Source organism: Marinobacter sp. C2H3 (assembly GCF_037080155.1).
Lineage (GTDB): Bacteria > Pseudomonadota > Gammaproteobacteria > Pseudomonadales > Oleiphilaceae > Marinobacter.
This window is the reverse complement of the sequence record NZ_JBBBNZ010000003.1, coordinates 343702-459044: the sequence shown is the minus strand read 5'-3', so window position 1 is coordinate 459044 and position 115343 is coordinate 343702. Positions and strand designations below refer to the sequence as shown.

Here is a 115343-nt window from a genome sequence, read left to right as displayed (position 1 = left end):
TTGATGGCGACGTTGTCCGGGGTATGGGAAGCCTGGCCCTTGGTCGGGCGCTTCCGGGCGGTCGTTGCGTTCGTTGATGTCTGCATGGCGTTACTCCTCTGCGACGCGCGCTTTGGCTGATGTCATGGCACCAGTGTGCGGCGGTCAAGGGGCATCGTGAAGGCGAGAAGGGGCCGTCCATCGTTCCGAATGGGACAAAGCGGCGGCCCCGGGCCCCGCCGATTGACCCCGGTGACAGAACGGCGCCGGCACAGGGCCCTCTGCCCGCGGTGCCGGCATCTGATAGAGTCGGTAGCGTCTGATCGACCTCATTCCTCAGGAACGCGCCATGGCCACGTCCACCCCCGAACACGAACGGCAGATGCTGGGTTTTTTCCTGGTGCCCGGCGTCTACCTGCGGGTGATGGCGGAGACCGTCCGCAAACTTGGCCACAACGACCGCCCGCTCTACGAGGGGCTGTCGTTCACCGCCGAGGACCTCAAGGCCAACGACAGCCGGGTGTTCGTGACCGACGCGACGATCATGGCCCAGCGCGCCGTCGCCCTGGCCGGCCCCGACGGCCTGAGCTTTGCCCTGGCCCGGGAACTGCGCCTGACCATCCATGGCACCTTGGGTTTTGCCGCCCTCACCAGCCCGACGTTCGCCGGCGCCCTGGATTCGGTGCGCCGCTACCTGCAGCTGCGCGCGCCCTTCCTGACCATGAAGCAGTCGGTCACCAAGGATCAGGTGCTGGTGCAACTGTGTGCGGAATTCGAGGTGCCGGCGTTGCACGGGTTTCTGGCGGAAACCGTGTGCGCCACCCTCATGCTACTGACCGAGCAGCTGCTGGACCGGGATGACGCCGCCCGTCAGGGGTTCCTGCTGGACAACGGTCGGCTGTCCGGCGTCCGGGTGGCGCTGTCCGGCCCGGAGCCGGCCTACTACCGGCGGTACGCGGACCAACTGCCGGTGGACATTGAGTACGGCCAGCCGGAGGAACTGATGCGTTTTCCCCGGGGCCTGTTGGACGTGCGCATGCGCCTGGCGGATGCGGAGGCCTCGGCCCAGGCCCGGGAGCAATGCGAGTTTGAGCTGCAGAAGGCGTTGCGGGAGCAGGGCGACATTGCCCTGGCGGTGCGCAACATGCTGCGCCTGACCCCGGGGCCGTTGCCCTCCCTGGATGCCATGGCGGAGCGGTTCTGCGTGTCGTCCCGTACCCTGAAGCGGCGGCTGGCGGACCGGGACACGAGTTACCGGGAGATTGTGGAGGCGGTGCTCAAGGATCGGGCCATTCAGTTGCTCCGCTACACCAATCAGTCGGTCAGCGAGATTGCCTACGAGCTGGGCTACGCGGACCTGTCCAACTTCAGCCGGGCGTTCCGGAAGTGGACGGGCAAGTCCGCCAGTGAGTTTCGCGAAGGGGGGCCGGATCCGGCGCCCGAGGTGGGGCCCTGAGGGTTGGTGCTGGCCTCGGTTGGTTCGGGGGTTGGGAGTGGCCTTCGTGTTTTCTGGCTTTGTAAGTGGGGCGCGAGGCGGGGTGGTCCTTTCTTCTGGGGAAAAGAACTCGCTTCGCTCAGACACCTTTTCCCCGGCAGAAAGGACCACCCCACCCCACGCCCGCGTTCCACCGGGTAAACGCTTGGAAAAGATTTTTTGACACGTTTTATCCCTGATCCGGTCGGTTGGGAGGTTGGAGGTTGTTGATTTAGCAATCGGGTGGTTTGCGCCGGGTTGTGTCTCCCGCGTTTCGTCCGTTCAGAACGTCCTTGTACCTTCTTTCCCTAAAAAGACCGTCATCTAAAGCGGTTTCCCGCCAAGCGTTTTCCACCTAAAGTCAGGTAGATGGGGGGTTGGGGATTATGGGACCGCCAGGAAAACGGTGTCTGAGCGCAGCGAGTTCGTTTTCCCAAGGGCCCGTAATCCCCAACCCCCCGTCCAGCCCGTAGGCCCGAAACCACGAAGGTCAACGCCAAAAGCCAAAAGAAGGACCACACCATGAACCACCAGGACACCCACAGCAAAGTCATCGGCTACCTGCTCTGGATCTTCGGATTCCTCGGGTCCCACCGGTTCTACTACGGCAAACCCGTGACCGGCACCATCTGGTTCCTCACCCTGGGGCTGTTCCTGATTGGCTGGATCATCGACTTCTTCCTGATTCCGGCCATGGACCGGGAAGCGGACCTGCGCTTTCAGTCCGGGCCGATCAGCTACAACCTCGCCTGGATACTGCTCACCTTCCTCGGCGTGTTCGGCATTCACCGCATGTACATGGGCAAGTGGATCACCGGCCTGCTGTACCTGCTGACCGGCGGCCTGTTCCTGATTGGCGTGCTGTACGATTTCTGGACCCTGAACGACCAGATCTCCCAGCGCAACGCGGAGCGCCCCCTCGGTTGAGGGCGCAACCCGGGCTGAAATGCAGACGGCGTTGAGGTCCGGGGGGCGCTGACGCTCAGACGGTGAGCGCCCGGACCTTGTCTTCCAGAGACGCGGCGGTGGCCTGCTCGGGGGCGACCGGGGTGTCCGCCAGCAGGTGGATGCGGGACCAGAAGCGGCGGGGCCAGTGGCTCAAGGCGGGGCCGCCGCAGTGGCTGAACACGCTGCCCCAGAGGCCTTTGAGAGCCAGGGGCACCACCGGCACCGGGCGGCGCTGGAGAATGGTTTCCACGCCGGTGCGGAAGGTGTCGATCTCGCCGTCGGTGGTCAGTTTGCCTTCCGGGAAGATGCACACCACGTGGCCGGCGGCGAGTTCCTCGTCGATGCGCTCAAACGCCGCGTTGTAGATGTCCGGCACCTTGGCCCTGGGGCCAATGGGAATGGTGCGGGCCAGGCGGAAGAAGGCGCCCAGCACCGGGGTGGCAAAAATCCGGTAGTCCATGACAAACCGCACCGGGCGGCGCACGGCGCCGGCAATCACCAGGGCGTCCATGTACGAAACGTGGTTGCACACCAGCAGCACCGGGCCCTCTTCCGGGATGCGGTCGAGATTGTGGTGGCGCACCCGGTAAATCGTGTGGGACAGCACCCAGATGACAAAGCGCAGGGCAAACTCCGGCACCTGCTGGTACACAAAACCCGCCACCACCAGGTTCATGATCGACAGCACCAGGAAGAATTCCGGGATGCTCAGGCCGAACAGGCCCAGCATGAGGATGCCCAGCAGCGCGCTGGCCACCATGAACAGGGCGTTGAACACGTTCAGGGTGGCGATCATCCGGGCCCGGGTGTCGGCGGGGGTTTCCCGCTGCACAAACGCATACAGCGGCACGATGAACAGGCCGCCGAAGGCACCGATGGCCATCAGGTCCAGGGCCACCCGGCGGTAGCCGGCGTCGGTGAAGATCGTCAGCCAGTCGCTGGGCACCGGGTGGGCGGGCATGCTCAGGTAGAGGTCGAGGCCAAACAGGCTCAGGCCCAGGGAGCCAATGGGCACGATGCCCAGCTCAATGCGGTGCCCGGAGAGCCGTTCGCAGGCGATGGAGCCCAGGGCGATGCCGACGGTGAACACCGCCAGCAGCACCGTGACCACGGTTTCGTCCCCGAGCAGCTCGTCCCGGGCGAAGGCGGGGAACTGGGTGAGGTAGGCGGCACCCAGGAACCAGAACCAGGAAATGGCGAGAATGCCCAGCAGCACGTTATGGTTGGCCCGGGCGATGGCCATCAGTTTCCAGGTTTCCTGCAGCGGCCGGAACCGCACCTGCAGATCCGGCGCCGCCGCCGGCGCATCCGGCACCTGGCGTGCGGCCAGATAACCCAGTACCGCCACCAGCACCACGGCCACCCCAATCAGCGGCCCGGGTGCGGTTACTTTCATCATCACCCCGGCGCAGATGGTGCCCACGAGAATCGCCACGAAGGTGCCCATTTCCACCAGCGCGTTGCCGCCCACCAGCTCGGATTCCTTCAGCGCCTGGGGCAGGATGGCGTACTTCACGGGCCCGAAGAAGGCCGATTGGGTGCCCATCAGGAACAGCACCAGCAGCAGCATCTCGTACCAGCCAAACCAGAGGCCGACGGCAGCGAGCCCCATCAGCACCACTTCCGCGAGCTTGATCCAGCGGATCACCTTGGCTTTCTCGTAGCGGTCGGCGATTTGCCCGGCGACGGCGGAGAACAGGAAGAACGGCAGGATAAACAGGAGGGCGGCGAGGTTCACCACCACGTCCGTCGGCATGCCCAGCAGTTGGCCGGCACCGTAGGTCACCAGCAACAGCAACGCGTTCTTGAACAGGTTGTCGTTAAACGCCCCGGCAAACTGGGTGATGAAAAACGGCAGGAACCGTCGCTCAGACAACAGGCGAAACTGGCTGTGATCTTCCATTACCCGGGGCTTCCTGACATAGGGATGGTCGCAGACTAACCGCGCCCCGGGAGCCGGTCAAGCGCCCTGGACGCGGCCTGTGGCCCGGTTCCGGGTCCTCCTGGCGCTGGTCCCGGTGGGTGGTTCAGGCGGCCACCGAGTCCGCCTGCGCCACCGGCACTTCCAGGCGTATCCGGTCGCCGTCGAGCAGTACGGGGTACACCCGCACGCTGACAGTGTCGTCTTCCAGGCAGCGGCCGGTACGCAGGCTGAAGTGCTGCTTGTACAGCGGCGAGGCCACCACGGGTTCGCCCTGGATGTCCCCGGTTATGCCCCGGGCCAGCACGTTCGCCCCGCTGAACGGGTCGCTATGGCTGATGGCAAACAGCGCCGGCAGCCGGTGTGGCAGGTAGAACACGGCCACGGGGCCGTCCTCGGTCCACACGGCGATGCCGGAGTCGGGGACCAGGTCGGCGACGGTGCAGACGGGTTGCCAGTTCGTTTTTGCTTTCATTTGGTTGCTCCTTGTTGGGTTCGGTGCTCGGTTTGATTTTTTGGACCTGGTTGGGTGGTGGAGGCGTCCGGGTTGGGGGGTCCTTTTCTTTTGGGAAACGAACTCGCTTCGCTCAGACACCGTTTCCTCGACAGAAAAGGACCCCCCAACCCGAACGCTATGAACCAAGCAGATAGCGCTTTTAAAACAAGGACTGGCGGCTTCTCTTGGATGCGCTGGCCCTGCCGCCAGTCCCCAAACTCACCTCTCTCCACATTCTGTTTTTTTAACCCGCGATACCTTCAACCAGCGATACCTTCGCAGTCCGCAAGACCGGTGGCCTGGGGGGCTTTCCTGCAGGGGAAAAGGTGTCTGAGCGCAGCGAGTTCTTTTCCTCGGAAGGAAAGCCCCCCAGGCTGCCGGTCACGCCCGCAGAACCCGCAGGCTACAAGACCACGCCCGCAACCCCCGCAGGCTACGATTCCGAGACAACCTCCAGAACAGGCCGCCGCTGCCCGCGCTCAGACGTCCACTGCTGAACCGGGTCCTTGCGTTCCGGCGCGTTGACGAACTCGCGGAAACGCTTGCGCTTCTCGGGGTCCTCGACGGCGGTCTTCCACTCGCACTGATAGGTGCCCACCAGATCCGCCATGTGCTGCTCCAGCTCCGCGCCAATGCCCAGGCTGTCCTCCAGCACCACCTGCTTCAGGTACTCCAGGCCGCCCTCCAGGTTCTCCATCCACACACTGGTCCGCTGCAAGCGGTCCGCCGTGCGCACGTAGAACATCAGCACCCGGTCAATGGCCTGCACCAGCTGCTCGTCGGACAGATCCGTGGCAAACAGGTCCGCGTGCCGGGGGCGCATGCCGCCGTTGCCACAGACGTAGAGGTTCCAGCCCTTGTCCGTGGCAATCACCCCGATGTCCTTGCTCTGGGCCTCCGCGCATTCGCGGGTGCAGCCGGACACCGCCATCTTGATCTTGTGGGGCGAGCGCAGGCCCTTGTAGCGGTTCTCCAGGAAGATCGCCATGCCCACGCTGTCCTGCACGCCGTACCGGCACCAGGTGCTGCCGACGCAGGATTTCACCGTTCGCAGGGACTTGCCGTAGGCGTGGCCGGTCTCGAAACCGGCGGCGATCAGCCGCTCCCAGATCTCCGGCAGCTCGCCCAGGGTGGCGCCGAACAGGTCCACCCGCTGGCCGCCGGTGATCTTGGTGTACAGGTTGTAGTCCCGGGCCACCTCCCCCAGCACGATCAGCTTGTCCGGGGTGATCTCGCCGCCGGGGATGCGCGGCACGATGGAGTAGGTGCCGTTTTTCTGCATGTTGGCCATGAAGGTGTCGTTGGTGTCCTGCAGGGGCACGTGGTCCGTGGCCAGAATGTGGTCGTTCCAGCAGGTCGCCAGAATCGAGGCGACGGTCGGTTTGCAGATGTCGCAGCCCTGGCCGCGGCCGTACTGTTTGAGCAGGCCCCGGAAGGTGCGGATGCCGTTCACCTTGACCAGATGGAACAGCTCCTGGCGGGTGTGGGGAAAGTGCTCGCACAGGTCGGTGCTGACCGCCACGCCGCGTTTTTCCAGCTCGCTGTCCACCACCTTCTTGAGCAGCGCCGCGCAGCCGCCGCAGCCGGTGCTGGCGCGGGTTTCGGCCTTGACGCCCGCCAGGTCCGTGCAGCCGGCGTCCAGGGCGCCGCAGATGTCGCCCTTGGTGACGTTGTGGCAGGAACAGATGGACGCGGTGTCCGGCAGGGCGTCGGCGCCCAGGGCCGGGGCGTCGCCGGAGTCCGGCAGGATCAGCGCTTCCGGGTTGGCCGGCAGGGTGATGCCGTTGAGGGCGTATTGCAGCAGCGTGTCGTAGGGGCCGTTGTCGCCCACCAGGATGGCGCCCAAAAGGTGCTTGCCATCCTGGCTGATCACCAGGCGGCGGTAGTGGCCGGCCTGTTCGTCGTGGAAGCGGATGTTGCGGGCACCGGGGGTCTGGGCGTGGGCATCGCCGATGGAGCCGACGTCTACCCCCAGCAGCTTGAGCTTGGTGCTCATGTCGGCGCCGGTGAAGGCGGCGCCGCTGTCGCCGTTGAGGGCGGCGGAGAGGGTGCGGGCCATGGTGTAGCCGGGCGCCACCAGGCCGAAGATGCGCTGGTTCCAGAGGGCGCACTCGCCGATGGCGTGGATACGCGGGTCCGACGTGGTGCAGCGGTTATCGATGACGATGCCGCCGCGCTCGCCCACATCCAGGCCGCAGGCCCGAGCCAGGGTGTCCTGGGGGCGGATGCCGGCGGAGAACACGATCAGGTCCGTCTCCAGGTCGGTGTCATCGGAGAAGGTCATCCGCAGCCGGGCCGATCGGCCTTTCACGATGGCGGTGGTGGCCTTTTCGGTGTGTACCTGCACGCCCAGGTCTTCGATTTTCTGGCGCAGCAGTGCGCCGCCCTGATCGTCCAGCTGCACCGGCATCAGGCGCGGGGCAAACTCCACCACGTGGGCCTCAAGGCCCAGGCTTTTCAGCGCGTTGGCGGCTTCAAGGCCGAGCAGGCCGCCGCCGACCACCACGCCGGTGCGGGCGCCATTGGCGCTGTCGCGGATGGCGTCCAGGTCTTCCAGCGTGCGGTAGACAAAGCAGCCGTCCTGGTCGTTGCCGGCAATCGGCGGCACGAACGGGTAGGAGCCGGTGGCGAGCACCAACTGATCGTAGGGGTAGACGCCGTCGGGGGTGGTGACCACCTGGGCGTCCCGGTCTATGGCGGTCACCGGCTCGCTCAGGTGCAGGGTGATGCCGTGCTCCCGGTACCAGTCCTCGGTGCCCATGGCCAGATCGCTGTGGGTGGACCCGGTGAAGTATTCGGACAGGTGGACGCGGTCGTAGGCGTGCTGCTTTTCCTCGCCGAACACCCGGACGTCGAACGCGGCGGCGGCCGGGGACTGCGCGAACTGTTCCAGGAAGTGGTGGCCGACCATGCCATTGCCGATCACGATCAGGGTCTGTTTGCTCATGGGGTTCTCCTCGTCAGAACGCCGCCGGATCAGGCGGCGGCCTCGCAATAGGGTTTGCCAAAAGGCAGTTTGGCGCGCATGTCGGCAACGCTGTCGCCTTGGCGGATGCGCTCCTGGTACCAGTCGCCGTCCCGGGTATCGCCGACCAGAACCGCGCCGACCAGGCGCTGGTCGCGGATCAGCAGGTGGCCGTAATGGCCGGCCTCGCGGTCCTGCCAGACCACGGATTCGGTGCCGGCGTCCGGGCTGTGCTGCCCGCAGGAAAACACGGCCACGCCGCTGATCTTCAGGCGGGTGGCCAGCGCGTCGTCGTTGGTCTCCGGGGCGCTGACGCCCTGTCCGGTGAGGTGGCGGGCCAGCCGCTGGGCCTGCTGGTAGCCGGGCGCGACCAGACCGAAGGTGCGGTCGCCGCGCTGGCAGCATTCGCCAAGGGCGTAGATGTCCCGGTCGCTGGTTTGCAGTCGGGCGTTGACCCGGATGCCCTGGCCACACTCGAGGCCGGCGGCCTCCGCCAGGGACCGGTTCGGGGCAATGCCGGTGGCCACCACCACCAGATCGGTGCCCAACACGGTGTCGTCGTGCAGCTGTACCGCGCGCACCGACCGCTGGCCCAGCAGGCGTACCGGCGCCGTGCCGGTGGTGATGGTCAGGCCCCGGCTGCGCAGGTGGTCGGCCAGGACGGCACCACCATTGGCGTCGAGCTGGCGGTTCAGCAGGTGCGGCGCCCGGTGCAGGACGGTGACGTCCAGGCCCCGCCGGCGCAGGCCGTCCGCCGCCTCCAGGCCCAGGAAGCCGCCGCCCACCACCACCGCGCGGCGGTCGTGGTGGGCCCGGGCAATGAGGGTCCGGGCGTCCGCCAGGTCCCGCAGGGTGGCGACGCCGTCCAGGGCCATACCCGGCAGGTCCGGGCGAACGGCCCGGGCGCCGGTGGCCAGCACCAGGGTGTCGAAGGACTGCACCCGGCCGGTCACCGTGACCACGCAGCGGCGGTCACGGTCGATCCGCACCACCGGCTCCCCCGGGTGGACGTCGATGCGGTGCCGGCGGAACCAGTGGTCCGGCTGCAGGCGCAGGTTCGCCTCGTCGGTGTCCCCGGCCAGCAGCGCGGACAGCTGGATACGGTTGTAGGCGGGCGCCGGCTCGGCACCGAACACCACCACGCGGTCGAAGGCGCCCCGTCCGGCGGCCACCAGTTCCTCCAGGAACCGTTGGGCCACCATGCCGTGGCCGCACACCACCAGCGTTCGCGAATCCTTCCGTGCCATGCTCCGTTCCTCCTTAACCTGCCGCCCCGGATACGGGCGTCGGGCCAAATAAAAAAGCCGGAGCCTCGCAGTCCTGATAGGACGTTGAGGGTCCGGCGCCAATGCCAACAACAATGATCTGATGGTCCGGCCGAGTCCTTGGCCGGGACGTTCATCCCTGGTCAGACCAAAGCGATCTCCGTGCCAGGTTTGCAACTCTTTGAAATACCGTTATTTGGTGTCATTCAGTGGTCTCGCCGCGTGCCCGTTCCGCCCTGGAGTGCACCGCAACGGGGCGTTTTGCACGGCAATGAGGCCCGTGCACCCGCGGTGGTGCCTGGCCCGGGAATTGCTCGGTCTCCGGCAGGAAGCGCGTTCCCCGCGCCGTTAGCATTGCCCAGGAGGGTCCCATGAACGCCCGAGCCAAACGCCCCGCCCCGCCAGCCCCGGATGCCGCCGATTTTCTCATTGCCTCCCGGCAGTGCGAGCTGGCGCACCTGCAGCATTTCCTGGAGCTGGGCCGTCTGATCCAGACCATTGGCGATCTGGTGCATGGGCTCCAGCAGGAGCGGGGCGCCTCCAACGTCTACCTGGGGTCGGCCGGGGGCCGCTTCGCCACCGAGCGACAGGGCCTGCTGCGGGAAACCGACGGCTACCGGCAGGCCTTTGATGGCGCGCTGCTTGAGGCCCGGCCCTCGCTCATCGGCCATCCGGTCAGCAGCCCCTTGCTCAACCACGTCGCGTGCGCCCTGCACGGTCTGTCTGGCCTGCCCCGGTTGCGGTCTCGGGTGGCGGCCTGCGAGATTACGGCGCCGGAGGCGACGGACGCTTACGCCCGGCTGATTCACAACCTGATCGCGGTGGTGTTTGAGGCCGCCGACATGGCGGTGGACCCGTCCATTGCCGGGCTACTGGTGGCCATGGTGCACCTGATGAACGGCAAGGAGCTGTGCGGCCAGGAGCGGGCGGCAGGCTCCGCCGGCTTCTCCAGCGGCCGCTTTTCCGATGCCCTGTCGGAGCGCATGGTGCACCTGGCTGAGGCACAGGAGCGGTGTTTCGAGGTGTTCGAGCAGTTCGCCAGCGACGACGCGGTGGCGCTCTGGCGGGACCTGCGCGGCCACGAAAGAGAGGCTCAGATTGAGCACTTGCGCCGGCTTGGTTGTTCCGTGGGGCCGTACAAACCCCTGGACCAGGCCCTCGCTGACCGCTGGTTTGCGCTGATGAGCGAGCGGATGGACGCCCTCAAATCGGTGGAAAACGCCCTGGAAGCCCGGTTCCACGCCCGCTGCGCCGAACGCTACGCGGAAGCCCGCCATGCCCTGGCCCATCAGGAGACCCTGGTGGCGTCCCTGACCGAGGGCGGCACGCCGGCGTCGCCGCGGCTGGCGCTGTGCGACCCGCACGCGGAACCCGGGCAGGTGGACGCCTGGGCGTCCGAGGAGCTGGCGGGGCCATTTGGCCGCTCGTTGCTGGATCTGGTGCAGGATCAGGCCCGCCGGCTGCAGCAGATGACCGACGAATTGCGCACCGCCAAGGACGCCCTGGACGACCGCAAAACCCAGGAAAAAGCGGTGTTGCTGCTGATGAAGCACCGCAACCTCACCAACGATGACGCCCATCGCCTCCTGCGCAAGCTGGCCATGGACCAGGGCAAGAAACTGCCCGAGGTGGCCCGGGCGGTGCTGGCCATGGCCGACGTCCTGGGCTGAGCGTGGCGGCGGGCCTGCCCGCGCTCAGGCCCGGGCGGCCCGTCTTTCTTCCGGCGCCGGGCTCGCGGCCGCGGGCGCCCGGGGGGTGAGGGTTTCCAGCTTGCGCTGTTTCTCGTACAGGAACCGCAGCACCGCCTGGCGGTAGCGGGCATAGTCCGGGTCCTCGGCCAGGGCCACCCGATCCCTCGGTCGGGGCAGGTTGATGTGCAGATCCTCGCCCACGGTGGCCGCCGGGCCGTTGGTCATCATCACGATGCGATCGGACAGCAGCACCGCTTCGTCCACATCGTGGGTGATCATGATCACGGTGTTGCCCAGGGACTGGTGAATGGCCATCAGCGAATCCTGCAGGTGCGCCCGGGTGAGCGCGTCCAGGGCGCCGAAGGGCTCGTCCATCAGCAGCACCTTGGGCTTCATGGCCAGGGCACGGGCGATGCCCACCCGCTGGGCCATACCGCCGGAAATTTCCCCCGGTCGCTTGTCGGCGGCGTGGGCCATGTTCACCAGTTCGAGGTTGTGCTGGATCCATTCCCGCCGGGCCTTCCGGTCCAGGGTATGGCGGAACACCTGGCGCACCGCCAGCTCCACGTTCTCGTAAACGGTCAGCCATGGCATCAGGGCGTGATTCTGGAACACCACCGCCCGCTCGGGCCCCGGCTCGGTGACCTCGCGGCCGTCCAGCACGCAGCCGCCCCGGCTGGCCCGCAGCAGGCCGGCGACAATGTTGAGCACGGTGGATTTGCCGCAGCCGGAATGACCGATCAGCGAAACAAACTCGCCCCGGGCGATTTTCAGGTTGACGGTATCCAGGGCATGAAAGGTGCCCCGGGGGGTGGGAAAGGTCATGTCGACCCCGGTCAGTTCAAGGTGGGCGTTAGGCATTCCAGGACACTCCTTTCTGGAGGGTGAGCATGAGGCGATCCAGCAGGAAGCCGATCGCGCCGATGGTGAGCACCGCCACCATGATCCGGCTGAGGGAATCGCTGCTGCCGTTCTGGAACTCATCCCAGACGAATTTTCCCAGGCCCGGGTTCTGGGCCAGCATTTCGGCGGCGATCAGCACCATCCAGGCAATCCCGAGGGAGACCCGCAGGCCGGAGAAAATCATCGGGATGGCCGCCGGCAGCACCACCTTGCGCACGTGGGTCAAGAACGGCAGGCGCAGCACCCGGGACACGTTCACCAGGTCGTCGTCCACCTGGCCGACGCCGGTGGCGGTGTTGATCAGCGTGGGCCAGAGGCTGCACAGGGTGACGGTGACCACGGAGGTAACGAACGACTTGGCGAACATGGGGTCGTCGCTGACGTAGGTGGCGGAGACCACCAGGGTCACCAGCGGCAGCCAGGCCAGCGGCGACACTGGCTTGAACAGCTGGATCAGCGGGTTGCAGGCGGCGGCCACCCGCTGGTTCAGGCCAATCACAATGCCCAGGGGCACGGCGATCAGCGTGGCCAGGGCGAAGCCGGTGAGCACGGTGATCAGGCTGGTGACAATCTGGTCAATGAAGGTGGGCGCCCCCGGATAGGGGCGTATCCGGGTCTCGGCGTCCGGGTTCTTGGCCAGGATGCGGGCGTTGCGCTGCTCCTGCATGGCCACGAACTGGTCGGCCCGGGCCTGTTCCGCCTGATGCTCCTGCCAGAGCTGGCCGGCCTGCTCCCAGACGCTGGCCGGGCCGGGAAAGGCGCCGAGGGAGGTCTGGACCTGCGGCGCCAGCACCTGCCACAGAGCCAGGAACAGCGCGATACCCAGAGCCGGCAGCGTCAGGGACGCCAGCCAGGCCCGGGGCGCCGGCCGCCGCTGCCAGAGGCGGCGCAGCCAGGGTTGGGCGGTGGTGTTGGTTGCGGTTGTCATAGCGTTACTCCTGACCCCGGTTACGGGGTCTCCTTGCCTTTCAGTCCGATCGCGAACCGGTCGATGTAGGCGTTGGGCTGGGCCGGATCAAAGGCCACGCCGTCGATCAGTTTGCCCTGGTGCGGGCGGGCAAAATTGTCCTGGCTGAAGTCCGGGAAGGCGTCCGCCGGCAGGGTGCCGTCCTCGATCAGCGAGCGGGCGGCCTGCTCATACAGGTCGGCCCGGTAGACCTTGCGGGCGGTGTCCAGGTACCACTGGTCCGGCTTGTACTCGGGAATCTGCCCCCAGCGGCGCATCTGTGTGAGGTACCAGATGGCGTCCGATGGGTAGGGGTAGGTGGCGAAATACCGGAAGAACACGTTGAAATCCGGCACCGGGCGCACGTCGCCTTTTTCGTACTCGAAGGTGCCGGTCATGGAGTTGGCGATGACTTTCTCATCCGCGCCGACGTAGTTGGGCCGGGCCAGCATCTTGACCGCCGCTGCCCGGTTGGCGTTGTTGTGCTCGTCCAGCCAGTAAGCGGCGCGGATCAATGCCCGCAGCAGGTGCAGATGGGTGTTCGGGTAGGTCTTTGCCCAGTCTTCGGTGACCCCGAACACCTTTTCCGGGTTGTTGGGCCAGATCTCGTAATCGGTGATCACCGGCACGCCGATGCCCTTGAACACCGCCTGCTGGTTCCAGGGTTCCCCCACGCAATAGCCCTGGATGGTGCCGGCTTCCAGGGTGGCGGGCATCTGCGGCGGAGGCGTCACCGACAGTTGCACGTCGGCCTTCAGAGTGCCGCTGGTGTCGCCCCGCTGGGGCGCGTAGTAGCCCGGGTTGAGGCCGCCGGCGGCCAGCCAGTAGCGCAGTTCGTAGTTGTGGGTGGACACGGGAAACACCATGCCCATTTTGAACAGCTTGCCGGCGTTGCGCTCCGCCTCGACCACCGGCTTGAGGGCGGCGGCGCTGATGGGGTGAACGGGGCGGCCGTTTTCCATGGTGAGCTGGGGCTTCATGCCCTGCCAGACGTCGTCCGAGACGGTGATGCCGTTGCCGTTCAGGTCCATGCTGAACGCGGTGATGATGTTGGCCTGGGTGCCGTAGCCAATGGTGGCCCCCAGGGGCTGGCCGGCCAGCATGTGGGCGCCGTCCAGTTCACCGGTAATCACCCGGTCCAACAGCACCTTCCAGTTGGCCTGGGCCTCCAGTTCCACGAACAGGCCTTCGTCCATGAAGTAGCCGTTCTCCCAGGCCACCGCCAGCGGGGCCATGTCCGTGAGCTTTATAAAGCCGAGCTTGAGGTCGGGTTTCTCCGGCGGGCCGATCTCGGCCTGTGCCGCCGGAGCGATCAGGGTGGCCAGCGCCAGGGCGGTGACGGTGGTGAGGGTGAATCGCCGGCTCGCGACGGCAATCCGGTGACATGCAGAGCGTGCGTTCATAACCTGCCTCGTCCGTTGGCCAGGCAAAAAAAAGCCTGCGCTCCGTCTCCGGAACGCAGGCGCCGATGCCTGAGGTAATGATGTGAGAGAAAATCCGGCGCGGTTCGCACAGCGATGCGCCTGATCTGATCGCAGCACCTCCCGTGCCAGCTTGGAAAAGTCGTTGTGTTTCGGGCATCTGGCGATTGATCCTTGCCGATGGTGGCGCTGGCTGGCGAGCCTTCACTGGGACGGGATGGTGCGAAAAGAGGCGCCGTGCACCAGCGTGGCCCGTTCCCCGGGCGGACTGACCGTGGTCCGCCCGCGAATGTCGGGAGCGGCGGCCGCTGGGGAACTGGCCCCGGAATTGCAGCCTTTTGTTGCAGCTATTCATTCATCACGACAGGTCGGCAATGCAGCCCGCCGGAGCCCGAGCGCCTTCAATGCTCGTGGTTCCGGCGGGCTGTTTGCGTTCAGGCCGGGAGGGACGCCATGAACTCAGGGATCGCATCATCGGGGGAGACTCATCGCCGGGGCGCTCGCGCCGGGCAGCCGGTTCGATCCACCTGCCCATACTGTGGCGTGGGCTGCGGTATTCAGGTGCGAACCGCGGCGGCTGGCCCCGAGATTGCCGGCGATCCGTCGCATCCGGCGAATCAGGGCCGGCTGTGTGTCAAGGGGGCTGCGCTGGGCCAGACGCTGGTGCCGGAGGGCCGCCTGCTGACCCCCAGGGTGGACGGCGAGGACGTGCCCTGGCCGACGGCCATTGCGGCCGTGGCCGACCGGCTGCGGCAAGCGCGGGCTCAGCATGGGCCGGGCTCGGTGGCCTTCTACCTGTCCGGTCAGTTGCTCACCGAGGACTACTACGTGGCCAACAAGCTGGCCAAGGGGTTCCTGGGCACGCCCCATGTGGATACCAACTCCCGTCTGTGTATGTCGTCGGCAGTGGCCGCCCATAAGCGGGCTTTCGGCGAGGACGTGGTGCCCGGCTGCTATGAGGACGTGGAGCTGGCGGACCTGGTGGTGCTGGCGGGCAGCAACGCCGCCTGGGCGCACCCGGTGCTGTTCCAGCGCATGCAGGGGTCCGCCCGCACCGGGCGAAAAGTCGTGCTGATTGATCCCCGCCGCACGGCCACCGCCGACCTGGCGGACCTGCACCTGCCGCTGCGACCGGGCACGGATACCTGCCTGTTCAACGGCCTGCTGGTGTGGCTGGCGGATCACGGCGCGCTGGACACGGACTACCTGGCGAACCATTGCAGCGGGTTGGACGACGCCCTGGCGTGCGCGCGGGCGGACGCACCCTCGCTGGCGGCGGTGGCCCGCACCTGCGACCTGCCGGAGGACGACCTGCGCCGGTTCTACACCTGGTTTGCGCGGACGCCGCGGACGGTCACGGCGTTTTCCCAGGGCATCAACCAGTCCGTGGCCGGCACCGACAAAGGCAACGCCATTATCAACGTGCATCTGGCCACCGGTCGCGTCGGCCGTCCCGGCGCCGGCCCGCTGTCCCTGACCGGGCAACCGAACGCCATGGGTGGTCGGGAAGTGGGCGGGCTGGCCAACACCCTGGCCGCGCACCTGGACTACGACACCCCCGGCGCGCGGGACGCCGTCGCCCGGTTCTGGGGCAGCCCGGGACTGGCGGACGGGCCGGGTCTGAAAGCCGTGGACCTGTTCGAGGCGGTGCAGCGGGGCGACATCCAGGTGCTCTGGATCGCCGGCACCAACCCGGCGGTGAGCCTGCCGGACAGCGATCGGGTACGCGACGCCCTGCGCCGTTGCCCGACGGTGATCGTGTCCGACTGCGTGGCGAACACCGATACCAGCGCGCTGGCGGACATTCAGCTGCCGGCCGCCGCCTGGGGCGAGAAGGACGGCACCGTCACCAATTCGGAGCGGTGCCTGTCGCGCCAGCGCGGCTTTCTGCCACTGCCCGGCGAGGCCCGGCCGGATTGGTGGATGTTTCAGGCGGTGGCGCAGGCACTCGGGCATGGGGCGGCGTTCCGCTTCGCCGACAGTGCGGCCGTGTTCCGGGAGCACGCGGCCCTGACCGGTGTGGCCGCGCAACTTGGGCGGGCCCTGGATCTCTCGGCCCTGGCCGATCTCTCCGGGGCGGACTACCAGCGCCTGTCCCCGATTCGCTGGCCCGTTCGGCGTAACCCCAGCGGCGTGGCCGGCACCGACAGGCTGTTCGGGGACGGCCATTTTGCCACCCCGGATGGCCGGGCCCGTCTGGTGCCCGTCCGGGTTCGCGACGCCCTGCCCGAGCCTGCGGTGGCCGCTGCCGGAGAGACGGTACTGACGGTCAACACCGGCCGCTATCGGGACCAGTGGCACACCATGACCCGCACCGGCCTGGCGCCGTCGCTGCTGGCCCATCGGGGCCAGCCGATGATTGACATGCACCCGGAGGATGCCCGCCGGACGGGCCTGACGGACGGCGCCCTGGCGGTGCTGCGCCGGCCCGACGCCCGGCCCGGTGGCCGGAACCCGTCCGAGGCCGCGCAGGTGGTCGCGCCCGTGCGGATCACCACAGCCCAGCGGCCCGGCGAGGTGTTTGTGCCCATCCACTGGAGCCGCCGGTTTTCCGGGTCCGCGCTGGCCAGCGAGCTGATGACCCGATTGACCGATCCGGTGTCCGGACAGCCCGACAGCAAGCGTGGTCTGGCCCGGGTGGCACCGCTGGCCACCGACTGGCAGGCGCGGCTGCTTCGGCACCGGGAGGCCGGACCCTGGCAGGCCGGGCAATGGCCAGCGAATAACGGGGTGCTGGCGTACCACTGCCGTCAGCCACTGGCCCACAGCGATTCCTGGTGGCTGGCGGGCCGTGGCACGCCGGACTGGGCGGAACTGGCGGGGGAATTGCTGGGCGGTACGCCGCAGCTGGTGCTGAGTGACACCGCGGCTGGCCGTTTCCGGGCGGTCCGGATGGCGGGCCCGTCGGTGGTGGCGGTTCTGCTGGTGGAGCCGCCGGCCGGCTTACTGCCGGAGACCGCCTGGCTGGATGGCTGCCTGGGCGGCGAAGCCCTGGCCGACGAGCAGCGGCGCTGGCTACTGGCGGGCGCAGCGCCGGACGGCCCGGACCCGGGCCCGGTGGTCTGCAGCTGTCACCAGGTGGGTCGGAATGAGATTCTGGCGGCGATGGACGAGGGCTGCGACACCGTCCAGTCGCTCGGCGCCCGGCTCCGATGCGGCACCCAGTGCGGCTCGTGCCTGCCGGAGCTGCGGGCGCTGCTGGCCGGGGAGGCCGAGACGGCCGGCTGAGTCCCGGTTACTCGTGCACGTCCATAAATCGGCGGGCCCATTCCACGTTGTCATCCAGGGTGGAATAGCGGGTGGACAGATCGGAGGCGTTGAGGGTGCTTTCCGGCTTGCCGCGCTGTTCCCGCAGGCAGTCGTAGGTGGCCTTGATGGCGGCGAAATAGGCGGCGTGGCCGTTCACCACAATGCGCACGCCGTTGGCCGCCAGCCGCTGCCGGTCCGCCAGTTCCGGGTTGTCGTAGGACACCAGCATCAGCGGCACGTGCAGGTGCTGGCTGATGGTCTCCAGGTGCTCGAAATCCCGGATGCCGACCATGCAGATGCCGTCCGCGCCGACGGCCTCATAGGCTTTCACCCGCTCGATGGTGTCGGCGACACTCAGCTCGCCGGCGTGGGTGCGGGCGAAGATCGCCATGGCCGGATCAATGCGGGCTTCCAGGGCTGCCTCGATCTTGCCGACGGCTTCCTCCGTGGACACCAGATCGGTGGACTTGTGGCCGTACTTGGCCGGTAGCAGGGTGTCCTCGATGGTCAGGGCCGCGACACCCGCCCGCTCCAGTTCGGTCACCGTGCGCATCACGTTCAGGGCGTTGCCGTAGCCGTGATCGGCGTCGGCGATGATGGGCAGCCGGGCCACCCGGCCGATGCGGGTGGCCTGCTCGGTGAACTCACTCAGGGTGATCAGGGCAAAATCCGGCGCGGCCAACACCTGCAACGACACCACCGAGCCGCCCAGGATGCCCACCTCGAAACCCAGGTCCGCGGCAATGCGGGCGGACATCGGGTCAAAGGTGGACGCGGTGTAGTAGCACCGGTCACTGGCGAGCAGGGCGCGAAAGTCTTTGCGAAGGTCGTGTTGGGACGGTGTTGCCATTCGGGGTCTCCTGCCGGGTGGGTCTGGCGTGGCTGCACTTAGCGCACGCACACAATCCCTACAGCATAGCGCCTGAACCGGTAACCCGCAGCCCGACCAAGGGGGCAGGCGGCCTCAGGACAAGTCCGGATGGTCAGGCGGCGTTCGGGCGGTTTCCGTTCAGGCCGTTTCTGTTCAGGCCGTTTCCAGGGTGCGCAGCAGGATCATCGGTACCCGGTAGCGGGCGCCGGGGGTCGGATGGGTGGTGCGCACCGTGCAGGTCTTGCGGTTGACGCGCTCCACCTGGCCCCGGTGGCGCCTTGGGCCCTCGCCGAACACCACCGGATCCCCCACCGACCACCGGGCCCGGAGCGCCGTGGGGCTGGGCGCGTCGAACTCGGTATCCGGCAGGTGCACGCCGGCGGTGTCCGCGCCGGCCCGAAGGTGGTGACGCACCGCCTCCGCCGCGCCGCTGGCGTGCAGGTTGTCCAGGTGCTGGTAGAAAGCCCGGTTGTGCACCGAGCGGTAGCGTCGTTCACCGGCGCTGTACTGGAGAAGATGGGCAAATTCGTGGCAGCAGGTGTGGGCCAGCAGGTTCAGGGTGCTCATTACCCCGTCAAAGTAACCCCGTCCCCGAATCTCCCGGGCCGACAGCCATCCCACCGCCTGCGCCGGCTGCTGCTTGGCCGCCACCATCCGTTGGCCGTAGGTAATCCGATGCACCCGGGCGGACGGATCAAACCGGTGGTAGGTGGCGGCTCCGGAACCAACGCGGACCTGCAGGCCGTTGCTCCGCACCGTGTCCGGCGCCCGCGCCCAGAGCAGATCGCGGGTGGCGTCGCACATGAGGTGGGCCAGATGGCGGGCATCGGTGTTGGCCGGAGGCATCGACGGCATCCTGTGAGCAGAGGCAATCGCCATGGTTTTTTGGGAGGGTGGCACTCGCGTTCTTCGCCCACAGCGGGTGAGAGCTTACGGTGACAGGAAAAGGGTAACGTCGGTGACGAGGAATTGCTATGGCGGGAGGGGTGGGTCTTGCCGGAAAAGCACCGGGAGGCGACGCCTCCCGGCCACGGCTTATGCCTCGACCGGCGAACGCCAGTCGTCAGCGCCGGAGGTGCCAGCTACGGCGTGCTCCCAGGTGACCTTGCGGTAGGACAGGGACACGGTGACCAGCTGGGTGAAGTCCGCGTTACCGGAGTCCTGGCAGTGGGGCATATTGCAGTTGATGTCGATGATGGTGGCGTCTTCCAGCAGCGTGGAGAAGAAATGCTCCTGCTTGCCTTCAACGGAGGTGCGGTACCACTTGAGTTCGACCTTGGGCAGCATTTCGCCGGACGCCAGCGCGTTGTACATCAGCGGCGTGGCTTTGTTCAGCGCGGAGGTAAACTTGAAGGGCTTGTGGACGCGCTGGCCGGAGGGCTGGCCGGACTGCGGGTCGGTGGGCACGGTGACGACGTGGCTGAATTCCTGCACCAGGATTTCGTCTTCGTGGCCTTCCACGTAGATGTTGCCGACGGAATCGGAGGTGAAGGCGCCGGCGGTGATGTTGCCCTGGGTCTGGCCTTCGATGCTGATATAACAGGGAGTTGGCATTGTCTGCTCCTTGACGTTGATGGTAGAGAATCCTGACACCGGCGGTTGCCGATGGCGCAGACCTCTAATCAAGTGCCGTGCCAGCCTGACATTTCCCCGTTAAAACAGTCATCTATCGAATTCCGTGCGATCGCCGAACCTGTCCCGGGCAACAACCCGCCTGGGGATCGGGCGAGGAATGGCTGGCCGGGCAAAACGTTGCCCGGCGGGTTACCGGCCGAGGGCAAGGCTGGCGAGCAGCGCCAGCAGCAGCGCGGCGGACACCCCCTGCCAGAACACCACCGGGTGGCGGGCCATCAGCGGTGGCCGGTGGCGCCGGTGCCAGTCCGGGTCCGGCTGGTGCAGGCCCTGGACGAATTCCGACAACGCCGGATAGCGCTTGTGGGGCTCGGGGTGCACGGCCCGGGCGAGGGCGTCGTCCAGCCAGGGCGGCAGGTCCGGTCGCCGGTCCCGGGCGGGCCGGTAGTGCAGCCGGCGCAGATCGCTGCGCTGGCGGATGCCGGGCACGTCGGTATCGTAGGGCAGCGCCCCGGTCAGCATCTGGTAGGTCATCACCCCCAGGGAGAACTGGTCTGAGCGCCAGTCACCCGGCTCCCCCAGCAGGATTTCTGGCGCGCAGTACAGGGCGGCGCCCCGGGGTACGGCATCCTCGTTCTGGGCGTCAAAGGCGGGCAGACCGGCCACCCGGGTGGCGCCGAAATCGATCAGCTGCGCGGTGCCGGCGGCGTCCAGGCGGACGTTGTCGGGGCGCATATCCAGATGTGCCATTTCCAGCCGGTGAAACGCTCGCAAGCCCTTGACCACCTGTGCCACCAAGGCTCTCACCTCGGCCAGGGCCGGCTTCGGGCGGTCCAGCATCCACTGGCGCAGGGACTCGCCGGCGACGTAATGGGTGGCCAGGTACAGGCAACTGCGGGCCCGCTCCGGCGCAAACGGGCGCACCACGTGGGGGCTGTGGAGGCGCTGGCCGATCCAGGCCTCGGCGGCGAACCGGGCCAGGTAGGCGGGGTCGTCCCGCTGCTCCCGGGACGGCAGTTTCAGCGCAACCCGGCTGTCGGTGGCCTCGTCCACCGCCAAGAGCACCTGGCTGCGGCTGCTGGCGTGCAGGGTGTCCAGAATCCGGTAGCCGTCGAGGCGCTGGCCGGGCGCGAGTTCCGGCGGCAACGGCAGTGCCTCCAGCGCCTGCTCCAGTTCGTTGGCCGCCTGGGTATCCGGCAGGTCGCTTACCTCAAGCACTTGCACCGTCAGGTTGTCGTCGCTGCAGGCGGCCAGGGCCTGGTCCACCAGTGCCCGGGCGGTCGCGTCCAGATCATCGCCGCTGGTCAGCGTGTGGCGCAGGGCCGCATCGTCCAGGAACTCGTAGACGCCGTCGGTGGCCAGCAGGAAGCGGTCCCCCACCGTCACCGGCACGCTGTGATAATCCAGTTCAATCCGGTGCTCCAGGCCCATGGCCCGGGTCAGGCAGCTTTCGGTGCGGGACAGCCACAGCCGGTGGTCGTCGGTGAGGCATTCCAGCCGGTCCCCCCGCAGGCGATACACCCGGGTATCGCCGGCGTGGAACACGTGGGCGGTGGTGGAGTGCAGGATCAGTACCGCCAGGGTGCAGACGTAGCCCCGGTCGAGGTCGTAGCGGTACTGGCTTTGCCGGGTCTGGGCGTGCAGCCACGCGTTGGTGGCGGACAGCACCCGGTGGGCGGCGTGTTTCACCGACCAGGTATCCGGCGTGCTGTAGTAATCGTTGAGAAAGCCGGTGACTGCGGCTTCCGCGGCCACCTGGCTGACGTTGCTGGAACTGATGCCGTCGGCAAGTGCCACGGCAACGCCCCGGGTGGCCAGGGCGCGATCATCGGGGGTCCAGAGGCCGTGGAAATCCTGGTTGGTGGCTTTCCGGCCCCGGTCGGAGCACTGGCCGGCGCGAACCCGCAGCCGGCCGGTGCCAGGCCCGCCGTCAGCCGCCATGGCTGCCGGACAGGGCCGCGTCGCCGACCACGGCCGGGCGCGGACGCTTGGGCGCGGTGCGCACATGGGTGGTGTACAGGGTCAGGCCGGTGAAGGCCAGGCCACCCACCAGGTTGCCCAGGGCGGTGGGGATTTCGTTCCAGATGAAGTAGTCGGCGATGGAGAAGTTGCCGCCCATGATCATCGCGGAGGGGAACAGGAACATGTTCACCACGGAGTGCTCAAAGCCCATGAAGAAGAACAGCATGATCGGCATCCACATGGCCAGGATCTTGCCCGTCACGTTGGTGGAGATCATCGCGCCGACCACGCCCATGGACACCATCCAGTTGCACAGCATGCCGCGGATGAAAATGGTGAACCAGCCGGCCGCGCCGTATTCCGCGTAGCCCAGGGTACGGGCCTCGCCGATGCCGGCAATCTTGGTGCCGATGGGACCCGGATCGGTGCTGAAGCCGTAGGTGAAGATGAACGCCATCATGAACGCCACGGTCAGGGCACCGCCGAAGTTGCCCAGGAATACCCAGCCCCAGTTACGCAGGATGGACGCCGGCGTGACGCCGGGGCGTTTGTCGAGCAGGGCCAGGGGCGTGAGCATGAACACGCCGGTGAGCAGGTCAAAGCCCATCAGGTAGAGCATGCAGAAGCCAATGGGGAAGAGCACGGCGCCAATCAGGAAGACGCCGGTCTGAACCGCCACGGTTACCGCGAACACCGCGGCGAGGGCGAGAATGGCGCCGGCCATGTAGGCGCGGATGAGGGTGTCCCGGGTGGACATGTAAATCTTGGATTCGCCGGCGTCGACCATTTTGGTGACGAACTCGGAAGGCGCAATGTATGACATGGTGATTTCCTCGATTCCTGCCTTGGCACCGGTGCCACACTGGCAAGCCTGTGCCCCAAAAAAAACGGCGCTGACGGCTTCGGGGCCCAGACCCTCGAATGCCGCACAGACGCCGTTGTCCAAATGCAAATGTCACGCTGTACAGGGCCGCCATTGGCCCTGTTACTGGGACATTTGCAGGCGCCGTGCCAAGTACAGACCTGGTGGCAGAAACTCTCTGTAAAACGGTGAGTTACTCAAGTTTTCGCCGGGGCAGGCGGTCGCCACGGGCGATGCGAGACTGCACCGTGTCAGTGCGCGGCCACGGCACCAGTGCCCGTGGGAGGGGCACGGGCAGCCGGCTTACCGCAGCCGGAAGCGCACCGGCAGGGCGAAACGGAAGCGGTCGCCGGCCATGCTGTCCGGCACCGGCGGCAGGGGGGCGGCCTTGGCCAGCATGGCCAGCGCGGCCTGGTCGAGCCGGTCGTGGCCGGAACTGTCCGAGAGCCGGTGGTCGATCAGGGTGCCGTCCCGGGTAAAGCTGAACTGGACCACCGCCGTGCCTTCCTGCCCCAGCCGGCGAGCGCGGCGGGGATACTGATAGAAGCGGCTCAGATGGCGGGTCAGGCGGCTGAGGTAATCGTCGGTGCGCTCGGACGCACCGGCGTTGAGGGTGACGGCCGCATCGCCCCCGTCACCGCTTTGGATGGAGGGCGCCGGTTTCTCCTGGGCCTCGGGCGCCTCTGCCCTGGGCGTCGGCGCGGTGGCCGGGGCAGGCGCCGGCCGAGTGTGTTTCCGGGGTTCCGGTTGCTCGGGGGAGGGTTTAGCCGGTTGGGGTTCGGGCTGTTCCGGTGCGGGGCTCGTCGTCGCAGGCTCGGGTGCGGCCGCTTCGGAGCGCGATTGCTCCGGGGTGGCGGACGTTGCAGTGACAGGCCCGGCCAGGCGAAGGCGCAGGGCCGGGGACTCGCTTAAGACGCTGACGGCCCCTGGCTGTGGCAGCGTGTCCGGGGTCAGGCTGGCCGCCAGCAGGGCCGTCAGGGTAATGGCCGTCGGCAGTAGCCAGAGGGTGGGCCAGCGGCCGATGGGCCGGTGCCGAGAGACTGGCGGGCTTGCTTGAGCCGGTCGGTGGCGTCGGGCCAGGGGCGTCATTCCGCCGGCTCCGTCAGCAACATCACGTCCTGGTAACCCAGGTGTTCCAGCTCTGCCAGCAGGGGTTCGAGCTGCGTCATGGCCAGTTGGCCGGCGGCGGCAATTCGCAGCGGCTCGTCCGCCGCCGGGGCCGGCAGCGATCCGGGAAGTGCATCCGCTGTCAGCGTCTCGCCGTTTACCCGGAAGTGCCCGCTTTCGGTAATGACCAGATCGGCACGCACCGGTGCCCGGTCGCCCCCGTTCGGTCCTGCCGGCAACCCGGGCAATGGCTCATCGGACAGATGCCCGGCCATCAGGAAGAACATCAGCAGCAGGAACACCAGATTGATCAGCGGCAGCAGGGCCTCCTCCAGGCGATCCTGAAGGGATGTGCCGCGTTCGGGGGCTGGCAGCAGTGGCGTCATGGCGTGGCCGGCGCCCTCCTCTGCCAGTGGGCGCGGATGTGGGCGCTGTCCAGTTGGCTCAGGGCCCCGGTGAGGTGGGTCAGTCTGGCCTCGGGTGCCGTAGCCAGATTGACCTCGGTTATGCCAGCGTTTCGCAGGCGGGCGGCGATGGCGTTGGGGTCGCCGGTTGTGCCCTGCCAGCGCAGCTGGCCGTCCGCTTCAACGGTGACGGTGGGCACGGGGTCGCCGGGCGCGCGGGCGGTGGCGGTCTGGTTGTCCAGCGCGAGGGTGGACACCGGCAGCAAACGGGTGGTCAGCATAAAGAAGACCAGCAGGATGAAGACAACATCAATCAGCGGCGTCAGCCGGATCGGCAATGGCCGCCGGGGTGGCTGGTCAACCAGTTGCATGGGCCACCCGGGCGCGCTGATCGGAAGGCGTTCGCCCGGCCCGGGCCCCGTTATCCTCGTGCGCCATGGACGCCGGATTGCCGGTATGGGGTGTCTCATGCGCGGCAGCGGAGGGCTGCGGCGCGCGCCGCATTGGCTCGGCGCCGGCGCTGAGCACGGTGATCAGCGTGTCGTTCAGAGTCTGGCGCAACCGGCGCAGCCGAAAGTCCACCCAGGCGGCGAGCGCGGCGGCCGGAATAGCCACCACCAGGCCGGCGGCCGTGGTCGATAACGCCGTGTAGATGCCGCCGCTGAGCTGGCTGGCGTCGGCCCGGCCGGTGCTGGCGGCCATGGTGCTGAAGGCGTCCATCATGCCAAGCACGGTGCCCAGAAGCCCCAGCAGCGGCGATAGGGCAGCGGTGAGTTCGATGATGCGCAGGGGCGCCTCGAACGGTTTGAGGGCCTGTTCCGCCTGGCTGCCCAGCGTTTCCCGGAGGGTGGCCGAGTCGATGCCGGCCTGGCAAGCCGCCATCGCCTGGCGGACCAGGCTGACCATCGGATTCCTGCGCTGGAGACGATGCGGGGCGAGCGGCAGCGCGTCGATGTCGAGCGTGCCGCGGCTGTGGGTCCAGTCGGCCAGGGCGCGGCGGAGCGGGCGGGTCTGCCGGGGTGCGTAAAGGACGCCGCCGAGCATCAGGTAGATAAACGCTGCCATGCACACCAAGGCCAGCGCGACTAGAGCCAGCATGACCGGGCCGCCCATGTTGAGCAGCGCACTGAGGGGATGGTCTGGGGTCAGGGAAAACATCGCGGTCACCGTTATCAAATGCGGACTGTAATAGTAACGATTATCAATAACATCAACAAGGGCCGCCGTCGTCAACCCGGTGGATTTTGCTAGACTCAGCGGCATGGAGGGAGTAGCGCAGTGATCATCAAAACCTGGCTGGCCAGCCTGGTAAATCGAGCCGTGGCGCTGGTTGTGGCGGCCGTGCTGCTGACCGCCCTGGCGCTCACGGTCGCCAACATGTGGCTCAGCCAGGGTGAGCTGGGGCAGCAGTCCCAGGATCAGTTGGCGACCTTGAGCCGGTTGGTGGCCAATGAGCTGGACGACCGGCTGCGCCGCCGCCTGGACGTCCTTAGCCATGTGGCCAGCAGCCTCAGCATGCCCGCCGGCGCGCTGCGGCAGAACGCCCGAACCCTGCTCCGGCAGCAGGTTGCCCTGAGCCACCTGTTCGATGGCTTGTATCTCGTGGGGGACGACGGAGAGCTGCTGGCCGCGTCACCGGAGTACAGCGGTCTCGTTGGAACCAACGTCTCCTATCGGCCCTATTTCCGAGAGGTTTCACGCCAGCCGACGCCGGTGGTCAGCGCCCCGTTCCTGTCGGCGCAGCGCCAGCGGCCCACCATCATGGTGGCGGCACCCCTGTTTGACGCCCGCCAGCGGTTTATCGGGATGATCGGCGGCACCATTGTACTGTCCGGGGATAACCTGATCCGGGACATCGCCGGGGTGCACCTCGGCCAGAGCGGCTACCTCGAGGTGGTCACGCGGGCCGGTATCCGGGTGATGAACGGCACGGGTGACGCGCCCCTGGGCCGTGTGGATACCGGTAACGCCTTGATAAGAGAGGCCATGGCCGGCTTTGAGGGCACTCGCAATGGCCGCAGCGAAAACGGCGAACCGAGCCTGCTGTCGGTGCAGCAGATGGCCCAGGTGCCCTGGTTTGTTATGGGCGTATGGCCGACCCGGGAGGCGCTGGCCCCCCTCTCCCGCATCGGAGACGCGTTTGTCTGGCTGCTGCTGGCGGTGGTGGCGGTGATGATTCCCCTGTCCCTGTGGGCGTTCGGCCGGCTGTTGTCACCCCTGCGGCGGCTCGGGCGGCAAATCCGGGACCTGCACGAAGGGCGCCGGCAAACCGCGGTGGACATCGCCGGTGGTACCGAAATCCGGCTGGTGGCGGACCTGTTCAACCGCCTGATCGCGGAGCGTGCAGAGGTGTTCGAGCGCCTGCGCCAGGAACAGGAAATGGCCGAGGGCATTCTCGGCGCCCTGCAGGAAGGGGTCCTGCTGGTGGATGTGGACGGTGGCATCCGCTACGCCAACGATGCCGCCTGCCGTTTCCTGGGCAGCGAGGTGGATTGCCGCAGCGGGGACTTTTTCACCAAGATCGAAGTGAAGACCGACGCCGGTACCTGGAGCCGCGACGCGTTCCTGGCCTCGGACGAACTCGACAGCGTGTACTGCACCGTCCGCAACTGGGCCGGTGAGACCTACGACATTGATCTGACCATGCTGCACCTGCGACGGGGCACCCCCGACGAGCGCATGGTGTTTGTGCTTCGGGACGACAGCGACCGGCGCCGCGCCGAAGAACGGCTGTCCTGGGAGGCTACCCACGACGCCCTGACCCAGCTGGCCAACCGCCGCGCGTTCACCGCGGCCCTGGTGAAAGCGCTGGGCGAAGCCGGCGGGCAGCCGGTGCCGACGGTGCTGATGATGATTGATCTCGACCACTTCAAGCCGGTGAACGACCTGGGCGGGCACCTGCTCGGTGATGACTTGCTGCGGCGCCTGGCGGACCGGTTCCGGGAGGCGGTTCGCAGTTCGGACGTGGTGGCCCGCCTGGGCGGCGACGAATTCGGCATTCTGCTGCCCGCCTGCGGCCTCGCCCGTGCCGAACAGCTGGCGGAACGGTTGCGGGCGGATGTCGAAGCACTGGTGCTGGAACAGGACGGCCGCCGTTTCAGCGTGACCGCCTCCATTGGCGTCACCGATGTGCGGGCGACCGATGCGGAACCCCGGGCGGTGGTCGCCCGGGCCGACGAAGCGGCCTACGCCGCCAAGGCTGGCGGCCGCAACCGGGTGGTGGTGTCATCCCCCGCGATGCCGATGGCGTAATCCGGTGCGGCCCGGCCCCGATTGGATCAGGACGTGGCGGCCGCGGATCAGAACGGCGACGACCACCAGCCGGCGGTGACCCCCGCCAGCCACAACAGGCGCAGCGCCAGCAGCGTGAGCACCAGGTTGAACAGCCGGGTAAAGCGGCGGTTATCCAGGGCATTCAGCAGCCGCAGGCCCAGCCAGGTGCCGGTGAAACCGCACACTACCATCGCCAGGATGAACCCCAGCCAATCTGAGAATACGAACCCGGCGGCCCCGAACACCACCGCCTTGGGCAGGTGCTGCAGGGTCATCGCGGTGGCGAAGGTGGCCACGGTTTTGAATCGGTCGGCGTGAATCTGTTTGATGAAGGCCGCCACCAGCGGCCCGGTGGCGCCGACAAACAGGCTGACGAAGCTGGTGAGGCCGGCGGCGATAAACACGCCCAGCGGGCCAAACGCGCCCTTGGGCAGCGCGGGCCCCCAGCACAGGAACAGCACGAACAGGGCAATCGCCAGCTGCCACAGGTGTTCGGGCAGGTGCACCAGCACCAGGGCACCCAGGCCGGCGCCCGCCAGAACCCCGGGGGCGAACGCCGCGATCACCCGCCAGTCAATGTGGCGGAAGGTCATGGCCATGCGCCCGCCGTTGGACCCCAGTTGCACCATGCCGTGCACGGGAATGATCGCCGCCGGCGGCAGCCAGCTGGCCATCAGCACCAGTAGCAGGAGACCGCCACCGGCACCCAGGGCAGCAGTGACCATGGACGTGACGGCGGAGCAGGCGAGCAGGAACAGGGCGACGCCCGGGGACAGGGCATCCGGAAGAAGATCAACAGGCAGTGTCATGGGTCGAACGGTCAGTCCGCTGGCGGGGGCCCTGGGCACAATCCCGCGGTGAAGTCATCCGCTGTGGTGGCGTCAGCGGCGTCCCGCTGCCACCGGCGGCACAACGCTTCGCTGGCCAGCTCCACATCGGCCACGTAATACAGCGACGCCAGCCCGAGCCGGTCCCGGCCGAGGTTATGGAACACCATCCCGAAGGCGATGTCGCCGGCGCTGAACCGGTCCGCGTGCTCGGCGAAATAGGCTGCCGGTCGGGACAGTTCCGGGTCCTCCAGCAGGGCCGTGACGCGGCCGGCGCCACCATGATACGCCTGGATCAGCAGCAGGTGGAACAGCGTTTGCCGTTTGTCGTCAGGCAGGTTGCCGAACCGGGCCTCGAACGCTGGTCGCAGGTTGCGCGCGTTCTGGGCGGTCAGGCGCAGCGCACAATCGATTTGGGCCAGGCGGTGCCAGACGTTGTCCGGGCGGATCTCACAGTCGGACAGCGCCGTGGGTGAGAGCTGAAAAATGCCCCGGGCATTGGCGGCAGAGTGGGCCTGGCTGCGGGCGCCGCTCTCGATCAGGATCTGCCCGGCCAGGTGGTGTATCAGCCCGGCGGGCAGCGACAGGCGGCCGGCCTCGACGCGGTTCTGGTACACATACCAAAGCGCCTCCGCCAGGCTTCGTGGGTGATCCTCCGAGGCGAAATCCAGCGTGTCCCAGCGGCCCCAGAGCCGGTCGTCCGGGTCCGTACCGACCAGACGATCGATCGCTTCGTCCAGGTCGGCGAAGGGCTGGTCGCAGGACAGGGCAAACGGGTAGCCGGCCTGGCCGTCCTCGCCCGGCAGCCAAGTGTCCACGGCGCCCCGCTTGGCCAGGGCCTCGCGGGTGTCGTTCAGCCGGGCCTGGGTCTCTGCCCGGTCGTCGCCGTCGGACAGCCAGGCCAGGAATCGGCCGCGCATGTCGTACAGGATGTGGCGGTCGGGCTCGGCGCAGTAACTGCGGCCTTCGAGCACCCAGCGGCGCAGGGTCAGCACGTTCTGATAGACCCCCTGGCTGACCCAGTAGGGCGACGCCCGCACCACCTGCGTCCACGGGCTGGGCTCGCCGGCGGCGGGATCCGGCGTGGTTTCCTCGGGTTCCGAGGCCGGGGCGCTACTGGCCCAGGCGGCCAGGGCCAGCAGGGTGAAAATGCGCAGGCGCTGGCGTAAGCTTTCGGTTTTGCGAGTCATCAAGGCGCCACCTGAACGGGTTGGGCTGTCGCACGGACGGGTTGGGCTCAAGCATTGGGCTCAATCAGACACCACACAATAACAAATGGACCGCGTTATGCAGCAAACCGACTACCTTCGATACGACGCCACCGCCCTTGCCGATCTGATCGCCCGGGGTGACGTCAGCGCGCGTGAGGTGTGCGAAGCCGCCGTTGAGCGAGCCAGCCAGGTGAACGGCACCCTCAACGCCATCTGCCACCCCCAGTTTTCCGATGCGCTGGATGACAGCGTCGTCAGCGCCGGCCCGTTTGCCGGCGTGCCCCTGCTGCTCAAGGACCTGGCTCAGGAACAGGCCGGCCAGCCCTGCAGCTACGGCAGCCGCGCCTTCCGCGCTTACGTGGCACCGAAGGATTCCGAATTCGTCCGGCGGGCCACCGGCGCCGGCCTGCGCATCCTCGGGCGCACCACCACCCCTGAGCTTGGCCTGAAGGCCGTCACCGAACCCGCGCTCTGGGGCGCCTGCCGCAACCCGTGGGACACCACCCGGACCCCGGGCGGCTCCAGCGGCGGCTCCGGCGCGGCCGTGGCCGCCGGCATCGTACCCATGGCCGGGGCCAACGACGGCGGCGGCTCCATCCGTATTCCCGCCGCCTACAACGGTCTGTTCGGCCTGAAGCCTTCCCGAGGCCGCCTGTCCAACGGCCCCTACGCCGGTGAGGCCTGGACCGGCGCCTCCAGCGATCACGTGGTGTCCCGCACCGTCCGGGACAGCGCCGCCATGCTGGATGCGTTGGCGGGGCCGGCGACCGGTGATCCGTTTGTGATTGCGCCGCCGGAGGCCGCCTACGCGGAATTGATCCAGCGGGCACCGGGCCCCCTGCGCATTGGTGTGTTTACGTCCTCCCCCTACGGCACTGAGGTGGCGCCCGAGTGTGTGGCGGCGGTGGAGGACACCGCCCGTACCCTGGAACACCTGGGCCACCACGTGGAGTATGCCCGCCCGGAGTTTGATGGCATGGCCCTGGCCCGTTGCTACCTGGGCCTGTACTTCGGTGAAGTGTCCGCCATGATGGCTCGGGCCCGGGAAACCCTGGGCGCCACCGACGGCGATTTCGAGCTGGATACCCGGCTGCTGGGTATGCTCGGCGAGACCCTGCCGTTGTCCGAGTACGTGCGCCGACGCCAGCAATGGAACGACTTTGCCCGGGCCCTGGGCACGTATTTTCAAAGCTATGACCTGTACCTGTGCCCCACCACCGGCCAGTTGCCTGCCCGGATTGGCGAGCTGGAAACCCCCGCCCATCTGAAGGTTGTGGCCCGGCTGATGCTTTCCCTGCGGGCCGGCCGCCTGGTGCACCGAACCGGCCAGGTGGACCAACTGGTGATGGAGAGCCTCGCCCGCACACCCTTTACCCAGCTCGCTAACCTGACCGGCACGCCGGCCATGTCCGTGCCGCTGCAGTGGACCGCTGCCGGCCTGCCGGTGGGCGTCCAGTTCGGCGCACCCCACGGGGGCGAGGGCGTGTTGCTGCAACTGGCGGCGCAGCTGGAGGAGGCCCAGCCCTGGTTCAGCCAGTACGAGCGCCTGGAACACGCCTTCTGAGCCCGCCTAGCGGTGTCTTTGTGCGGGGGTTGTGATCCGCCGGCGCCGCCACCACGTTTATCTTTCCGTGGGGAACAGGCTATGCTGTGAGACAGGGAGCCCTGAGTTCCCTCACCTGATGGCATCGAGGAGGCGTGTGTTATGAACCAACCGATGGCAATCGACGATCTGGTGTCCGTCGCTCAGGCTGAGGCCATGGGGGAGCTTGATGCCCCCATGATGGCCATTGTCCTGTCCAGCGATCAGAGCTATGACCTGCCCATCAATTCTCTGGAAACCGATGCCGACAAAGCGCGCTGGGGACTGATCCTGCGCGCCGCCCGGGAGCATGTCGAAGCCGATGCGGTGGCCGTGCTCTATCCGGCCTGGACCACCATCCGGCACAAGACCCCGGAAAACCGCGACGAGGCCCAGCCGCCCGCAGAGGACGACGACACCGGCGGGCCGATCGACACCCTGTTCGTGCAGTTGCACACCCGGGATCATGTCTACTGGCGGGGCTTTGAACAGATCCGGGACCCCCGTCACCAGCGCATCATCGGCTTCCGCCGGATCAAGGCGCTGTCCACGGATTACCGCCGGGACGAAGCGCCCTCAGTGGCCGCCTGGCTGAACACCCTGTTCGACCCGCTGCCGGCAGAGGGCGACGAGGTGGCCGTGGACCAGGATCTGTCTGACCTGCTTGAGGAGCCGGAAGTGAGCGCGGCACTGTATCCGCGGCAGTTGCGAGCATTGCATTGACAATGCGGTGATAGCGCAACCGAAACAGGCGCCCCGAAACCGCGATTCAGGGGCGCCAACCCTCCAAGCTGCTTTCTGGCTCACCCTCTGGCCATGCCCCATCGTGATGCGTACAAATCCTCACGGATTCGTGGTGCTTCCTCACTGAATTTGACGCTGTTTTACAGTTGTTGTGCGGCGTTGTTGCTATAGTCTGTCCAGAGTCAATGGTTGGATGACTAACAACACGATAACCTCCGCTCAATGACCTGACCGTTGTACTGGCAGCATTGAACCGTTTGTTGCGCAAGGCCAAGCAGGGAACGTTATGCCAGCGAATGCTGTCCCGGGTCACACGTCTGACTTCCGCGAAGTACACTTTATTTCGGGCCTTCCCCGGTCGGGGTCGACGTTACTCGCCGGCATCCTGCGTCAGAACCCCCGGTTTCATGCGTCCATGAGCAGCCCCGTGGCCGGGCTGCTGAACGGCGTACTGGAACAGACGGGCGCCGGCAGCGAGTTTTACCCCTTTTTCGACGAAGCCCTCCGCAAGCGCCTGTGCCACGCCCTGTTTGCCGCCTATTACGAAGACAAGGCCGCGAACCACGAAGTGCTGTTCGACACCAACCGCCAGTGGACCGCCCGCCTGCACCAGCTCACCGAGCTGTTTGGCGACTTCAAGGTGATCTGCTGTGTGCGTAACCCCGCGTGGATCATGGACAGCTTTGAAGTGATCTACCGGAAAAACCCGTTCGATTACAGCCGCATGTTCAACGCCGCCAGCCGCCAGACGGTGTACACCCGCTGCGAGGCCCTGATGAGTGCCGGCGGGGCGGTGGGCGCGGCGTGGACCGCCCTGAAAGAAGCCTATTACGGCGAATTTTCCGACCGGCTGCTGCTGGTTGACTACGACCTGCTCACCCAGCACCCGGGTCGCACCCTGGAACTCATATACCAGTTCCTCGGGGAGCCAGGGTTTGACCACGATTTTGATCAGGTTGACTACGCCGAAAGCGAGTTTGACGCGACCCTCGGCGTGAAAGGCCTGCACAGCGTCAAAAAGAAAGTGACTTACCAGCCCCGGCGCAGCATTCTGCCGCCGGATCTGTTTGTGAAATACCAGGGCATGGATTTCTGGCAGGACCCCCAAGGCACCGCCGCCCACAGCATTGCCCCCAAAAAGCACCCCCCGACCTCCTCTGCGCCTCGCGACGGACACTGACCACCATGAAAAAACATCTGCTTACCGGGCTTCCCTCCTTGTTGTTGCCCCTGGGGCTTTGTGGTGTGCCGGTTCAGGCCTCGACCGGGTATGCCCGCAGTTACCTGAGCGCGGAGAGGCACCTGGGGAAAAGTCTGGGTAGCAATCTGGGCTTGGCGCCGAGCGCTCTGCGCTCTGCCGGGGTCTTGCCGGTGCCGGAGCGCAGCGGGGCCATGGAGCCCGCCCGCGACGACGTCCTGGGTATTCTCAGTGCACAGCCCGTTCGGGAACTGTTGGTGATCGATGGCGCGGTCCCCGATAAAACCGCGCTATACCGCGCGGTAAAACCGGGCATCGCCGTGGTGGAACTGCGCCGTGACGCGCCGGGCCTGGCGCAGCTGGCGGAGGTGTTAAGAGCTTATCGAAACCTGTCGGCGCTGCACATTGTCTCCCACGCGGACAACGGTCGCCTGTTTTTGGGCAACTCCTCCGTGGACGCCGCCGCCCTGAGGCGCGACGTGTCGATGTTCAATGCCCTCCACAGGGCGCTGGCGCCGTCGGCCGACGTGCTGTTCTACGGCTGTGACCTGGCGCAGGGTGATAAAGGCGCTGAATTCCTGGATCTGTTTCAGCAGAAGGCCCGGGTGAACCTGGCTGCGTCCGATGATTTTACCGGCGGCGCCCGTCAGCAGGGTGACTGGGACCTGGAGATTACCCGCGGTGACGTGCACGCGACGCTGCCGTTCTCGGCGAGGGCGATTGCCGATTATTCGGCGGTGCTTGCACCGTTTACCGGCACCATCGAGTTTGACAACGCGGTCAACGTTGGCCAGTACGGATCGACCTACAACGGGTACTCGAAGGGTGACGGCTCTATAAACGCCACCTTTCAGGCCGGAAGTTACGTCATTGTGTTTGACGGCCAGAAATACAGCACGGCCGCCAGAAATTACGGGCCTCCTGCCACTTATGGTTATACCAGCGAAGGCGAAAGCGCGGCGACGCTCTACTTCCAGGGGCACCCAGCATTCACTGCAAACAGCATCAATCTGGTGAACGCCAGTGGTTCTACAGAGACTTTCACAATTACCGGCGGCGCTGGGGGCGTCATTCCCGGTATTACGATAGTAAATGGTGATAACCAGACGATCGATCTGAGCAGTCTTTCGGCCAGCACAACGAGCGTTACGGTGACGGTCGATGATGGCAACGGATACTTTTATGTTGACCGGTTTACAGTCACCGGCGTCGGAGCCCCGGTCACCCCCACGGTAACGGACGGCAACATCGCCATCAGCGGCGCCTCCGGCACCGGCGGCGCTTACAGAATTGGCGACACGGTGACCGCCACCTGGGACAACAGCGCGGGCGGCGACAACAACACCGGCGTGACCGGTGTCACCATGGATTTCTCCAGTTTTGGTGGCGGATCGGCCGTCGCGGCCACGGAGAGCAGCGGCGTCTGGACGGCAACCTACACCCTGGTTTCCGGCACGGTGGACGCGACCAACCGCAATGTCAGCGTCACGGCCACCAATTCGGCGGGCTCAACCACCACGGCGGATACCACCAACGCCACGGTCGATAACGTGGCGCCAACAGTGACCGATGGCAAGATTTCCATATCGGGCGGGAGCGGCACGGGCGGTGCTTTCAAGATTGGCGACACGGTAACCGCCACCTGGAACAACACGGCCGCTGGCGATAACAATGCCGACGCCTCCTCTGTCACCGTAGATTTCAGCGCGTTTGGCGGCGGTTCGGCGGTTGTGGCGTCCAACAGTTCTGGCACCTGGACGGCAACCTACACGCTGACCGCCGGCGCCATCGACGCGACCAATCGGAACGTATCGGTGAGCGTGACCGACAACGCGGGCAACAGCACCACCGCCGCCGATACCTCCAACGCCACCGTCGATACCCTCGCCCCGGTGGTGACGGATGCGAACATCAGCATCAGCGGCGGCACCGGCTCCAGCGGCACCTATCTGATCGGCGACACCGTAACGGCCACCTGGAACAACACGGCCGGCGGCGACAATAACAGCGATACCATTTCTTCGGCCACAGTAGATTTCTCCCAGTTCGGCGGCGGTTCGGCGGTGGCGGCAACCAACAGCGCGGGCACCTGGACCGCCACCTACACGCTGGTGGCCGGCAGCATTGAGGCTTCCGGCCGCAACGTGTCGGTGTCGGCCACGGACAACGCCGGAAACCGCATTACCCGGGCGGATACGTCCAACGCCTACGTGGATAATGCTGCGCCCACCGTGGGCTCCGTATCGGTGCCGGCCAATGCCACTTACATCGCGGGCCAGAACCTCGATTTTACGGTCAACATTGCCTCAGCCAACGACGTGGTGGTGGACACCGCCGGTGGCACGCCACGGATCGCGCTGACGGTGGGTTCGACCACCCGCTACGCCGACTATGTCAGTGGTTCGGCCTCGCCCTGGCTGGTGTTCCGCTACACCATCCAGAGCGGTGACCTGGACAGCAATGGCATTGCCGTCAGCGGGTCAATCGACGCGAACGGCGGCACCTTGCGGGACGGCTCCGGGAATCCCCTGAATCTCGCGCTGAACAATGTTGGCAGTACGGCATCGGTACTGGTGGACGGGGTGGTTCCGGAAATCAGTTCTGTCACGGTACCGGCCAGCGGCACCTATGTGACCGGTGAAGTGCTGTCTTTCACCGTGAACACCTCCGAAAACGCCACGGTAAACACCGCCGGCGGTACGCCCTACCTGCCACTGACCCTCGGCGCTTCGCCCCGCAATGCCCAGTACGTGTCGGGCTCCGGAACCACGGCGCTCTCTTTCCAGTACACCGTGCAGGCGGGTGACGATGACAGCGATGGCATCGACGTCGGGACGTCTTTGGCGCTTAACGGTGGCACCATCAAAGACGCGGCCGCGAACGATCTCTCCCTGGCCCTGAGCAACGTCGGAGATACCTCCGGCGTCAACGTGGACACCGCCGCACCAACGCTGCAAAGCCTCAGCCCAATGGACGATGCGGCGGCGGTGGCGTCCAACACCGCTCTGGTGATGACGTTCAGCGAGGACATCGCCCTCGGCACCGGCAACATCGTGATCTACGATTCGGCGAACACCCCGGTGGCCACCATTGATGTGGCTTCTGCCGGCGGCCAACTGACCGTCACCGGTAACACCCTGACCATTCAGCCCGCCTCGGCGCTGGCAGAAAACGCGAGCTATTACGTGCTGGTTGGCAGCACTGCCGTCAAGGATCTCGCGGGTACGGCCTACGCGGGCATTGCAGACAGCACCGCCTGGAACTTCACCGTGGCGGACGTCACGGCGCCTACGGCAACCCTTGTCGTTGCGGACAACGAACTGCTGACCGGTGAGACCTCGCTGGTGACCATTACCTTCGACGAGGCGGTGACCGGGTTCAGTAACGCCGACCTTACCGTTGCGAACGGCACCCTCAGTAACGTCGCCTCTTCCGATGGCGGGATCACCTGGACGGCGACATTGACGCCGACGGAGAACACCTACGTGGCCGGCAACGTGATTACCCTGGATAACGCCGGGGTGATGGATGCCAGCAACAACGTGGCCACCGGAACCACCGACTCCAACGATTACACCGTGCGCACGAAAGCGCTGACCCTGCAGGTGACCAGCAATCTGGACACAGGCGATGATGAAACCATCGGTGCCTCGCTGGCGGATGATGAGGCCGACGGAAGCGGCCTGAGCCTGCGGGAAGCGCTGGCCTGGGCCCGGAGCGGTGGTGATACCGTGACCTTTGATCTGGACAGTGGCACGGACGGTTCCCAGGGCGGCACGATTACCCTGAATGGCAACTCACTCGATATCCAGCAGCCGAATCTCCGCATCAACGGCGATGTCGATGGGAATGAGTCGGCCGATGTGACGATTTCAGCCGGCGGTTTCAGCCGGGTGCTGTCGGTCGATGGGGGGATGGCCGGTATCGTGTTGAACGGTCTTATCCTGACGGACGGTTCTGCGATCGGCGGTGGTGGCGGTCTTGCACTCGGTAGTGGTGCCAGCGCGACCCTGTCAGACTCCGGGGTGACCAATAGCGTTGAAGTCGGCGCTGGCGGCGGTGGCATCTACAGCTTCGGAGCAACGCTGACCCTCATCCGGACAACCGTTTCTGGCAACCACAGCGATTCGTACGGCGGCGGCATTCGGGTCCTCGGGGCGGGCGTCCTCCACCTGTTTGACAGTACCGTGTCGGGCAACGCCGCAGACGGCGCCGGAGCGGAAGGTGGCGGTATTCAGTTCCAGGGCACGGACCTGCGGATCGTCAACACCACCATCAGCGGTAACGCCGCTCTTGGAACCGGATCGATTGGTGGTGGTCTGCGGATTGCCAGCGGCAATGCGGCGGTCTACAACACCACCATCGTTGGCAACGCCGCTGCGGACAGTGCCGGAGGCGTCTCGGCCAACGGCATCATTGGCCGGTTCTTCAACTCAGTGGTGGCTGGGAACACCTCGGGCGCGACGGCCGCGGCCGCCACTGGCGGCTCGGCTCTGGCTACCGGCGATACCCCAGACGATGTGGCCGGGACCCTCGAAGAGGGCCGCAACAACTACTTCGGCACGCTAACCACCCTGGCCATTGATACCGGCAACCTGAACGAACAGGGCACGGATTCGCTGCTGCTGGGAACGCTCGCCCAGGTGAACGGCGCCGGCGTGCCGGTGCATCAGCTGCAGGAAGGCAGCGCGCTCTGGGGCGCGGGTAGCAACGCCGCTCTGCCGGCGGATAGCGCTGATCTTGACGGCGACAGCAAGACCGCGGAACCGCTGCCTCTAGACGCTACCGGCGCGCCGCGTATTGTGGCCAGTTCTGTGGATATTGGCGCGGTGGAGGGCTCTATCCCCCTGCCCCTGATCAGCGGATCGCCGACAACAACCATTGCCGTGGGCAGCGCCTACCGGTTTACGCCGCTGGCGAAGGACGTCTATGGGCAACCGCTCACGTTCAGCATCAGCCATCGTCCGTCCTGGGCGTCGTTTGATGCTGCTACCGGCCAGCTCTCGGGCACGCCCGGCGCAGGGGATGTCGGTGCCACAACGAACATTGTGATCTCCGTCAGCAACGGCGACCAGAGCGCCAGCCTGCCGGCGTTCGAGCTGTCGGTGACCGCCACATCCGATACCGCAAACGACCTGGCCTCAGAACCGGCGGTCGGATCGGCGGGGCCGGTCAGCCAGGACAGCAATCCGGATCTGTTTGTGGTTGATGGCTCAAGCCCACAGCTGGAGGTGGTTCCGGGCCGGTGGCCCGAGTACACCGACGACCAGCCGCCGCGGGCCCGATACGCGCTGGCTTTTGTGGACCAGTATGGCCAGCGCCGGAACCTCAGCGTGACCCTGGACGACGCCAGCGCTCCGCTGCCCACTACCGATGGGCCGGACGCCCAGGGGCAACAAACGCTGACGTTCGGCGGCAGTGGCACCGAGCAGGTCGTGCGGGTATCGCCGGATGGCACCACGACGGTGCAGGTGACCAATGGCGGCGTGGTGGTCAGCACCCTGACCAGCGATGCGATGGGTCTGGATATCCGGGTTGCCGGCGATGGCCAGGTGACGTCAGAGGCCCGATTTGAAACCGGGTCTGGCGCAAGCACCCAGGTCACGTTGGTCCAGCCTGCCAGTGGCGGGCTTCAGGTAAGCTCGGCGATCAGAGCATCGGCAACGGCCACGGCGGTTACGACAGAGCATCAGTTTGCGATGGTGCCGTCGGCGATCCAGCTGTCTGCCGATGGTTCGGTGACAATGGACGGTGAACTCATGGATGGCGCGGAGACCGTCCGCCGGCAGGTGCGGATCGAACCGGACGGCACGCTGACCGCGCTGGCCACACGGAGCGATCAACCGGCCCGCGTGATGACGGTTCGGGAGGCCGGGTCGGTCAGTTCGGTCGATGCGGCGGGTGCCGTTCAGTTGTCACAGGGGGCCACAGCGGGAACCATCACCAGCAACAACGTCCTCAGTTACACGGAGAGCGCTGGCGGGCCCACCACCCCTGCCTGCTCGGCGATTGCCCTCAGCAACGGCGCATTGCAGGAGGTGTGCAGTGAGAGCGATCCGGACCTGAACGGCCTGAACCGCAGTGCGGAGGTTCGCTCGCAGTCCTCCTCCGGTGATGCCATGGTCAGCCGGCTCGAAGTCACCGATACCTCCGGCGACAACAGCTCGGTGTTTGTTGAGGCCGCCGTTGGCGGCGATGGGTTCGTCGCTCAGCGCCCGTTGTCCGCTGGCACGCTGACGTTGCAGGTCCGGATCAATGGCACGGCGATACAGGGCCTGCGCGGCCGTGACGGCCTGGCGGACAATGGCGCGCTGTCCCTGCTGCCTAACGGTCTGTCCCTGCTGTTTAACGACCGCGCGACGACGGTTGTCGACAGTGGCACCACCACCTTCTACCTGGACACCCTGATCAACGGCGAGAGCCGTCACGAAGTCGCGGTGAATGGCATCAGCACCCGGGCGACCAGTGCATTGCCGGGCACCCGGACGCTGCTTGGCGATCCGGGCATGAATGGCCCGGCGATCACCACAACTGCCATGGTTGAGGGCCGCCGTCTCGTCGCCGGCGCCGATAGCAAAGGCCTTGCCTGGCACGAGGTGAAAAACCGTCAGGGTGTGTCGTCCCGGGCGGACTTCGCCATTGCCGGGGCGTACACAACCCTCACTGCTCCGGGCGTGGTCCGCAGCCGCGTTCACGTAGACGGCACCGACCGGTGCGCGTGGGTGGAAACCTTTGCCAACGGTGAGTCGAATACCGGATTGGGCAGCTACGATGAGGCGTCGGCGAATTGCTCAACGGCGGATGAGGCCACCAATGAGGGCAGCCCGTTCGAGGCGGGTAACCGGATTTCCGTTCAGGGCACCGGCAATGCGGCCGCTATCATCATCGAGACACCGGTCACCCGGGTCATTACGTTCTGAGGAGCACACGATGGATTACCGTCGGGTATCGAAGTGTACGCTGGTTATGCTGTGTGTTCTGGCGCTGGCCGCCTGCGACAACGGCGGGTCTTCCGGGCCTGGCGAAAGCCCGGCGACGGACACGGTTGTGTTGTCGTTGAACACGGAAGTGGAAGTGTTCCCCGGAGACTCCATCATTGATCCGGCCGGCGATGCCAATATCCGGGTCCGGCATGAGGTGGCCAGTAACCGCAAATTCGTCACCCTGCTGTCGGGCTCGGCGGAGCTTGTCCGTTCCGGCGGAGCCGGAGGATGAGCTAAGCGGCGCGGCACTCTCAGCGCTATATCGGCATCCTCTGCCCCACCCACATCAAACTGGTGATCCCCACCAGAATCAGCAGCGCCGGCACCAGCCGGCGCTCGTACATGGGCCGCTGGGACAGCCAGTAGAGGATCGGGAAGCCGATTGCCAGCAGCCCCAGCTGCCCCACTTCCACCCCCAGGTTGAACCCGGCCAGCGCGACTGCGAGCTGGCCGGTGCCGCTGGTCAGGTCCGCCAGCACGCTGGCGAAGCCGAAGCCGTGCACCAGCCCGAAACCGAACGCCAGCAGCCAGGTGCGCCGTCCCAGGATGGGCCAGATCACGTTGACGGCGGTCACCGCGATAGACAGGGCAATCACCGTTTCCACCCAGGCGCTGGGCAAGGTGACCAGGTGCAGCGCGGACAGGGCCAGGGTGATGGAGTGGGCGATGGTGAAGGCGGTGACGATGCCCGCGAGGGAGCGGAGCCGCGGCTTCAGGCCCATGGATGACGGGTCACCGGGCACCCGCCCCTGCTCCGGCACATTGCCTGCCCGGCCCAACGTGGCCGGAATCGCCAGCACCAGCAGGAACAGCAGGTGGTCCAGCCCCATCAGCAGGTGCCAGATGCCCTGGCCGATGAACAGGGCGAAGGTCTGCCAGCGGGAAGGTGCGGGCGCCGCCAGGTCCAGGGAGCCGGTGTCCGGGCCAATCACGGTGAGCCGCTCGCTGTCTTCTGAGCCCAGGCTCACCAGCGCCCGGTGCAGCGGGTCCACGTCAAACAGCAGCGTGTAGCGGAGCTGGTCGGGGGCGGTGCCGTCCGGGCAGCGAACCCGGTATTGCGAGGCGGCGTAGAACCCGTCGCTGTGCTCTGATACGCCCCAGGTTTTTCCCTCCAGCCGACACGGTTCGCCACTGGCCGAGGTGGTCACCCCGGATTCCACGGTACGGGTCAGTTCCGCCCGGGCGGCGCGCAATTCGGCGCCGGTCACCTGACGGTCGCCATCGGCGTCCAGCGGTACCAGCAGGGCCAGGTCCCGCAGTGCCACATCAATCCGGAGGTTCTGTCCGTTATCCGTGAGATACACAAAGCTGTCGCTGGCCTTGTGGGCCCAGGCGGGGGGGGCGAGCACGACCAGCATCATCAGCAGGCCGACGATCAGCGGTGTGCGTCCGGAGGTTCCCGATGCGGGCAATAGGGCTGTCGTCATGGCCGCAAGGTCTCCTGTGCCAGTGTGGGGCGTGAACCCGACAGCGCCGCCGAAGGGTCAGCTGGCGGATACCGTTGATCACTCTGCTGCCAGCGGTCGAGCCATTGCCGCAGATCGGCTTCAGGCTCCGGCGCATTCGCGGCCCTGGCCGCCAGCAGGAGCAGCCGGGTGTCCGCCGGTTCGCGCTGGGTGGTCCAGTTCTTCTCGGCAAATTCCAGCGCCAGCACCGGGTTGCCTTCAACGTGCAGCTCAAAGCGGGCGTAGTCCCGCTTGTGGAGCAGGTTGCCGCGCCACCGGGCTTCGGAGAACCGCTCTCGCAGATGCGCCACCAAGGGAGACAGGGCCGGATCGCCCAGGGACTTCAGGGCCATGGCCCGCAGCACGGCGAGGGCGTCCACAGCGGGGTAGTCGGCGGTCAGGGCCAGGGTGCGCTTGGGCTGGCCGTGGCGAAGGCTCCAGTCCGCCAGCTGGGTTCGCGTATACAGGTCGTCCGGGTCCTGCAACAGCACTTGTTGCCAGTACATACCGGCGCGGGTGTCATCCAGCTGGTCGGCCAGGTCCGCCAGGGTGCCCAGGGCCCAGAGGCGGCTGGTGCTGTCGCTGGGGGCCGATCGCAGTGCCTCGTTCAAACGATCAAACGCGGTCTGGGCGTTGCCGGTGCGGGCGTCCACCGTAGCCAGGCAACTATCGGAGATCAGGCCGGGGTAGGCGTTGCTGAGATCGTCACACGCAGCGCGGGCGCCATCATAGCGGCCCTGAACGGTGAGAATGCTGGCCAGGGTCAGCAGGGCCTGAGCCCGGTTCGCGCCGTCGCCGTGATCCACCACCCAGCGCAAATCCGTTTCGGCCACGTCAAACCGGTGCTGGCTCTGGGCCAGTGTGGCCCGGAGCACTCGCAGTTCCGGGGTCATCCGGTCTTCGGGCCAGCGCCGCAGCCGCCCTTCGCCGTAGCCGATGAACCGGGGGTCGCCGGTTTTCCGGGCCTGGGCGATGTCCTCCCGGAGCCTTTGTGCCAGGGCGTCCGGGGTGGTGTCGACGGTGCGGGTATCAATGGTCACGGCGGGCAGTTCGGCCAGCACCTCCGTGTCCGGAAATTGGGTCTGGATGGGCGCCGGTGCCGCCTCAGCGATACCTGCGCCCAACGTCAGAAGTAACCACAGCCCGGGCCAGGCCCGGGTGTGGCGGGTGAGCCTGCCCCGGCGCAGTGGCCGGGGCGAGGCATCAGTTGGCCAGGACATCGTCAAACGCCTGGGGGTTGGTCTGGTCGTTGAAGCTGAAGTCCAGACGGTTGATGTTGACCGATTCCCGGTCGTCCCGGGTGTTGTTGATTTCCTGCTTGACGAAGGTGGTGAAGTCCTTCGACGTGGCCAGGGCATCGCCGTTTCCGGAGCCGCCGAAGCAGCCGCTGAGCAAGGCGGCGGTGACCGCCGCCAGCGATAACGAAAGAATAAGTCTCATGATCGCCTCCTCAGAGTCCGTTCGGTGAGCCGGACATCGGCGTACCCAGGTACGGGAACCGGGTCAGCAGGGTGGACGGGTCCAGCTGCACGCCGTCGGTGAACGGTGCGTCCTTGTTGGGGGCGTCCGTGGTCAGGGCACCCATCGCCACCCGCAGTTCCGAGTCCACCACGTCATCCACCGGACGACGGCCGTTCGGGAAGCCCGCGTTATCGCCGCCCAGCACGCCCAGATCGTTCTGGCTGGCCGGCGCGGTCACCGCAATGGCGGTGTTCAGGCGCAGCATCTCGGAGGCGGTGACGCCCACCGGCTGGTTCAGGCCGTCAACACCGGTCAGGAAGGCCGCCACCAGGTCGTTGCGGGGCGTGGCCGGGGCCTGGGCACCGGCACCGCCGAACAGCACTTCCAGCAGCGCCGGCAGCGTGGGGTTGGTCACGTAGGTCAGGAACTGGCCGTCGTCCATCGGCTCGCTGGCGTTGAAGCGGTCCTTGTCTTTCAGGCCGATGACGACCTCATTCACCAGAGGCATGCCGAGACGGGAGACCTGCACGTAGGCGCCACCGGTCACGGATGCGCCTTTGCCCGTGCCGTCGAGGGCAGTCGGCGCCGGGTTCATGACTGTGGCCTGGCGCACGCTGGCGGTGGTCCAGGCGCCAATCACCGGGTCACCGCCGGAGGTTTTGGCTGAGCCGGTCAGGCAACTGGTGGGTACTTCCAGGGCCAGGGAGGTGACGTTCTTGTCGGCCAGGTCGCCGGCGCCTTCGGCATCGCGCGCGCCCAGCGGGTTGGTGTTGACCAGGTCGAAGATTTCACCCAGATTGACGGCGAAGGCTTCTTTGCGCTGGCCCACGAACACCCGGCCCGGGGTTGAGCAGCCAGGCAAATTGATGGCGAAGATGTGTTGGTCGGCGTAGCTGGCGTAGCCGGTGCCGAAGGATTTTTCACCGATGTTGTCCAGCGGCTTGTCGAAATATTCGGTGCCGTTATCGATGTTGGTGGCCATCTGGGCCGCGCCCTGGCGACGGTCGCCGGTGACCACGGTCACGGTGTACCGCTGGCTGGCCTGCACGTTGCCGCTGTCAGTGGCGTCGCCAATGTTTTTCAGGGGTACGGAGACCATCTTGCCGCCCACGTTCAGCTGCAGGTCGTTGAATTCATCCTCAAAGCGGAACTGGTAGGTGATGTCTTCCTTGGCGTCGCCGTTGTTGTCGATGTGGATCTCATAGAGCGCGTCCGGGTCCAGGTCAAAGTAGTTCGGTCCGCCGTAGGCGTCCTGCAGGGGCAGGTAGTTGGCGACCAGGGTCACGAAGCCGCTTCGGCCGGACTCATAGCTGCGGAACATATAGAAATCGGTGGCGTCCACTTTCGGGGTCTTGGTGATGAACGGCGCTTCCCGGTGGCTGGAGGCCTGGGCCAGGCCGGACGACAGCAGGGTCACGAAGCCCAGCGTCGCCAGCCCGGTGGTTTTAAGGGTGATGCTCATGGGTCTCTCCTTGGCACAGTGTTTACAGCGTTGTTGTGGTGCACCGGAAAAACGGGGCGGAGGGAGCGGCGGATGCAGTCGCGGGCAAAAAAAGTCGAACGCTGACATCGGCGTTGTTTTTGCCGGCCGATGCATCCCGTTTGCCCCCGGCTCCGTATGGGTTTTGAAAGCAAGGAGATCGCGAGCCATGGTGGACTCGATGGATGAACAGGAACCGTTGATGCGGTTATTGCTGGCCACGGCCCGGGAAGACCGGCTGGCGTTTCAACAGTTGTACGATCGGGTGTCGTCCCGTCTGTTTGGGCTGTGCCTGAAGCTGGCCGGCCAGCGGGAACTGGCGGAAGAGGCGCTGCAGGACGCGTTCGTGCAGATCTGGCACCGCGCCGGCGACTATCACCGGGATCGTGGCACGCCGCTGAACTGGATGATGGGCATTGCCCGATATCGGACGCTGGACCTGATGCGGGCCCGAAAGTCCCGGGCAACCGTCGGTGATGAGTCGCTCGCGGACCTGGATGACGGCCGTGACGGGCCCCTGGAACAGTCCCTCAAGGACGCTGGCGCGACCCGGCTGACGGGCTGCCTGAATGAGTTAAGTGACGTGCAGCGGGACAGTATCCTGCTGTCGTATTATCGAGGCCTGACCCACGAGGAGCTGGCCCTGGCCCTGAGCTCCCCTATCGGCACCGTGAAAAGCTGGATCCGGCGGGGGCTGATGGCCCTGAAACGCTGTTTGGAACAATGAGGACCCTATGAAACAGACCCCGGAACGCATTGAAGCGCTGGCGGCCGAGTACGTGCTTGGTTCGCTGCAGGGTGCCGCCCGCCGGCGCTTTGAGCGTTGGATGGTCGGGTCCTCCGCCGTGCGCCAGGAGGTCCGTTTCTGGGAGGAGCGACTGGGCGAACTGAGCACGGCCCTGCCGGAGCAGGCGCCACCCGCGTCGGTATGGCAGGGCGTTAGCCGTCGGCTCTGGCCGTCCCGGGAGCGGTCCGCGGCGAGTGTGCCGGTTGCGCGCACCCAGGCTCAGGGGGTCTCTGGCTGGGCGCGTTGGTTCTGGCCGGGATGGAGCCTTGCCGCGACGGCAGCGGCCGTGGTGCTGGCGCTGCTTCTGGGGGTGAACCCTGGAACCCGGGACACCGGTGCCGAGCTGGCGCTGTCCGGTGCCGTGGTGCAGCCAGACGTGGATGACCCGCTCTGGCTGGTGTCCGAAACCGCCAACCAGAATCAGCTGCGGCTGCGTCCGGTGGCGGCGACCGCCGCTAATCCGGGCAAGGATTACGAACTGTGGGTGGTGCCGGAGACGGGTGCGCCCCTGTCCCTCGGCGTCCTGACGGCGGGCAACGTTACCGTGATCCCGCTGGACGACCGGCTCCGCAAAGTGCTGGCCAGCAGCCGCACCCTGGCGATCAGCCTGGAGCCCCGGGGCGGGTCACCCACGGGGGCACCGACGGGCCCGATTCTGCACGTGGCGAAGCTCTATTCGCTGTAACGCCGAACCGTTTCCTGCGACGCCGTCCGGCTCGGTTCAGTGCCGGGCGGACAGCAGCGTGAGGCAGAGCTGGGCATTTTGCACAAAGTGCTCAAACGCCGCGAGCTGCTCACTGGAGGGCGTGTAGGGGCTGGCGGCGTTGTCCGCATAGAACAGCCCGACGACGCGCCCGCCCGCCCTCAGCGGCCCGACCAGCGCCGGCACCCGGCCGAGCCAGCGATCGTAGTCTACATTGGCGGCCTGGGCCGTCGGCTGAAACACCTCGCAGTGGCTGTGCTCCGCCAAGCTGTCCAGGGGGCCCGCGCCGCCCCGGCTGATATGGAAGCGCTCCCGCCACGCCTCGGTGCCCTTACCGCCGACCTTCCGGGGCAGCAGCAACTGCCCGCTGCGATCCGCCATCAGCAAGGCCACCCGCTGCATTCCGACGGCCCGGTGAATGCCTTCGATCACCAACTGGCAGATTTCGTTGATGTCCGGTTTTTCCGACAGGCTCAGGGTCAGGTCCCGGAGAATCTGCAGCTGCAGGTTCGGGTCCACCTGGGGCGCCGATTCCTGACCCGGTGACTCCTGCTGGCCGGGCATCAGAGCGGTGACCTGGGGAAGGCCCAGGGACACCGCCACTTTGGCGGCCTCGGCGGCGTTGATCTTTGCGCGGTCCCGCACCGTGGCGGGCGCCTCACCAATATCCTTGGCCAGCTGTTCGAGCACCCTGTCCATGTCCTTGCCCTGCCAGCCGTCTTCGGACAGCCTCGCCATCTCTACGGTGTGGCGCACCAGGGAGCTGGCCATGGAGGTGGGTTGCCCGGCGGAGACGACGTCCCGGATGAACGGCCCGAGGGACCAGGCTTCCACCAGGCCACGGGTGATTTCCGGAAAGGTGGTGTGCAGCACAGTCTTCTGTGCTTCGGTGGGCGCCTCGCCCGCCCGCAGGTGCTGTTCCAGTTCACTGGCCTGGGGTGTCTCGCAGGACCAGAACGCCAGCTCGCCGATGTTCATCAGCAGGGCGCCGATGAACACTTCTTCCAGGGCATTATCGTTGCGGGACGGCATCAGCAGGCGGGCCTGCACCGCCGCGTGGATGGCCCGGGCCAGGCAGCGCAGCAGGTGGGGGCGGTCGGTCCGCTTCAGCAGGCTGTCCACCACCAGGGAGGAGATGGCCATGGATTTCACCGCGTCAAAGCCGATCAGCGTGATCGCCCGGCTGACGGTGCTCACCTGGGTGCGGGTCTGGTTGTAGAACACGGTGTTGGAGAGCCGCAGCACCTGGGAGGTGAGCTGGGCGTCGTTCAGGATCACATTGGCCAGTTCGTTAACGGTGCTGTTCTGGCTTTCGGTGAGCTCGTCGATGCGGCGCAGGGTGTTGGCCAGCACCGGCAGCTCCACCTTGCTCAGGTAGGTGACCCAGGCTCGGGTCGAGGTCAGTCGCTCGGGGGTGGTGCCGTCGTGTTCAATCACGCTCTTGTTCTCCGGGGGGTGCTGGATCTGGGTCAGTGTGGCTGGCCATCCCGGGCCTCGGGTTTGTGTACACAATGCGCTATAATCGCCGGTTTTAACACTGTTCTTATCCGTCCCACAAGGCACTGAACGTGATTGTATTTGACCAGGTACACAAGTCCTACACGGTGGCGGGCCGGGCGATCCCCGCGCTGCACCCGACGGACATGACCATCAAAACCGGCGAGGTGTTCGGCATCGTCGGGCACTCGGGGGCGGGGAAGTCCACCCTGGTGCGGCTGATCAACCTGCTGGAGCCGCCCACCGGCGGCCGCATCCTGATCGACGGCGAGGACATCACCCGATACAGCGCCAACGAGCTGCGGGCGTTCCGCCGCAAGGTCGGCATGATCTTCCAGCATTTCAATCTGCTGTCCTCCAAGACGGTGCAGGAGAACATTGCGTTCCCGATGAAGCTGGCGGGCATTTACTCGAAAGCGGAGATCCGGGACCGGGTTTCGGAGCTGCTGGCCCGGGTGAGCCTCACCGACCACGCCGACAAGTACCCGTCCCAGCTGTCCGGCGGGCAGAAACAGCGGGTCGGGATTGCCCGGGCGCTGGCCTGCCGCCCCACCATCCTGCTGTGCGACGAGGCCACCAGCGCCCTGGACCCCCAGACCACCCAATCGGTGCTGTCGCTGCTGGCGGACATCAATCGGGAGCTGGGCCTGACCATCGTGCTGATCACCCACGAGATGGACGTGGTGCGCCGGGTCTGCGACCGGGTGGCGGTGATGGATGCCGGCAACGTGGTGGAGATGGGGCCGGTGAGCGAGGTGTTCCTGCACCCCAGCCACCCCACCACCCGGGACTTCGTGTTCGAGAGCGAGAACGTGGACGCCGGCGAGCTGGCCGCGGACCTGCAGAAAGCCAATGGCCGCATCCTTCGGCTGACTTTCAAGGGCGACGCCACCTACCAGCCGCTGCTGGGGAGCGTGGCCCGGGCCTCCGGGGTGGATTTCAGCATTCTTTCCGGGCGCATTGACCATATCAAGGACATTCCCTACGGCCAGCTGACCCTGTCCCTGGTGGGCGGAGATCTTGACCTGGCCATGAAGGCGTTCGACGCCGCGGACGTTCACGTGGAGGTGGTGCGCTGATGGATGCCTTACTGACCAACGTCGACTGGGCCGAAATCGGCCTGGCCAGCTGGGACACCCTGGTGATGGTGGGCCTGTCCCTGCTGTTCAGCGTGCTGATCGGGTTGCCCATTGGCGTGCTGCTGTTCCTCACCGGCAAGCGCCAGCTGCTGGAGCAGCCGGTGGCCTACGCGGTGCTGTCGTTTGTGGTGAACGTGCTGCGTTCGGTGCCGTTCATCATCCTGCTGATCGTGATGATTCCGTTTACGGTGCTGCTGATCGGCACCTCCCTGGGGGTGGCCGGTGCTATTCCGCCGCTGGTGGCCGGTGGCGCGCCCTTCTTCGCCCGGCTGGTGGAAACCTCCCTGCGGGAGGTGGACCGGGGCATCATCGAGGCCACCCAGGCCATGGGCGCCACCGTGCGCCAGATCATCTTCGGCGCGTTGCTGCCGGAGGCGCTGCCGGGCATCATCGCCGGCATTACCGTTACCGCCATCACCCTGGTGTCCTACGCGGCCATGTCCGGCGTTATCGGCGGCGGCGGCCTGGGGGACCTGGCCATCCGCTTCGGTTATCAACGATTCCAGACCGACGTGATGGTGATTACCGTAGCCCTTCTGGTTATTTTTGTGCAGGTGCTGCAGATGGTGGGTGATCGACTGGTGTTGTATTTCAGTCGCCGCTAGTTCCGGTGCAAGCCGGCGGTGGGGCGGGACGGCTGAAAAACGCCCGTAAATACGTCCCTGTAGGGCTCGGTCGCGCCATCCTTGGCGCTCCACGTTTTCAGCCGTCCCGCCCCACCGCCGGCCCCGACGTCTTTCTTCGAGCCAACGCTTATAAAGAGATAGCAACTCAACTAGGAGATGAATATGAACGTGAAAAAGACTTTCGTGGCGCTGGCCGCCGCTGCGGTGACCACCTTTGCCGCATCCGCGTCCGCCGAAACCCTCACCGTGGCCGCCACCCCGGTGCCCCACGCTGAGATCCTGGAACACATCAAGCCGAAGCTGGCCGAGGAAGGGGTGGATCTGAACATCAAGGTGTTCACCGACTACGTCCAGCCGAACATCCAGGTGGACCAGAAGCAGATGGACGCCAACTACTTCCAGCACCAGCCTTACCTGGACGAGTTCAACAAGGGCCGTGGCACCAACCTGGTGGCCGTGACCGGCGTGCACGTGGAGCCGTTCGGCGCCTACTCCAGCAAGATCGACTCCCTGGATGAGCTGAAGGACGGCGCCGTAGTGGCCATCCCGAACGACCCGACCAACGGCGGCCGAGCCCTGCTGCTGCTGCAGAAGGCGGGCCTGATCACCCTCAAGGACGATGCCACCATCACCGCGACGCCCCGGGACATAGCCAAGAACCCCAAGAACCTGGACTTCAAGGAACTGGAAGCGGCCACGCTGCCCCGCATCCTGAACCAGGTGGACCTGGCCCTGATCAACACCAACTACGCCCTGGAAGCCGGCCTGAACCCCACCAAGGACGCCCTGGTGATTGAAGGCGCCGACTCCCCCTACGTGAACATCCTCGTTGCCCGCCCGGACAACAAGGACAGCGACGCCATGCAGAAGCTGGCCAAGGCCCTGCATTCGGACGACGTGAAGCAGTTCATCCTGGAGAAGTACAAGGGCGCCGTGGTTCCGGCGTTCTGATCAGAAGAAGGGGTCAGATGCAGAAGAAGGGGTCAGATGAAAGCCTTCATCTGACCCCCGGTTTATGACCCCCGGTTTACACCGCGAACCGCGCCACCGAGCGGTGCAGATCGGCGCCCAGTTTGGCCAGCTCGTTGCTGGCGATGGCGATCTGCTCGTTGGCGGTGGCGGACTGGTCGGTCACCTCGCGGATGGTGACCACCCCCTGGTTGATCGACTCGGCCACCGAGGACTGCTGCTCCACCGCAGCGGCGATCTGGTGGTTCATGCCCTGGATGTTCGAGACCGCCTCGGCGATGGTCTTGAGCGCTTCCCCGGCGTTGCGTACCACCACCACGGCGGCGTCCGCGCTGTCGCTGTTGCGATCCATGCCGTGCACCGCCTGCTCGGCGGATTCCTTCAGCCGGTTGATCAACTCCTCAATCTGCTCGACGGAACTCTGGGTGCGTTGCGCCAGCCCCCGTACTTCGTCCGCCACCACCGCAAAACCGCGGCCGTGCTCGCCAGCGCGGGCGGCTTCGATGGCGGCGTTCAGGGCCAGTAGGTTGGTCTGCTCGGCGATGCCGTCAATCACATCCAGGATCTTGCCGATATCGCCCACGTCCGCGTTCAGCGTCTGGATGCGCGTTTTGCTGGCCTCTATGTCATCGGACAGCGTATCCACCTGCTTGGCGGTTTGTTTGACCAGATGAAAGCCCTCTTTGGCATGTTCATCGGCCATTTCCGCCGACTGGGCGGCGGAGGCGGCGTTCTGGGACACCTCATGAACGGTGGCGGTCATCTCGTTCATGGCGGTGGCGGCCTGGTCGGTCTCCTCCCGCTGCTGCCGGGCGCCGGCGCTGGTCTGCTCGGTCACCGCAGACAGCTCTTCCGACGAACTGGCAATCTGGGTGACGCCGTCCTGCAATTCCTTGATCAGCGCCCGCAGGTTCACCGTCATGGTCTGGATCACGGTCATCAGACGCCCCAGTTCGTCTTTCCGATCCGGCTCAAGGTTGTGGGTCAGGTCGCCGTTGGCGATGTACTCGGCCTGGCCGACAATGCGGTCCAGGGGCCGGGTAATCAGGGTGGTGATGATCAGGGCGATGCCCAGGCCCAACACCACGGCGGCGGCCAGGGCCACCCAGATGAACGTGCGGGTACGGGACTCCAAATCCCCCATGGCGGCGCGCTGTGCGTCATAGGCGGTGGCAATCAGGTCATCCGCCTGTCGGGCCTGGGTAACCATCTGCTGATCCAGGCGCTCCAGCGCCTTGTCGGAGAGGTTGGCCTCACCGCCGCCGGCCCGGTCGGACACGGCCTGTGCCAGGTTGCCGAGGAAGCCCTGGTAGCCCTTGAGGGTATCTGTCAGGGTGTTAAAACGGTCGGCCTGTTCCGGTGAAAACGCCGCGGCTTCGAGATCGTCGGTGCGCTTCAGGGCGTCGCTGATCTCGCTCTGGGCGTTTTTGCCCTCGGCGCTGTCGTTCCGCAGTTGCAGGTTTTTTTCACTGACCCGGGCGGACAGGAAGTGTTCGGTAATACGGGCGATGCCGCTGAGCTGGTCCGAACTGGCCGTCAGTTGGCGGGTTTGAGTAAGCGCCACGAAAGCCATAATGCACATCAGGAGCAGAACCAGGCAGAAGCCACTGAGCAGCTTGGTTCGGACGGAGGCGTTCAGGAACGCCGCCCCGGGATGAATTCGCATAACGCTAAGCCTCTGATAAATTTATGTATTTTAAATGTGACAATGTCGTAGCTATGGGGTTCCCGTGAGCGGTGCATGACAGGCCACAATCCACAAAAAGTGACATTCTGACCACTAATAACTACACACCGTAGACACTAGAGAGTGGCCTGTCGACTTGTCAGGCCTGAAAATCCCGGGACTTTTCAGTGATCCTCAAGGAACGCTCATGGACAAGCACGAGGTATCGGACGTGGGGCAGGCGTTCGGCCGGGCGATCAAGCTCCGGCGGGTGGAGGTTGGGCTGACTCAGGAAGAGCTGGCGGACCGGGCACAGCTGGCCCGATCGTTTGTTTCAGGGATTGAGCGGGGCACGGTGAAGGCGTCCACCGAAACCGTCTGGAAGCTGTCCCAGGGGCTGACCTGCCGGCCGTCGAGGATCTGGCTGTTGGCGGAAGCGCTGTACTTTGGGGAGCATTGATGGGGCAAAGCAGGGGTCAGATGAAACTCATCTGACCCCGGAGTGTCCGGGGGACTCCAGAGTCTGGTATCGGGGTCAGATGAGTTTCATCTGACCCCAGGTTGCGGAGTTGGAGATCGGGGTCAGATGAGTTTCATCTGACCCCAGGTTTGGCCCCAGGCTCGGGCGATCAGTTGCCGCCCCAGTTGGCCTTCGGGTCCGGCGTCATGCGCAGGTACTTCTTCACGGCCTTGTAGCCTTTCGGGAAGCGCTGTTTGATTTCGTCCTCGTCCTGCAGGGACGGCACGATCACCACGTCGTCGCCCCGTTCCCAGTTGCCCGGGGTGGCCACCTTGTGCTCATCGGTCAGCTGCAGGGAGTCGATCACCCGCAGGATCTCGTTGAAGTTGCGGCCGGTGGACGCCGGATAGGTGATCATCAGGCGCACTTTCTTGTTCGGGTCGATCACGAACAGGGAGCGCACGGTGAGGCTGTCGTTGGCGTTCGGGTGAATCATGTCGTAGAGGCCGGACACGGTGCGGTCGTGGTCGGCGATGATCGGGAAATTCACCGCGCAGCCCTGGGTCTCGTTGATGTCCTTCACCCAGTCGTGGTGGGAATCCACCGGGTCCACGCTCAGGGCAATGGCTTTCACGTTGCGTTTGGCAAACTCGTCCTTCAGCTTGGCGGTCAGACCCAGTTCGGTGGTGCACACCGGGGTGAAATCCGCCGGGTGCGAGAACAGCACGCCCCAGCTGTTGCCCAGCCACTCGTGGAACTTGATGCGGCCTTCGGTGGAATCCTGTTCAAAATCCGGGGCGATGTCGCCCAATCGAATGCTCATGAGGCTTCTCCTGACGGTGAATCATCCGGTAAGTGGAACCGCCGGCACCCGGCGGCGCTGCTCGGAAACGCATATTAGTATGCATGATGGCGGCCGGGCCGGAATACAAGGGGCTTGATGCAACGCAACGGGCCCGGCCAACGTCGGTCGGGCGCGCGTTCCGTGCCGCCGTCATCGCTTCTTTGTCAGCCGTTCTGCCCCAAACGTTCCCGCTCGAAGTGATCCCGGGTCAGTTTCAGTACCACCGGGCTCAGCAGCAGCAGGGCGATCAGGTTGGGCAGGGCCATCATGGCGTTCAGGGTGTCCGCCAGCAGCCAGACGAAGCCCAGGTTGAGGGTGGCGCCCACCGGAACCGCCAGAATCCAGACGATGCGATACGGCACGATGGCCTTCACGCCGAACAGGAACTCGATGCAGCGTTCGCCGTAGAACGACCAGCCCAGGATGGTGGTGAACGCGAAAATCGCCAGGGCCACGGCCACCACGTAGTTGCCCCAGCCGGGCAGCGCCGCCTCAAAGGCCATGGAGGTCAGGGCCGCGCCGGACTCGCCGCTGGTCCAGGTACCGGAGGTGATGATCACCAGGCCGGTGATGGAGCAGATCACGATGGTGTCAATGAAGGTGCCTAGCATGGCCACCATGCCCTGCTTGATGGGGTTCTTGGTCTGCGCGGCGGCGTGGGCGATGGGCGCGGAACCCAGGCCGGCCTCGTTGGAGAACACGCCCCGGGCCACACCAAAGCGGATGGCGGCCCAGACGGCGGCGCCGGCAAAGCCGCCTTCCGCGGCGATCGGGCTGAACGCGTGCTTGAACACCAGCGCGAGCGCGGCGGGGATTTCCTGGGCGTTGATGGCGAGCACGATCAGCCCGGCCACCAGGTAGGAAATGGCCATCAGCGGCACCAGGCCACTGGCCACCTGGCCGATCCGGCGAATGCCGCCGATCAATACCAGGCCCACCAGGACCATCAGCACCAGGCCGGTGGCCCAATGGGGAATGCTGAAGGTGGTCTGCATCACGTCGGCCACGGAGTTGGCCTGCACGGTGTTGCCGATGCCAAAGCCGGCGACAGCAGCGAAGATGGCGAACAGCACACCCAGCCAGGCCCACTTGGGCCCAAGGCCGTTGCGGATGTAGTACATCGGGCCACCTACGTGGTCACCGCGCTCGTCCACTTCCCGGAAGCGTACCGCCAGTACCGCCTCGGAATACTTGGTGGCCATGCCCACCAGGGCGGTCAGCCACATCCACAGCAGTGCACCGGGGCCGCCGAGGAACACCGCGGTGGCCACGCCGGCGATATTACCGGTGCCCACGGTGGCCGAAAGGGCGGTCATCAGCGCCTGGAACGGCGGGATTTCGCCGTCCTCGCCGGTGGCCTGGCGACCGGACCACATGAGCCGGAAGCCCGCGCCGAGCTTGCGGATGGGCATGAATTTCAGCCCGATGCTCAAAAACAGGCCGACACCCAGAATGAGAACCAGCATGGGCGGGCCCCACACCAGTCCGTTCACACTACTGACAAAGCTTTCAATGGCGTCCACAGGGATCTCCCTCTGCCGGGTTTTTCTGGTTATGGAATGCGTTACCCTAGGTGGCGGGCCGTACCGGTGACCCCGCCGGCAGAACCAACTCGGTTCAAGAAGGGTATAACCGATTGAGTTTAGTCAGATATTTTCGTCTGTAAACCGTTGCGGAGGGTTTTGTATGGAGAAGTTATCCACGAACGTGAGTTTTGGCGGCGAGCATCGCCGGTACCGTCACCGGTCGGACACCCTGGACTGCGACATGGAATTCGCCGTCTTCCTGCCGCCGTCTGCCTTGGGGCCAAAGGCGACGCCGGCGCCGGTGCTGTACTGGCTGTCCGGGCTGACCTGCACCGACCAGAACTTTATGCAGAAGGCCGGTGCCCAGAAGCTGGCGGCCCGGCTCGGTCTGGCCATTGTCTGCCCCGACACCAGCCCCCGGGGCGTGGCGCTGCCCGGCGAGGACGACAGCTACGATTTTGGCAGTGGGGCGGGGTTCTACGTCAATGCCACCGAGCAGCCCTGGGCCCGGCATTACCGCATGTACGATTACGTGGTGACCGAGCTGCCGGCGCTGGTGGAGCGGGAGCTGCCGGTGACCGACCAGCGCGCCGTCAGCGGTCATTCCATGGGCGGCCATGGCGCGCTGATCTGTGCGCTGAAGAACCCGGGGCGCTACCGGTCGGTCTCGGCGTTTGCCCCCATCGCCAACCCCACCGCCTGCCCCTGGGGCCAGAAGGCGTTCCGGGGTTATCTGGGCGACGATGAAAGCGCCTGGGCAGAATGGGACGCCACCCGGCTGATTCCCGATGCGAAAGAGCGCCTACCGCTGTTGGTAGACCAGGGCACCGCAGACGAGTTTCTGGAGAGCCAGCTCAACCCGGAGGCGCTGGCGGAGGCCTGCGAGAAGCACCATCACCACATTGATCTGCGGATGCACCGGGGCTACGACCACAGCTATTTCTTCATTGCCTCGTTTATTGACGACCACCTGCACCACCACGCCCGGGCCCTTGGGCTGGGTTGATAGGGGGCATCAGGAGCGGAAGCCCCAGATCAGGCTGAAGTCCATGGACGGCATGATCTCGGGCTCCTCCACCGCGCGGATGTTGTACTCCAGCACGCTGGTGTCCCGCTCGAAAGTGCCGCTGTAGCGGTTGCCCCGGGGCCCGAAAATGGCTTTTACAAACGGGCCCCGGGCCCGCACCGGCCGGCCGGTCACCACCCCCACTTCGTTGTTGTCCAGGCGCACAAGCACTCCCGGCGGATACTCTCCCAGCACCTCCAGCAGCGCCCTCGGAATGGCCGGCCGGAAGCGTCCGTCCGCCAGCGCCGCGATCAGCTTGCGGGCGGCGGTGATGTTCATGCGGTTGCGGTAGGCGCGCTTGGTGATCATGGCCACATACCGCTCTGCCAGGGCAAGAATCTCCGCTTCCGGTCGGATATCGGTGCCGCTCAGGCCCTTGGGATAGCCGGAGCCGTCCGCCTGTTCGTGGTGTTGAGCGATGATGGTCAGCACCAGGTTGTTGTTGATGCCAGCGGCCTTTAGCGCCTCGATGCTGCGCTGGGGATGCAGCCGGATGACCTGGCGCTGCTCGTCGGACAGGATCTTGTTGGACGCGTTCAACTGATCCGCCACCGGCACCAGTGCCAGGTTGGCGGTGAGCGCGGCGGCGGTGAGGGCGGCGATGCGCTTTTCCTCCAGCCCGAACTGTCGGCCGATGAACTGGCACAGGATGGCGTGGAAAATCACCTGCTCCTGCATGGTGGGGCTGATGGAATACAGGTGGATCAGCGCCAGGCTGGCGTCCGGCGCTTCCCGGCAGGTGCGGTCGAGCATCCGGCACAGGCCCAGCAGGCGCTGACGGGCCGAGGGGTCACGCTCGGTGATGGCACTGAGGGTGGCCGAGAGCGCGTGCAGGAACTCCGCGTAGTCGGCAAACGGGTTGCGGTCCCGGGTGTCCTCGACGGGCTCGTCCGCCACTCGCTCGATCTTGCGGGGTTTGAAGCGGCCCCGCTCGAACAGCTGCTCCAGCTGGGTGTCGCTGCTGATCACATAGCCTTGACGCAGCAGCACGTTGCCGGCGGCGTCGTAGACGGTCCAGGGAAGCGGGCGCCCGACCACCAGGGCGCCGGGGGCAATGCGTACCAGAGTGCTCAAGATCGGGTTTCCAGCGGGTGGCGTTTTCCGAAAAGTCTACCTGCGAATACCGGTTCAGTACCAGTGTGCCGGCCTGTCTGCGGGGGCCGGTTCACGCCTGCATGGCAACGTGATATTGAAACGCCTGCTGAATGTGCTGGCGAATCTGCTGATCATCCCAGGGTTTGGTCAGGAATTTGTAGATGGCGCCCTGGTTGATGGCGTCGGTGACGGATTTCAGGTCCGTGTAGCCCGAGAGCACAATGCGCACCGTATCCGGGTGGATGGCCTTCACCCGGCTGAGGAATTCGGTGCCGGACATCTCGGGCATACGCTGGTCCGAGACGATCACCTGCACGTCGTTTTCCGCCAGCAGGTTGAACGCTTCCTGCACGCTGGTGGTGGACAGGATTCGGTAGCCGTCCCGGCGCAGGGTGCGGGCCAGGGCCCGGAGAATGTTGGCCTCATCGTCCAGCAGCAGCAGGGTTTTTTGGCCATCGTTTTCCGCCACAGGCGGCGCATCGCCCTGGCCCCGGTGATTGATGTAATCCACCAGATCCGCGTAGGGCATGGGCCGGGCAAACACATAGCCCTGCAAAAGGTCACACTGGTGGCGGCGCAGGAACGCGGCGTGAGCGTCCGTTTCCACGCCTTCGGCGACCACTTCCAGGGACAGGTGGTGGGCCATGGAAATCACCCCCTGGGTGATGGCCGCGTCGCTGCGGTTCTGGATCACGTCCTTGATGAACGAGCGGTCGATTTTGATCTTGTTGGCCGGCATCAGCTTGATGTAACTGAGGCTGGAGAAGCCCGTACCAAAGTCATCAATGGCAATGCGCACGCCCAGGTCTCGCAGTTCGTGCAGGGCCTGGATCACCTGATCGGTGTCGCTCAGGACCGCCGATTCGACGACTTCCAGCTCCAGGTTGGTAGGGGGCAGGCCGGTGGCGCGGAGCACATCCCGCACGGTCTGCACGAACCCGGCCTTGCGAATCTGGATGGGTGAGACGTTTACCGCCATGGTCAGGTCCCGGAAGCCCAGGGCGTGCAGGCGCACGGTATCCCGGCACGCCTGGTCCAGCACCCAGCGGCCCAGGGCGATGATCTGCCCGGTTTCTTCGGCAAGGGGGATAAAGTCTGCGGGCGACACCAGGCCCTGTTCGGGGTGCTGCCAGCGCACGAGGGCCTCCACCGAGCGGATCTGGCCGGTTCGGGCGTTCACCACCGGCTGGTAGTAGAGCGTCAAAGCTTCCTGGTCGATGGCGTCCTGCAGCTGGTTGCGCAGCTTCACGCGCTGGCTGGCCTGGTCGTTCATCTCACGGGCAAACCACTGCCAGGTGTTTCGGCCCAGCTGCTTGGCCTGGAACATGGCCAAGTCCGCCTGCTGGATCAGCTCAGACGGGTTGGCAATACTGCCGTCGGTGGTGGTCATGCCGATGCTGGCGGTCAGGTGCAGGGTTTCGCCGGCCACCCTATAGGGAGCAGCGAGGGCCTGGATCACGCCCTCCACCACCTGCTCGGCGTCGCCGCTTTGGTTCAGGTCCGGCAGCGCCAGAACAAATTCATCGCCGCTGACCCGGGCCACCGTGTCTCCAGAGCGTACCAGCTCCCGCAGGCGCCGGGCCACCTCGATCAGAATCTGGTCGCCGACCCGGTGGCCCAGGGAATCGTTGATCAGTTTGAAGCCGTCCAGGTCAATGAACAGCACGCCGACCTGGCGCTGGTAGCGCCTCGCAAACTGGCAGGCCTGCACCAGCCGGTCCTCCAGCAGGGCCCGGTTGGGCAACTGGGTGAGCACATCGTGGCTGGAATTATAGGCCAGTTGGTTCTCGATGGATTTGCGGTCCGAGATGTCGTTCTGCACGCCCACATAATGGGTGATGACGCCCTCGTCGTCCCGGATCGGGGACAGGTAAAGATCGTTCCAGAAGGGCGCGCCATCCTTGCGGTAGTTGCGCAGAACCACGGAAATTTCCGTGCCGTTCTTCAGAGCTTTGCGAATTTCGGACAGGGCCTGCTCGTTGGTCAGGTCAAAGTCGTCGCCCTGCAGGAACCGGCAGTTGCGGCCCAGTACCTCACTGGCGGCATAACCGGTCATCCGCTCGAAGGTGGGATTGATGTACACCAGCGGCATATCCGGCTGGCGAGCGTCGGCGACGACAATGCCGTTGGAGCTGGACTCGATGCAACGCTTGATCAGTCGCAGTTCCCGGCTGTTTTCCACGTTTGCGGTCTTGTCCCGGAAGGTGTACAGCGCTCGCGGTGCCTGGCTGATGGTGATGCGCTGGACGGTCACCTCCACAATCAGCGCCCTTCCGTCCTGGCTTCGATGGGTCTCCAGCCGGGCGCCGGGGGCAATCACGATGCCCAGGCTTTCCGGGCGGAGTTCCGCCAGGGCCTCGCCCGGGATCGGATCCGACCGCAGCGAGGCCAGGTTCACGGGGCTGTCGCTGCCGCCGGCAAGCCCGTACATCAGGCGGGCGGCGGCATTCAGTTCGCGAATGGTGCCGTCGTCCGGATCGGCCAGGCACATGGCCGTGGGATTGTTCTCAAACAGCAGCCGGTATTGGGCTTCGCTGCTGGCGAGGGATTCGTTGGCGCTGGCCCGGTCGATGGCGTAGCGGATGCTGCGCAACAGGGTGGAACCGTCCAGCCGGCCCTTGGTCAGGTAGTCGGCGGCGCCCATTTCCACCGCCCGGGCGTCCAGCTCCCGGTCGCCCTGGCCGGTCAGCAGGATAAACGGTGTGGTGATTCCGGCGGCACGGGCCTGCTGGATCAGGTCGAGGCCGGAATCCGGCCCCAGCCGAAGGTCCACCAGGGCGACGTCCACGGTCTCCCGCTGAAGGGCTTCCAGGCCCCCTGCCAGATCGTTGCGCCAGATCAGCCGAGTGGTAATCGGGCTGGCGTCCTCCAGCAGGTCGCGGGTGATCAGATAATCGTCTTCGTCGTCCTCAATCAGCAGGACGCGGAGCAGTGGGTCGGTCATGTCGTTGTCGGTCAGTCTTTTTGTTCGATGTTCCCCGGCTGCCAGTATGCGCCGAGGGCGTTCACAATGTTAAGCAGCTCGGAATAGCGGGCCGGTTTCACAATGTAATCGTCCGCCCCCTGGGCCCGGCAGAAGCGAATGTCGTCGTCGTCCCGGGAGGTGGTCAGGATGACCGTGCGCAGGCCCTTCAGTTCGGGCGTCGCGCGGATTTCCACCAGTGACTGACGGCCGTCCTTGAGGGGCATGTTCAGATCCATCAACAGCAGGTCCGGCAGCGGCGCCGCGCCCGCCATCAGGCGCCGAAGGGTGGCCATCAGCTCCACACCGTTGGCGACAAAGCACAGATGGCAGGTATCGCAGCGTTCGGCGAAGGCCTCCTGGATCATCACCTGATCATCGGGGTCGTCGTCGGCAATCAGGATCATGGGGTGTTTTGGCAAAACGGTCATGGGCGTTGCTCAGTTACCGCGCGTGAATCGTATCCGGAAGGTGGTGCCGGTTCCGGGAAGGCTGTTCACGGTGATCGTCGCGCCGTGCCGGTCCAGGATTTTCTTTACTATGGCCAGGCCAATGCCGGTGCCGGCGTAGCCCTCCTTCTGATGAAGGCGCTGGAACGGGTGAAACAGTTTGGCGGCGTAGCGTTCATCAAAGCCGATGCCGTTGTCACTGACCACCAGAGTCCACGATGCTCCGGTCACCTCCTCAGCATATACGTGAATCGTGGGCGCGTGATCTGGTTTTTGAAACTTGATGGCGTTGCTCAGCAGGTTCTGGAACACCTGCCGGAGCTGCGACGGGTCGCCAAGCACCGGCGGCAGGTCGTCCAGGGTAATCACCGCGCCAGATCGGCTGATGGCCGTTTCCAGGTCCCCCAACACGTCCCGGGCGATGGCGCTGGTGTCGCAGACTTCCGGCGCCCGGGCCCGGGTGGTCACCCGGGAATAGCTGAGCAGGTCTTCAATCAGCTTCTGCATGCGTCCGGCGGCGGACTGCATGCGCTTGAGGTAGTCACGGTCCTTCTCATCCAGCCGGTCGGAGCGAATCATCAAGCGGTCGGAGAACGCCTGGATTTTGCGCAGGGGCTCCTGAAGATCGTGGGAGGCCACGAAGGCGAATTCCTGCAGTTCCCGGTTGCTGCGTTCCAGCTCGGCCATGGCTTTTTCCAGTTGCCACTGGGCTTCCTTGCGCTCCCGGATGCTGCGGTAGTATACCGCCAGGCCTTCTTCGGAGGGGTAGGCGCTGATTTCCAGCCAGTTGTCCAGAGGCTCGTAGTAGCCTTCGAACGAGACGGATTCCCCGGTGCTCACCGCCCGGCGGTATTGTTCCTCAAACACCGTGCCAACGGCCGCCGGGAACACGTCCCAAATCCGGTTGCCCAGCAGTTCACTGCGTGGCGTTCTGAGCAACTCCTCAGAGCGCTGGTTGACGTACGTGAAGCGCCAGTCCCGGTCCACGGTAAAGAACGCGTCAGTGATACTCTCGAAAATGGTGGACTGCCGCTCGGCGAATCGGCGGATCTGCTCCAGGGCCTGATGGCTGGCGGTGACGTCCTGGAAGGCGCCCTGCAGGCGCACCACCTGGTTGCTTTCGTCCTTGATCGGGTGGCCAATGGCCCGGACCCAGCGAATGCGGCCCTTGGCGGTGCGGATCTGAAGTTCTTCGTCGAAGGGAATGCCGGTGCGGATGCACAGCTGCACCGCATCAGTGATGCGCTGGCGGTGCTCAGGCAGGTAATAGGTCAGCGCGTCTTCCAGGTCCGGCGCCTGCCCCTCGGGCAGATCGTGGATGGCGCAGACCGCGTCGGACCAGGTGGATTTGCCGGTCTGCAGGTCCAGCACCCAGCCGCCGAGCATGGCCACCCGCTCGGCCATTTGCAGCAGGGCGTCGTTTTCCCGGAGTTTTTCCTCAATGGCCCGCTGTTCGGTCACGTCCCGGGCGACCACGTAGATCAGGTCGTCGCCGCTGAGGGTGGCGTTGAGGGTCAGCCAGTGTTCCTGTTGCTGGCTGTCCAGGGCGCGGATCAGCAGGTCCTTGACGCTATCGCCCTCCAGCAGGGAGGCGACAGCCGTGGTCACGGTGCGGTGATCGTCCGGGTGCACCAGGTTCAGATAGGAGGTGCCCAGCAGCGCCTCCCGGGCGTAGCCCAGGTTGTCCACGAACGCCTGGTTGATCTCGAAGAAATAGCTGTTCAGATCGACAATGCAGAACATATCCGGCGACAGGGAGAAAAACTGGTCCCGCTCCCGGGACAGGGCTTCGGCCGTCAGCTCGTCGCTGATGTCCCGGCCGACACAGAACAGGACACGTTCGTTGGTGTCCCACTCGGCGGTCCAGGCGACGGTCACCACCTGTCCGCGGCGATGGTACAGGCGAGTGCGAAAGCCGTGGGAGCGCCGCTGCTCGCCGGACACCAGCCGGGCGACCTCCGCTTCGGTGGCGGCCCGATCTTCCGGTTCCAGCAGGTAGGTGTAGTGCTGGCCCACCAACGCCTCGGGTCGATAGCCGAGGACGGATTCGCAGGCGGGGCTGACCTGCAGGAAGGTGCCTTCGGCATCAATGGAGCAGAGGATGTCCTTGGAAAATTCCAGAATCCGCTCGTTGGTGGCCCGCAGCCGGCGTTCTTCGTTCAGGTGCGCCTGAAGCTGTTCGCTGAGGTCTTCGTAGGTGCCGGAGCGACGCTCCGCCTCTCGCCAGAGCAGCTGGCTGAGCATCACCAGAAAACTCAGGCCCAGGCCGGTGAACAGGGTCATCGGCGGCAGGAACAGGCCGGGGCGGGGTGCCGGCCCGCGGGACAGGCCGACATCCACCTGCCAGGCGCCGTCGTGATGGTCGTTGAGGTTCCGGGTGACCAGCACCGATGACGGCGTGGCACCGCCCTGGCCTTTCGGGTTCGCGGTATCCTGCGGGTAACCGTAAACCAGCGCGTTACCGGCGCTGACTCTCAGGGTGAGGTCGTCGTCCAGAACCCGGGCAATCTTGCTCAGGAAGCTGGTGAGATCAAACACCGCCAGCAGCAGGTACGGATCACCCTGCCGGTCCTCATAGGGCACGCCCAAAGCGCCAAGAGCGCTGCCGTTGGGCATCACCAGCGGTTGGCTGAGATGTGGGCTCTGCGTCTGTTGCAGGTGCTCCAGCCAGGCCTGAATGGCCGGCTGACGCAGGAAATCGTGCAGCCAGAACCGGTAGCTGAGCTGTTTGGCCTCGGACAGCAACAGTCGGTCGCGACTATCCAGCAGCAGGATCAGCTTGATGTCGGGGTAATCCCGCAGGTAACCGCCCAGATCCCGCTTCCGGGTGCGGACATCCGGAACGCCCGGCAGGTCGGCCCAACGCTCGGACAGTCGCCGGATCAGCGCCGTCTTGTCCGCCAGCTGGGTGGTGGTGGCCTGAACAATCTGATCCGCCAGCACCTCCGCCCGGTTCAGCCGGTGATGGCTGTTCTGGGTGCGCAGTAGGTGCCAAGTCAGGGTGACGACCAGTATGCCGACGGCGCCAACGACGACCACCGGCCAGTGAATGCGGGTGGCGTGCTGTTGCCAGACTGAACCCAGGCCGGGCAGTACCGCTCCGGTCAGCATCACCAGCGGGCTGATCACCAGCGTGGATTCGGGCACCGTGCCCAGATTCAGCCAGCTCAGCGCGGGGAGCCACAGGGAGGCGAGGGAGAGCAGTCCCACCAGCGCGGCGGCGAGGCCAATAAGCCGGGCCAGGGGCGCGCTCAGCCGGTTACCGGCCATCACCAGGATGGCCAGGGCAATCAGGCTGCTGACGGCGGTAAGCTGCGGTTGAATCCGAATGGGCAGAAAGCTGGCAGGCAGCCCCAGAGCCAGCCACACCGTCAGCGTGGCGGACACCGCCAGCAGCAGGGCGGCGAAGGTGCCCACCAGCCAGCGCCGGCGGAACACCACGCCGAACAGGCTGAGGCCGAGCAGCAGCGCCATCAGCCCGCCACCCGGTGGCAGCACGGCGTGCGGATTGGCGCCTGGCCAAACGGCATCAAGCACCATGATTGTGCCCACCGCCACCTGCACGATGGCCAGGCTGAGCAGGGCGCACAACCAGAACACCACGACGTTGCGGGCGTCAGACATCCAGCACCTGCGGGCCCAGCAGCCGCAGAATCTCGTCGGCGGTGGTCAGGCCGTCCCGGAGTTTTTCAAAGGCGTCGTCCAGCAGCACTTTCATGCCCCGCTCCCGGGCCAGGGTCTCGATCTGCATGGCGCTGGCGCCCTCGGTGATGGCGGCGCGCATGGCGTCGTCCACGGTCAGCACCTCGTGGATCGCCACCCGCCCGCGGTAGCCCTTGTGGCACTTCTCGCAGCCCTGGCCCCGAAAGTAGGTCAGGTCCCCGGTAGCGAACTGGGGGCCGAGTTGGCGCAGTACCTCGGTGGGAGGCGGCACCACCTCCCGGCAGTGATTGCAGATACGCCGCACCAGCCGCTGGGCGATGATGGCCTCCAGGGCCGAGGCCACCACAAAGGGTTTCAGGCCCAAATCCAACAGCCGGGCCACGGTGGCGGAGGCGGAGCTGGTGTGCAGGGTGGAGTACACCAGGTGGCCGGTCATGGCGGCGTGGAAGGCCACATCGGCGGTCTCCTGGTCCCGGATCTCACCCAGCAGGATCACGTCCGGGTCCTGCCGCAGAATCGCCCGCAGCACGCTCGCAAAGTCCAGCCCGATGCGGTCCTTCACCGGCACCTGCCCGGCCATGTCCACGTGGAATTCCACCGGGTCCTCGATGGTCACGTAGTTGCGCTCCGGACTGGCGTTGTGCTGCAGCAGGGCGTACAGGGTGGTGGTTTTGCCGCTGCCGGTGGGCCCGGTGGCCAGGATGATGCCCTGGGGCTTGGCCACCACGTGCATCAGCCGCTTCAGGTTGTGTTTGGACAGCCCCAGGTCTTCCAAAGACTGGGCGGCGGACTGACGCTCCAGTACCCGCATGACCACCTTCTCACCATTGATGGTCGGCAGGGTGGAGATGCGCAGGTCGACGATGCGCATGGGGGTTTTCACGGTGATGCGGCCATCCTGGGGCCGGCGCCGCTCGGTGATGTCCAGCTCCGCCATCACCTTGATGCGGGAGACTACGGACATCAGCAGGTTGGTGGGGATGTGGATCTTGTCCTGCAGCACGCCGTCGATCCGGTAGCGCACCACCAGGGACTTGGTGCGGGGGTGCACGTGGATGTCGCTGGCCCCCAGGCGCAACGCCTCCAGAATGATCGCATTGACCAGGCGGATGGCCGGAGGCTCCTCGGAGCTGCCCAGCAGCTGTTCCAGGGATTCCTGATCGTTTTCGTCGTCCAGGACAATCTCGATGCCTTCATACGGGTCGTCCGTGCCCACCTTGGTGGCAATGTCGTCCAGCTCGCTGGTGTCGCCAAAAATCTCCGCCAGCTTGGCCTGCATCTGGCTGGTTTCCGCCAGCAGCGGGTGAATGGTGTAGCCGGTCATGAAGCCCAGTTCGTCGATCAGGTTCACGTCCATGGGATCCACCATGGCCAGCCGCAGGCGCTGGCCGTGCACCCGCAGGGGCAGGATCAGCTGGCGGGTGCAGATCTTCTGGGGAATCAGCGACAGCAGGCTCGGATCGGCCTGGAACTCCCGCAGGTCCACCTCCTCGAACAGCATGTCGTCCCGCAGCATCTCGAAGACCTTTCTCAGGTCCAGCCAGTCGTGCTGCAGCAGGGTGCGGATCACCGGGTGCTTCTTGCTCTGCATCTCCCGGTGCAGCTGCTGGATCTGCTGGGCGTTCAGCCAGCCTTTCTTGTGCAGCAGGATGGCCAACTGGCTGCGGTTGGTGGCGGTCAGCTTGCTGATGGTTTCCAGGTCTTTGCTCTGGGCCCGGGTTTTCTGCTCCAGGGCTTTGGTGCGCTGGATCAGCTCGTACTGCTCCAGAGCCAGGGCGATGGTCAAGCGGATGTCGTCGTCGTTCCAGGGCTTGAGGATAAACCGGTACACCGCGCCGTCCCGGATCGAGCCCATCACCGCGTCGGTGTTGGCGTGGCCGGTAAGCATGATGCGGATGGTCTGGGGCCAGCGCTCGCGCACTTCCCGGAGCAGGTCACTGCCGTTCATGCCGGGCATCATGAAGTCGGTCATGATCAGCTCGACCGGCTGTTTCTCCAGAATGTTCAGGGCTTCCTGGCCGGAACGGGCAAACAGCAGCTCGTAATTCTCCCGCTGGAACACCCGGCGCAGGGACGCCAGAATGTTGGGCTCGTCGTCCACCAGCAGCAACCGGTAGGGGGCCGCTTTGGCGGCGGGCACGTCCGGACGCTCACCGGTGTCGGCGTCTTTGCCATAGAACAGGTTGGCGTAGCGCTTGGCCATCAGGAGTCCTTGGTGGGTCGGGGTGTGTTAACGGGCAGAACCAGGCGCACCCGGGTGCCGGTGCCTTCCCGGCTGTCCAGCTCCAGGCTGCCCTGATGGGCGCGCACCGTGTCCCGGGCCACGGTCAGGCCCAGGCCGGTGCCGGAACCCACCGGCCGGCTGGTAAAAAAGGCATCGAACACGTTCGCCCGATGTGCCTCGGGAATGCCGCAGCCGTTGTCCTGGATGACAATCTCCACGGCGTTGTCCCGGGCCAGTGTGCGCACCAGAATGCGGCCCTTGCCTTTGTCAGGCTCCGCGTCCCGCAGGGCCTGGGCGGCGTTGTCCAGCAGGTTGAAAAAGGTCTGGGACAGCCGGGACGGGTGGCCGTGAATGTCCGGCAGTTCCGCCAGGCGCTCGATAATGTCCAGATCGTGCTGGTATTCGGTCTGCACCAGATGGATGGCGCTGAGCAGCAGCTCATTGACCCGGCATCGGGTGTAGTCGGCCTGGTCGATGCTGGAGAAGGTCTTCAGATCCTTGACGATATCCGCGATGCGGCGGGTGCCGTCCAGGGATTCGGTCAGCAGGGCGTGGAAATCCGCCACCAGCTCCCGGTTTTCGGGGGTTTCCGGCACCAGCGCCCCCAGTTCGTTGACGTAGTCTGCCGCCACCCTCAGGTTGCTGCCAATAAAGCCGATCGGGTTGTTGATCTCATGGGCCACCCCGGCGGCCAGTTGCCCGACCGAGCGCAGCCGGGCGCTTTCGTACAGCTCCTGCTGGGTCTGTCGGATCACCGAGACCTGCTCGTCCACCTTCTGCTGGAGCTGGCCGGACAGCGCCCGGTAGCGGGCCTCTGAGTCTTTGAGCGCCTCGTTCTGGCGCTGCAGCTCGGCGTAGCCGGCTTCGGTGGCGTCGTGGTGCAGGTTGGCGGCGAGCCGGTACTTGCCGATAAACAGCATCAGGAAACCCACCATGGCCACCGCCGCGTCCCGTTCCCGGGCGCTGCCCCCGCCGCTGAGCCAGCCGATGGTTTCCAGGTTGAACTCCACCGGGGTGGCCTCTACCTCGGGCCGTTCGGCGGTGAGGGTGACCGGCGCCGAGCACAGGCCGCTCAGTGTCTGGTTCAGCCGCGCGAGCTGCTCGTGGCTGAGCAGGTCGGCGAGGGTGGGATCGTCTTCGAAGTTACGCATCGGAGGCGTCTCCGGTGTGGGTCAGGCGCTCGACAAACGCCCGGGCGCTGATGCCATGATCCTCCGCCAGCCGGAACTCGGCGTCAATCACCGGGTACAGCTGTTCCAGCAGCCGGCGGAAGGTGGCCAGTACCCCCTCGCCTTTCAGGGCCGAAGCCATCACCAGCGGCGCCCAGGGGGTGTCGGCCCAGCGCGCCTGCAGCTCCGTCTCCGGCACCACGCCGGGAATGTCCCGCTTGTTGAACTGCACCACCAGCGGCAGGGATTCAATATCCAGCCCGACCTTCTCCAGGTTCTCTTCCAGGTTGCCAAAGGCGATGGCGTTGTTGTCCTGCTGGGAGGGCTGGGAGTCGGCCACGAACACCACCCCGTCGGCCCTGGACAGCACGGCTTTGCGGGTGCTGTCGTGCTGAACCTGGCCGGGCACGGTGTACAGTTTCAGACGCAGGTCCAGGCCGTTGCGGCCCCGCAGTCCGATGGGCAGCATGTCAAAAAACAGGGTTCGGTCGTCCCGGGTTTCCAGCACCATCAGCTCGCCCTTGCGTTCGGGGTTGAGCAGGGAATGCAACTGCATCAGGTTGGTGGTCTTGCCGCTCAGGGCCGGGCCGTAGAACACCACCTTCAAGGCCAGTTTGTTGTCGTCCGGGCTGTAGTCGGGCATGGTCTGGCGCTCAGTGACCGGGTCGGTCAGTCGGAGTCAATGATGATGGAGCCGTCGGCGTCCCGGTGCACCCGGGTAATGCCCGGGTTGTCCGCCTCCAGCCGCAGCAGTTCTTCTTCCCGGGCGCGGATCAGCGCCCGCTGGCGGTCGTTCTCGGCCCGCAGCCGCCGGTTCTCCTGCGACAGCTGGTAAAGATCGACGGCGGATTTCAGCGCCGCCACCACCTCGTAATCATCCCAGGGCTTGGACAGATACCGGTAGACCTCGGCCTGGTTGATGGCCTTGATCATGGATTCCCGGTCGCCGTAGGCGCTCAGCACCAGGCGGATGGCGTCCGGCTGCTTCTGCTTGGCAAACTGCAGGTAGGTGACGCCGTCGGCGGTGGGCATCTGGTAATCGGACACGATGGCGGCGTAGTCGTGCTCCAGCAGCGCCTGCAGGGCGGCGTCCACCCGGTCAAAGGTGTCTACCTGCCAGCCCAGGGGCCGCAGCAGCCGGCGCAGGGCGTTGAGGATGTTGGGTTCGTCGTCTACCAGCTGGATTCGGATCATGCTGGGGTCTCCTCCCCTTCGTCGTCGGGTTCCGGTTTGCGCACATACAGAACGTAGCGGTGGCCGTCCGGTTCGCCTTTCTCGAACGCGGCCAGCTTGTCGATCAGCACGGCGGTCAGGGTTTTGCCTTCGTTCAGCAGCAGCATGCCGGAGGCGGCGTACAGGTTGCGGGCCAGCACCATGCCCGGCTTCACCCGCAGGGTGTCCAGTTCCAGAATCGTCGGATCGGACTGCTCCACGTCCGGGGCCAGCTCCAGCAGCATCTCCAGAAACCGGTTGGTCAGCGCCGGATCGTACAGCCGCTCCCGATACCGCTTGAGCAGCTTCATGGCGTTATCCCGGGATACCTTGCGTTCCAGAATCAGCCCGTACTGCAGCTCCACAAAGTCCACCGCCAGCCTTAGGATGCGGGCGCCCAGAGGGATTTGTTCGCCTTCCAGCCGGTCCGGCAGGCCGTAGCCGTTCCACTTTTCCTGGTGGTGGCGGATGATCCGGGCGGTGTCCCGCAGGGGTTCCAGGGCCAGCAGCAGTTGTTCGCCGGCCACGGGGTATTTCTGGTAATGCAGCCGCTGCTCCTTGGTGAGCAGGTCCGAGGGCGCCAGAAACAGCTCATCCGGCCAGCCCAGCTTGCCCAGGTTGTAAAGGGCGGCGGCCATGGCCAGGTTGCGGGCCAGCTCGTCGTCCAGCCCGGCGTACCCGGCAAAGGCCTTCACCAGGGTGATCACCTTGGCGTTGGGCTGGCGGTGCGGCGGCAGACGCTGGTTGATCAGGGTGGCAAACACTTCGGTGGTGGTCACGTAGCTCTGGCGCAGTTCCCGGTACGCCAGGTCCACCATGTCGGCGGTTTCCTTGAGTTCCTCGGTGCGCCGGCGGACTTTGTCCTCCAGGCTGGCGTTGAGGGTCTGCAACTGGCGGTTCTGTTTGCGGGTGAGCTTTTCCAGGGCCAGCCGGCGCCGCTCGGAATACTGGAATGCCAGGGCCTGGCGGATGATCAGCCGCAGCTCGTCGTCGTCCCAGGGTTTGCTGATGTAGCGGTAGATCTGGCCATCGTTGATGGCGGAAATGGTGGAGGTGATGTCGGCGTAGCCGGTCAGCAGAATGCGCACGGTCCAGGGGTGCCGGCGACGGATTTCCGCCAGCAGGGTGGGGCCGTCCATACCCGGCATGCGGGCGTCGGAAATCACCAGGTCCACCGGTTGCTCGGCGATCGCCGCCAGCGCCTCGTCTCCGGAATTGGCGATCACCAGGGTCCAGGGCTCCCGCCGCAGAACCCGTTGCAGGCTGCGCAGGATGTTTTCCTCATCGTCCACCAGCAGGATGCGGGCGGTTTTCGGAAGCCGCTCCCGGCCGTTGCCTGATGAGTCGGAAGACGGCCCGGGGGCAGGCTGCCCAGGGGCTCTGGATGCCGGCACGGAGTCACTCATGGTTCAGCCACCGTCTCCGGTGTCTGGATGCCGCACCGGCAGGGTAATCCGGAAACAGGTGCCGTGCCCCGGAGTACTGTCCACGTCAATGCGGCCGTTGTGCTTCTCAATGATGTTGAACGACAGGGACAACCCCAGCCCGGTGCCCTTGCCAACCGGCTTGGTGGTAAAGAAGGGCTCGAAAATGCGGCTCAGATGGTCCGGCGAAATGCCGGCGCCGGTGTCCTCAATCTCAACGGTTACCGTGTCGCCCTGATGCCGGGTGCGGATGGTGATCTTGCCAAACTCATCAATGGCGTGAGCGGCGTTCACCAGCAGGTTCATGATCACCTGGTTGATCTGGGAAATGATGCACTCCACCTCCGGCAGGTCGCCAAAATCCCGGACCACCTCGGCCTTGTACTTCAGCTCGTTGTTGACCACGTTCAGGGTGGTATCGATGCCCTTGTGCAGGTCCGCCGGTTTGAACGATTCCTCCTCGATGTGGGAGAAATCCTTCATCGCGGAAATGATGGTCTTGACCCGCTCAATGCCCTCCCGGGATTCCGCCAGCAGGTCCTTGAGATCGTTGCGCAGAAACTCGTAATCAATGTTCTGCTTGATCAGCCGAAGGTCGTCCAGGGAGCGGGCGGTATCCACCGCCTCGGTCAGCCGGAACAGATCGTTCAGATAGGTTTCCAGGCTTTGCAGGTTTGAGTAGACGTACCCCACCGGGTTGTTGATCTCATGGGCCACCCCGGCGGCCAGCTGGCCGATGGCGGCGAGCTTTTCCGACTGCATGAGCTGGCGGTTGGCCTGTTCGAGTCGGGCGTTGAGGGCGTCCTGGTCAGGAGGGGTCTGGGCCGAATGCGTCATAGGATGTCCCTGCCGGTTACCAATCGGAATGGCCTGAAGTGTGATCCAGTTCCAGTATAGTCACGTAACCGTAAGGTTTTAGTAAATTTTGGTATCCCGCAAAGCCCCGGAATTGTTAAGAATCGTAGCCCTCCCGGTACGCGCTGTGGCGGTGTGCGCTATGCTATGGCATTCGATACGAGGTATCCGGTCCGGGCCCATGCTGCACCGCCTGAAGAACAATTTCCGCCTGTCCATCATCACCCTGCTCGGCGTCAGCGGGATCATCGGTATCACCCCGTTCGCGGTGCTGCGATTTCTGCAGTCCAACCTGCTGGCGGCGGTGGTGGATACCACGATCCTACTGGGTGTCAGCGCCGGCGTGGCCTACGCCTGGCTCAGCGGGGATACCTACCGCGCCGGCTATTTCATGGCGGTGGTGTCCGCCTACGGGGCCGTGGTGGTGGGCGGCATCGTCGGTGATCCCGGGCTGTTCTGGCTCTATCCCTGCCTGATCACCAGCTTCTTCCTGACGCCGCCCCGGGCGGCCATGATCATCAATCTCTCGTCCATTGCGCTGATGGTGATCATCGGCAAGGCGTTTCGCAGCCAGGAGCAGATGTGGTCGTTCCTGTCCACGGCCCTGGTGGTGACCGCCTGCGCCTACACCTTTGCCCGGCGCAGCCAGGACCAGCGCCGGCGCCTGGAGCACCTGGCCACCGTGGACCCGCTCACCGGGGTGCAGAACCGGCGCTCCATGGATTCCGCCCTGGACATGGCGGCCGCGACCGCCGAGCGCACCGGGCTGTCGTACGCGCTGGTGATGCTGGATCTCGACCACTTCAAGAAGATTAACGACGACTACGGCCACGGCACCGGGGACGAGGTGCTGACCAACCTGGTCGGGCTGTTGCAGCAGAACACCCGGCGCACAGACCAGCTGTTCCGGTTTGGCGGGGAGGAGTTTGTGCTGTTGCTGCCGGGGGTGGACGGCCGCAGCCTGGAATCGGTGATGGGCAACCTGCAGGGGGTGATCCGCAAGTACCTGCGATCACCCGGCGGGCCGGTCACTGCCTCGTTCGGGGTTGCCCTGCTGCGTCACGGTGAGCCGGTGGACAGCTGGCTGGAGCGGGCGGACGATGCCCTCTACCAGGCCAAAGAAGCGGGCCGGGACCGGATCGTTTTCAGCGATCAGCCGATGGCCGGTGCCCGCTCGGACGCCGACGAGCGATAGCAGAACAGGCGCCAGCCCAGCAGCAGGCTGGCGGTGGCGAGCCCGCCGGTCAGCCCCAGCCAGAACCCGGCCGCCCCCATGGCCGGCCGGATGGCGTCTGTGAACGTGAGTACATAGCCCAGCGGCAGCCCGACGCCCCAGAACGAAAACAGCATGATGAACATGGGCAGGCGAGTGTCCTTGTAGCCCCGGAGGGCGCTGATGCAGGTCACCTGCACCACGTCGGCAATCTGGAACAGGGCGGCGAAGGCGAGCAACCGCACGGTGACCGCCTGCACGTCCGCCTCGCCGGAATACAGCCGGGCAATCTCCGGGGAAAAGCCGTACAGCAGCAGCGCAAACACACCGGCAATGGCCACCGCCAGGATCAGCGAGCTGCGGGAAATCAGCCGGGCGGTGTCCGGCGCCCCGGCGCCCGTCAGAAACGCCACCCGCAGCGTCAGCGCCATGCCCAGGCTCAGGGGCAGCATGAACAGCAGAGAGACCACGTTCAGGGCGATCTGGTGCCCGGCCACTACCACCGGCCCGAGCGGTGCGAGGAACAGCGCAATCACGGAGAACATGCTGGCTTCCACGAAAATGGTGAAGCCAATGGGCAGGCCCACCCGCAAAATGGCGGCCAGCTGGGACCGGTGGGGCGCTGACCAGTCCTGGATCAGGTGAAAGCGCCGGTAGGCGGCGCTGCGGTTCAGGTACACCAGCATGGCCAGGGCGGCCACCCCGTTGGAGATCGCCGTGGCCCAGCCGCAGCCGACGCCGCCCAGGGCCGGGAACCCCAGCTTGCCGTAGATCAGGATGTAGTTCATCGGCAGGTTGATCAGGGTGCTGAGCACCGAGAACACCATGATCACCCGGGTGTGGCCCAGGCCATCGGTGAGGCCCCGCAGGGCGGTCATCAGCAACAGGGCGGGCACGCCCCAGGCAAACGCATTCAGGTAGCCCTGGGTAATGCCGGCGGTGTGGCGGTCCAGTTCCAGGTGGTCCAGCACCGGCTGCACGTTGACCAGCAGCGCAATCATGATGACCGCGCTGGCGGCGGCAATGTACAGCCCCTGCCAGGTGGCCGGCATGATGCGGTGAAACGCCCGGGCGCCGTTGTCCCCGGAAATGATCGGTTGCAGGGCGCCCAGCACCCCCATGAAAAACAGGAACAGGGGCATCCACAGGCTGCTGCCGATGCCCACGGCGGCCAGGTCTTCGGCGCTGGCGTGGCCGGCCATTACGGTGTCGATCACGCCGTTGGCCATCTGGGCGATCTGGGCGATCAGGATGGGCCCGCCCAGGCGCGCCAGGGTTGCCCACTCGGTCAGGGTCCGGCGGGTCAGCGTGGTGCGTTGTTCGGGCAGAGGTTGATGAACGTCGTCCATTCCGGGTCCGTTGCAAGCAGGGGTCGGGTTCGCCAAAAGCAGGCCTGCATCCTACCGGAAAAGCCGGTACAGTACGCGCCTGCACGACTACGAGAGACTACCTACTATGGCGCTTCTGGTTCTGGTCACCGTTCTCTGGGCCTTCTCTTTCAGCCTGATCGGCGAGTTCCTGGCCGGCCAGGTGGACAGCGATTTCGCGGTGCTGACCCGGGTGCTGATCGGCGCCCTGGTGTTCCTGCCGTTCCTGCGCTGGCGCGGGGTGCCCGGTGGACTGAAACTGGGCATTGTGGTCAGCGGCATGTTGCAGTTCGGCGTCACCTACCTGTGCCTGTACCGCTCGTTCAGCTACCTGACCGTGCCGGAAGTGCTGTTGTTTACCATCTTCACGCCGCTGTACGTCACCCTGGTGGACGACGCCCTGTTCCGGCGTTTCTCGCCGGTGGCCCTGGTGGCGGCCGCCGTGGCCACCCTGGGGGCCGCGATTATCCGGTACGACGGCCTGAGTGAAGATTTCCTCACCGGCTTCTTGTTGCTGCAGGTGGCCAACATCACCTTCGCCGCCGGCCAGGTGGGTTACAAGCACATCATGGCCCGATACCCGATCGACCTTGGCGCGCACCGGAGTTTTGGCTACTTTTTCCTGGGGGCCCTGTTGATTGCGTTGCCGTCCTTTCTAATCTTCGGCAACCCCGAGCGCCTGCCCCACACGCCGGTGCAGTGGGGCGTGTTGGCCTGGCTGGGCTTTGCCGCCACGGGCCTCGGCATGTTCCTGTGGAACCGGGGCGCCTGCCGGGTGGATGCCGGCACCCTGGCGATCATGAACAACGCGCTGGTGCCGGCCGGGTTGCTGGTAAACCTGCTGATCTGGAACCGGGACGCGGACCTGCTGCGCCTGGCCCTGGGCGGCGCGGTGATTGTGGCATCGCTGTGGCTGAACGCGCGGTTTCACCCCCGGGCACGGCTGGCCACATAAGCAATCTTTCGCACTCAACTTTGTGCCGGATCCGCCGTTACACTGCGAACCGCGGATGGCCCGGAAGGCGGGCGACCGCCGACCGAACCTAAGAAGGGATGCCCATGCGCAAGAACCTGCCGGTGACCCAACGCGAAGTTAAAATGCGCGATGGCGATCGCCTGATCACCACCACCACCCTCAAGGGTGTGATCACCTACTGCAACGACGACTTCGTCGCCATCAGCGGCTTCAGCCGCGAAGAGCTGGTGGGCCAGGCCCACAACATCATCCGTCATCCGGACATGCCGCCTGCGGTCTACAAGGACATGTGGGACTACCTCAAGGCCGGGAAATCCTGGATGGGCGTGGTCAAGAACCGTTGCAAGAACGGCGATCACTACTGGGTCAGCGCCTACGTGACGCCGATTCTGGAAAGCGGCAAGATGACGGGGTACGAGTCGGTGCGAGTCGCACCGACCCGCGCCCAGGTGGCCCGCGCGGAGAAGCTCTACGCCCGCCTGAACGCTGGCAAGCCGGTGCTCAGCGGCGTTGGCCGGCTGGTCTCGGTGCTGCGCTCGGGTTGGCCGTGGCTGATGTCCCTGGCCGCGAGCCTGGTGGCCCTGAGCCTGGATCAGACCGCCATCGCCGTTGCCTTGGTGGTGCTGGCCCACGTGCTGGGTGCCGGCGTCCTGCTCAGTTCCGTCACCGGCCGCCTCAACCGCCTGCTGGCCCTGCGCCCGGACGCCTTCCGTGACCCGGTGGTGGCCCGCACCTACAGCGACGACTACGGCCTGTTCTCCCAGCTGAGCCTGGTGCTGCTGAGCGAAGAAGCCCGCATTCGCACCGTGCTGGCCCGCATTGACGACCAGGCCGAGCTGCTGTCGGCCCAGGCCAAAGCGTCCAACCGTTACATCACTGAGGGCGCCACCGCCATCGCACGCCAGCGTACGGAAACGGACCAGGCCGCCTCTGCCATGAACGAAATGGCGGCGTCTATCCAGGAGGTCGCGGAATCGGTCAGCGGCAACGCCCGGGAGGCAGAGGAAGCTCGCCGTCTGGCGGGCATGGGCGGCAAACGCAGCGCCGAAGCCCTCGTGGCCATTGAACAACTGGTAGGCCGGGTGAATGGCCTTGGCCGCACCATCGAGTCCCTGGGGGAATCCACCCAGAGCATCGGTGAGGCCACCCGCCTGATCTCCGACATCGCCGACCAGACCAACCTGCTGGCCCTGAACGCCGCCATCGAAGCGGCTCGGGCCGGCGAGCAGGGCCGGGGCTTTGCCGTGGTGGCAGACGAAGTCCGCTCCCTGGCCCGGCGCACCCGGGAATCCACGGTGCGCATCGAGGAGTTGATCGGTGAGTTCCGCAAGCAGGTGGATGCGGCGGTCACCGCCACCCAGGAAGGCGAAGCCGTTGCCGGCCAGGGCCTGGACAAGGTGCGTGAGGCCGAGCAGTCCCTGGGCGCTATCGTCGATTCCATCCAGACCATCTCTGACAGCTTTATCAGCATGTCCGCCGCCTTCGAGGAGCAAAGCCAGGTATCGGACGAAGTCAACCGACAGGTGGTCAACATCTCCGAGCTGGCGGACCACAGCGATCAGCAGGCCAACGCCGCCCGGGACAGCAGCAACGAGCTGAGCAAGATGGCGCAAGGCCTGAAAGACCTGGTCAGCCGGTTCATCAGCAGGAACGGCTAAGGCAACCGCCCCCGCCACCCAGCGTGGCGGCCGGCCCAAGCTGGCATCCGCCGGCCATGGCTGGCAAAATCCCGCCCCTGATGATGGCCCGGTGCCCTGCGCCCGGGCCGCACCGTTTTTACGTCCCGTCAAACCCACAGGAAATCATCATGACTCAGTCCACTTCGTCCGTGGCCAACGGCGATGAGGCACCCCGGGGGCTCTGGTCATCACGGCTGGCCTTTATTCTTGCGGTCACCGGCTCCTCCGTCGGCCTCGGTAACGTCTGGAAGTTCCCGTACATCACCGGCGAAAACGGCGGCGGTGCCTTTGTGCTGGTGTACCTGATCTGCATCGCGGTGATCGGCATTCCCATCCTGATGGCCGAAGTGTTCCTCGGCCGCAACGGTCGCCACAACCCGATCACCAGCGTGCGCCTGGTGGCCGAGCGCAACCTGGCCTCGCCCCTTTGGCGCATCACCGCGATCATCGGCATGATTGCCGCCTTTGTGATTCTCTCGTTCTATTCCATGATCGGCGGCTGGGCCGCCGCCTACGTGGGCCACGGTGCCGTCGGCGATTTTGCCGGCGCCGGCCCGGAGGCCATCAACGGCATGTTCAGCGCCCTGCTGGCCAGCCCCGCCGAGCTGCTGCTGTGGCACAGCCTGTTCATGGCGCTGGTGGTGCTGGTGGTGTCCCAGGGCCTGAAGAAAGGCCTGGAGCGTTCGGTCACCATCCTGATGCCGGCGCTGTTTGTGCTGCTGCTGATTGCCGTGGGCTACGCGGCCACCACCGGGCACTTTGGCGAAGCCGTGAATTTCCTGTTCCGGCCCAACTTCGACAAGCTCACCATCAACGGCGTGCTGATCGCCCTGGGCCACGCGTTCTTCACCCTGAGCCTGGGTATGGCCATCATGATGGCCTACGGCTCCTATCTTGGGCGGGACGTGTCCATCGGCCGCACCGCGGTGATCGTTGGCGTCACCGACACCGCCGTGGCCCTGCTGGCGGGCCTGGCCATTTTCCCGGTGGTGTTCGCCAACGGCCTGGAAGCGGGCGCCGGCCCCGGCCTGATTTTCCAGACCCTGCCCCTGGCCTTTGGCCAGATGCCCCTGGGCAGCCTGTTCGGCACGCTGTTCTTTATCCTGCTGGTGTTCGCCGCCTGGACCTCCGCCATCTCCCTGCTGGAACCGGTGGTGGAGTGGGTGGAAGAAAAAACCACCCTGGGCCGCTCCGGCAGCGCCATGCTGGTGGGCTTCCTGTGCTGGGCGCTGGGTATTGTGTCGATCCTGTCCCTGAACCTCTGGTCGGACGTCACGCCGCTGGGCATGATCGAACGGTTTGAAGGCAAGACCCTGTTTGATCTGCTGGACTACTTCACGGCGAACGTGATGCTGCCGCTCTCGGGCATGCTGACCGCGCTGTTTGTCGGCTGGTGTGTGGCCCGGGAGTGCCTGGAGCACGATCTGGGCCTGAAGGGCGGCGCCTTTGCGGTGTGGTACAACCTGATTCGGTTTGCCACGCCGCTGGCGGTGGCCGTGGTGTTCGTTTACAACCTGCTGTAAGCAGAAAGGCTGCCTCAGGCCTTTCTGAATCCCCTGAAGCAGCCCCAAGGCCTCAAGAACGCCGGCGGGCAGGGTTATTCAGGACCGTATGCGGCAGGGATGCCGCATCCGAGCCTACAAGGACGTATTCACGGCGTGTCCTGAATAACCCTGCCCGCCGGCGTTCGCACTCCGGTCCCAGACCGCGAAGGCCTAAACCTGGAACCGGGCAATCTGAGTATTGAGCCCCTCGGCCAGCCGCGCCAGTTCCTCGCTGGAGGCGGACACCTGCCCGGTGGAGGCGGCGGACTGATCGCCCACATCGCGGATATGGGTGATGTTCTGGTTGATGTCCTCGGCGACGGAGGTCTGCTGCTCGGCGGCGGTGGCAATCTGGCTGTTGTACTGGCGGATTTCCTCCACCGCCTCGGCCATCTCCCGAATCACCGAACCGGCCAGCTCGGCCCGCTCCAGGGTCTGGTTGGCCAGCTTGTTGCCCGCCTCCATACCCTGCACGGACGCGCCGGCGCTGGTCACCAGATTGCCAATCAGCGTCTCGATCTCACTGGCGGAACTCTGGGTGCGCTGGGCCAGCGAGCGCACCTCGTCCGCCACCACGGCAAAGCCCCGGCCCTGCTCGCCGGCCCGGGCGGCCTCGATGGCCGCGTTCAGGGCCAGCAGGTTGGTCTGGTCCGCCACGGACTTGATCACATCCAGCACCGTGCCGATGTTGTTGGTTTCCGCCTGCAGGCTGTTGAGCTGCTCCATGATGCGCTGGCTTTGGGCGTTCAGATCGGTCACGAAGCTCAGGGTCTCCTGCACGGCTTTCTCACCGCTGGCGGACTTCTCGCTGGCCCGGTTGGCGGCGCCAAAGGCGGACTCCGCGCTCTTGGCCACGTCGTTCACCGTGGCCACCATCTCGTTCATGGCGGTGGCGACCTGATCGGTCTGGCTCTGCTGCTCGGCCACGCCCTGACTCGTCTGGGTGCTCACCGTGGACAGCTCCTCGGCGGCGGAGGCAATGCTGTTGGCGCCGGTATCAATCTCCCGGATCAGCCCCCGCAGATTGGTGACCATGGTACCGAACGCGGCCAGCAGCTGGCCGAACTCGTCGCCCCGGTCGCTGCGCACGTCCACCGTCAGGTCGCCGGAAGCCACCTTGTTGGCAATCTGCACCGCCTGGTTCACCGGCCGGGTGATGCCCCGGGTTAGCAACCAGCCCATCAGGGCGGCCAGCACCACCACAATCCCGGCAATCACGATCAGGGTAGTGACGGCGGTGCGGTACTGATTGTCCATGCGTTTTACCTGCAGGTTCTGCAGTTCAGTGGCAATGTCCACCGCGTCCCGGGCTACCGCTTTGAGTCTGTTCTCAATCTGGACGATCTGGTCCGGGCGGCCGCTGATGCCGGCCTGCAGCTGGTCCAGGGTCTGCTTGTACTGGTCAATATCCGCAGCGATGGCGTCGATCCGGGCATCGTCCTCCGGCTGCACCAGCATCTCCTTCAGTGACGGCAGTATTGCGGCGCCTTTGTCCGCGAGATCCTTGGCGCTGTCGATGTATTTGTCATCGCGCCGTAACTGGAAGTTCTTTTCATCGGTGCGGGCGTCCAGCAGGCGGGACTGGACGTCACTGACCTTGGCCACAATCACCGAGCGGTGGTTGTAGCTGTTGAGGGTGTTAATGGAAAACGCCGCCAGGATGACGGCGAGAATCACGACAAAGGCAAAGCCGCCGGCGAGCTTCTTGCCTACGGAGAGATTGTTCATCGACATGTAAGGAAAGTCCTGTCCCGAGAATGGCGAGGGATCGTCTGCGACCGATCGTTTGCAAACTCAGGTATCGGCCGGCAGACGTCGTCCTTTAGGCGCCCGCCGGCCAAATCCGCAGATTTCCATCAAATGGCTGCCATCAGCTCAGGTGGCGAATCGCGCCACCTGCTGCTTCAGGTTGTCCGCCAGGCCCGCCAGTTCCGCGCTGGCGTCGGTGATGTCCCGGGTGGCGCCGGCGGTGCGCTCCCCCACGTCCCGGATGGCGGTGACGTTCTGGTTGATCTCCTCGGCCACCGAGGTCTGCTGCTCGGCGGCGGTGGCGATCTGCTGGTTCAGGTCCCGGATGCTGTCCACGGAGCGGGTGATCACGGCAATGGCCTCGCCGGTGCTGCGGGCGGTGTCCAGGGTGTCCTCCGCCAGGCGGGCGCCGGTGGTCATCACGCGGACCGTGTTCTCGGCGCTGGCCACTAGGCGCTGAATCATCCCTTCAATATCCTGGGCGGAGGTCTGGGTCCGTTGGGCCAGGGAGCGCACTTCGTCCGCTACCACGGCAAAGCCCCGGCCCTGTTCACCGGCCCGGGCCGCTTCGATGGCCGCGTTCAGGGCCAGCAGGTTGGTCTGGTCCGCCACCGCCTTGATCACGTCCAGCACGCTGCCGATGGACTGGGTGTCCGCCTGCAGGGCGTTCAACTGCTGCTGCACTTCCAGCACCTGTTCGTTCAGCTCCGCCACCCGGGAGAGGGTCTGCTCCACCGAGGCCTCGCCGGTGCCGGCCTTGCCGCTGGCGTCGTGGGCAGCGGCGGACGCTTCCTCGGCGTTGCGGGCCACTTCCGCCACCGTGGCTACCATCTCGTTCATGGCGGTGGCCACCTGATCGGTCTGCTCGCTCTGGCGGCTGGCGTCCTCGCTGGTGTCCGCCGTAATGCGTGTGAGCCGTTCTGAGGCGTCGGCAATGGTGGCGGCATTCTGGTCGATTTGTGCCACCAGGCCCCGCAGGTTGCCAATCATCTGCCCGAGCGCGTTCAGTAACTGGCCGGATTCGTCCTGCCGGGTGCTGCTGAGATCCGCAGTCAGATCGCCGTCCGCCACCTGCCGGGCGGCGGCTACGGCGGCACGAATGGGCCGGACGATACCCCGTGTCAGCAGCAGTGACAGCACCACCCCAATCACAATGGCCGCGAGGGTGGCCGCGCCAATGGCCAGGGTGGCCGTGTGCTGCTGGGCCTTCATGGCGGAGGTCTCTTCCGCCTGCAGCGCCTGGGCCGCCTTGCGGCCGTCGCTGGCAACGGTCTCGATGGACTGGTTCAGCGTCTCGGTGCGGCCGATCAGCTCGGCGGCGGCATGGAAGGCGCTGGCGTAGTTGTTGAACAGACCAATGGCCTGCGTCTGCTCCTCACCGCTCAGGGCCGAGGCGCGGATGGACGGCAGGATGCGCTTGAGGCGGTCATCAAACTGCCGGACGGCGTCCGGGTTGTGGGTAATCAGGTAGTCCCGCTCGTCCCGCTGCATCTGCTTGAGCATGGCGGTGGCCAGGTACAGCCGGGACTCGTTGTTCATGCTGGCTTCCAGCACCCGGCCCTGGAGCGTGAGCTGGTCCCGGGCGGTCACGGTCTTGTCCTGCAGGGACACCACCTCGGCGAGCAGCTCGCGGAACTGCCGGGCGTCATGGGCAATCTGCGCCGGCAGCTCGCTGTTGCTGTTGGCGGCCAGGGTGTTGGCCCGTTGTTCGGCACTTTTGAGCAGCGCGGCGGCTTTTTCGGCGTAGGCCGGGTCCTGCTCCAGCAGGAAGTTCTTCTGCTCGGTGCGTGCCAGCAGCAGGTCCGAGGCCAGTTCCCCGGTGAGTGCCACATTGTCCGCTCGATCGCTGTAGCGATTCAGGGCCTGAATCCCGATCAGCCCGGTGGCGACCGACAGCACAATCAGCAGGGAAAAACCAACGGCCAGCCGTCGGCCAATGGTCAGGGTGGGTAAGCTCGAGGGAACCCGCCGGCGGGCGGCCTTGGGAAGCGACAGCATATCTGCATCCTCTCTATTGTTGTTGTCATGAAAGGTGGGACGCGCGGTGACGGTGACGGGCGGGCCGGTGCTCAAACCGGCCCGCCCGGGTCAGATCAGAAGAACAGGTGCGGCAGCCACAGCGCGATCTCCGGGAACGCCATGATGATGCCGATGGCGACAATCTCGATCAGCACGAACGGGATCACCGAGGTGTAGATGTCCTTCATGGTGATGCCCGGGGGTACCACGCCCTTGAGGTAGAACAGGTTGAAGCCGAAGGGCGGGGTCATGTAGCCGATTTCCATGTTGATCACGAACAGGATGCCGAACCACACCGGATCAAAGCCAAGCGACTTTACGATGGGCATGAACACCGGCAGGGTGATCAGCATGATGCCCACCGGGTCGAGCACCATGGCCAGCAGGAATACGATCACCATCATCGCAATGATGATGCCCCAGGCGCCGCCGGGCAGGCCGTGCATCAGGCTCTCGATTAGAGCCTGGGCGCCCATGCTCTGGTAGGCGGCGCTGAAGGCGTGGGCGGCAAACAGAATCCACACGATCATGCCGGTGAGTTTGAAGGTGCGGATCGCCGCTTCCTTCAGGATCGCCCACTTGAGCTGGCGGTACACCGCCGCGGAAATCAGGGAACCCAGCACGCCCATGGCGGCGGCTTCGGTGGGGGTGGTGATGCCGCCGATGATGGAACCCAGCACCATCACCACCACGCCAATGGGCAGCAGCACCGCCCGCAGGGCCCGGAACTTGTCACCCCAGCTGCCCCGCTCCTCCGGCGGCAACGCCGGCGCCAGATGCGGCTGCAGATTGGCGCGCACCAGCACGTAGATAGCAGTCAGCACCATCAGCAGCACGCCGGGCATGATGCCGGCGGCGAACATCTGGCCGACGGACACGCCGGTGATCAGGGCGTACAGGATCATCAGAATGCTGGGGGGAATCAGGATGCCCCAGCCGCCACCGGTGTTGATAACGCCCAGGGCCAGCTTGCGATCGTAGCCCCGCTCCAGCATGGAGGGCAGGGCAATGGTGCCCATGGCGACCACGGCGGCACCGCTGATGCCCACCATGGCCGCAAACACCGCGCAGATGGCCAGCGTGCCCAGGGCGAGACCGCCCCGCAGGCCGCCGAACCACAGATGCATCATGCGGTACAGGTCCTTGGCCACGCCGGTGCGCTCCAGCACCATGGCCATGAACACGAACAAGGGAATGGCCACCAGGGTAAAGCTTTCCATGGTGCCCCAGATCTGCGAGGCCACCATATAGAAGGAATCGAAGCCCCAGGTGAAATACAGGAACACGATGGAAACGCCGCCCAGCACAAACGCCAGCGGCAGGCCCAGCAGCAGGAAAAACAGCAGCGAGCCGAAAAACAGCAGGGTGAGGAGTTCAATGCTCACAGCGGGGCATCCTCTTGATCGGCGGACTCGTCCGGGCGGTAGTAATCCAGGTCAAAGGCAATGGCGATGTCCTGCAGCAGCTTCACCAGCCCCTGCAGCGCCAGCAGCCCGGTGCCCACGGGAATGGCCAGCTTCACCGGCCAGATCGGCGGGTTCCACGCTGAGAACGAGGTTTCCCAGGTGCTCATGGACTCCCGGGCCATCTCGATCCCGAACCACAGCAGCGCCAGGGTAAAAATGAAGAACACCACCGAGGTGGCGATGTCCAGCAGCGCCCGACGGCGGGGCGAAAGCTGGCTGTGGATCAGATCCACGTTGACGTGGCCCCGGTGCACCATGATGTAGCCGCCGGACATCACCGCGTAGACGCCGAAGATCAGCTGGGTCAGCTCGTTGGTCCAGACGGTTGGCGAGTTGAACAGGTAGCGCAGGCCCACTTCCAGCAGGAGCAGGGCGAACATGACAAACACCAGCAGCGCAATCCAGCGCCCGATGTGCTCATTCAGTCGGGTGATGCCCTTCATGAAGGCTGACAGCACGCTCATGGCATGGCTCCGGGACAGGGGGTTGAGTCAGGAAAACCGGCCCGGGGGAAACCCCGGGCCGGCGGTGAGGCGCGATGGCGCCCGGATCAGAGGTAACCGAGGTCGGACAGGAAGCCCTTCAGCTTGTCCAGGGCCTCTTTGGCCTGCGGGCTGCGCTTGCCTTCCTCGTCCCACATGCCCTGAGCGGTCTTGACCAGCTTGGCCTGCACATCGTCCGGCAGGGTGTTGATCTGCACGCCCTGCTCCGCCATGGCCTTGGCCAGGGTGATCTGCTCCTTGTACTGGTACTCGTTGGTCCGTACCCAGAACTGCTCATCCAGCGCGTTCTTGACGATCTGCTGCATGTCCTTCGGCAGCTTGTCCAGCGCCTTCTGGCTGACAATGATCACGTCGGTACCGGCAATGTTCAGGGCCGGCTTTACATGGTACTTGGCCACTTCATACAGGCCCATGCTGTAGGCACCCTGGGCCGCGCCCCAGTGGGCACCGTCAACAATGCCGGAATCCAGGGCGGAGTACAGCTCGCTGCCCGGAATGTAGGACGCCGCCGCGCCGGCTTCGGTCAGGAAAGTCTGCAGGGCGCCCGAGGAGCGGATCTTCAGGCTGGTGAAATCGTCCCAGGTCTTGATCGGCTTCTTCACCACCATCTCGGTCGGGTAGACCTTATCGGTGGCCCAGTAGACGCCATACTTGGCGGCTTCGTCCCGCAGCATCTGCTCGAAACCCAGGTTCTGGTGGAAGTAAGCCGCTTCCCACACGTGGCGGAACGCGAACGGCAGGCCGGAAGCGATGCCCGCCAGGGTCATCTTGTCCTGGGCGTAGCCCGGGGAGATGGTGCCCATCTCCAGAATGCCGCGGCTGACCGCGTCAAAGGTGTCCTTCGCCTTGAACAGGGCGCCGGCCTCAAACAGCTGCAGCTTCAGACGGCCATCGGTGCGCTCTTCCAGCACCCGCTTCAGGCGGCCCAGGCTATCGGTGTAGGAACTGCTGGAGCCCGGCCAGTGGGACTGAACCTTCCAGGTGAACGTTTCCTGGGCGCTGGCCGGAACGGCCGCCAGGCTGGCGCTGACGCCCAGCGTCAGGGCGGAAGCAAGGACGCAGAGCTTGCGTCGGGTGGCTGAGAACACGCTGTTCATGGCGGAACCTCTGTCTTTGTTGTTGGTGATCGGGTTTTATATTTCACTCTGCGGTACTAGCAACTGCATAGTGAATCTTTATTTTTGGAATCTATCACATGTGCGGTCTTTTGCAATAGGATGATGGACCACACCTGTGACCGGTAATAGAGCAAGAATATCCCAAGAGTAACCAAAAGGAGTCTTCAGGATGATAGAAATCGAACGCCAGCCTGGCTACCTGCACCTGATCATTCGGCGGCCCGAGAAAAAGAACGCCCTGACCCGCGACATGTACGCCGCCCTGGCGGACGCCGTGGAAGCCGCCGGCGCCGACGACAGCGTGCACGCCATCCTGATCTCCGGCCACGGCGACGTCTTCACCGCCGGTAACGACCTGGACGACTTCCGCGCCCGGGCCACCGACGCCGCCCCCAAACCCTCCGCCGGCCTCGCCTTTATCGAAACCCTGATGCACTGCGATACCCCGGTGATCGCCGCCGTCGAGGGCCTGGCCATCGGCATCGGCACCACCCTGTTGCTGCACTGCGACCTGGTGGTGGCCGGACGCACAGCGAAATTCAAAACCGCGTTCGTCGACCTCGGCCTGGTCCCGGAGGCCGCCTCCACGGTCACCATGCCCCTGCACCTGGGCGCCCGCACCACGGCCCGGCTGCTGTTAACGGGGGATGTTCTGAACGGAGAGGAAGCGGCGGCCTGCGGCCTGGCGACCGAGGCGGTGGACGACGGCGCCGCTCTGGTACGGGCGAGGGCGATCGCTGAAGGCCTGGCGGGAAAATCCCGGGAATCCCTGAGGGCGAGCAAACGGCTGATGAAAGCCCCCTGGCAGGGCGCCATAAAAGAAGCCTTGGAGCGGGAACGGGCGGTATTTGCCGAGCGGCTGCGATCTGATGATTGCCAGAACGCCCTGGCAAACATCGGCCGGAGATAAATAGGGCGCCGGAGAAAGTTCGATCGAGGGGCGGTGGGCCAGGCCTTCCAGAACCGTCCTCCGCCATGGATGGCGGAGGCCGAGTGTACAGGGATGTATTCACAGCGTGTTCTGGAAGGCCTGGCCCACCGGCCCGATGCCCCCGAATCAGCGGGCGCTGTCCAGGCAACGCATCAGCGCACCCCCTCCCAATAAGGCGCCCGAAGCTCCCGCTTCAACACCTTGCCAATGGTCGACCGCGGCAACTCCCCCCGGAACTCCACCGCCGAAATCCGCTGCGTTTTGCCCAAACGGCCGTTGGCCCAGGCCAACAGATCCGCCTCCGTTTCCCGGGAACCCGCGCGGCGCACCACCAGCGCCAGCGGCGTCTCGCCCCACTGCTCGCTGGGAACGCCAATCACCGCCGCATCCGCCACCGCCGGATGCGCCAGCAGCGCCTTCTCCAGATCCACCGCATAAATGTTGAACCCCCCGGAAATGATCATGTCCTTCCGGCGATCCAGCACATAGATGAAACCATCCTCATCAATCTTGCCCATATCGCCGCTGCGATAGAACACGTCGCCCTCCGGGCTGGTCCACAGCATCTCCTCGGTCTGCTCCGGCCGGTTCACATAGCCCCGCATCATCGAAATGGCCCGGCCCACGATCTCCCCGATCTCGCCCCGGGGCAGCGCCCGACCGTTGTCATCGATGACCCGAACCTCCGCGCCCTCCGTGGGCACCCCCACCGACGCCCACTTGTCCGGATGGGCGGCGCAGTCCAGACAGGTGGAAATGCCGCCCTCGGTCAGGCCGTACACCTCCCGGATGTTGCCGGGCCAGCGCCGCATCGCCTCCTCGATCACCTCCGCCCGCAGGGGCGCGCTGGTGCAGAGTTTGAGCTGGAACGACGACAGATCAAACCGATCAAAGTCCGGCTCCGCCAGAATGCGCTGATACTGCACCGGCACCAGCATGGCGTGGGTCACCCGGTGGCGCTCGGCCAACTCCAGGAACCGGTGGGCATCGAACTTGGCCATCAGCACCAGCGTGCCGCCGTTGAACACCGTCGGCAGCACCGACACCAGCGTGGTGTTCGAGTACAGCGGCGTGGACACCAGATTGATGGCGTTCCCGTCCAGCCCGAAACGGCTCATGCGCACCATCTGCCGCTGCCGGAACCGGTAGTCGTGCAGGATGCCCTTGGGGGTGCCCGTGGTGCCCGAGCTGTAGATGATGTTGAACGGATCATCCAGCGTGACCTCAGCGGGGTTGGCGGTAGCCGGAATGTCGCCCAGCCACTGGGCCAGGGTCTGGCCGACGCCGTCGGTGTCCAGGCCAACCAGCCGGTCGTCCGGCAGATCCAGGCCTGGGCGGACGTCCTGCCAGAGGGCCAGGTTCTTGCCGGAGACGAACACAAAGCGCGCGCCACAATCCCGGATCATCAGGCCCAGCGCCTCCGCACTCGCCATGCCGGACAGCGGCACCATGCAGCCGCCGGCCACCAGGGTGCCCAGGTACAGGGCCAGGTATTCCCGGGTGTTCTCGGACAGGCCCGCCACGCACTCACCGGGTGCCAGGCCCTGGTCCCGAAGCCGGTTAGCGATGCGGTTGACGTTCGCGAGCAGGTCCGCCCAGGTGACGTCACCCCGCTCATCAGTGAGCGCGGTACGGCTACCCTGGCTGTGGGCGTAGCCCTGAATGCGGTGGCCGATGGGTTCCATGGTCTCATCGGCGAGGCGTGGGGCATAAACGGGCAGGTCAGCGAGGGGTTGAGTCATGGCGGCAAAAGCTCCGTTTGGCGGTTGTTGTTTTACTAGATGAAATTAACTTCCAAATATATTGACTCAAAACCGGATGGCGTGACAAATTATCGAAAAGGCCAAGCCTGACCACAACAACAAACGCCTGAACACGAGGAGATCCCCATGGCACGTTTTGATCGCCGGGTTGCACTGGTTACCGGCGCCGGCAGCGGCATTGGCCGGGCCACGGCGTTGCGGCTGGCCCGGGAGGGCGCGGCGGTGGTGATGGCGGACGTGTCGGAAACAGGCCTGGTGGAGACCGAAAACCTCATGCCGGACGGCGCCCGCTTCCTGCGCTGTTCACTGGACGTGTCGGATGAAACGGCGGTGAAGGCGGTGGTGGCCAAGGCCATCGACACCTTCGGCAAGCTCGACGTGCTGTGCAACGTGGCCGGCATTGCCAGCGTTCGCGGCCAGCACCCGCCGGTCACCGGCAACGAGCGGGACGAGTGGGAGAAGGTGCTGTCGGTGAACCTGATCGGCTCCATGCTCACCATCAAACACGCCGCGCCCCACATGCAGGCCCGCAAGCTGGGCGCCATCGTCAACGTGGCCTCCGTGGCGGGGCTGCGCTCCGGCGCCGGCGGCAACGCCTACAGTGCCTCCAAGGCCGGCGTGATCAACCTGACCATGACCGCCGCCTGCGACCTGGGCGGCGACAACGTGCGGGTAAACGCGGTGTGCCCGGGACTGGTGGAAACCGGCATGACCCGGGCCGTGTTCGATTATGCCCGGGCCAACGAGAAAGCCCACAAGCTCGGTTCCCGCTGCGAGCTGCGCCGCTACGGTAACCCTGAGGAAATCGCCGCCGCCATTGCCTTCCTGGCCAGCGACGACGCCAGTTACATCACCGGCCAGGCGCTGGCCGTGGACGGCGGCAACTCCGCCTCCCTGAACCTGCCAGGAATGAAAGTGTAATGAGTCTGGATAACCCCCACATTGCCGGCGGCCACGACCTGCCCGGTTTCCACAACCTGCTGGGCTACCGGCAGGTGTCCTGGGAAGAGAACGAAGCGGTCATCGAACTGGCCCTGGCGCCCCGGCACCTGAACCTGGCCGGCGTCATCCACGGCGGCGTGCTGACCTCGCTGCTGGACATCGTCATGGCGGAAGCGGGCACTTACTGCCCCTATCCCGGCCGGATGCGCAAGGCGATTACCCTGTCGCTGACCACCACCTTTACCGGCCAGTGCTCCGGCGGAACCATCAAGGTGGTGGGCCGCAAGCGCGCCGGTGGCACGCGCATTTTCAACAGCACCGGCGAGGTGTTCGACGAGGCCGGCAACCTGCTGGCCATCGCCGAAGGCACCTTCCGGATCCGGTCAGGCAGCGAGGCGCCCGAAGGCGTGCCCATCTGACCGGTACACCCTGAACCCTGCCTGTCGCCCCGGTGGCGGCCGGCCCACCACACCCTGTGAGAGGACGCGGACATGTTCGAGCTGTCAGAAAAGGCCCGGAAACTTCAGGCCGAGCTGAAGGACTTCATGGATGCTTACATCTATCCAAACGAACACAAGCATCACCAGCAGATCGCGGACGCGGAAAACCGCTGGGCGCCGGTGCCCATCATTGAAGAGCTGAAGCAGAAGGCGAAGGCCGCGGGCCTGTGGAACCTGTTCCTGCCGGAGAGCGAGTTCGGCGCCGGCCTGACCAACTTCGAATACGCGCACCTGTGCGAAATCATGGGCCGCTCCGAGATGGCCCCGGAAGTGTTCAACTGCTCCGCGCCGGACACCGGCAACATGGAAACCATCGCCCGCTACGGCAACGAAGAGCAGCAGGAACGCTGGCTGAAGCCGCTGCTGGCCGGCGAGATCCGGTCCTGCTTTTCCATGACCGAGCCGGACGTGGCCTCGTCTGACGCCACCAACATTGCCTGCGAGATTCGCCGCGAGGGCGATGAGTACGTGATCAACGGCCGCAAGTGGTGGTCCTCCGGGGCGATGACGACCACCTCCAAGATCGCCATTGTGATGGGCAAGACCGACCCGACCGCGCCCAAGCACCAGCAGCAGTCCATGATCCTGGTGCCCCTGGACGCCCCGGGCGTGAAACTGATCCGCCCGCTGACGGTGTTTGGTTACGACCACGCGCCCCACGGCCACGCGGAGATCCACTATGAGAACGTGCGGGTGCCGGTGAGCAACATCCTGCTGGGCGAGGGCCGGGGTTTTGAAATTGCCCAGGGCCGACTCGGGCCGGGCCGCATCCACCACTGCATGCGCACCATCGGGGTTGCCGAGCGGGCCCTGGAGCTGATGTGCCAGCGCGCAAGCGCCCGGGAGGCCTTTGGCCGGCCGCTGTCGGAATTTGATTCCATCCGCAAGGACATCGCCCGCAGCCGCATCGAAATCGAGCAGGCGCGGCTGATGACCCTGAAAGCCGCGCACATGATGGACACCGTGGGTAATAAGGTCGCTCGCCAGGAAATTGCGATGATCAAGGTGATTGCCCCGAGCATGGCCCTGAAGGTGATTGACCGGGCCATTCAGGTCCACGGCGGCGCCGGCGTGTCCCAGGATACGTTCCTGGCCTCCGCCTGGGCCAAGGTGCGTACCCTGCGCCTGGCGGACGGCCCGGACGAGGTGCATCTGGACAGCGTCGCCAAGCTGGAACTGCGCCAGTACCGCTAAGGCATGCAGCGATATCCGTCACCTCGGGGGGTGGCGGGCGGGGCGGTGTCCTTCCGGGGCACGCCGTGAATACGTCCCTGTAGGCTTGAGCAGAACATCCCTGTTCTGCACAGCCCCGGAAGGACACCGCCCCGCCCACCAGGCTGACCGCGAGACTGAACGCACAGGAACGCCTTCGGGGGGTTCCCAGCACTGAGCATGAGGATTGAATAATGACGAATCCGCTTTTTGACATGACCGGCAAAGTCGCCGTCATTACCGGCTCCACCAAAGGCATCGGCCGCTCCATCGCCGAGGAGATGGCCAAGTGCGGCGCCAAGGTGGTGATCTCCAGCCGTAAGGCGGAGGTGTGCGAGCAGGTCGCCAGCGAGTTGAAAGCCCAGGGCTACGAGGCCATGGCCATTGCCTGCCACGTGGGCAAGAAAGAGGACCTGCAGAACCTGGTGGACAAGACCAACGCCGCCTGGGGCGATATCGACGTGCTGGTGTGCAACGCCGCCACCAACCCGGTGTACGGCCCGACCGCCGAGCTGACCGACGACGCCTGGGACAAGATCATGGACACCAACGTCAAAGGCACCTTCTGGCTGACCAACATGGTGCTGCCGCAGATGGCGAAGAAGGGCGAAGGCTCCGTGGTGCTGCTGTCCAGCATCGCTGGCCTGCGGGGCAACACCGTTATTGGTACCTACGGCGTGTCGAAGGCGGCCGAAGCCGCCCTGGCCCGGAACCTGGCGGTGGAATGGGGCCCGAAGGGTATCCGCGTGAACGCCATCGCCCCCGGCCTGATCAAAACCGATTTTGCCAAGGCCCTTTGGGAAGACCCGGTCCGCGTCAAACGCGCCGAGGACAAAACCCCGCTGCGCCGCATCGGTGACCCGGTGGACATCGCCGGCCTGGCCGTGTTCCTGGCCACGAAGGCCAGTGCCTACATCACCGGCCAGGTAATTGTCGCCGACGGTGGTGAAACCATTTGTTGATCCAGCCGTCGAAGGCGGCTTAACCCCAGGCGGTTGCCTAAGGCGGGCACCGCCGAGGCCAAATCAAGGTCGGGGTGGGGGAGGTCTTTGTGCAGGGAGAAACGGTGTCTGAGCGCAGCGAGTTCGTTTCCTGGAACAAAGACCTCCCCCGCCTCGGCCGATGCCCCCGAACCACGCAGTCCGGGAGCGGGCAACAACCAAAGCCCAGTAACAGACAAAGCAAGGTAAACCAACAGCATGACCACGGCCCCAGAGCTGGTTGACGTACTGCCAGCCCATCAATTTGACGAAGCCAGACTGCATCAGTGGCTGAAACGCGAGCTGCCGGACATCGGCGAGCATCTGGAGATCCGGCAGTTCCAGGGTGGGCAATCGAACCCGACGTTTTTGCTGGAGTCGGACGGCCGCCGCTATGTGCTGCGCAAGAAACCGCCCGGAAAAACGCTGCCCTCCGCCCACATGGTGGAGCGGGAGTATCGGGTGATGCGGGCGCTGTCCGAGCACACCGATGTGCCGGTGCCGAACGTGCGGGTGCTGTGCGAAGACAGCGACGTGATCGGCACGCCCTTTTACGTGATGGACTTCCTCGAAGGCCGGATTGTCAGCCACTCCGCCCTGCGGGCGTTGGACCGGCAGGAGCGGATGCCGGCGCACCAGTCCGCCATCGACACGCTGGCGGCCCTGCACTCGGTGGACGTGAACGCCATCGGCCTCGGCGACTACGGCCGGCCAGAGGGCTACGTAGCCCGCCAGGTGGCGCGCTGGAGCAAGCAGTATCTGGCCTCGAAGACGGATGAATTGCCGGCCATGGACAAACTCATGGCCTGGTTGCCGGACAACCTGCCCGCAAAGGACGAAACCGCCATCGCCCACGGCGACTACCGGTTCGGCAACCTGATGCTGGCGCCGGACCGGCCCGAGGTGATCGCCATTCTGGACTGGGAACTGTCCACCCTCGGCCACCCGCTGGCGGACCTGGCCTATTACTGCCTGCCTTATTACCTGCCCTCGGACATGGAAGGCATGCGCGGCCTGAAAGGTGAGGATCTGGAGGCCCTGGGCATTCCCGACGAGCAGGAGACCATCGCCCGCTACTGCGCGAAAACCGGCCGGGACGGCATTGACGACTGGCACGTGTTCCTGGCGTTCTCCCTGTTCCGGCTGGCGGCGATTCTGCAGGGCGTTTACAAGCGCGCGCTGGACGGCAACGCCGCCAACGCCAACGCCCTGGAAGTGGGCAAGCGGGCCAGCCTGCTGGCCGAGACCGGCTGGCAGATCGCCCAGGCCGGGCCGCAACGCTGACACGTCATGAGGAGCCCCCGATGACATCGGACACATCCCCGCTGGTTCAGCGGATTCTGATCACCAACGACGACGGCATCCACGCCCCCGGGCTGGCCATTCTGGAACGGATTGCCCGCCGGCTGGCGGAGGAAGTGTGGGTGGTGGCGCCGGAGCACGACCGCAGCGGCGCCGGCCAGAGCATCTCCATTCACAGCCCGCTGCGGGTGTACCCCTCCGGCGAGCAGCGCTACGCCCTGTCCGGAACGCCCGCCGACTGCGTGCTGTTTTCCCTGGCGGAATGGTTTGGCGAAACCCCGCCGGACCTGGTGCTCTCCGGCATCAACTGCGGCGCCAACATCAGTGACTCGGTGCAGTATTCCGGCACCGTGGGCGCGGCGCTGTCCGCACTGCACATGAACCTGCCCGCCATCGCCCTGAGCCAGGCTTACCTGAATCGGGACGGCGTGGATTGGTCGCCGGTGGAAGCCCACGGCGAAGCGGTAATCCGCCGCCTGTTCGAGCCCGGCGTGGTGCGGGGCTGGAACGTGAATTTTCCCGCCGCGGCCGCCGGCGACGTGCGCGAGGCCCGCTGGTGCCGGCAGTCCTCCGGTTCCATCCAGCGGCCCCGGCTGCTGGCGGGCCGGGACGCCCGGAGCCTGCCGTACTGGTGGCTCGGGTTTGATCGCAGCTCGCGGCACATCGTCACCCCGGATGCGGACGTGACCGTGCTGCGGGACAAAGCCGTGGCCATTACACCGCTGCGGCACGAAGACCCCCTGCCAGGGGGCACAGACACCTTTGATCTGGCCGCTTCGGCGGCCGACGCATGACAACGGGGAGACCGACCACCATGTTTACACGCCATTACAGCGTCTGGCCCAAGGAGTTGCCAAAAACCCTGACCCTGCCGGAGACCAGCGTTTACACCAACCTGGCGATTTCCGCCCAGCGCTACCCGGACCACACCGCCATTGTGTTCTACGACGCCCCCATGACCTACCGCCGCTTGAACGACGAGGTAGAGGCCATGGCCGGCTACCTGCAGGCCCAGGGCGTGAAAAAGGGTGACCGGGTGCTGCTGTATATGCAGAACTCCCCCCAGTACGTGATTGGCTACTACGCCATCCTGCGGGCGGACGCGGTGGTGATTCCGGTCAACCCGATGAATCGCAGCACCGAACTGGAGCACTACATCGCCGACGCTGAGTCCCGGGTCTGCCTGGCGGGGCAGGAACTGGCGGCACACATCCTGCCGCTGATCGGGGATACCCATCTCGAGCACGTGGTGGTGGCCTCCTACAGCACCTACATCCAGCCGGAAACCGACCTGGCGCTGCCGGCGGAAGTATCGGCACCGGCCTGGTCCCAGGACATTGCCGGTGCCATTGCCTGGGACACCGCGCTGGCCGCTGGCCACCGGCCCACCGAGCACACCGCCCGGCCCAGCGACCTGGCGGTGATTCCCTACAGCAGCGGCACCACCGGTGCCCCCAAGGGCTGTATGCACACCCACCGCTCGGTGATGGCGACGGCGGTGCAACGGGCGTTCTGGAACCTGAGCACGCCGGATACGGTGCAGCTCTCCACCCTGCCGTTCTTCCACGTGACGGGCATGACCGGCTCCATGAACAGCCCGATCTACACCGCCTCCACCTCGGTGATCATGACCCGCTGGGACCGCACCACCGCGGCCAAGCTGATCCAGCGTTACAAAGTCACCGGCTGGACCAACATCGTCACCATGGCGGTGGATTTCCTCTCCAACCCGGACATCGGCCAGTACGACCTGAGCAGCCTGAACACCATCGGCGGCGGCGGTGCGGCCATGCCAGAGGCGGTGGCGGAGAAACTCAAACGCATGACCGGCCTGGACTACATCGAGGGCTATGGTCTGTCCGAGACCATGGCGGCCACCCACATCAACCCGCCGGACCGGCCCAAGGCCCAGTGCCTGGGGATACCGGTGTTCGATATGGACTGCCGGATCGTGGACGTGGACACCCTGGAGGAGAAAGGTCCCGGCGAGACCGGCGAGATCGTCTCCTGTGGCCCGCAGGTGACCCTGGGCTACTGGAACCGCCCGGCGGAAACCGAGAAGGCGTTCGTGGAGATCGACGGCAAGCGCTTCTTCCGCACCGGTGACCTGGCCTATTACGACGAGGAGGGCTACTTCTTCATGGTCGACCGGGTCAAGCGGATGATCAACGCCTCCGGCTTCAAGGTGTGGCCCTCCGAGGTGGAGGGGCTGATGTACCGTCATCCCGCCATCCATGAGGTGTGCATCATTTCCGCCCCGGACCCCAAGCGGGGCGAGACCGTGAAAGCCTGCATCGTGCTGACTCCGGAGGCCGAAGGGAAGACCACCGAGGACGACATTGTGTCCTGGTGCAAGGCGCACATGGCGGCCTACAAGGTGCCCACCATCGTGTCCTTCGTGGACGAGCTGCCCAAGTCCCCCACCGGCAAGCTGATGTGGCGGGCGTTGCAGGAACGGGAGTGGCAGTAAGCCATCTGAACCGTTATTAAGCGAACGAAAGTACGCACAGCGAAACACAATTTTGATTTATTGACAGGTTAGACATTTAGTGTAATTGTCTCAGTGAACGACCGCAGGGCGATCTCGTCCTGCGGTCTCATTGCCCAACAGCACATCCGACAACAACAATCACGGAGGCGCGGCATTGAATCTTTTCTTCCAGCAAATCATCAACGGACTGACCCTGGGCAGCATCTATGGCCTGGTGGCCCTCGGTCTGACCCTGGTGTACGGCATCCTGCACATTCCCAACTTTGCCCACGGCGCGCTCTATATGGTCGGCGCGTTCATGTCCTACTTCTTCATGGTGGACCTGGGCGTGAACTACTGGCTGGCCATGGCCGGCTCGGCGGCCGTGGTGGCCATCCTCGGGATTCTGTGCGAGCGCCTGGTGTTTCATCCGCTGCGCAACTCGCCACCGATCCACGACAAGATTGCCGCCATCGGCGTGCTGCTGTTCCTGGAGGCAACCATCCAGATGTTCTGGGGCTCGGATTTCCGGCGCATGGCCTCGCCCTACACCGGCATCCTGAACTTTGACGGCCTGATCATTCCCGAGCAGCGCCTGCTGATCATCGTCGGCGCCTTTGCCCTGGTGATTGCCCTGCAGCTGTTCCTGCGCAAGACCATGACCGGCGCCACCATCATCGCCATGGCCCAGAGCCGGGACGGCGCGTTCCTGGTGGGCATCGATTCCAACCGGGTCGCCATGATGACCTTCGGCATCTCCGGCGCCCTGGCGGCGGTGGCCGCTACCCTCTACGCCCCCATCAACCTGGTGTATCCGGCCATGGGCCACCTGGTGATCATGAAGGCCTTCGTCATCATCATCCTGGGCGGCATGGGCAGCGTGCCCGGTGCCATCGTCGGCGGCATGATCATCGGGTTTGCCGAGGCCTTCGGGGGTTTCTACATCTCCACGGCTTACAAGGACATCATCGCCTTTGGCCTGCTGGTCCTGATCCTGTCGGCCCGCCCGCAGGGTCTGTTCGCAAAGGGGGCGCACTGACATGCTGTTCAAACTCGGACGTTTCCTGATGACCCCGGGCGCCAAGCTGGCCCTGCTGGTGTTCGCCCTGGCGTTCCCGCTGCTGGCGGCCAACGAATACCAGGTGTACGTGATGGCCTCGGCCTTTGTCTGGGCCATTGCGGTCTACGGCCTGAACGTGATCACCGGCTACTGCGGCCAGCTTAACCTGGCCCACGGTGGTTTCTTCGCCTTTGGCGCTTACGCCCTGGGCCTGCTTACCGCCGACTGGGGCTGGAGTTTCTGGCCGGCGCTGGTGGCGGCCCTGGTGGTGTCCGCGGTACTGGGGTTCCTGGTGGGCATCGTGTCCCTGCGGCTGAAAGAGCACTACTTCGCCATCTTTACCCTCTGCGTCGGCTTCATCATGTACCTGCTGATCGACAAGTGGGAAGAACTGACCCACGGCCCGGTGGGCGTGCGGGACATCGCCGCGCCCTACGGCTTCGGATTGGTGGACTTCACCGAGACCACGCCTTTTTATTACCTGGTGCTGGCCTTCCTGGTGTTCACCATCTGGTTCATGGGCCGGCTGTCACGCTCGCTGCTGGGCCGCACGTTCGTGGCCATCCGCAACGGCGATGAGCTGGCCCAGTCCCTGGGCATCAACCTGATGCGCAACAAGGTGCTGGCGTTTGTGCTCTCGACCATCTTTGCCGGTCTGGCCGGCGCCCTGTACGCGGGCATGGTGCGGTTCATCGGGCCCGAGGACGCCAACATCCTGCACACCTTCGACATGATCACCTACCTGCTGGTGGGCGGCATCGGCACCCTGATGGGTCCGTTGTTGGGCACCGTGGGCATTGTCTGGGTCACCCAGTCCCTGCAGTTCATGGAGGAGTACCGGATGATCCTGTTCGGCCCGCTGCTGGTGGTGCTGGTGATTTTCTTCCCCCGGGGCATCGCCGGGCAGTTCCTGAGCTGGATGCACCAGAAGGCCAGAACGCTGGTGCCGGCTAAAAAGGCGAAAGCCAGCAAGGTGGAAACACGGGAATCCGGGGAGGCTAAGACCCATGCTTAAAGTGGAACACCTCACCAAGATGTTCGGCGGCCTGGCGGCGGTCAACGACGTGTCGGTGGAGTTCGAAGCCGGCAAGATCAACGCCATCATCGGCCCCAACGGCGCCGGCAAGAGCACCTTCTTTAACCTCATTTCCGGGCTGCACCAGCCCACCTCCGGCCGCATCCTGCTGGACGGGGTGGACGTCACCCACATGCCGTCGGACAAAGTGGCGCGCCTGGGGGTGGGCCGTACCTTCCAGACCACCAACCTGTTCGAGCAGGCCTCGGTGCTGGACAACCTGATCGTCGGCCACCGCCTGCGCACCCGTTCCGGGCTGTGGGACGTGCTGATCAACAGCCAACGCCTGCAACGGGAGGAGAAAGCCGCCCGGGACAAGGCCATGGAGGCGCTGGACTTCGTCGGCCTCACCCACGTGGCCGGTGAGTTCATTGCCGACATCACCCAGGAAGAGCGCAAGCGGGTGGCTTTCGCCCTGGCCCTGGCCACCGATCCGAAAATCGTGCTGCTGGACGAGCCTGCCGCCGGGGTCAACCCGGAGGAAACCCAGGGCTTTGCCGAGCTGATGCGCAAGATGGTCGATAACGGCCTGACCGTGTGCCTGATCGAACACAAGATGGACATGATCATGAGCCTCGCGGACAAGATCATGGTGCTGGACCACGGCGAGAAAATCGCTGAGGGCACCCCGGAAGAAGTGCGCAACAACCCGGTGGTGATCGAAGCCTATCTGGGAGGGGAAGACGATGCTGCAGCTTGATCACGTGGACGTCTGCTACGGCAGCTTCAAGGCCCTGAGCGACATTTCCATGACCGTGGAAACCGGCGAGCTGCTGGTTCTGCTGGGGGCCAACGGTGCCGGCAAGACCACCCTGTTCAACGCCATCAGCGGCCTGGTGAAACCCAGCGCTGGCGACATCCGGTTTGAGGACAAGCGCCTGAACGGCATGAAGGCGAGTGCGGTGGTGTCCGCTGGGGTGGTGCAGTGCGCGGAAGGCCGCAAGCTGTTCCCGCAGATGAGCGTGCGCCAGAACCTGATGATGGGCGCCTACGTGCACCGCCGCGACCGGGACGGCAACCGCAAGCGCCTGAACGAGGTGCTCGAGCTGTTCCCGATTCTTGAGGAAAAGAGCGGCCAGCCGGCCGGCTCCCTGTCCGGCGGCCAGCAGCAGATGGTGGCCATTGGCCGGGCCATGATGAGCCGGCCGCGCCTGCTGATGCTGGACGAGCCGTCCCTCGGCCTGGCGCCGCTGGTGGTCAAGCAGATGTTCGAGACCATCAAACAGATCAACAGCCTGGGCACCACCGTGCTGCTGGCTGAACAGAATGCCTTTGCGGCCCTGAAAATCGCCCATCGGGCCTACGTGATGGAAAACGGCCGCCTCGTGATGGAGGGCGACCGGGACGCCATGCTCGGCAACGAGCAGGTTCGCAAAGCATACATCGGGGCCTGACACCCCGACCAACACGGAGCCCGGGGCTCCGGAGATCGATCAACGACAAGCGTAACCAACCAGGAGAAAACAATGAAAACACTCAAAAAACTGGGTCAGGCTGTCGCAGTGGCAACGCTGGGTATCGCGTTTACGGCCGGCGCCCAGGCGGGCGAGGTCAGTATCGGGTTCACCGGACCGCTGAGCGGTGGCGCCGCCCTGTACGGGGAAAACACTCTGTCGGGCCTGCGCATGGCCGCAGACGAGATCAACGCCGCCGGTGGCTTTGATCTGAACGGTGAGAAGACCACGGTCAAGATCGTCGCCCTGGACGACCGTTACTCCCCGGCGCAGGCGGCCACCAACGCCAAGCGCCTGAAGCAGGAAAACGGCGCCTCGGTGATCTTCGTGCCCCATTCCGGCGGCGTGTTTGCGCTGCAAGAGTTCAACCAGAAGGACAATTTCCTGGTCATGGCCTACACCAGCGTGCCGACCGTGACCAAAAAGGGGAATCCGCTGACCGTGCGCATTCCGCCGACGTTTGACAGCTACATGGCCCCGTTCACCGGGTACGCCATGGAGCACGAGGGCAAGAAGCTGGGCATGGCGGGCGCCACCCACGAATACGCCAAGATCTGGGCGTCCATGATCAAGGACGAGTGGCAGAAGAAGGGCGGCGAGATCGTGGCCGAGAACCCGATGGACTACAACAAGTCCGCGGACTTCTTCACCGGCGTCAGCCGTATCCTGGCCGAATCCCCGGACGTGATGTTCGTGGGCGGCGCCTCCGAGCCCACCGGCCTGGTGGTGCAGCAGGCGCGGCAGATGGGCTTCCAGGGCGGGTTCATCATCATGGACCAGGCCAAGATTGACGAAGTGGCCAAGGTCGCCGGCGGCCTGGACATGCTCAACGGCGCGGTTGGCGTGGTGCCCCTGAGCGCCTACGACACCGAAGCGGCCCAGACCTTCATCAAGCACTACCAGGAGAAGTTTGACCGCACCCCGGGCTCCGAGGCGGCTTACAACTACCTGGCCCTGAACGCCATCGTGCAGGCCATGGACACCACTGAGTCCACCGACCCGAAAGTGGTCCGTGCGGCCCTGGGCGATGCGCTGAAGGCGCTGCCGGACATGAAGAAGCCCTACGTCGTGAACGATGTCACCGAGGACGGTGGCTTTGTGTCCACCCCGGACATGGCGGTGGTGCAGGACGGCAAGATCGTTCGCGTACCGATGTAATCCTGTGACCGATCCCCGGCCCCGGCGTTCGGCCGGGCCGGTTGGCCGGGAGGGCAAGCCAGCCATGGCTTGCCCTCCTTTGTTTGGGTGGCCGATACTCACAGCCACCGCCAAGCCCGGCGCCGCCCCTGATTACCTGCGGCGCCCGGTTTCCTGATTGACCAACCGAGGAGCAACGACCCCATGAGTGACCAACCCCGTGTGCTGATTGTCGGTGCCGGCGCCATTGGCAGTTTCTACGGCGCCATCCTGAAGAAGGCCGGCTGCTCAGTGAGTACTGTGCTGCGCTCCGAGTACGACGCGGTCAAGGCCAACGGCATCCGCATCACCAGTCCGTTGGGGGATCTCTCCTACCGCCCGGACCAGGTGTATCGGGACGGCGATACCCCGGAGGCGTATCCGGACTACCTGATCCTGTGCGTGAAAGTGCTGCCCGGTCTGGACCGGGTGGCCCTGGTCAAACCCTGGATGGGGCCGGACACCCGCCTGGTGCTGATCGAGAACGGCCTGGGCATTGAGGCGGAGCTGGCGGAGGCCTACCCGGCGCACCCGGTGATCAGCTGTCTGGCGTTCATCGGCGTGAGCCGCACCGGCCCCGGTGAGGTGGAGCACAAGGCCTACGGCAAGCTGGTGATGGGCAACTACCCCAGCGGCCTGGACGACGCGATCCACGCGCTGGCGGAGCGTTTCCGCACCGGCGGCATCGGCATCGACCTGACCGAGCAGGTGGTGGGGGAACGCTGGCGCAAGTGCCTGTGGAACACCCCGTTCAACCCGCTGTCGGTGATCGCCAACGGCGCTGACACCCGCACCATCCTGGACACCGAGGGCGGCGAAGCACTGATCCGCGCGATGATCCGGGAGGTGATGGCGGTGGCGGAGGCCGAAGGCTATCCGATGGACGAGAAGCTGATCGATCTGAACATCGAGGGCACCCGCAAGATGCCTCCGTACAAGAACAGCATGGCGCTGGACTACCTGAACGATCGGCCCATCGAGCGGGACGCGGTGCTGGGCAACGTGGTGGCGGCGGCGGAGCGCCACGGCATTCCGGTGCCGCATCTGAACACGGTGCTTGTGACCCTGCGGATGCGTGCGCGGCTGGCGGGCGAGGCCTGAGGGTTGGCGCCAGCGCTGGTATAAAAGAAGGCGCTGGCCCCGCTGCCGGCGGGGTCAGTGCACGTACAGGGCGAGGTTTTCCGCCACGCAGGCCGGTCGCTCTTCGCCCTGGATGTCCACGGTGGTTTCGTAGGTGGCCAGGGAGCGGCCGTCGCCCATGGGTTTGAGGTCTTTGAGCACCACTCGGCTGCGGATCATCGCGCCGGCGGGCACGGCGGCGGGGAATCGGAGCCGGTTCAGGCCGTAGTTGATGGTGGCCGAGGTGCCGGTGACTGTCAGCACCTGCTGGTTCAGCCGGGGCATCAGGGAGGCGGTCAGGAAGCCGTGGGCCACGGGGCTTTTCCAGGGTGACTCCCGGCGTGCTCGGTCCACGTCCACGTGGATCCACTGGTGGTCGCCGGTGGCCTCGGCAAAGGTGTTGATCATGGCCTGGGTGACTTCCAGCCAGGGGCTTTCGCCCAGGGTGTCGCCGACGTGGTTGGCCAGGTCGGTGATGGCTAGCTCTTTCATGGCTTCATTCCTTTTTTGTGCTCGGACTTTGGCAGCGTCATGCTTTGGGGGAATGCGGCAGCGTTTTACCTTTGGGGGAGCGCCAGCGGGACGGTCTTTCCGAAACACGCTGTGAATACGTCCCTGTACGCTCGCCTCCGCCATCCATGGCTCCGGACGGTTTCGGAAAGACCGTCCCGCTGGCACACGGAGCTTTGGGGCGCTGCCCGCCGCCCGCCGCCCGCCGCCTTCTATAATCTTGGTGCTGCTGCCGATCGTGCTATTAAACGGCGTAGCCCGGATTCTTGCTGTCCAGCAAGCGCTTCAAAGCCGGCCAGGTCAGGGCGGAGGCTTTGCCCAGCTGCTGGGACTGCTCCGCCGTGGTGGCGATGGCCTGTTCGGACGGCAGGTGGGCCGGGCCGCAGGCCAGGGCGCGTACCTGGATTTCGCAGGCCTTCATCAGGAAGTACAGGTAGGTGAACGTCTCCGGTACGTCCCGGCCGGCGGTGAGTACGCCGTGGTTGCGCAGCAGCATCATGGACTTGTTGCCCAGGTCCTTGATCAGTCGCTCCCGCTCGCCCAGGTTCAGGGCCACGCCTTCGTATTCGTGGTAGCACAGGTGGTCCAGGCACAGCATTGCCGTCTGGCTCAGGGGCAGCAGGCCGTCCCGGTGGGCGGACACCGCCACGCCGTCGGGGGCGTGCAGGTGCATCACCGAGCCGGCGTCTTCCCGGCCCATGTGCACCGCGCTGTGGATGGTAAAGCCCGCCGGGTTCACCCGGCTGACGCCGCCGGATTCCACCACTTCACCGTTCTGGTCCACTTTCACCAGGGACGACGCGGTGATTTCGTGGAACAGAAGGCCATAAGGGTTGATCAGGAAATGATGCTCCGGCCCGGGCACCCGTGCCGAGAGGTGGGTAAACACCAAGTCGTCCCAGCCAAACAGGGCCACCAGGCGATAGGCGGCGGCCAGATCCGTGCGCACCTGCCATTCGGCGCGGCGGAGTTCGTCAGCGGGACCGTCGTCGGGGATGGCGCTGTTGGTGTGTTTTGTTGTCATTGATTTCACCTCTCTCATGGTAGTGATCAAGAATGATCAGAGCCGTCGGTCCATCATACGCGGGCTGCACGTTGCTCGGGTAAGGGGCGATGGACAGGGCATTGCAGAACCGTCCTTCGCCAAGGATGGCGAAGGCCGAGCGTACAGGGACGTATTCACAGCGTGTTCTGGAATGCCCTGTGCATCGCCCCGCTACTCCACATCCAGCAAGCTCACTAAGCCCCTAAAAAAAGAGGGCGACCACCAGGCCGCCCTCGTGAAGGGCCTCCGACTGGTGGAGGAGGCCACAGGCTCACACAGGTTGCTCGTTTACCCCCGGGCTTAGCCCGCCTGCAGCAGGCTGGCGTAGCGCTCCAGGTGGAAATCGTCGTCACCCAGCTGGTGGTTGATCATCACCAGACGCTTGGCGTAATGAGCGAAGTTGTACTCCCAGGTCATGCCAATACCGCCATGGGACTGGATGCCCTTCTCGGAGATGAACTGGCCGGCGCGGCCGATCACGTTCTTGGCGGCGGCCAGCACGCGGCGGCGCTCGTCGCTCTGGGGCTCATCGGCCACGCTCGCGGCCAGGATCGCCATGGAGCGCGCCTGCTCCAGCTCGGACATCATGTCCACCATGCGGTGCTGCAGCACCTGGAACTTGCCGATGGGCACACCGAACTGCTTGCGCTGTTTCAGGTAATCCAGGGTCAGGTCACAGGCCACTTCCATGGCACCCACCGCCTCGCCGCACAGGGCGGAAATGGCGCGGCCGGCCTGGTATTCGATCACCTCGGCCGCCTGGCCCTCGGTGCCGAGCAGCGCGTCCGCTGGGACGGTCACGTTGGTCAGGGTGACGTCACAGCCCTTGGCGCCGTCGATGGTCGGGTAGGTGCGGCGCTCGACGCCGTCCGCGTCCGGCTGCACCAGGAACAGGCTGATGCCGTTCGCATCGCGGCTGTCACCACCGGTGCGGGCAGAGACCACCAGCACGTCGGCGCAGTGGCCGCCAATCACCACCGCCTTGCGGCCGTTCAGCACGTAACCGTCGGCGGTCTTTTCGGCGCGGGTCTCGACGTTGTTCAGATCGTAGAAGCTCTGGGGCTCCTGCAGGGCCACGGCGGCGCGCACTTCACCGGCGGCGATGCCCGGCAGCCACTGCGCTTTCTGGGCGTCGTTGCCGGCCTGGCTGATCAGGCCGCCGCCGAACACCACGGACTGCAGGTACGGCTCGATGCACAGGCCACGGCCCAGCTCGGTCATAACACTCTGCACTTCCACGCCACCGCCGCCGAAGCCGCCGAGTTCCTCGGGGAAGGGCACGGCAGTGAGGCCCAGCTCGCCCAGCTGTTTCCAGAAATCGGCGCTGAAGCCCAGCTCGGTCTCGCTGTACTCCAGGCGCTTCTCAAAACTGTACTCACCGCGTACCAGACGAGCCACGGTGTCCTGCAGCATCTGCTGCTCTTCGTTCAATCGGAAATCCATGGTCGCCTCCTTAAAGCCCGAGAATCATTTTCGACACGATGTTCTTCTGGATCTCGTTGGATCCGCCGAAAATCGACAGCTTGCGGTTGTTGAAGTACTGGGCGGCCAGGGGCGCGGCGTTCTCGTCGGAGAGGAAATCGCCGTCGTAGTCCAGGTCCATCTCTTCCTCCACGAACGGGATCGCGTAGGGGCCCAGGGCGCGACGGGCCAGATCGTTGATGGTCTGGCGGATCTCGGTGCCGCGCACCTTCAACATGGAGCTCTCGGCGCCGGGCACGCCGCCGCCTTCCACGGAGGCGATGATGCGCAGGTTGCTGATGCCGGCGGCGGTCAGGTCAATCTCGACCTGCGCCAGGCGCTGGCTGAAGCTCGGGTCCTGGATCAGCGGGCGGCCGTTCTTCTGACGGCGGCTGGCCAGTCCTTTGAGGTGTTCCAGCGCTGCCTTGGACAGGCCGATGCCGGCCAGGCCGGTGCGCTCGTAGGTGAGCAGGTACTTGGCGTAGGTCCAGCCCTTGTCTTCCTCACCCACCAGGTTTTCCACTGGGACTTTCACGTCTTCGAAGAACACTTCGTTGACTTCGTGCTCGCCGTCCAGGGTGATGATCGGGCGTACGGTGATGCCCGGGGTGTTCATGTCGATCAGCAGGAAGGAAATGCCTTCCTGGGCCTTCACCTCGGTGTTGGTGCGCACCAGGCAGAAAATCATGTTGGCGTGCTGGCCCAGGGTGGTCCAGGTCTTCTGGCCGTTGACGATGTAGTGGTCGCCGTCGCGCACCGCGCGGGTCTTCAGGGAGGCCAGGTCAGAGCCGGCGCCGGGCTCGGAGTAGCCCTGGCACCACCAGTCCTCGCCGCTCAGGATGCGGGGCAGGTATTGCTGCTTCTGCTGCTCGTTGCCGAATTTGATGATCACGGGCGCGACCATGTTCACGCCGAACGGGATGGAGCGCGGCACGCCGTAGCGGCAGGACTCTTCGTCCCAGATGTGCTTCTGCACCGGGGTCCATTTCACACCGCCGTACTCTTCCGGCCAGTGGGTGGCGTACCAGCCCTGCTTGCTCAGGATTTTCTGCCAGCGCTGGTGGTCTTCCTTGGACAGGCGACGGAACCCTTTGACCTTGGCCGCGATGTCCGCCGGCAGCTTCTCGTCGAGGAAGGCCCGGACCTCGTCACGGAAGGCGAGTTCCTCGGCCGTGTAGTTCATGTTCATCGGAAAGCCTCTTTTTCAATTTTAGCGAAAGCATATACCGCATAGCAGAATAGGTTAATCATGGATGATCAACTTCGTCCTGTCAATTGCTCGGCGGCGGTCAGAAACGCCCTTACCGTGACAGCAGCAGTTCGTCGGAGACGGTCGGCGCGTCTCCCTCTACCGTCCCGACCACCGCCAGGTTATCCCCCACCAGATCCATGACTCGAACGCGGCCTTTCAGCGGCCCTGCTTGCCAGGCCAGGGGTTGGCCGTCCGGGGTTCGCAGCAGGTGGCCGGGGGCGTGCACGGTTAGCTCGTCGCCGACGGCGACCCCGGCCGCGCGGCCTGCGCTGATCAGCACCCGGCCATCCTCGGTCGGTACGCGCCGGATCAGCCAGGGCGTGGGGCCGCCGGGGGCGCTCCCGCTGGTGTAGGTAGGCGCGGGTACCGGTTTCGCCGAGCTGGCGGCTTTGGGCGGGGCAGCCACGGCGGCAGTGGATGGGGCGGACTCACCCTTCTGCTCCCAGAAGGGGGTTTTCCATTCGGGTTTTTCATAGCCCAGGGCGGCACTGGAATCCGCCATCTCGGTGGGATCGGAGGGGGTGTTGGCACAGCCAGACAGCAGCAGAGCGGACAGGCCCAGCGCGGCGGCCAGGGCACCAGGTTTCAGGGCGCGCGGGCGATGGGTTGATACAGAGCGAAACGGCATGGCGGTCTCCTCAGAAACTGGGGGTGTGATGACACGATACGCCCCACACACAAAAAAAGACGAGCCGGGGGTGCCGGCTCGCCCAGGGGTCAAACGTGTGTGGTTTGCTGCCCCGTCAGAACTTGACGGACAGGTTCAGGCTGCCAGAGGCCACGGAGTTGTCGGCGAAGCCGGAACCGTTGATGGGCTTGTTCGCCACCAGCGGGTTGCCGGTCAGGGTGCCCACATCGTTGCTGCTGATCATGCCGGCGGTGGCCCAGACGCGAACGGCCTTGTTCACCTGGTAGCTGCCCTGCAGGTCCAGCACCAGGGAGTTGTCGTCGTTGGTGCCGTTGTCGATCGCCAGGTTACCCGCAGCCGCGGTCAGCTTGAATTGAGGGGTCAGTTGGAAACCGACCTTGCCGATGATCAGGCTCTCGTTGTAGTCCTTACGGCCGCTCTTTCCGCCCATGCGGTAGACGCTGGTCGGGTTGGCGGTGGACTCCGGGCTGCTGTTGATCATGCTGGAGTAGGTGTCGAAGCCTGAGGAAATCAGACCGCCGTCCTGAGCGCCCAGGTACTGCAGGCCAAGATCGAACGCACCCAGGGTTTTCTCGACGCGCAGGTACTCGGAGAACGACGAGTCGGTGTAAACCACGCCATCCGCGCCCACGTCGCTGTATTTGACGCCCGGTGCGGCTTCGTCGATCTGGTTGTTGCCCATCCAGTTAAAGCCGACGCTGAGCTTGAACAGGTCGTCGCCCACCATGCCGGTCATGTACGGGGAGATGATGTCTGCACCCTGAAGCGGATAACCATCGCTGTAGCCGTGGTTGTTGTTAAACCAGTGCACCCACAGAGCGCCGGTCTGGAAACCGCCCAGCTTGGTAATGAAGCCCAGTGCGGTCATGTCGCCGTTGTCGTTGGCGAAGAAACCTTTCTGATCGCCCCGACGGTCGTACAGGGCCAGAACGGTGCCCACGGACGTCGGCACAATGCCCAGAATCCGGTCCCGGCGATCATCGGAGACCAGCAGGCCGTTGTTCCAGTTGGCTTCCTGACGGCCAACGCGAAGCACCGCCTTACCGGGCAGCGGAATCTGGGCATAGCCCAGGTCCAGGGTGACCAGGGAGCCGCGGTTGTCCGTGTTAAAGGCCTCACTGGCGCCGGTGTTGTAGTCCAGGTCGTCGCCCTGCCAGCGGTCGCCGGACAGCTCCAGGCGGGTGTGCACGGATACGCCGGTTTCTTCGTCCTTGAAGTTGGCGGTGACCCGCAGCAGGTTGGCCAGGCCGTTGTCGCGGGCGTCGGCCGGCATGCTGTCAGCGGTCTGCTCGCCGGACCAGGCGCCGGAGCGAATGGAGTAGGCCTTCGCCTCATAGTCCACGCCGAGGTCGGTCTGCAAAGCCTGGGCCTGGGAGGCACCCATGATGGCCAGGGCCAGCAGGGACGTGGAGCCGATAAGGCGGGTGGAGCGGGACATGGCGCGGGGCGCCGCCGGACGGTGCTTCTGGTGTTGAGTCATGGTTCTAACCCTTGTTGTTGTGATTGGTCGCATGGACGCAGTGTTGCAGGGCGGCGTTGGCCACCCCTGTTTACCGCATTGCAGAGCGCATGCAGCAAATTCGGAACTTAGTGGCCTTTAGCGATCTCGTTCATGCTTAATCCGAGACTCTTTGTGTTTTTGTTATTTATAGGTTTCGCAAAGCGAAATGAGGTACCGCCAAAAATCTAGCAGATGAAAAACGGGCTGTCATCCCGTGTCGGGAAAAAAATCACGGTGCCCAGTGGGAATGAGCTCGGAGGCCGCAAGATGTGCGTTGGGTCAAAATGTGCATAGGTGAAAGAAGGCGTATATGGTAGAAAGAAAACAGCGGTAATAGGCGCAGGAGCTCAGATACCCCGTGAACATGCGAACGTCTCTGCTGGGACACACGGCGATACGGATCAGCGTTGTCACAACGCTGATGGCGGCGCTGCTGTTGCTGTTCTCGGTGGCGGTGTCCCAGCCGGCGCTGGAGCTGAAGTTCGATGGTTTCGCGTCGGTCAAGGTGCTGTCGACGGGTGGCACCGGGGATGCGCCGTCGTCCGAGCCCGGTACCCTGGCGGATCTGGCGCCCCGGATTGCCTTGCCGGTGTGCTGCCGGATCACACCGTCCATTCATCTCGGCTTTGTCCGGCCTCCGAGCCGGATGCTCAGTCACCCCGCGCTGCCTCAAGGCCCGCCTTCCTCCCATGGTGTTCACGCTGATGTCGCCTGACGGCGCTGTTGCCGTCGGCAACCCCCGTTTAGCAACCATGCGAGGTTTTTTGATGAATAGCCTTTTCAGCCCCCTGCCTGTGCAGGACCTGACCCGTACCAGCGCCATGACCACCGCCCGTCCGCAGTCCCGTATTGGCCTGGAGGACGCCGCCGTTCACGTGATGACGGACTACGCCGAGAACAAGCCCGCCACGCTGGCTTCGGACATGATGGTCTCCGAGGCGCGCCTGTGGATGCGGTTGGCGGATACGCCCATCAAACTGGTGGAGAACCAGGCAGGCGATTGTATTGGTATACTTACGATTCAGGATGTGAACGGTGAGAAGCCTATGGTGGTTGCCAACCGCCAGGGCGTGGCCCTTCGGGATGTTCGGGTGCGTGATATCATGCGTGCGCTCGGTGACCTCCCGGCGATTCACTACCGTGATCTGCGAGCCGCGACCATCGGAGACCTGGTGCGTACGTTTGAGGACGTGCACGAGGAATACCTGATGGTGCTGGATGACCGTCAATCCACCGGCCAGGACTACCTGCGGGGGCTTATTGCCGCCCGGGAACTGGCTAACCGGCTCGACCTGTCGCTGGACCTGGAGCACCGGGCTACCCGTTTCTACGAAATCGTGAACGTGGTACAGAACGGTCTCTGACGTCCTGGGTGGTCATGACACCTTGTCGGTGTCGGGCCGAGTCTGGAGCGTGGGCAGGAACGCCCGCGCTCCGAAATTCATCCGAAGACCGAGAGGTAACATTCATGGCCATCAGGAAGCTGCTGATCGCAAACCGAGGCGAGATTGCGGTCAGAATTGCCCGGGCCTGCAGTGAACTGGGTATACGCTCAGTGGCGATTTATTCCGAAGCCGATGCGTATTCGTTACACGTCAAGAAAGCGGACGAGTCTTATCAGATCAGCAAGGACCCCCTGTCCGGCTATCTGAATCCACACCATATTGTGAACCTGGCGGTGGAGACTGGCTGCGACGCCCTTCACCCCGGGTACGGGTTTCTTTCCGAGAACGCCGAACTGGCGGCCATCTGCCAGGAGCGCGGTATCACCTTCGTGGGCCCGTCCTCAGAGGCCATCGCCTCCATGGGCGACAAGACCCAGGCCCGGCAGACCGCCCTGGCCGCCGGAGTGCCGGTGACCCCCGGCTCCGAGGGCAATCTGGAGGATGTTGAGGATGCCGTGGCCCAGGCCGGCCAGATCGGCTACCCGGTGATGCTCAAGGCCACCTCCGGTGGTGGCGGCCGGGGTATCCGCCGCTGCGACAACGAGAAAGAGCTGCGCCAGAACTACGAGCGGGTGATTTCCGAGGCCACCAAGGCCTTCGGCAGCGCCGAGGTGTTCCTGGAGAAGTGCATCATCGAGCCGCGCCACATCGAGGTGCAGATTCTCGCTGACAGCCACGGCAACGTGGTGCACCTGTACGAGCGGGACTGTTCCATCCAGCGCCGTAACCAGAAGCTGATCGAGTTGGCTCCGTCGCCCCAGCTGGAGGACAGCCAGCGGGAGTACATCGGGGACCTGGCCAAGAAAGTGGCCCGCGAGTGTGGCTATGTGAACGCCGGCACCGTGGAGTTCCTGCTGGATCACGATGGCAGCTTCTACTTCATGGAGATGAACACCCGGGTGCAGGTGGAACACACCATCACCGAGGAAATCACCGGTATCGATATCATCAAGGCGCAGATCCGCATCGCCGCGGGCGAGCCCCTCGGGTTCAGCCAGGATGACGTCAGCTATCGGGGGTTCGCGGCCCAGTTCCGGATCAACGCGGAAGATCCGAAGAACGGCTTCCTGCCCAGCTTCGGCCGGATCAGCCGGTACTATTCCGCCGGCGGACCGGGGGTGCGCACCGACGCCAATATGTACACCGGCTATGAAATCCCGCCCTACTACGATTCCATGTGTGCCAAGCTCGTGGTCTGGGCCATGGAATGGCCGGAGCTGATTGCCCGCTCCCGCCGTGCCCTTGGTGACATGGGCATCTACGGGGTGCAGACCACCATTCCCTATTACAAGCAGATCCTGGATCATCCGGATTTCCAGGCCGCGAATTTCAATACCGGGTTCGTTGAACGCAACCCGCAGCTGCTGGAATACAGCAGCAAGACCCGCCCGGAATCCGTTGCCACGGCCATCGCCGCCGCCATCGCCGCCCAGGCGGGCCTGTAAAAAAAGAATATTGGAGAGATCCCATGAGCAAGCGAAAGATTCACATTACCGACGTCATCCTGCGGGATGCGCATCAGTCCCTGATCGCCACGCGATTGCGCACCGAAGACATGCTGCCGGCCTGCGAATGGCTGGACAAAGCCGGTTACTGGTCCCTGGAGTGCTGGGGTGGCGCCACCTTTGATGCCTGCGTCCGGTTCCTGAAAGAAGACCCGTGGGAGCGCCTGCGTACCCTGCGGGAAGCCCTGCCCAACACCCGCCTGCAGATGCTGCTGCGGGGCCAGAACCTGCTGGGTTATCGCCACTACGGCGACGACGTGGTTGAGGCGTTCGTGGCCAAGGCGGCGGACAACGGCATGGACGTGTTCCGCATCTTTGATGCCCTGAACGACGTGCGCAACCTGGAAACCAGCATCAAGGCGGTCAAAAAGACCGGCAAGCACGCCCAGGGCACCATCTGCTACACCGTGAGCCCGGTGCACGATACCGACACCTACCTGAAACAGGCCAAGGCCATGGCGGACATGGGCGCGGACAGCATCGCCATCAAGGACATGGCAGGCCTGCTGACCCCGGCGGTCACCGCCGAGCTGGTGGGCAAGCTCAAGGACACCCTGGATCTGCCGGTGTTCCTGCACTCCCACGCTACTTCCGGCATGGCGCCGATGTGCCAGTGGGCCGCCATGGAAGCCGGCGTGGACCACATTGATACCGCGCTGTCCGCGTTTGCCGGCGGCACCAGCCATCCGCCCACCGAGTCCCTGGTGGCGTCCCTGCACGACGCCGGTTTCGACACCGGCCTGAATCTGGAGCTGCTGGACAAGGCCACCCGCTACTTCCGCGAAGTGCGCAAGAAGTACCACCAGTTCGAGAGCGAGTACAACGGCGTGGACACCTCCGTGCTGCTGTCCCAGGTGCCCGGCGGCATGATGTCCAACCTCGCTAACCAGCTCAAAGAGCAGGGCGCGCTGGACCGTATCCAGGACGTGTTCGAGGAGATTCCCCGGGTGCGCAAGGATCTGGGCTACCCGCCGCTGGTCACCCCGACCTCACAGATCGTCGGCACCCAGGCGGTCATCAACGTGCTGTCCGGCAAGCGCTACGACAGCATCACCAACGAAGTGAAAAAGTACCTCCAGGGCTGGTACGGCAAGGCGCCGGCAGCGGTCGACAAGGCCCTGCAGCAGCGCGCGGTGGGCAACGAAGAGCTGATCGAGGAACGCCCGGCGAACCTGATTCCCCGGGAGCTGAACGAGCTGCGGGAACAAGTGGGCGACCTCGCCACCTGTGAGGAAGACGTGCTCACCTACGCCATGTTCCCGGACCAGGCCCGGGCCTTCCTGGAGCAGCGCCGGGACGGCACCCTGGAGCCCGAGCCCCTGGAGCCGATGCCGACCCGCGGCGGCGGTGGCGGCCCCGTGGACACCAAGTTCACCATCACCGTGCACGGCGAGAGCTACGACATCCACGTGACCGGCGCCAACCCGGTGAGCGAGAACGAGCGGCGCTTCTACCTGACCGTGGACGGCGTGCCCGAGGAAATCCACCTGCAGTCGCAGGGCGGCGACGGCGGCGCCAAGAGCAGCAGCGGCCGGGCCACGGCCACCAAGGAAGGCCATGTGACCACCAGCATGCCCGGAAACATCGTGGACGTGCTGGTCAAGGAAGGCGATGAGGTGGCCGCCGGCGATCCGGTGCTGATCATCGAGGCCATGAAGATGGAAACCGAGGTCAAGGCCACCATCGGCGGGTCCGTCAAGGGCGTGTTCATCGCCAAGGGCGACCGGGTGGTGCCGGGTGAGGTGCTGGTGGAAATCGGCTGATGGACAGTGGCTGAGGGAACTCGGCCACCCCGCGGCAGGCACCGGCCGATCGGCCGGTGCCGGAAACGCCCGGTCTAAACGCAGAAAGCCCCTCCGAGGAGGGGCTTTCTGCGTTCTGGCGTTCGGTGTTTCTACGCCGTGGCGTCCGGGCTCAGCTGAACGCCTGGATGCCGGTCTGGCCGCGGCCCAGGATCAGCGCGTGGATGTCGTGGGTGCCCTCGTAGGTGTTGACGGCCTCCAGATTCATCACGTGGCGGATCACGTGGTACTCATCGGAAATGCCGTTGCCGCCGTGCATGTCCCGGGCGACCCGGGCAATGTCCAGGGCCTTGCCGCAGTTGTTGCGCTTGAGCAGGGACACGGCATCCGGCGTGGCGATGCCCTGGTCCATCATGCGGCCCAGCTGCAGCACCGCCTGCAGGCCCAGGGTAATCTCGGTCTGCATGTCCACCAGCTTCTTCTGGATCAGCTGGTTGGCCGCCAGGGGCTTGCCGAACTGCTTGCGCTCCAGGGTGTAGTTGCGAGCCGCGTGCCAGCAGAACTCGGCCGCGCCCAGGGCGCCCCAACTGATGCCGTAGCGGGCCTTGGTGAGGCAGCTCAGCGGACCTTTCAGGCCGTCGACTTCCAGGCGATTCTCATCGGGCACGAACACCTCGTCCATGAAGATGGAGCCGGTGTCGGAGGCGCGCAGGGAGAACTTGCCCTGGATTTTCGGGGTGTCGAGGCCCTTGGCGCCTTCCCGCTCGATCACAAAGCCGGTGACCTTGCCCTCGAACTTGGCCCACACCACGCAGATGTCGGCAATCGGGGAGTTGGTGATCCAGGTCTTGGAGCCGCTCAGCAGGTAGCCGCCGTCAACCTTCTTGGCCCGGGTTTCCATGCCGCCGGGGTCGGAGCCGTGGTTGGGTTCGGTCAGGCCGAAGCAGCCCACGTATTCACCGGACGCCAGCTTGGGCAGGATGCGCTTTTTCAGGGCTTCCTGGCCGTAGGAGAAAATCGGGTACATCACCAGGGAGCTCTGCACGCTCAGGGCGGAGCGGTAGGCGGAATCCACGCGCTCCACTTCCCGGGCGATCAGCCCGTAGCAGACGTGGTTCAGGCCCGGCCCGCCATACTCTTCCGGCAGGGTAGCGCCAAGCATGCCCAGCTCGCCCATCTCGGTGAAGATACTGCGGTCGAAGCGCTCGTGGCGGTTGGCCTCGAGAATGCCGGGCATCAGCCGGTCGTCGCAGAAGCTGCGGATGCTGTCGCGGACCTGTCGTTCGGTCTCGTCGAGCTGCTGGTCAAAGTGGAGCAGATCGTCCCAGGGTGCGGAAGCCATAAGTGTTCTCCTGAAAGTCCTAGTTGGAAACCCGTTCAATGACGGCGGCAATGCCCTGGCCGACGCCAATACACATGCTGATCAGGGCGTAACGACCGCCGGTGCGCTCAAGCTGGCGCAGGGCGGTCAGGGCGATCCGGGCTCCGGATGCACCCAAAGGATGTCCCACGGCAATGGCGCCACCGTTGGGGTTGAGTCGTTCGTCCGTCGGGTCAAGGCCCAGCTTGGTGGTGCAGCCGAGGACCTGCGCGGCGAACGCCTCGTTAATCTCGATCACGTCCATATCATGGAGCGACAGGCCGGCTCTTGCCAGGGCCTTCTGGCTGGCCGGCACCGGGCCGTAGCCCATCACCCGGGGCGACACACCGGCAATGGCGGCGGACACGACGCGGCCGCGGGGTGCAATACCGGCCCGCTCGCCGGCATCCCGGGAGCCGAGGATCAGGGCGGCAGCGCCGTCGTTGATGCCGGAGGCGTTGCCGGCGGTGACCACGCCGTCCGCGAATAGGGGCTTGAGGCCGGCCAGGGCCTCTGCGGTGGACTGCGGGCGCGGGTGCTCGTCGGTCGCTACGCTTACCGGCGGCTTCTTGCGGCCCTGGGGCACATCAACGGCAAGAATTTCATCGGCGAAGAATCCGGCCTGGCGGGCCTGTTCGAATCGGGCCTGGCTCTGGGCCGCAAAGGCGTCCACCTGGTCCCGGCTCAAACCGAGTTCCCGGGCGATGTTGTCCGCGGTCTGGGGCATGGTGTCGGCGCCGAATTCGCCTTCCACCTTCGGGTTGGGGAAGCGGGCGCCGATGGTGGTGTCAAACGCGCGGAAGTCCCGGCTGAACGGCGATTCGCTCTTGGCCAGCACGAACGGCGCCCGGCTCATGCTCTCGGCGCCGCCGGCGACGAACAGCTCGCCCTCGCCGCAGCGGATGGCGCGGGCCGCGTCCACGATAGCCGCGAGGCCGGAGCCGCACAGGCGGTTGACCGTCAGGCCGCCGGTTTCCACCGGCAGGCCGGCAAGCAGGCCGGCGTGCCGGGCCAGGTTGCGGGCGTCTTCACCGGCCTGGTTGGTGCAGCCGGCAATCACGTCTTCATAGGCGTCACGGGCAAACGGGTTGCGCTCCACCAGGGCCCGGATGACGTGGGCCAGCAGGTCGTCGGGACGGATCGGGGCCAGCGCGCCCGCGTGCCGGCCAAAGGGACTTCTCAGTCCATCGTAGATAAACGCGCTCATGGGACGGTCTCGTAATGTCGCAGTCTGGGTTCGCAGAAGGAGCGCCGGTGTTGGCCGTCTCCATTCATTGTCATCGTGCTGGTTGTGCTAGTATAGTTTCGACAAGCGAAATCAAGTTTTGTAAATGACTGTCAGAAAGACTAATCCTCGCGGGTACGAAATGCAAGCCATGACCCACAGCCAGACCTTTCCTTTATACGGGTCCTCCGAATGAGCCGTATTTTACGCTGGAGCCTGTCCCTGACAGTGGTGTTGGAGCTGCTGGCGATCGCTTCCGGCTTCCGGGCCCTGAGCGTGGTGGCCGGTGCCTTGCTGACCGCGGCGTTAGTGGTCGGGGCCGGCCAGTTGCAGGGCTATGCGCGGGGGTTGTTTCTGGTGTCCCTGGCGACACTGTTGCTGGTGGGGGCCAGCGGCCATCTGCCCCCGGAGCTGTGGCTCAAGGCCGGGGCGGATGCCGCCTTCTATGCCGCGTTTCTTGGTAGCCTTGGGCTGATGCAGTGCCTGGTGCGGCGGTTCGATGTGTTGCGGCGCATCCACGATGTGCTGCTGGGAGGAGCGCCGTTCTGGCTGTACCCAAAATACGCCCTGGTCAGTTGCGGCATCGCTTCCGTGCTCAGCTTCGGCATGATGAGCCTGCTGTGCGGCACCCTCTCCGAGACCCTCCGGGAACGGGGCATTGACGGCGAGGTGCGCATCCAGTGGTTACGGAGCGTGCTGATCAGCGCGCTGCGGGGCTTTGCCCTGGTGCCCCTGGTCGCGCCGACCAGCGTGGCCGTGGCCATCCTGACCCGGGAGCTGCCCCAGCTCAGTTGGTCTCTGTTGTTGCCGTTCGGCCTGGTCTCGGCGGCGTTGCTTGTGGGGCTGGGCTGGCGCCTGGAATACCACCGTTTCCGGCAGGTCAGCGAAACCCGCAGCCGACTGGATGGCTGGCCCAGGGACACCGGCCGGCTGGCGTTGGTGGTGGCCGCGGTATTCGCGCTGATGGCGCTACTGGTCACCGTCTGGGGGTTGAAGGTCTCCGTGGCGGCGATGTTTGCGGTACCGCTGGTGACCCTCGCCACCATGCTGGTGATGGATCGGGCGCCAGCAGGTCGAACGCCCCGGACGCGGGCTGTCAGCGTGATGGCGGAGGCGGCGGATCAGGTGTCGGGCATGGCCAATGAAATGTCGATATTTGCGTCCTCCGCGATCCTTGGCGTGGCGGTCACGGCGCTGGTGCCGACGGACCTGTTGAGGGACCTGGCGGACCTGCCCCACGCCGAGCTGCTGCTGGCGGTGGCGGGCCTGCTGATGATGCCGATGCTGTCCATGGTGGGCATTATCCCCATCACCGTTCTGAGCGTTCAGGCTGGTCTGTTGCCGGCCATGATTGGTGCCGGCGTGGACCCGCTGGTGATTTCCGTAGGCCTGGTCATTGGCTTTTCCCTGGCCATGATGATGTCCCCGTTCGGCCCCTCCGTGATGCTGCTGTC

The 115343-nt window shown here is 65.3% G+C and carries 92 protein-coding genes (2 of these 92 only partly in view); 40 read left to right on the top strand and 52 right to left on the bottom strand.

Translation table 11 applies throughout. The features are described from left to right. On the bottom strand, positions 1–86 hold the start of the coding sequence (locus V3388_RS11445; protein ID WP_336367683.1) for a metal-dependent hydrolase. It extends 826 nt beyond the left edge of the window; only the first 86 of its 912 coding nucleotides appear in the window; its start codon is at positions 84–86; the stop codon falls past the left edge of the window. Between the two features lie 242 nt (positions 87–328). Between V3388_RS11445 and V3388_RS11440 the strand changes: the two genes are divergently transcribed. Then, positions 329–1435 (top strand): AraC family transcriptional regulator, encoded by a 1107-nt coding sequence (locus V3388_RS11440; RefSeq protein WP_336367682.1) that lies wholly within the window; start codon positions 329–331, stop codon positions 1433–1435. 540 nt (positions 1436–1975) lie between these two features. Beyond that, entirely contained in the window at positions 1976–2380 is a 405-nt protein-coding gene (locus V3388_RS11435; protein WP_336367681.1) for a TM2 domain-containing protein, read from the top strand. Between the two features lie 55 nt (positions 2381–2435). On the opposite strand, the gene V3388_RS11430 is transcribed toward V3388_RS11435, so the two are convergent. The 4 genes from V3388_RS11430 to V3388_RS11415 form a co-directional block, all read right to left on the bottom strand. Then, complete coding sequence (locus V3388_RS11430; protein ID WP_336367680.1) at positions 2436–4304, bottom strand: MFS transporter; 1869 nt, start codon at positions 4302–4304, stop codon at positions 2436–2438. Between the two features lie 124 nt (positions 4305–4428). After that, positions 4429–4797 (bottom strand): nitrite reductase small subunit NirD, encoded by a 369-nt coding sequence (nirD, locus tag V3388_RS11425; RefSeq protein ID WP_336367679.1) that lies wholly within the window; start codon positions 4795–4797, stop codon positions 4429–4431. Positions 4798–5251: 454 nt separating this feature from the next. Beyond that, entirely contained in the window at positions 5252–7765 is a 2514-nt protein-coding gene (nirB, locus tag V3388_RS11420) for a nitrite reductase large subunit NirB (RefSeq protein WP_336367678.1), read from the bottom strand. A gap of 29 nt (positions 7766–7794) precedes the next feature. Further along, on the bottom strand, positions 7795–9030 hold the full coding sequence (locus V3388_RS11415; RefSeq protein WP_336367677.1) for an NAD(P)/FAD-dependent oxidoreductase: 1236 nt from the start codon (positions 9028–9030) through the stop codon (positions 7795–7797). 389 nt (positions 9031–9419) lie between these two features. Between V3388_RS11415 and V3388_RS11410 the strand changes: the two genes are divergently transcribed. Further along, positions 9420–10718, top strand: a complete 1299-nt coding sequence (locus V3388_RS11410) for a nitrate- and nitrite sensing domain-containing protein (RefSeq protein ID WP_336367676.1) — start codon at positions 9420–9422, stop codon at positions 10716–10718. A gap of 24 nt (positions 10719–10742) precedes the next feature. On the opposite strand, the gene V3388_RS11405 is transcribed toward V3388_RS11410, so the two are convergent. From V3388_RS11405 to V3388_RS11395, 3 genes are read right to left on the bottom strand one after another with little or no spacing between them, the layout of a single operon-like run. After that, complete coding sequence (locus tag V3388_RS11405) at positions 10743–11600, bottom strand: ABC transporter ATP-binding protein (protein ID WP_442915640.1); 858 nt, start codon at positions 11598–11600, stop codon at positions 10743–10745. Further along, the gene (locus tag V3388_RS11400; RefSeq protein WP_336367675.1) at positions 11593–12570 is read right to left on the bottom strand and encodes an ABC transporter permease; all 978 of its coding nucleotides are present in this window, start codon (positions 12568–12570) and stop codon (positions 11593–11595) included. Before V3388_RS11400 ends, V3388_RS11405 begins: the two co-directional genes overlap by 8 nt. A gap of 20 nt (positions 12571–12590) precedes the next feature. Next, positions 12591–13991: a CmpA/NrtA family ABC transporter substrate-binding protein gene (locus V3388_RS11395; protein WP_336367674.1), complete on the bottom strand. Its 1401-nt coding sequence runs from the start codon at positions 13989–13991 to the stop codon at positions 12591–12593. Between the two features lie 471 nt (positions 13992–14462). Here V3388_RS11395 and V3388_RS11390 point away from each other — a divergent pair, with 471 nt between their 5' ends. Beyond that, on the top strand, positions 14463–17237 hold the full coding sequence (locus V3388_RS11390) for a nitrate reductase (RefSeq protein WP_336367673.1): 2775 nt from the start codon (positions 14463–14465) through the stop codon (positions 17235–17237). Between the two features lie 7 nt (positions 17238–17244). Here V3388_RS11390 and V3388_RS11385 read toward each other — a convergent pair whose 3' ends face one another. The 9 genes from V3388_RS11385 to V3388_RS11345 form a co-directional block, all read right to left on the bottom strand. Further along, positions 17245–18108 carry an isocitrate lyase/PEP mutase family protein gene (locus tag V3388_RS11385; protein ID WP_336367672.1) on the bottom strand — a complete coding sequence of 288 codons (864 nt, stop codon included), beginning with the start codon at positions 18106–18108 and terminating at the stop codon, positions 17245–17247. A 174-nt stretch (positions 18109–18282) separates the two neighbouring features. Then, a complete protein-coding gene (locus V3388_RS11380) occupies positions 18283–18975 on the bottom strand; it encodes a hypothetical protein (protein ID WP_336367671.1) in 693 nt (230 codons plus the stop codon). 189 nt (positions 18976–19164) lie between these two features. Further along, positions 19165–19683 (bottom strand): Hcp family type VI secretion system effector, encoded by a 519-nt coding sequence (locus V3388_RS11375; protein WP_336367670.1) that lies wholly within the window; start codon positions 19681–19683, stop codon positions 19165–19167. A gap of 210 nt (positions 19684–19893) precedes the next feature. Then, positions 19894–21642 carry a bifunctional protein-serine/threonine kinase/phosphatase gene (locus V3388_RS11370; protein ID WP_336367669.1) on the bottom strand — a complete coding sequence of 583 codons (1749 nt, stop codon included), beginning with the start codon at positions 21640–21642 and terminating at the stop codon, positions 19894–19896. Continuing rightward, positions 21632–22486 (bottom strand): formate/nitrite transporter family protein, encoded by an 855-nt coding sequence (locus V3388_RS11365; RefSeq protein ID WP_336367668.1) that lies wholly within the window; start codon positions 22484–22486, stop codon positions 21632–21634. The genes V3388_RS11370 and V3388_RS11365 overlap by 11 nt, the downstream gene beginning before the upstream one ends. A gap of 342 nt (positions 22487–22828) precedes the next feature. After that, positions 22829–23614 carry an energy transducer TonB gene (locus V3388_RS11360; RefSeq protein WP_336367667.1) on the bottom strand — a complete coding sequence of 262 codons (786 nt, stop codon included), beginning with the start codon at positions 23612–23614 and terminating at the stop codon, positions 22829–22831. Beyond that, entirely contained in the window at positions 23611–24018 is a 408-nt protein-coding gene (locus V3388_RS11355; RefSeq protein ID WP_336367666.1) for a biopolymer transporter ExbD, read from the bottom strand. The genes V3388_RS11360 and V3388_RS11355 overlap by 4 nt, the downstream gene beginning before the upstream one ends. Beyond that, the gene (locus tag V3388_RS11350) at positions 24015–24407 is read right to left on the bottom strand and encodes an ExbD/TolR family protein (RefSeq protein WP_336367665.1); all 393 of its coding nucleotides are present in this window, start codon (positions 24405–24407) and stop codon (positions 24015–24017) included. Before V3388_RS11350 ends, V3388_RS11355 begins: the two co-directional genes overlap by 4 nt. Beyond that, positions 24394–25194, bottom strand: coding sequence for a MotA/TolQ/ExbB proton channel family protein (locus V3388_RS11345; protein WP_336367664.1), 801 nt, complete (start codon positions 25192–25194; stop codon positions 24394–24396). The genes V3388_RS11350 and V3388_RS11345 overlap by 14 nt, the downstream gene beginning before the upstream one ends. Positions 25195–25314: 120 nt before the next feature. Here V3388_RS11345 and V3388_RS11340 point away from each other — a divergent pair, with 120 nt between their 5' ends. Further along, the gene (locus tag V3388_RS11340; RefSeq protein ID WP_336367663.1) at positions 25315–27288 is read left to right on the top strand and encodes a sensor domain-containing diguanylate cyclase; all 1974 of its coding nucleotides are present in this window, start codon (positions 25315–25317) and stop codon (positions 27286–27288) included. Positions 27289–27335: 47 nt separating this feature from the next. Here the strand turns inward: V3388_RS11340 and V3388_RS11335 are convergent, their stop codons facing one another. Next, entirely contained in the window at positions 27336–28118 is a 783-nt protein-coding gene (locus V3388_RS11335) for a sulfite exporter TauE/SafE family protein (RefSeq protein WP_442915639.1), read from the bottom strand. An 11-nt stretch (positions 28119–28129) separates the two neighbouring features. Next, positions 28130–29326 (bottom strand): hypothetical protein, encoded by a 1197-nt coding sequence (locus V3388_RS11330; RefSeq protein ID WP_336367662.1) that lies wholly within the window; start codon positions 29324–29326, stop codon positions 28130–28132. A 97-nt stretch (positions 29327–29423) separates the two neighbouring features. Here V3388_RS11330 and V3388_RS11325 point away from each other — a divergent pair, with 97 nt between their 5' ends. The 5 genes from V3388_RS11325 to V3388_RS11305 all read left to right on the top strand — a co-directional run bounded on the left by V3388_RS11325 (position 29424) and on the right by V3388_RS11305 (position 40086). Beyond that, positions 29424–30911, top strand: coding sequence for an amidase (locus tag V3388_RS11325; RefSeq protein WP_336367661.1), 1488 nt, complete (start codon positions 29424–29426; stop codon positions 30909–30911). 141 nt (positions 30912–31052) lie between these two features. Further along, a complete protein-coding gene (locus tag V3388_RS11320) occupies positions 31053–31652 on the top strand; it encodes a hypothetical protein (protein WP_336367660.1) in 600 nt (199 codons plus the stop codon). 307 nt (positions 31653–31959) lie between these two features. Next, positions 31960–32853: a sulfotransferase family protein gene (locus V3388_RS11315; RefSeq protein ID WP_336367659.1), complete on the top strand. Its 894-nt coding sequence runs from the start codon at positions 31960–31962 to the stop codon at positions 32851–32853. A gap of 5 nt (positions 32854–32858) precedes the next feature. Further along, positions 32859–39791 carry a DUF4347 domain-containing protein gene (locus V3388_RS11310; protein WP_336367658.1) on the top strand — a complete coding sequence of 2311 codons (6933 nt, stop codon included), beginning with the start codon at positions 32859–32861 and terminating at the stop codon, positions 39789–39791. Between the two features lie 10 nt (positions 39792–39801). Beyond that, on the top strand, positions 39802–40086 hold the full coding sequence (locus V3388_RS11305; RefSeq protein WP_336367657.1) for a hypothetical protein: 285 nt from the start codon (positions 39802–39804) through the stop codon (positions 40084–40086). Between the two features lie 25 nt (positions 40087–40111). On the opposite strand, the gene V3388_RS11300 is transcribed toward V3388_RS11305, so the two are convergent. The 4 genes from V3388_RS11300 to V3388_RS11285 are packed head-to-tail and all read right to left on the bottom strand — an operon-like array spanning position 40112 to position 44222. Continuing rightward, the gene (locus V3388_RS11300) at positions 40112–41281 is read right to left on the bottom strand and encodes a HupE/UreJ family protein (RefSeq protein ID WP_336367656.1); all 1170 of its coding nucleotides are present in this window, start codon (positions 41279–41281) and stop codon (positions 40112–40114) included. Beyond that, positions 41278–42519: a hypothetical protein gene (locus V3388_RS11295; protein WP_336367655.1), complete on the bottom strand. Its 1242-nt coding sequence runs from the start codon at positions 42517–42519 to the stop codon at positions 41278–41280. The genes V3388_RS11300 and V3388_RS11295 overlap by 4 nt, the downstream gene beginning before the upstream one ends. Next, positions 42503–42739 (bottom strand): hypothetical protein, encoded by a 237-nt coding sequence (locus V3388_RS11290; RefSeq protein ID WP_336367654.1) that lies wholly within the window; start codon positions 42737–42739, stop codon positions 42503–42505. The genes V3388_RS11295 and V3388_RS11290 overlap by 17 nt, the downstream gene beginning before the upstream one ends. Before the next feature lie 10 nt (positions 42740–42749). Then, positions 42750–44222 carry a DUF4331 domain-containing protein gene (locus tag V3388_RS11285; protein WP_336367653.1) on the bottom strand — a complete coding sequence of 491 codons (1473 nt, stop codon included), beginning with the start codon at positions 44220–44222 and terminating at the stop codon, positions 42750–42752. A gap of 187 nt (positions 44223–44409) precedes the next feature. Between V3388_RS11285 and V3388_RS11280 the strand changes: the two genes are divergently transcribed. Both V3388_RS11280 and V3388_RS11275 read left to right on the top strand, forming a co-directional pair. Next, positions 44410–44967, top strand: coding sequence for a sigma-70 family RNA polymerase sigma factor (locus V3388_RS11280; RefSeq protein ID WP_336367652.1), 558 nt, complete (start codon positions 44410–44412; stop codon positions 44965–44967). A 7-nt stretch (positions 44968–44974) separates the two neighbouring features. After that, entirely contained in the window at positions 44975–45712 is a 738-nt protein-coding gene (locus tag V3388_RS11275) for an anti-sigma factor (RefSeq protein WP_336367651.1), read from the top strand. A 36-nt stretch (positions 45713–45748) separates the two neighbouring features. Here the strand turns inward: V3388_RS11275 and V3388_RS11270 are convergent, their stop codons facing one another. Further along, complete coding sequence (locus V3388_RS11270; RefSeq protein WP_336367650.1) at positions 45749–47167, bottom strand: HDOD domain-containing protein; 1419 nt, start codon at positions 47165–47167, stop codon at positions 45749–45751. 131 nt (positions 47168–47298) lie between these two features. Here V3388_RS11270 and V3388_RS11265 point away from each other — a divergent pair, with 131 nt between their 5' ends. The 3 genes from V3388_RS11265 to V3388_RS11255 all read left to right on the top strand — a co-directional run bounded on the left by V3388_RS11265 (position 47299) and on the right by V3388_RS11255 (position 49943). Further along, positions 47299–48306 carry a methionine ABC transporter ATP-binding protein gene (locus tag V3388_RS11265; protein WP_336367649.1) on the top strand — a complete coding sequence of 336 codons (1008 nt, stop codon included), beginning with the start codon at positions 47299–47301 and terminating at the stop codon, positions 48304–48306. Further along, positions 48306–48971 carry a methionine ABC transporter permease gene (locus V3388_RS11260; protein WP_336367648.1) on the top strand — a complete coding sequence of 222 codons (666 nt, stop codon included), beginning with the start codon at positions 48306–48308 and terminating at the stop codon, positions 48969–48971. Before V3388_RS11265 ends, V3388_RS11260 begins: the two co-directional genes overlap by 1 nt. Before the next feature lie 183 nt (positions 48972–49154). Beyond that, positions 49155–49943 carry a MetQ/NlpA family ABC transporter substrate-binding protein gene (locus V3388_RS11255; protein WP_336367647.1) on the top strand — a complete coding sequence of 263 codons (789 nt, stop codon included), beginning with the start codon at positions 49155–49157 and terminating at the stop codon, positions 49941–49943. A 76-nt stretch (positions 49944–50019) separates the two neighbouring features. On the opposite strand, the gene V3388_RS11250 is transcribed toward V3388_RS11255, so the two are convergent. Next, positions 50020–51627 (bottom strand): methyl-accepting chemotaxis protein, encoded by a 1608-nt coding sequence (locus V3388_RS11250; protein WP_336367646.1) that lies wholly within the window; start codon positions 51625–51627, stop codon positions 50020–50022. Between the two features lie 208 nt (positions 51628–51835). On the opposite strand from V3388_RS11250, the gene V3388_RS11245 reads away from it, so the two are divergent. Beyond that, positions 51836–52087, top strand: coding sequence for a helix-turn-helix domain-containing protein (locus V3388_RS11245; protein ID WP_336367645.1), 252 nt, complete (start codon positions 51836–51838; stop codon positions 52085–52087). Between the two features lie 169 nt (positions 52088–52256). Here the strand turns inward: V3388_RS11245 and V3388_RS11240 are convergent, their stop codons facing one another. Then, on the bottom strand, positions 52257–52910 hold the full coding sequence (locus V3388_RS11240; protein ID WP_336367644.1) for a peroxiredoxin: 654 nt from the start codon (positions 52908–52910) through the stop codon (positions 52257–52259). Between the two features lie 185 nt (positions 52911–53095). Then, positions 53096–54454, bottom strand: coding sequence for an alanine/glycine:cation symporter family protein (locus V3388_RS11235; RefSeq protein WP_336367643.1), 1359 nt, complete (start codon positions 54452–54454; stop codon positions 53096–53098). 163 nt (positions 54455–54617) lie between these two features. Between V3388_RS11235 and fghA the strand changes: the two genes are divergently transcribed. Beyond that, positions 54618–55463 carry an S-formylglutathione hydrolase gene (gene fghA, locus V3388_RS11230; protein ID WP_336367642.1) on the top strand — a complete coding sequence of 282 codons (846 nt, stop codon included), beginning with the start codon at positions 54618–54620 and terminating at the stop codon, positions 55461–55463. 9 nt (positions 55464–55472) lie between these two features. Here the strand turns inward: fghA and V3388_RS11225 are convergent, their stop codons facing one another. From V3388_RS11225 to V3388_RS11180, 10 genes are all read right to left on the bottom strand, one after another. Further along, positions 55473–56597, bottom strand: coding sequence for an HD-GYP domain-containing protein (locus tag V3388_RS11225; RefSeq protein ID WP_336367641.1), 1125 nt, complete (start codon positions 56595–56597; stop codon positions 55473–55475). Positions 56598–56688: 91 nt separating this feature from the next. Beyond that, complete coding sequence (locus V3388_RS11220) at positions 56689–59562, bottom strand: EAL domain-containing protein (protein ID WP_336367640.1); 2874 nt, start codon at positions 59560–59562, stop codon at positions 56689–56691. A gap of 11 nt (positions 59563–59573) precedes the next feature. After that, positions 59574–60011, bottom strand: a complete 438-nt coding sequence (locus V3388_RS11215; RefSeq protein ID WP_336367639.1) for a response regulator — start codon at positions 60009–60011, stop codon at positions 59574–59576. A gap of 9 nt (positions 60012–60020) precedes the next feature. After that, entirely contained in the window at positions 60021–63653 is a 3633-nt protein-coding gene (locus V3388_RS11210) for a PAS domain S-box protein (protein ID WP_336367638.1), read from the bottom strand. Further along, positions 63646–65895 carry an ATPase, T2SS/T4P/T4SS family gene (locus V3388_RS11205; RefSeq protein ID WP_336367637.1) on the bottom strand — a complete coding sequence of 750 codons (2250 nt, stop codon included), beginning with the start codon at positions 65893–65895 and terminating at the stop codon, positions 63646–63648. The genes V3388_RS11210 and V3388_RS11205 overlap by 8 nt, the downstream gene beginning before the upstream one ends. Continuing rightward, positions 65895–67067: a sensor histidine kinase gene (locus tag V3388_RS11200; RefSeq protein ID WP_336367636.1), complete on the bottom strand. Its 1173-nt coding sequence runs from the start codon at positions 67065–67067 to the stop codon at positions 65895–65897. The genes V3388_RS11205 and V3388_RS11200 overlap by 1 nt, the downstream gene beginning before the upstream one ends. Beyond that, a complete protein-coding gene (locus V3388_RS11195; RefSeq protein ID WP_336367635.1) occupies positions 67060–67728 on the bottom strand; it encodes a GTP-binding protein in 669 nt (222 codons plus the stop codon). Before V3388_RS11195 ends, V3388_RS11200 begins: the two co-directional genes overlap by 8 nt. A gap of 26 nt (positions 67729–67754) precedes the next feature. Then, positions 67755–68279: a response regulator gene (locus tag V3388_RS11190; protein ID WP_336367634.1), complete on the bottom strand. Its 525-nt coding sequence runs from the start codon at positions 68277–68279 to the stop codon at positions 67755–67757. After that, complete coding sequence (locus V3388_RS11185) at positions 68276–69703, bottom strand: HD domain-containing phosphohydrolase (protein WP_336367633.1); 1428 nt, start codon at positions 69701–69703, stop codon at positions 68276–68278. The genes V3388_RS11190 and V3388_RS11185 overlap by 4 nt, the downstream gene beginning before the upstream one ends. A 3-nt stretch (positions 69704–69706) precedes the next feature. Then, positions 69707–70558 (bottom strand): ATP-binding protein, encoded by an 852-nt coding sequence (locus V3388_RS11180; protein WP_336367632.1) that lies wholly within the window; start codon positions 70556–70558, stop codon positions 69707–69709. A gap of 199 nt (positions 70559–70757) precedes the next feature. Between V3388_RS11180 and V3388_RS11175 the strand changes: the two genes are divergently transcribed. Next, a complete protein-coding gene (locus tag V3388_RS11175) occupies positions 70758–71771 on the top strand; it encodes a GGDEF domain-containing protein (RefSeq protein WP_336367631.1) in 1014 nt (337 codons plus the stop codon). Here the strand turns inward: V3388_RS11175 and V3388_RS11170 are convergent. Continuing rightward, the gene (locus V3388_RS11170; protein ID WP_336367630.1) at positions 71729–73138 is read right to left on the bottom strand and encodes an MATE family efflux transporter; all 1410 of its coding nucleotides are present in this window, start codon (positions 73136–73138) and stop codon (positions 71729–71731) included. The two genes, V3388_RS11175 and V3388_RS11170, sit on opposite strands and share 43 nt — an antisense overlap. 106 nt (positions 73139–73244) lie before the next feature. Here V3388_RS11170 and V3388_RS11165 point away from each other — a divergent pair, with 106 nt between their 5' ends. The 3 genes from V3388_RS11165 (at position 73245) to V3388_RS11155 (ending at position 77334) form a co-directional block, all read left to right on the top strand. Beyond that, the gene (locus tag V3388_RS11165; protein WP_336367629.1) at positions 73245–74111 is read left to right on the top strand and encodes a carboxylate/amino acid/amine transporter; all 867 of its coding nucleotides are present in this window, start codon (positions 73245–73247) and stop codon (positions 74109–74111) included. Between the two features lie 104 nt (positions 74112–74215). Then, positions 74216–75790, top strand: a complete 1575-nt coding sequence (locus V3388_RS11160; protein ID WP_336367628.1) for a methyl-accepting chemotaxis protein — start codon at positions 74216–74218, stop codon at positions 75788–75790. Positions 75791–75939: 149 nt separating this feature from the next. Further along, positions 75940–77334, top strand: a complete 1395-nt coding sequence (locus V3388_RS11155) for a sodium-dependent transporter (RefSeq protein WP_336367627.1) — start codon at positions 75940–75942, stop codon at positions 77332–77334. Between the two features lie 192 nt (positions 77335–77526). Here the strand turns inward: V3388_RS11155 and V3388_RS11150 are convergent, their stop codons facing one another. From V3388_RS11150 to dctP, 5 genes are all read right to left on the bottom strand, one after another. Then, entirely contained in the window at positions 77527–79089 is a 1563-nt protein-coding gene (locus V3388_RS11150) for a methyl-accepting chemotaxis protein (protein WP_336367626.1), read from the bottom strand. A gap of 141 nt (positions 79090–79230) precedes the next feature. Further along, positions 79231–81102, bottom strand: coding sequence for a HAMP domain-containing methyl-accepting chemotaxis protein (locus V3388_RS11145; RefSeq protein ID WP_336367625.1), 1872 nt, complete (start codon positions 81100–81102; stop codon positions 79231–79233). Positions 81103–81197: 95 nt separating this feature from the next. Continuing rightward, complete coding sequence (locus tag V3388_RS11140) at positions 81198–82508, bottom strand: TRAP transporter large permease (RefSeq protein WP_336367624.1); 1311 nt, start codon at positions 82506–82508, stop codon at positions 81198–81200. Further along, positions 82505–83053, bottom strand: coding sequence for a TRAP transporter small permease subunit (locus V3388_RS11135; RefSeq protein ID WP_336367623.1), 549 nt, complete (start codon positions 83051–83053; stop codon positions 82505–82507). Before V3388_RS11135 ends, V3388_RS11140 begins: the two co-directional genes overlap by 4 nt. An 86-nt stretch (positions 83054–83139) precedes the next feature. After that, positions 83140–84189, bottom strand: a complete 1050-nt coding sequence (gene dctP / locus V3388_RS11130; RefSeq protein WP_336367622.1) for a TRAP transporter substrate-binding protein DctP — start codon at positions 84187–84189, stop codon at positions 83140–83142. Between the two features lie 190 nt (positions 84190–84379). Here dctP and V3388_RS11125 point away from each other — a divergent pair, with 190 nt between their 5' ends. Continuing rightward, positions 84380–85120: an enoyl-CoA hydratase/isomerase family protein gene (locus V3388_RS11125; protein WP_336367621.1), complete on the top strand. Its 741-nt coding sequence runs from the start codon at positions 84380–84382 to the stop codon at positions 85118–85120. A gap of 173 nt (positions 85121–85293) precedes the next feature. Here V3388_RS11125 and V3388_RS11120 read toward each other — a convergent pair whose 3' ends face one another. Beyond that, the gene (locus V3388_RS11120; RefSeq protein WP_336367620.1) at positions 85294–86883 is read right to left on the bottom strand and encodes a class I adenylate-forming enzyme family protein; all 1590 of its coding nucleotides are present in this window, start codon (positions 86881–86883) and stop codon (positions 85294–85296) included. Between the two features lie 147 nt (positions 86884–87030). On the opposite strand from V3388_RS11120, the gene V3388_RS11115 reads away from it, so the two are divergent. The 13 genes from V3388_RS11115 to V3388_RS11055 all read left to right on the top strand — a co-directional run bounded on the left by V3388_RS11115 (position 87031) and on the right by V3388_RS11055 (position 100176). Beyond that, positions 87031–87825: an SDR family NAD(P)-dependent oxidoreductase gene (locus V3388_RS11115; RefSeq protein ID WP_336367619.1), complete on the top strand. Its 795-nt coding sequence runs from the start codon at positions 87031–87033 to the stop codon at positions 87823–87825. After that, entirely contained in the window at positions 87825–88265 is a 441-nt protein-coding gene (locus tag V3388_RS11110; RefSeq protein ID WP_336367618.1) for a PaaI family thioesterase, read from the top strand. Before V3388_RS11115 ends, V3388_RS11110 begins: the two co-directional genes overlap by 1 nt. A gap of 72 nt (positions 88266–88337) precedes the next feature. Continuing rightward, positions 88338–89540 carry an acyl-CoA dehydrogenase family protein gene (locus V3388_RS11105; RefSeq protein WP_336367617.1) on the top strand — a complete coding sequence of 401 codons (1203 nt, stop codon included), beginning with the start codon at positions 88338–88340 and terminating at the stop codon, positions 89538–89540. Positions 89541–89752: 212 nt separating this feature from the next. After that, the gene (locus tag V3388_RS11100; RefSeq protein WP_336367616.1) at positions 89753–90520 is read left to right on the top strand and encodes an SDR family NAD(P)-dependent oxidoreductase; all 768 of its coding nucleotides are present in this window, start codon (positions 89753–89755) and stop codon (positions 90518–90520) included. A gap of 237 nt (positions 90521–90757) precedes the next feature. Continuing rightward, a complete protein-coding gene (locus V3388_RS11095) occupies positions 90758–91822 on the top strand; it encodes a phosphotransferase (protein ID WP_336367615.1) in 1065 nt (354 codons plus the stop codon). A gap of 20 nt (positions 91823–91842) precedes the next feature. Next, positions 91843–92634 carry a 5'/3'-nucleotidase SurE gene (gene surE, locus V3388_RS11090; protein WP_336367614.1) on the top strand — a complete coding sequence of 264 codons (792 nt, stop codon included), beginning with the start codon at positions 91843–91845 and terminating at the stop codon, positions 92632–92634. A gap of 20 nt (positions 92635–92654) precedes the next feature. Then, positions 92655–94310, top strand: coding sequence for a long-chain fatty acid--CoA ligase (locus V3388_RS11085; protein ID WP_336367613.1), 1656 nt, complete (start codon positions 92655–92657; stop codon positions 94308–94310). Positions 94311–94485: 175 nt separating this feature from the next. Then, positions 94486–95349 carry a branched-chain amino acid ABC transporter permease gene (locus tag V3388_RS11080; RefSeq protein WP_336367612.1) on the top strand — a complete coding sequence of 288 codons (864 nt, stop codon included), beginning with the start codon at positions 94486–94488 and terminating at the stop codon, positions 95347–95349. Between the two features lies 1 nt (position 95350). Further along, positions 95351–96385 (top strand): branched-chain amino acid ABC transporter permease, encoded by a 1035-nt coding sequence (locus tag V3388_RS11075; protein ID WP_336367611.1) that lies wholly within the window; start codon positions 95351–95353, stop codon positions 96383–96385. Further along, positions 96378–97145: an ABC transporter ATP-binding protein gene (locus V3388_RS11070; RefSeq protein ID WP_336367610.1), complete on the top strand. Its 768-nt coding sequence runs from the start codon at positions 96378–96380 to the stop codon at positions 97143–97145. The genes V3388_RS11075 and V3388_RS11070 overlap by 8 nt, the downstream gene beginning before the upstream one ends. Then, positions 97132–97839 carry an ABC transporter ATP-binding protein gene (locus V3388_RS11065; protein ID WP_336367609.1) on the top strand — a complete coding sequence of 236 codons (708 nt, stop codon included), beginning with the start codon at positions 97132–97134 and terminating at the stop codon, positions 97837–97839. Before V3388_RS11070 ends, V3388_RS11065 begins: the two co-directional genes overlap by 14 nt. Positions 97840–97911: 72 nt before the next feature. Beyond that, positions 97912–99057, top strand: coding sequence for an ABC transporter substrate-binding protein (locus tag V3388_RS11060; RefSeq protein ID WP_336367608.1), 1146 nt, complete (start codon positions 97912–97914; stop codon positions 99055–99057). A 183-nt stretch (positions 99058–99240) separates the two neighbouring features. Then, complete coding sequence (locus V3388_RS11055) at positions 99241–100176, top strand: ketopantoate reductase family protein (protein WP_336367607.1); 936 nt, start codon at positions 99241–99243, stop codon at positions 100174–100176. Positions 100177–100230: 54 nt separating this feature from the next. Here the strand turns inward: V3388_RS11055 and V3388_RS11050 are convergent, their stop codons facing one another. The 6 genes from V3388_RS11050 to V3388_RS11025 all read right to left on the bottom strand — a co-directional run bounded on the left by V3388_RS11050 (position 100231) and on the right by V3388_RS11025 (position 106591). Further along, positions 100231–100686: a MaoC family dehydratase gene (locus V3388_RS11050; protein WP_336367606.1), complete on the bottom strand. Its 456-nt coding sequence runs from the start codon at positions 100684–100686 to the stop codon at positions 100231–100233. A gap of 262 nt (positions 100687–100948) precedes the next feature. Then, a complete protein-coding gene (locus V3388_RS11045; protein WP_336367605.1) occupies positions 100949–101728 on the bottom strand; it encodes a class II aldolase/adducin family protein in 780 nt (259 codons plus the stop codon). Between the two features lie 321 nt (positions 101729–102049). Then, positions 102050–103192 carry an acyl-CoA dehydrogenase family protein gene (locus V3388_RS11040; RefSeq protein ID WP_336367604.1) on the bottom strand — a complete coding sequence of 381 codons (1143 nt, stop codon included), beginning with the start codon at positions 103190–103192 and terminating at the stop codon, positions 102050–102052. Positions 103193–103202: 10 nt separating this feature from the next. Further along, the gene (locus V3388_RS11035; RefSeq protein ID WP_336367603.1) at positions 103203–104399 is read right to left on the bottom strand and encodes an acyl-CoA dehydrogenase family protein; all 1197 of its coding nucleotides are present in this window, start codon (positions 104397–104399) and stop codon (positions 103203–103205) included. Positions 104400–104511: 112 nt separating this feature from the next. After that, positions 104512–105090 (bottom strand): hypothetical protein, encoded by a 579-nt coding sequence (locus V3388_RS11030; RefSeq protein ID WP_336367602.1) that lies wholly within the window; start codon positions 105088–105090, stop codon positions 104512–104514. Positions 105091–105205: 115 nt separating this feature from the next. Beyond that, positions 105206–106591, bottom strand: a complete 1386-nt coding sequence (locus V3388_RS11025) for a hypothetical protein (protein WP_336367601.1) — start codon at positions 106589–106591, stop codon at positions 105206–105208. Between the two features lie 379 nt (positions 106592–106970). Here V3388_RS11025 and V3388_RS11020 point away from each other — a divergent pair, with 379 nt between their 5' ends. The 4 genes from V3388_RS11020 (at position 106971) to oadA (ending at position 111325) form a co-directional block, all read left to right on the top strand. Then, positions 106971–107327 (top strand): hypothetical protein, encoded by a 357-nt coding sequence (locus V3388_RS11020; protein ID WP_336367600.1) that lies wholly within the window; start codon positions 106971–106973, stop codon positions 107325–107327. Between the two features lie 52 nt (positions 107328–107379). Continuing rightward, positions 107380–107976, top strand: coding sequence for a hypothetical protein (locus V3388_RS11015; RefSeq protein WP_336367599.1), 597 nt, complete (start codon positions 107380–107382; stop codon positions 107974–107976). Positions 107977–108080: 104 nt separating this feature from the next. Continuing rightward, positions 108081–109502 (top strand): acetyl-CoA carboxylase biotin carboxylase subunit, encoded by a 1422-nt coding sequence (locus V3388_RS11010; protein WP_336367598.1) that lies wholly within the window; start codon positions 108081–108083, stop codon positions 109500–109502. 23 nt (positions 109503–109525) lie between these two features. Further along, positions 109526–111325, top strand: coding sequence for a sodium-extruding oxaloacetate decarboxylase subunit alpha (oadA, locus tag V3388_RS11005; protein ID WP_336367597.1), 1800 nt, complete (start codon positions 109526–109528; stop codon positions 111323–111325). Between the two features lie 151 nt (positions 111326–111476). Here oadA and V3388_RS11000 read toward each other — a convergent pair whose 3' ends face one another. Both V3388_RS11000 and V3388_RS10995 read right to left on the bottom strand, forming a co-directional pair. Then, positions 111477–112646, bottom strand: coding sequence for an acyl-CoA dehydrogenase (locus tag V3388_RS11000; RefSeq protein WP_336367596.1), 1170 nt, complete (start codon positions 112644–112646; stop codon positions 111477–111479). A 19-nt stretch (positions 112647–112665) separates the two neighbouring features. Further along, positions 112666–113871 carry a 3-oxoadipyl-CoA thiolase gene (locus V3388_RS10995; protein WP_336367595.1) on the bottom strand — a complete coding sequence of 402 codons (1206 nt, stop codon included), beginning with the start codon at positions 113869–113871 and terminating at the stop codon, positions 112666–112668. 210 nt (positions 113872–114081) lie between these two features. On the opposite strand from V3388_RS10995, the gene V3388_RS10990 reads away from it, so the two are divergent. Further along, positions 114082–115343, top strand: the 5' portion of a protein-coding gene (locus V3388_RS10990; protein WP_336367594.1) for a hypothetical protein. The gene runs 124 nt beyond the window's last position; only the first 1262 of its 1386 coding nucleotides appear in the window; it begins with the start codon at positions 114082–114084; its stop codon lies off the right edge, out of view.

What these genes read in the sequence shown, in the direction of transcription:
- V3388_RS11135 (WP_336367623.1), bottom strand. Translation starts at nt 83,053, where the DNA reads ATGAGCGTGCTGTCAGCCTTCATGAAGGGCATCACCCGACTGAATGAG.
- V3388_RS11215 (WP_336367639.1), bottom strand. Translation starts at nt 60,011, where the DNA reads ATGACCGTTTTGCCAAAACACCCCATGATCCTGATTGCCGACGACGAC.
- V3388_RS11280 (WP_336367652.1), top strand. Translation starts at nt 44,410, where the DNA reads ATGGTGGACTCGATGGATGAACAGGAACCGTTGATGCGGTTATTGCTG.
- V3388_RS11345 (WP_336367664.1), bottom strand. Translation starts at nt 25,194, where the DNA reads ATGTTTTCCCTGACCCCAGACCATCCCCTCAGTGCGCTGCTCAACATG.
- V3388_RS11315 (WP_336367659.1), top strand. Translation starts at nt 31,960, where the DNA reads ATGCCAGCGAATGCTGTCCCGGGTCACACGTCTGACTTCCGCGAAGTA.
- V3388_RS11065 (WP_336367609.1), top strand. Translation starts at nt 97,132, where the DNA reads ATGCTGCAGCTTGATCACGTGGACGTCTGCTACGGCAGCTTCAAGGCC.
- V3388_RS11200 (WP_336367636.1), bottom strand. Translation starts at nt 67,067, where the DNA reads ATGCGTAACTTCGAAGACGATCCCACCCTCGCCGACCTGCTCAGCCAC.
- fghA (WP_336367642.1), top strand. Translation starts at nt 54,618, where the DNA reads ATGGAGAAGTTATCCACGAACGTGAGTTTTGGCGGCGAGCATCGCCGG.
- V3388_RS11095 (WP_336367615.1), top strand. Translation starts at nt 90,758, where the DNA reads ATGACCACGGCCCCAGAGCTGGTTGACGTACTGCCAGCCCATCAATTT.
- V3388_RS11430 (WP_336367680.1), bottom strand. Translation starts at nt 4,304, where the DNA reads ATGGAAGATCACAGCCAGTTTCGCCTGTTGTCTGAGCGACGGTTCCTG.
- V3388_RS11400 (WP_336367675.1), bottom strand. Translation starts at nt 12,570, where the DNA reads ATGACAACCGCAACCAACACCACCGCCCAACCCTGGCTGCGCCGCCTC.
- V3388_RS11320 (WP_336367660.1), top strand. Translation starts at nt 31,053, where the DNA reads ATGAACCAACCGATGGCAATCGACGATCTGGTGTCCGTCGCTCAGGCT.
- V3388_RS11025 (WP_336367601.1), bottom strand. Translation starts at nt 106,591, where the DNA reads ATGACTCAACACCAGAAGCACCGTCCGGCGGCGCCCCGCGCCATGTCC.
- V3388_RS11160 (WP_336367628.1), top strand. Translation starts at nt 74,216, where the DNA reads ATGCGCAAGAACCTGCCGGTGACCCAACGCGAAGTTAAAATGCGCGAT.
- V3388_RS11055 (WP_336367607.1), top strand. Translation starts at nt 99,241, where the DNA reads ATGAGTGACCAACCCCGTGTGCTGATTGTCGGTGCCGGCGCCATTGGC.
- V3388_RS11375 (WP_336367670.1), bottom strand. Translation starts at nt 19,683, where the DNA reads ATGCCAACTCCCTGTTATATCAGCATCGAAGGCCAGACCCAGGGCAAC.
- V3388_RS11360 (WP_336367667.1), bottom strand. Translation starts at nt 23,614, where the DNA reads ATGACGCCCCTGGCCCGACGCCACCGACCGGCTCAAGCAAGCCCGCCA.
- V3388_RS11035 (WP_336367603.1), bottom strand. Translation starts at nt 104,399, where the DNA reads ATGAACATGAACTACACGGCCGAGGAACTCGCCTTCCGTGACGAGGTC.
- dctP (WP_336367622.1), bottom strand. Translation starts at nt 84,189, where the DNA reads ATGAACAGCGTGTTCTCAGCCACCCGACGCAAGCTCTGCGTCCTTGCT.
- V3388_RS11060 (WP_336367608.1), top strand. Translation starts at nt 97,912, where the DNA reads ATGAAAACACTCAAAAAACTGGGTCAGGCTGTCGCAGTGGCAACGCTG.
- V3388_RS11190 (WP_336367634.1), bottom strand. Translation starts at nt 68,279, where the DNA reads ATGATCCGAATCCAGCTGGTAGACGACGAACCCAACATCCTCAACGCC.
- V3388_RS11050 (WP_336367606.1), bottom strand. Translation starts at nt 100,686, where the DNA reads ATGAAAGAGCTAGCCATCACCGACCTGGCCAACCACGTCGGCGACACC.
- V3388_RS11355 (WP_336367666.1), bottom strand. Translation starts at nt 24,018, where the DNA reads ATGACGCCACTGCTGCCAGCCCCCGAACGCGGCACATCCCTTCAGGAT.
- nirB (WP_336367678.1), bottom strand. Translation starts at nt 7,765, where the DNA reads ATGAGCAAACAGACCCTGATCGTGATCGGCAATGGCATGGTCGGCCAC.
- V3388_RS11185 (WP_336367633.1), bottom strand. Translation starts at nt 69,703, where the DNA reads ATGAGTGACTCCGTGCCGGCATCCAGAGCCCCTGGGCAGCCTGCCCCC.
- V3388_RS11380 (WP_336367671.1), bottom strand. Translation starts at nt 18,975, where the DNA reads ATGCCTCCGGCCAACACCGATGCCCGCCATCTGGCCCACCTCATGTGC.
- V3388_RS11350 (WP_336367665.1), bottom strand. Translation starts at nt 24,407, where the DNA reads ATGCAACTGGTTGACCAGCCACCCCGGCGGCCATTGCCGATCCGGCTG.
- V3388_RS11385 (WP_336367672.1), bottom strand. Translation starts at nt 18,108, where the DNA reads ATGGCAACACCGTCCCAACACGACCTTCGCAAAGACTTTCGCGCCCTG.
- V3388_RS11255 (WP_336367647.1), top strand. Translation starts at nt 49,155, where the DNA reads ATGAACGTGAAAAAGACTTTCGTGGCGCTGGCCGCCGCTGCGGTGACC.
- V3388_RS11180 (WP_336367632.1), bottom strand. Translation starts at nt 70,558, where the DNA reads ATGACGCATTCGGCCCAGACCCCTCCTGACCAGGACGCCCTCAACGCC.
- V3388_RS10995 (WP_336367595.1), bottom strand. Translation starts at nt 113,871, where the DNA reads ATGAGCGCGTTTATCTACGATGGACTGAGAAGTCCCTTTGGCCGGCAC.
- V3388_RS11325 (WP_336367661.1), top strand. Translation starts at nt 29,424, where the DNA reads ATGCAGCAAACCGACTACCTTCGATACGACGCCACCGCCCTTGCCGAT.
- V3388_RS11405 (WP_442915640.1), bottom strand. Translation starts at nt 11,600, where the DNA reads ATGCCTAACGCCCACCTTGAACTGACCGGGGTCGACATGACCTTTCCC.
- V3388_RS11395 (WP_336367674.1), bottom strand. Translation starts at nt 13,991, where the DNA reads ATGAACGCACGCTCTGCATGTCACCGGATTGCCGTCGCGAGCCGGCGA.
- V3388_RS11250 (WP_336367646.1), bottom strand. Translation starts at nt 51,627, where the DNA reads ATGCGAATTCATCCCGGGGCGGCGTTCCTGAACGCCTCCGTCCGAACC.
- V3388_RS11365 (WP_336367668.1), bottom strand. Translation starts at nt 22,486, where the DNA reads ATGTCATACATTGCGCCTTCCGAGTTCGTCACCAAAATGGTCGACGCC.
- V3388_RS11295 (WP_336367655.1), bottom strand. Translation starts at nt 42,519, where the DNA reads ATGTCCTGGCCAACTGATGCCTCGCCCCGGCCACTGCGCCGGGGCAGG.
- V3388_RS11335 (WP_442915639.1), bottom strand. Translation starts at nt 28,118, where the DNA reads ATGACACTGCCTGTTGATCTTCTTCCGGATGCCCTGTCCCCGGGCGTC.
- V3388_RS11220 (WP_336367640.1), bottom strand. Translation starts at nt 59,562, where the DNA reads ATGACCGACCCACTGCTCCGCGTCCTGCTGATTGAGGACGACGAAGAC.
- V3388_RS11370 (WP_336367669.1), bottom strand. Translation starts at nt 21,642, where the DNA reads ATGGCGGCTGACGGCGGGCCTGGCACCGGCCGGCTGCGGGTTCGCGCC.
- V3388_RS11010 (WP_336367598.1), top strand. Translation starts at nt 108,081, where the DNA reads ATGGCCATCAGGAAGCTGCTGATCGCAAACCGAGGCGAGATTGCGGTC.
- V3388_RS11045 (WP_336367605.1), bottom strand. Translation starts at nt 101,728, where the DNA reads ATGACAACAAAACACACCAACAGCGCCATCCCCGACGACGGTCCCGCT.
- surE (WP_336367614.1), top strand. Translation starts at nt 91,843, where the DNA reads ATGACATCGGACACATCCCCGCTGGTTCAGCGGATTCTGATCACCAAC.
- V3388_RS11330 (WP_336367662.1), bottom strand. Translation starts at nt 29,326, where the DNA reads ATGACTCGCAAAACCGAAAGCTTACGCCAGCGCCTGCGCATTTTCACC.
- V3388_RS11165 (WP_336367629.1), top strand. Translation starts at nt 73,245, where the DNA reads ATGGCGCTTCTGGTTCTGGTCACCGTTCTCTGGGCCTTCTCTTTCAGC.
- V3388_RS11155 (WP_336367627.1), top strand. Translation starts at nt 75,940, where the DNA reads ATGACTCAGTCCACTTCGTCCGTGGCCAACGGCGATGAGGCACCCCGG.
- V3388_RS11285 (WP_336367653.1), bottom strand. Translation starts at nt 44,222, where the DNA reads ATGAGCATCACCCTTAAAACCACCGGGCTGGCGACGCTGGGCTTCGTG.
- V3388_RS11115 (WP_336367619.1), top strand. Translation starts at nt 87,031, where the DNA reads ATGGCACGTTTTGATCGCCGGGTTGCACTGGTTACCGGCGCCGGCAGC.
- nirD (WP_336367679.1), bottom strand. Translation starts at nt 4,797, where the DNA reads ATGAAAGCAAAAACGAACTGGCAACCCGTCTGCACCGTCGCCGACCTG.
- oadA (WP_336367597.1), top strand. Translation starts at nt 109,526, where the DNA reads ATGAGCAAGCGAAAGATTCACATTACCGACGTCATCCTGCGGGATGCG.
- V3388_RS11030 (WP_336367602.1), bottom strand. Translation starts at nt 105,090, where the DNA reads ATGCCGTTTCGCTCTGTATCAACCCATCGCCCGCGCGCCCTGAAACCT.
- V3388_RS11390 (WP_336367673.1), top strand. Translation starts at nt 14,463, where the DNA reads ATGAACTCAGGGATCGCATCATCGGGGGAGACTCATCGCCGGGGCGCT.
- V3388_RS11105 (WP_336367617.1), top strand. Translation starts at nt 88,338, where the DNA reads ATGTTCGAGCTGTCAGAAAAGGCCCGGAAACTTCAGGCCGAGCTGAAG.
- V3388_RS11100 (WP_336367616.1), top strand. Translation starts at nt 89,753, where the DNA reads ATGACGAATCCGCTTTTTGACATGACCGGCAAAGTCGCCGTCATTACC.
- V3388_RS11305 (WP_336367657.1), top strand. Translation starts at nt 39,802, where the DNA reads ATGGATTACCGTCGGGTATCGAAGTGTACGCTGGTTATGCTGTGTGTT.
- V3388_RS11290 (WP_336367654.1), bottom strand. Translation starts at nt 42,739, where the DNA reads ATGAGACTTATTCTTTCGTTATCGCTGGCGGCGGTCACCGCCGCCTTG.
- V3388_RS11120 (WP_336367620.1), bottom strand. Translation starts at nt 86,883, where the DNA reads ATGACTCAACCCCTCGCTGACCTGCCCGTTTATGCCCCACGCCTCGCC.
- V3388_RS11240 (WP_336367644.1), bottom strand. Translation starts at nt 52,910, where the DNA reads ATGAGCATTCGATTGGGCGACATCGCCCCGGATTTTGAACAGGATTCC.
- V3388_RS11040 (WP_336367604.1), bottom strand. Translation starts at nt 103,192, where the DNA reads ATGGATTTCCGATTGAACGAAGAGCAGCAGATGCTGCAGGACACCGTG.
- V3388_RS11440 (WP_336367682.1), top strand. Translation starts at nt 329, where the DNA reads ATGGCCACGTCCACCCCCGAACACGAACGGCAGATGCTGGGTTTTTTC.
- V3388_RS11150 (WP_336367626.1), bottom strand. Translation starts at nt 79,089, where the DNA reads ATGTCGATGAACAATCTCTCCGTAGGCAAGAAGCTCGCCGGCGGCTTT.
- V3388_RS11000 (WP_336367596.1), bottom strand. Translation starts at nt 112,646, where the DNA reads ATGGCTTCCGCACCCTGGGACGATCTGCTCCACTTTGACCAGCAGCTC.
- V3388_RS11415 (WP_336367677.1), bottom strand. Translation starts at nt 9,030, where the DNA reads ATGGCACGGAAGGATTCGCGAACGCTGGTGGTGTGCGGCCACGGCATG.
- V3388_RS11070 (WP_336367610.1), top strand. Translation starts at nt 96,378, where the DNA reads ATGCTTAAAGTGGAACACCTCACCAAGATGTTCGGCGGCCTGGCGGCG.
- V3388_RS11300 (WP_336367656.1), bottom strand. Translation starts at nt 41,281, where the DNA reads ATGACGACAGCCCTATTGCCCGCATCGGGAACCTCCGGACGCACACCG.
- V3388_RS11170 (WP_336367630.1), bottom strand. Translation starts at nt 73,138, where the DNA reads ATGGACGACGTTCATCAACCTCTGCCCGAACAACGCACCACGCTGACC.
- V3388_RS11075 (WP_336367611.1), top strand. Translation starts at nt 95,351, where the DNA reads ATGCTGTTCAAACTCGGACGTTTCCTGATGACCCCGGGCGCCAAGCTG.
- V3388_RS11015 (WP_336367599.1), top strand. Translation starts at nt 107,380, where the DNA reads ATGAATAGCCTTTTCAGCCCCCTGCCTGTGCAGGACCTGACCCGTACC.
- V3388_RS11310 (WP_336367658.1), top strand. Translation starts at nt 32,859, where the DNA reads ATGAAAAAACATCTGCTTACCGGGCTTCCCTCCTTGTTGTTGCCCCTG.
- V3388_RS11125 (WP_336367621.1), top strand. Translation starts at nt 84,380, where the DNA reads ATGATAGAAATCGAACGCCAGCCTGGCTACCTGCACCTGATCATTCGG.
- V3388_RS11245 (WP_336367645.1), top strand. Translation starts at nt 51,836, where the DNA reads ATGGACAAGCACGAGGTATCGGACGTGGGGCAGGCGTTCGGCCGGGCG.
- V3388_RS11410 (WP_336367676.1), top strand. Translation starts at nt 9,420, where the DNA reads ATGAACGCCCGAGCCAAACGCCCCGCCCCGCCAGCCCCGGATGCCGCC.
- V3388_RS11110 (WP_336367618.1), top strand. Translation starts at nt 87,825, where the DNA reads ATGAGTCTGGATAACCCCCACATTGCCGGCGGCCACGACCTGCCCGGT.
- V3388_RS11260 (WP_336367648.1), top strand. Translation starts at nt 48,306, where the DNA reads ATGGATGCCTTACTGACCAACGTCGACTGGGCCGAAATCGGCCTGGCC.
- V3388_RS11085 (WP_336367613.1), top strand. Translation starts at nt 92,655, where the DNA reads ATGTTTACACGCCATTACAGCGTCTGGCCCAAGGAGTTGCCAAAAACC.
- V3388_RS11145 (WP_336367625.1), bottom strand. Translation starts at nt 81,102, where the DNA reads ATGCTGTCGCTTCCCAAGGCCGCCCGCCGGCGGGTTCCCTCGAGCTTA.
- V3388_RS11210 (WP_336367638.1), bottom strand. Translation starts at nt 63,653, where the DNA reads ATGTCTGACGCCCGCAACGTCGTGGTGTTCTGGTTGTGCGCCCTGCTC.
- V3388_RS11205 (WP_336367637.1), bottom strand. Translation starts at nt 65,895, where the DNA reads ATGGCCAAGCGCTACGCCAACCTGTTCTATGGCAAAGACGCCGACACC.
- V3388_RS11195 (WP_336367635.1), bottom strand. Translation starts at nt 67,728, where the DNA reads ATGCCCGACTACAGCCCGGACGACAACAAACTGGCCTTGAAGGTGGTG.
- V3388_RS11175 (WP_336367631.1), top strand. Translation starts at nt 70,758, where the DNA reads ATGCTGCACCGCCTGAAGAACAATTTCCGCCTGTCCATCATCACCCTG.
- V3388_RS11275 (WP_336367651.1), top strand. Translation starts at nt 44,975, where the DNA reads ATGAAACAGACCCCGGAACGCATTGAAGCGCTGGCGGCCGAGTACGTG.
- V3388_RS11435 (WP_336367681.1), top strand. Translation starts at nt 1,976, where the DNA reads ATGAACCACCAGGACACCCACAGCAAAGTCATCGGCTACCTGCTCTGG.